106 protein-coding genes and 2 pseudogenes (2 of these 108 cut by a window edge) are annotated in these 113,276 nt (G+C 69.6%); 44 read left to right on the forward strand and 64 right to left on the reverse strand.

From position 1 onward, the window contains the following. Positions 1–629, forward strand: the 3' portion of a protein-coding gene (locus KIK09_RS13470; protein WP_214319441.1) for an ATP-binding cassette domain-containing protein. It extends 316 nt beyond the left edge of the window; the window shows 629 of its 945 coding nt (coding positions 317–945); its start codon lies beyond the left edge, outside the window; its stop codon occupies positions 627–629. 23 nt (positions 630–652) lie between these two features. Further along, positions 653–1,375, forward strand: a complete 723-nt coding sequence (locus KIK09_RS13475) for an ABC transporter permease (protein WP_214319442.1) — start codon at positions 653–655, stop codon at positions 1,373–1,375. Here the strand turns inward: KIK09_RS13475 and KIK09_RS13480 are convergent. The 6 genes from KIK09_RS13480 to KIK09_RS13505 form a co-directional block, all read right to left on the reverse strand. After that, positions 1,359–4,445, reverse strand: a complete 3,087-nt coding sequence (locus KIK09_RS13480; RefSeq protein ID WP_308164071.1) for an AfsR/SARP family transcriptional regulator — start codon at positions 4,443–4,445, stop codon at positions 1,359–1,361. The genes KIK09_RS13475 and KIK09_RS13480 overlap by 17 nt on opposite strands. Before the next feature lie 385 nt (positions 4,446–4,830). Then, positions 4,831–6,651 carry a caspase, EACC1-associated type gene (locus KIK09_RS13485; RefSeq protein WP_214319443.1) on the reverse strand — a complete coding sequence of 607 codons (1,821 nt, stop codon included), beginning with the start codon at positions 6,649–6,651 and terminating at the stop codon, positions 4,831–4,833. Then, positions 6,648–7,070, reverse strand: a complete 423-nt coding sequence (locus KIK09_RS13490) for an effector-associated constant component EACC1 (RefSeq protein WP_214319444.1) — start codon at positions 7,068–7,070, stop codon at positions 6,648–6,650. Before KIK09_RS13490 ends, KIK09_RS13485 begins: the two co-directional genes overlap by 4 nt. A gap of 311 nt (positions 7,071–7,381) precedes the next feature. Next, positions 7,382–8,848 carry an APC family permease gene (locus KIK09_RS13495; RefSeq protein WP_214319445.1) on the reverse strand — a complete coding sequence of 489 codons (1,467 nt, stop codon included), beginning with the start codon at positions 8,846–8,848 and terminating at the stop codon, positions 7,382–7,384. Positions 8,849–9,160: 312 nt separating this feature from the next. After that, positions 9,161–9,451, reverse strand: a complete 291-nt coding sequence (locus tag KIK09_RS13500) for a hypothetical protein (RefSeq protein WP_214319446.1) — start codon at positions 9,449–9,451, stop codon at positions 9,161–9,163. Positions 9,452–9,564: 113 nt separating this feature from the next. Further along, positions 9,565–10,212, reverse strand: coding sequence for a TetR/AcrR family transcriptional regulator (locus KIK09_RS13505; protein ID WP_214319447.1), 648 nt, complete (start codon positions 10,210–10,212; stop codon positions 9,565–9,567). Between the two features lie 153 nt (positions 10,213–10,365). Between KIK09_RS13505 and KIK09_RS13510 the strand changes: the two genes are divergently transcribed. After that, positions 10,366–10,740 carry a nitroreductase family deazaflavin-dependent oxidoreductase gene (locus tag KIK09_RS13510; protein WP_214319448.1) on the forward strand — a complete coding sequence of 125 codons (375 nt, stop codon included), beginning with the start codon at positions 10,366–10,368 and terminating at the stop codon, positions 10,738–10,740. 117 nt (positions 10,741–10,857) lie between these two features. Here KIK09_RS13510 and KIK09_RS13515 read toward each other — a convergent pair whose 3' ends face one another. Further along, positions 10,858–11,244, reverse strand: coding sequence for a VOC family protein (locus tag KIK09_RS13515; protein ID WP_214319449.1), 387 nt, complete (start codon positions 11,242–11,244; stop codon positions 10,858–10,860). A 190-nt stretch (positions 11,245–11,434) separates the two neighbouring features. Between KIK09_RS13515 and KIK09_RS13520 the strand changes: the two genes are divergently transcribed. Both KIK09_RS13520 and KIK09_RS13525 read left to right on the forward strand, forming a co-directional pair. Further along, a complete protein-coding gene (locus tag KIK09_RS13520) occupies positions 11,435–11,926 on the forward strand; it encodes a hypothetical protein (protein WP_214319450.1) in 492 nt (163 codons plus the stop codon). Continuing rightward, positions 11,907–12,233: a winged helix-turn-helix domain-containing protein gene (locus KIK09_RS13525; RefSeq protein ID WP_214319451.1), complete on the forward strand. Its 327-nt coding sequence runs from the start codon at positions 11,907–11,909 to the stop codon at positions 12,231–12,233. Before KIK09_RS13520 ends, KIK09_RS13525 begins: the two co-directional genes overlap by 20 nt. 30 nt (positions 12,234–12,263) lie before the next feature. On the opposite strand, the gene KIK09_RS13530 is transcribed toward KIK09_RS13525, so the two are convergent. Genes KIK09_RS13530 through KIK09_RS13545 form a run of 4 tightly spaced genes read right to left on the reverse strand, consistent with a single transcriptional unit; the run spans position 12,264 to position 14,904 of the window. Beyond that, positions 12,264–12,539 carry a hypothetical protein gene (locus KIK09_RS13530; RefSeq protein ID WP_214319452.1) on the reverse strand — a complete coding sequence of 92 codons (276 nt, stop codon included), beginning with the start codon at positions 12,537–12,539 and terminating at the stop codon, positions 12,264–12,266. Between the two features lie 51 nt (positions 12,540–12,590). After that, a complete protein-coding gene (locus KIK09_RS13535; RefSeq protein WP_214319453.1) occupies positions 12,591–13,424 on the reverse strand; it encodes an NAD-dependent protein deacetylase in 834 nt (277 codons plus the stop codon). A 12-nt stretch (positions 13,425–13,436) separates the two neighbouring features. After that, complete coding sequence (locus KIK09_RS13540; RefSeq protein WP_214319454.1) at positions 13,437–14,732, reverse strand: TIGR04013 family B12-binding domain/radical SAM domain-containing protein; 1,296 nt, start codon at positions 14,730–14,732, stop codon at positions 13,437–13,439. A 13-nt stretch (positions 14,733–14,745) separates the two neighbouring features. After that, positions 14,746–14,904, reverse strand: a complete 159-nt coding sequence (locus tag KIK09_RS13545) for a hypothetical protein (RefSeq protein ID WP_214319455.1) — start codon at positions 14,902–14,904, stop codon at positions 14,746–14,748. A 91-nt stretch (positions 14,905–14,995) separates the two neighbouring features. Between KIK09_RS13545 and KIK09_RS13550 the strand changes: the two genes are divergently transcribed. From KIK09_RS13550 to KIK09_RS13560, 3 genes are read left to right on the forward strand one after another with little or no spacing between them, the layout of a single operon-like run. Then, positions 14,996–15,694, forward strand: coding sequence for an NUDIX hydrolase (locus KIK09_RS13550; RefSeq protein WP_214319456.1), 699 nt, complete (start codon positions 14,996–14,998; stop codon positions 15,692–15,694). Positions 15,695–15,707: 13 nt separating this feature from the next. Further along, on the forward strand, positions 15,708–16,850 hold the full coding sequence (locus tag KIK09_RS13555) for a 5'-methylthioadenosine/S-adenosylhomocysteine nucleosidase (protein ID WP_214319457.1): 1,143 nt from the start codon (positions 15,708–15,710) through the stop codon (positions 16,848–16,850). Then, the gene (locus KIK09_RS13560; protein WP_214319458.1) at positions 16,847–18,820 is read left to right on the forward strand and encodes a hypothetical protein; all 1,974 of its coding nucleotides are present in this window, start codon (positions 16,847–16,849) and stop codon (positions 18,818–18,820) included. Before KIK09_RS13555 ends, KIK09_RS13560 begins: the two co-directional genes overlap by 4 nt. Here the strand turns inward: KIK09_RS13560 and KIK09_RS13565 are convergent. Further along, complete coding sequence (locus KIK09_RS13565; RefSeq protein WP_214319459.1) at positions 18,817–19,326, reverse strand: VOC family protein; 510 nt, start codon at positions 19,324–19,326, stop codon at positions 18,817–18,819. The genes KIK09_RS13560 and KIK09_RS13565 overlap by 4 nt on opposite strands. A 60-nt stretch (positions 19,327–19,386) precedes the next feature. Between KIK09_RS13565 and KIK09_RS13570 the strand changes: the two genes are divergently transcribed. The 5 genes from KIK09_RS13570 (at position 19,387) to KIK09_RS13590 (ending at position 23,718) form a co-directional block, all read left to right on the forward strand. Beyond that, complete coding sequence (locus tag KIK09_RS13570; protein WP_214319460.1) at positions 19,387–19,836, forward strand: MarR family winged helix-turn-helix transcriptional regulator; 450 nt, start codon at positions 19,387–19,389, stop codon at positions 19,834–19,836. Between the two features lie 60 nt (positions 19,837–19,896). Further along, on the forward strand, positions 19,897–20,085 hold the full coding sequence (locus KIK09_RS13575) for a hypothetical protein (RefSeq protein ID WP_214319461.1): 189 nt from the start codon (positions 19,897–19,899) through the stop codon (positions 20,083–20,085). Positions 20,086–20,567: 482 nt separating this feature from the next. Then, a complete protein-coding gene (locus KIK09_RS13580; protein WP_214319462.1) occupies positions 20,568–21,143 on the forward strand; it encodes a DUF998 domain-containing protein in 576 nt (191 codons plus the stop codon). A gap of 56 nt (positions 21,144–21,199) precedes the next feature. Further along, entirely contained in the window at positions 21,200–23,347 is a 2,148-nt protein-coding gene (locus tag KIK09_RS13585; RefSeq protein WP_214319463.1) for a sensor histidine kinase, read from the forward strand. Next, positions 23,344–23,718, forward strand: a complete 375-nt coding sequence (locus KIK09_RS13590) for a DUF742 domain-containing protein (RefSeq protein WP_214319464.1) — start codon at positions 23,344–23,346, stop codon at positions 23,716–23,718. The genes KIK09_RS13585 and KIK09_RS13590 overlap by 4 nt, the downstream gene beginning before the upstream one ends. Here the strand turns inward: KIK09_RS13590 and KIK09_RS13595 are convergent. Genes KIK09_RS13595 through KIK09_RS13610 form a run of 4 tightly spaced genes read right to left on the reverse strand, consistent with a single transcriptional unit; the run spans position 23,715 to position 27,112 of the window. Further along, complete coding sequence (locus tag KIK09_RS13595; RefSeq protein ID WP_214319465.1) at positions 23,715–24,287, reverse strand: GTP-binding protein; 573 nt, start codon at positions 24,285–24,287, stop codon at positions 23,715–23,717. The genes KIK09_RS13590 and KIK09_RS13595 overlap by 4 nt on opposite strands. After that, complete coding sequence (locus KIK09_RS13600) at positions 24,268–24,630, reverse strand: DUF742 domain-containing protein (protein ID WP_214319466.1); 363 nt, start codon at positions 24,628–24,630, stop codon at positions 24,268–24,270. The genes KIK09_RS13595 and KIK09_RS13600 overlap by 20 nt, the downstream gene beginning before the upstream one ends. Further along, on the reverse strand, positions 24,627–25,025 hold the full coding sequence (locus KIK09_RS13605) for a roadblock/LC7 domain-containing protein (protein WP_214319467.1): 399 nt from the start codon (positions 25,023–25,025) through the stop codon (positions 24,627–24,629). The genes KIK09_RS13600 and KIK09_RS13605 overlap by 4 nt, the downstream gene beginning before the upstream one ends. After that, positions 25,022–27,112, reverse strand: coding sequence for a sensor histidine kinase (locus KIK09_RS13610; RefSeq protein WP_214319468.1), 2,091 nt, complete (start codon positions 27,110–27,112; stop codon positions 25,022–25,024). Before KIK09_RS13610 ends, KIK09_RS13605 begins: the two co-directional genes overlap by 4 nt. A gap of 155 nt (positions 27,113–27,267) precedes the next feature. On the opposite strand from KIK09_RS13610, the gene KIK09_RS13615 reads away from it, so the two are divergent. Beyond that, positions 27,268–28,041, forward strand: a complete 774-nt coding sequence (locus tag KIK09_RS13615) for an SDR family NAD(P)-dependent oxidoreductase (protein WP_214319469.1) — start codon at positions 27,268–27,270, stop codon at positions 28,039–28,041. 9 nt (positions 28,042–28,050) lie between these two features. Here the strand turns inward: KIK09_RS13615 and KIK09_RS13620 are convergent, their stop codons facing one another. After that, the gene (locus tag KIK09_RS13620) at positions 28,051–30,003 is read right to left on the reverse strand and encodes an NAD(P)-binding protein (RefSeq protein WP_250572922.1); all 1,953 of its coding nucleotides are present in this window, start codon (positions 30,001–30,003) and stop codon (positions 28,051–28,053) included. Between the two features lie 130 nt (positions 30,004–30,133). Between KIK09_RS13620 and KIK09_RS13625 the strand changes: the two genes are divergently transcribed. The 4 genes from KIK09_RS13625 to KIK09_RS13640 all read left to right on the forward strand — a co-directional run bounded on the left by KIK09_RS13625 (position 30,134) and on the right by KIK09_RS13640 (position 33,971). After that, entirely contained in the window at positions 30,134–30,334 is a 201-nt protein-coding gene (locus tag KIK09_RS13625) for an NfeD C-terminal domain-containing protein (RefSeq protein ID WP_214319470.1), read from the forward strand. Between the two features lie 15 nt (positions 30,335–30,349). Then, on the forward strand, positions 30,350–31,819 hold the full coding sequence (locus KIK09_RS13630) for a flotillin family protein (protein WP_214319471.1): 1,470 nt from the start codon (positions 30,350–30,352) through the stop codon (positions 31,817–31,819). A 78-nt stretch (positions 31,820–31,897) separates the two neighbouring features. Beyond that, entirely contained in the window at positions 31,898–33,226 is a 1,329-nt protein-coding gene (locus KIK09_RS13635) for a flotillin family protein (protein ID WP_214319472.1), read from the forward strand. A gap of 76 nt (positions 33,227–33,302) precedes the next feature. Then, on the forward strand, positions 33,303–33,971 hold the full coding sequence (locus KIK09_RS13640; protein WP_214319473.1) for a hypothetical protein: 669 nt from the start codon (positions 33,303–33,305) through the stop codon (positions 33,969–33,971). A gap of 862 nt (positions 33,972–34,833) precedes the next feature. Here KIK09_RS13640 and KIK09_RS13645 read toward each other — a convergent pair. The 3 genes from KIK09_RS13645 to wecB all read right to left on the reverse strand — a co-directional run bounded on the left by KIK09_RS13645 (position 34,834) and on the right by wecB (position 39,408). Beyond that, on the reverse strand, positions 34,834–36,108 hold the full coding sequence (locus KIK09_RS13645) for an MFS transporter (protein WP_214319474.1): 1,275 nt from the start codon (positions 36,106–36,108) through the stop codon (positions 34,834–34,836). A gap of 64 nt (positions 36,109–36,172) precedes the next feature. Beyond that, on the reverse strand, positions 36,173–38,209 hold the full coding sequence (locus KIK09_RS13650) for a glycosyltransferase family protein (RefSeq protein WP_214319475.1): 2,037 nt from the start codon (positions 38,207–38,209) through the stop codon (positions 36,173–36,175). 68 nt (positions 38,210–38,277) lie between these two features. Next, positions 38,278–39,408, reverse strand: a complete 1,131-nt coding sequence (wecB, locus tag KIK09_RS13655) for a non-hydrolyzing UDP-N-acetylglucosamine 2-epimerase (RefSeq protein ID WP_214319476.1) — start codon at positions 39,406–39,408, stop codon at positions 38,278–38,280. A 56-nt stretch (positions 39,409–39,464) separates the two neighbouring features. On the opposite strand from wecB, the gene KIK09_RS13660 reads away from it, so the two are divergent. The 5 genes from KIK09_RS13660 to KIK09_RS13680 all read left to right on the forward strand — a co-directional run bounded on the left by KIK09_RS13660 (position 39,465) and on the right by KIK09_RS13680 (position 46,115). Further along, positions 39,465–41,123 (forward strand): glycosyltransferase family 4 protein, encoded by a 1,659-nt coding sequence (locus KIK09_RS13660; protein ID WP_308164072.1) that lies wholly within the window; start codon positions 39,465–39,467, stop codon positions 41,121–41,123. Positions 41,124–41,244: 121 nt separating this feature from the next. Then, positions 41,245–42,507: a nucleotide sugar dehydrogenase gene (locus KIK09_RS13665; protein WP_214319477.1), complete on the forward strand. Its 1,263-nt coding sequence runs from the start codon at positions 41,245–41,247 to the stop codon at positions 42,505–42,507. Between the two features lie 19 nt (positions 42,508–42,526). Beyond that, positions 42,527–43,612 (forward strand): glycosyltransferase, encoded by a 1,086-nt coding sequence (locus KIK09_RS13670; protein WP_214319478.1) that lies wholly within the window; start codon positions 42,527–42,529, stop codon positions 43,610–43,612. Positions 43,613–43,645: 33 nt separating this feature from the next. Beyond that, positions 43,646–45,427 carry a DUF4434 domain-containing protein gene (locus KIK09_RS13675; protein ID WP_214319479.1) on the forward strand — a complete coding sequence of 594 codons (1,782 nt, stop codon included), beginning with the start codon at positions 43,646–43,648 and terminating at the stop codon, positions 45,425–45,427. 25 nt (positions 45,428–45,452) lie between these two features. Further along, positions 45,453–46,115: an NUDIX hydrolase gene (locus KIK09_RS13680; protein WP_214319480.1), complete on the forward strand. Its 663-nt coding sequence runs from the start codon at positions 45,453–45,455 to the stop codon at positions 46,113–46,115. Between the two features lie 237 nt (positions 46,116–46,352). Here KIK09_RS13680 and KIK09_RS13685 read toward each other — a convergent pair whose 3' ends face one another. Beyond that, positions 46,353–47,777: an ATP-binding protein gene (locus tag KIK09_RS13685; protein WP_214319481.1), complete on the reverse strand. Its 1,425-nt coding sequence runs from the start codon at positions 47,775–47,777 to the stop codon at positions 46,353–46,355. A 9-nt stretch (positions 47,778–47,786) separates the two neighbouring features. Beyond that, positions 47,787–48,194, reverse strand: a complete 408-nt coding sequence (locus tag KIK09_RS13690) for a winged helix-turn-helix transcriptional regulator (RefSeq protein WP_214319482.1) — start codon at positions 48,192–48,194, stop codon at positions 47,787–47,789. A 74-nt stretch (positions 48,195–48,268) separates the two neighbouring features. On the opposite strand from KIK09_RS13690, the gene KIK09_RS13695 reads away from it, so the two are divergent. Next, positions 48,269–49,174, forward strand: coding sequence for an NAD(P)H-binding protein (locus KIK09_RS13695; protein ID WP_214319483.1), 906 nt, complete (start codon positions 48,269–48,271; stop codon positions 49,172–49,174). Here the strand turns inward: KIK09_RS13695 and KIK09_RS13700 are convergent. Continuing rightward, the gene (locus KIK09_RS13700; protein WP_214319484.1) at positions 49,152–49,829 is read right to left on the reverse strand and encodes a ferritin-like domain-containing protein; all 678 of its coding nucleotides are present in this window, start codon (positions 49,827–49,829) and stop codon (positions 49,152–49,154) included. The two genes, KIK09_RS13695 and KIK09_RS13700, sit on opposite strands and share 23 nt — an antisense overlap. Positions 49,830–49,908: 79 nt before the next feature. On the opposite strand from KIK09_RS13700, the gene hisC reads away from it, so the two are divergent. Continuing rightward, a complete protein-coding gene (gene hisC / locus KIK09_RS13705) occupies positions 49,909–50,970 on the forward strand; it encodes a histidinol-phosphate transaminase (protein ID WP_214319485.1) in 1,062 nt (353 codons plus the stop codon). A 37-nt stretch (positions 50,971–51,007) separates the two neighbouring features. Here hisC and KIK09_RS13710 read toward each other — a convergent pair whose 3' ends face one another. Next, positions 51,008–52,681, reverse strand: coding sequence for an ABC transporter family substrate-binding protein (locus KIK09_RS13710; RefSeq protein ID WP_214319486.1), 1,674 nt, complete (start codon positions 52,679–52,681; stop codon positions 51,008–51,010). 70 nt (positions 52,682–52,751) lie between these two features. Between KIK09_RS13710 and KIK09_RS13715 the strand changes: the two genes are divergently transcribed. The 3 genes and pseudogenes from KIK09_RS13715 (at position 52,752) to KIK09_RS13720 (ending at position 56,323) form a co-directional block, all read left to right on the forward strand. Then, positions 52,752–53,732 (forward strand): ABC transporter permease, encoded by a 981-nt coding sequence (locus KIK09_RS13715; RefSeq protein WP_214319487.1) that lies wholly within the window; start codon positions 52,752–52,754, stop codon positions 53,730–53,732. After that, positions 53,729–54,532: pseudogene (locus KIK09_RS57640) on the forward strand (ABC transporter permease); the annotation flags it as partial. The gene KIK09_RS13715 and the pseudogene KIK09_RS57640, both read left to right, overlap by 4 nt. Positions 54,533–54,586: 54 nt before the next feature. Beyond that, positions 54,587–56,323 (forward strand): dipeptide ABC transporter ATP-binding protein, encoded by a 1,737-nt coding sequence (locus KIK09_RS13720; RefSeq protein WP_372455662.1) that lies wholly within the window; start codon positions 54,587–54,589, stop codon positions 56,321–56,323. Here KIK09_RS13720 and KIK09_RS13725 read toward each other — a convergent pair. Continuing rightward, a complete protein-coding gene (locus KIK09_RS13725) occupies positions 56,288–57,226 on the reverse strand; it encodes an EamA family transporter (protein WP_214319489.1) in 939 nt (312 codons plus the stop codon). The two genes, KIK09_RS13720 and KIK09_RS13725, sit on opposite strands and share 36 nt — an antisense overlap. Before the next feature lie 157 nt (positions 57,227–57,383). Between KIK09_RS13725 and KIK09_RS13730 the strand changes: the two genes are divergently transcribed. After that, the gene (locus KIK09_RS13730; protein WP_214319490.1) at positions 57,384–57,842 is read left to right on the forward strand and encodes a rhodanese-like domain-containing protein; all 459 of its coding nucleotides are present in this window, start codon (positions 57,384–57,386) and stop codon (positions 57,840–57,842) included. A gap of 403 nt (positions 57,843–58,245) precedes the next feature. On the opposite strand, the gene KIK09_RS13735 is transcribed toward KIK09_RS13730, so the two are convergent. The 4 genes from KIK09_RS13735 to purD form a co-directional block, all read right to left on the reverse strand. Continuing rightward, entirely contained in the window at positions 58,246–59,535 is a 1,290-nt protein-coding gene (locus KIK09_RS13735) for a transcriptional regulator (protein WP_214319491.1), read from the reverse strand. A gap of 258 nt (positions 59,536–59,793) precedes the next feature. After that, positions 59,794–61,059, reverse strand: coding sequence for a UDP-N-acetylglucosamine 1-carboxyvinyltransferase (gene murA, locus KIK09_RS13740; protein ID WP_214319492.1), 1,266 nt, complete (start codon positions 61,057–61,059; stop codon positions 59,794–59,796). Between the two features lie 76 nt (positions 61,060–61,135). Beyond that, positions 61,136–61,969: a phosphoribosylaminoimidazolesuccinocarboxamide synthase gene (locus tag KIK09_RS13745; RefSeq protein ID WP_214319493.1), complete on the reverse strand. Its 834-nt coding sequence runs from the start codon at positions 61,967–61,969 to the stop codon at positions 61,136–61,138. After that, entirely contained in the window at positions 61,966–63,180 is a 1,215-nt protein-coding gene (gene purD / locus KIK09_RS13750) for a phosphoribosylamine--glycine ligase (protein ID WP_214319494.1), read from the reverse strand. The genes KIK09_RS13745 and purD overlap by 4 nt, the downstream gene beginning before the upstream one ends. Positions 63,181–63,498: 318 nt before the next feature. Here purD and corA point away from each other — a divergent pair, with 318 nt between their 5' ends. Next, on the forward strand, positions 63,499–64,608 hold the full coding sequence (gene corA / locus KIK09_RS13755; protein ID WP_214319495.1) for a magnesium/cobalt transporter CorA: 1,110 nt from the start codon (positions 63,499–63,501) through the stop codon (positions 64,606–64,608). A gap of 193 nt (positions 64,609–64,801) precedes the next feature. Here the strand turns inward: corA and KIK09_RS13760 are convergent, their stop codons facing one another. Continuing rightward, positions 64,802–65,707, reverse strand: coding sequence for a glycerophosphodiester phosphodiesterase family protein (locus KIK09_RS13760; RefSeq protein WP_214319496.1), 906 nt, complete (start codon positions 65,705–65,707; stop codon positions 64,802–64,804). Positions 65,708–65,811: 104 nt separating this feature from the next. Between KIK09_RS13760 and KIK09_RS13765 the strand changes: the two genes are divergently transcribed. Continuing rightward, positions 65,812–66,447 (forward strand): GNAT family N-acetyltransferase, encoded by a 636-nt coding sequence (locus KIK09_RS13765; RefSeq protein ID WP_250572925.1) that lies wholly within the window; start codon positions 65,812–65,814, stop codon positions 66,445–66,447. 584 nt (positions 66,448–67,031) lie between these two features. Here KIK09_RS13765 and KIK09_RS13770 read toward each other — a convergent pair. From KIK09_RS13770 to fbaA, 3 genes are all read right to left on the reverse strand, one after another. Then, complete coding sequence (locus tag KIK09_RS13770; protein WP_214319497.1) at positions 67,032–68,315, reverse strand: adenylosuccinate synthase; 1,284 nt, start codon at positions 68,313–68,315, stop codon at positions 67,032–67,034. 70 nt (positions 68,316–68,385) lie between these two features. Continuing rightward, a complete protein-coding gene (locus KIK09_RS13775) occupies positions 68,386–68,793 on the reverse strand; it encodes a DUF3151 domain-containing protein (protein ID WP_214319498.1) in 408 nt (135 codons plus the stop codon). Between the two features lie 34 nt (positions 68,794–68,827). Beyond that, on the reverse strand, positions 68,828–69,832 hold the full coding sequence (gene fbaA, locus KIK09_RS13780; RefSeq protein WP_214319499.1) for a class II fructose-bisphosphate aldolase: 1,005 nt from the start codon (positions 69,830–69,832) through the stop codon (positions 68,828–68,830). A gap of 96 nt (positions 69,833–69,928) precedes the next feature. Here fbaA and KIK09_RS13785 point away from each other — a divergent pair, with 96 nt between their 5' ends. Together KIK09_RS13785 and KIK09_RS13790 are read left to right on the forward strand one after the other, a co-directional pair. Further along, complete coding sequence (locus KIK09_RS13785; protein ID WP_214319500.1) at positions 69,929–70,633, forward strand: DedA family protein; 705 nt, start codon at positions 69,929–69,931, stop codon at positions 70,631–70,633. 50 nt (positions 70,634–70,683) lie between these two features. Beyond that, positions 70,684–71,076 (forward strand): hypothetical protein, encoded by a 393-nt coding sequence (locus KIK09_RS13790; protein ID WP_214319501.1) that lies wholly within the window; start codon positions 70,684–70,686, stop codon positions 71,074–71,076. On the opposite strand, the gene pyrE is transcribed toward KIK09_RS13790, so the two are convergent. After that, on the reverse strand, positions 71,057–71,590 hold the full coding sequence (gene pyrE / locus KIK09_RS13795; RefSeq protein WP_214319502.1) for an orotate phosphoribosyltransferase: 534 nt from the start codon (positions 71,588–71,590) through the stop codon (positions 71,057–71,059). The genes KIK09_RS13790 and pyrE overlap by 20 nt on opposite strands. Then, on the reverse strand, positions 71,587–72,297 hold the full coding sequence (locus tag KIK09_RS13800) for a hypothetical protein (RefSeq protein WP_214319503.1): 711 nt from the start codon (positions 72,295–72,297) through the stop codon (positions 71,587–71,589). The genes pyrE and KIK09_RS13800 overlap by 4 nt, the downstream gene beginning before the upstream one ends. A 107-nt stretch (positions 72,298–72,404) precedes the next feature. On the opposite strand from KIK09_RS13800, the gene KIK09_RS13805 reads away from it, so the two are divergent. Beyond that, a complete protein-coding gene (locus tag KIK09_RS13805; protein WP_214319504.1) occupies positions 72,405–74,735 on the forward strand; it encodes a sigma-70 family RNA polymerase sigma factor in 2,331 nt (776 codons plus the stop codon). Positions 74,736–74,918: 183 nt separating this feature from the next. Continuing rightward, entirely contained in the window at positions 74,919–76,103 is a 1,185-nt protein-coding gene (locus KIK09_RS13810; RefSeq protein WP_214319652.1) for an NYN domain-containing protein, read from the forward strand. A 194-nt stretch (positions 76,104–76,297) separates the two neighbouring features. Here KIK09_RS13810 and KIK09_RS13815 read toward each other — a convergent pair whose 3' ends face one another. The 3 genes from KIK09_RS13815 to KIK09_RS13825 form a co-directional block, all read right to left on the reverse strand. Next, positions 76,298–77,455 carry a VLRF1 family aeRF1-type release factor gene (locus KIK09_RS13815; protein ID WP_214319505.1) on the reverse strand — a complete coding sequence of 386 codons (1,158 nt, stop codon included), beginning with the start codon at positions 77,453–77,455 and terminating at the stop codon, positions 76,298–76,300. A 354-nt stretch (positions 77,456–77,809) separates the two neighbouring features. Beyond that, on the reverse strand, positions 77,810–78,439 hold the full coding sequence (locus KIK09_RS13820; RefSeq protein WP_214319506.1) for a response regulator: 630 nt from the start codon (positions 78,437–78,439) through the stop codon (positions 77,810–77,812). A gap of 3 nt (positions 78,440–78,442) precedes the next feature. Then, positions 78,443–82,612: a HAMP domain-containing protein gene (locus KIK09_RS13825; RefSeq protein ID WP_214319507.1), complete on the reverse strand. Its 4,170-nt coding sequence runs from the start codon at positions 82,610–82,612 to the stop codon at positions 78,443–78,445. Between the two features lie 120 nt (positions 82,613–82,732). Between KIK09_RS13825 and KIK09_RS13830 the strand changes: the two genes are divergently transcribed. Together KIK09_RS13830 and KIK09_RS13835 are read left to right on the forward strand one after the other, a co-directional pair. Beyond that, complete coding sequence (locus tag KIK09_RS13830; protein WP_250572926.1) at positions 82,733–84,277, forward strand: PP2C family protein-serine/threonine phosphatase; 1,545 nt, start codon at positions 82,733–82,735, stop codon at positions 84,275–84,277. A 117-nt stretch (positions 84,278–84,394) separates the two neighbouring features. Then, a pseudogene (locus KIK09_RS13835) lies at positions 84,395–85,123 on the forward strand (MFS transporter); the annotation flags it as partial. A gap of 335 nt (positions 85,124–85,458) precedes the next feature. Here KIK09_RS13835 and KIK09_RS13840 read toward each other — a convergent pair. The 4 genes from KIK09_RS13840 to rho form a co-directional block, all read right to left on the reverse strand. Then, entirely contained in the window at positions 85,459–86,967 is a 1,509-nt protein-coding gene (locus KIK09_RS13840) for an APC family permease (RefSeq protein ID WP_214319508.1), read from the reverse strand. A 142-nt stretch (positions 86,968–87,109) separates the two neighbouring features. Further along, the gene (locus tag KIK09_RS13845) at positions 87,110–88,876 is read right to left on the reverse strand and encodes a S9 family peptidase (RefSeq protein ID WP_214319509.1); all 1,767 of its coding nucleotides are present in this window, start codon (positions 88,874–88,876) and stop codon (positions 87,110–87,112) included. Positions 88,877–89,018: 142 nt separating this feature from the next. Further along, positions 89,019–89,876, reverse strand: coding sequence for a putative RNA methyltransferase (locus KIK09_RS13850; RefSeq protein ID WP_214319510.1), 858 nt, complete (start codon positions 89,874–89,876; stop codon positions 89,019–89,021). A gap of 124 nt (positions 89,877–90,000) precedes the next feature. Beyond that, the gene (rho, locus tag KIK09_RS13855) at positions 90,001–91,110 is read right to left on the reverse strand and encodes a transcription termination factor Rho (RefSeq protein ID WP_214319511.1); all 1,110 of its coding nucleotides are present in this window, start codon (positions 91,108–91,110) and stop codon (positions 90,001–90,003) included. Positions 91,111–91,423: 313 nt separating this feature from the next. Here rho and KIK09_RS13860 point away from each other — a divergent pair, with 313 nt between their 5' ends. From KIK09_RS13860 to KIK09_RS13870, 3 genes are read left to right on the forward strand one after another with little or no spacing between them, the layout of a single operon-like run. Further along, complete coding sequence (locus KIK09_RS13860; RefSeq protein WP_214319512.1) at positions 91,424–91,567, forward strand: hypothetical protein; 144 nt, start codon at positions 91,424–91,426, stop codon at positions 91,565–91,567. Positions 91,568–91,576: 9 nt separating this feature from the next. Beyond that, positions 91,577–92,317 carry an MBL fold metallo-hydrolase gene (locus KIK09_RS13865; protein ID WP_250572927.1) on the forward strand — a complete coding sequence of 247 codons (741 nt, stop codon included), beginning with the start codon at positions 91,577–91,579 and terminating at the stop codon, positions 92,315–92,317. Continuing rightward, the gene (locus KIK09_RS13870) at positions 92,314–92,793 is read left to right on the forward strand and encodes an NUDIX domain-containing protein (protein ID WP_214319513.1); all 480 of its coding nucleotides are present in this window, start codon (positions 92,314–92,316) and stop codon (positions 92,791–92,793) included. Before KIK09_RS13865 ends, KIK09_RS13870 begins: the two co-directional genes overlap by 4 nt. Here the strand turns inward: KIK09_RS13870 and KIK09_RS13875 are convergent. Continuing rightward, complete coding sequence (locus KIK09_RS13875; RefSeq protein WP_214319514.1) at positions 92,761–94,650, reverse strand: sensor histidine kinase; 1,890 nt, start codon at positions 94,648–94,650, stop codon at positions 92,761–92,763. The two genes, KIK09_RS13870 and KIK09_RS13875, sit on opposite strands and share 33 nt — an antisense overlap. A gap of 39 nt (positions 94,651–94,689) precedes the next feature. Next, complete coding sequence (locus KIK09_RS13880; protein WP_214319515.1) at positions 94,690–94,992, reverse strand: hypothetical protein; 303 nt, start codon at positions 94,990–94,992, stop codon at positions 94,690–94,692. A 68-nt stretch (positions 94,993–95,060) separates the two neighbouring features. Between KIK09_RS13880 and KIK09_RS13885 the strand changes: the two genes are divergently transcribed. Beyond that, a complete protein-coding gene (locus tag KIK09_RS13885; protein ID WP_250572928.1) occupies positions 95,061–95,588 on the forward strand; it encodes a DUF6886 family protein in 528 nt (175 codons plus the stop codon). Here KIK09_RS13885 and KIK09_RS13890 read toward each other — a convergent pair. The 14 genes from KIK09_RS13890 to KIK09_RS13950 are packed head-to-tail and all read right to left on the reverse strand — an operon-like array spanning position 95,554 to position 107,520. Continuing rightward, on the reverse strand, positions 95,554–96,525 hold the full coding sequence (locus KIK09_RS13890; RefSeq protein ID WP_214319516.1) for a ketopantoate reductase family protein: 972 nt from the start codon (positions 96,523–96,525) through the stop codon (positions 95,554–95,556). The two genes, KIK09_RS13885 and KIK09_RS13890, sit on opposite strands and share 35 nt — an antisense overlap. A 10-nt stretch (positions 96,526–96,535) precedes the next feature. Next, complete coding sequence (locus KIK09_RS13895) at positions 96,536–97,246, reverse strand: glycosyltransferase family 2 protein (RefSeq protein ID WP_214319517.1); 711 nt, start codon at positions 97,244–97,246, stop codon at positions 96,536–96,538. A gap of 59 nt (positions 97,247–97,305) precedes the next feature. Beyond that, complete coding sequence (locus tag KIK09_RS13900) at positions 97,306–97,650, reverse strand: AAA family ATPase (protein WP_308164073.1); 345 nt, start codon at positions 97,648–97,650, stop codon at positions 97,306–97,308. Next, on the reverse strand, positions 97,647–99,227 hold the full coding sequence (gene lysS / locus KIK09_RS13905; RefSeq protein ID WP_214319518.1) for a lysine--tRNA ligase: 1,581 nt from the start codon (positions 99,225–99,227) through the stop codon (positions 97,647–97,649). Before lysS ends, KIK09_RS13900 begins: the two co-directional genes overlap by 4 nt. Next, a complete protein-coding gene (locus KIK09_RS13910) occupies positions 99,224–99,559 on the reverse strand; it encodes a nucleotide pyrophosphohydrolase (protein ID WP_214319519.1) in 336 nt (111 codons plus the stop codon). The genes lysS and KIK09_RS13910 overlap by 4 nt, the downstream gene beginning before the upstream one ends. Before the next feature lies 1 nt (position 99,560). Next, positions 99,561–100,076 carry an OsmC family protein gene (locus tag KIK09_RS13915; protein WP_214319520.1) on the reverse strand — a complete coding sequence of 172 codons (516 nt, stop codon included), beginning with the start codon at positions 100,074–100,076 and terminating at the stop codon, positions 99,561–99,563. Beyond that, positions 100,073–100,684 (reverse strand): VOC family protein, encoded by a 612-nt coding sequence (locus KIK09_RS13920; protein WP_214319521.1) that lies wholly within the window; start codon positions 100,682–100,684, stop codon positions 100,073–100,075. The genes KIK09_RS13915 and KIK09_RS13920 overlap by 4 nt, the downstream gene beginning before the upstream one ends. Further along, positions 100,681–101,226, reverse strand: coding sequence for an alkylhydroperoxidase domain protein (locus KIK09_RS57645; RefSeq protein ID WP_250572929.1), 546 nt, complete (start codon positions 101,224–101,226; stop codon positions 100,681–100,683). Before KIK09_RS57645 ends, KIK09_RS13920 begins: the two co-directional genes overlap by 4 nt. Further along, the gene (locus KIK09_RS57650; protein WP_250572930.1) at positions 101,223–101,669 is read right to left on the reverse strand and encodes a CMD domain-containing protein; all 447 of its coding nucleotides are present in this window, start codon (positions 101,667–101,669) and stop codon (positions 101,223–101,225) included. Before KIK09_RS57650 ends, KIK09_RS57645 begins: the two co-directional genes overlap by 4 nt. Then, positions 101,666–102,664, reverse strand: a complete 999-nt coding sequence (locus KIK09_RS13930; protein ID WP_214319522.1) for a putative FMN-dependent luciferase-like monooxygenase — start codon at positions 102,662–102,664, stop codon at positions 101,666–101,668. The genes KIK09_RS57650 and KIK09_RS13930 overlap by 4 nt, the downstream gene beginning before the upstream one ends. Beyond that, positions 102,661–104,199, reverse strand: a complete 1,539-nt coding sequence (locus tag KIK09_RS13935; RefSeq protein ID WP_214319523.1) for a dipeptide ABC transporter ATP-binding protein — start codon at positions 104,197–104,199, stop codon at positions 102,661–102,663. Before KIK09_RS13935 ends, KIK09_RS13930 begins: the two co-directional genes overlap by 4 nt. Next, on the reverse strand, positions 104,196–104,987 hold the full coding sequence (locus KIK09_RS13940) for an ABC transporter permease (RefSeq protein WP_214319524.1): 792 nt from the start codon (positions 104,985–104,987) through the stop codon (positions 104,196–104,198). The genes KIK09_RS13935 and KIK09_RS13940 overlap by 4 nt, the downstream gene beginning before the upstream one ends. Then, positions 104,984–105,916, reverse strand: coding sequence for an ABC transporter permease (locus tag KIK09_RS13945; protein ID WP_308164074.1), 933 nt, complete (start codon positions 105,914–105,916; stop codon positions 104,984–104,986). The genes KIK09_RS13940 and KIK09_RS13945 overlap by 4 nt, the downstream gene beginning before the upstream one ends. Continuing rightward, positions 105,901–107,520, reverse strand: a complete 1,620-nt coding sequence (locus KIK09_RS13950; protein WP_214319525.1) for a TIGR04028 family ABC transporter substrate-binding protein — start codon at positions 107,518–107,520, stop codon at positions 105,901–105,903. The genes KIK09_RS13945 and KIK09_RS13950 overlap by 16 nt, the downstream gene beginning before the upstream one ends. 170 nt (positions 107,521–107,690) lie before the next feature. Between KIK09_RS13950 and KIK09_RS13955 the strand changes: the two genes are divergently transcribed. After that, on the forward strand, positions 107,691–107,894 hold the full coding sequence (locus KIK09_RS13955; protein ID WP_214319526.1) for a hypothetical protein: 204 nt from the start codon (positions 107,691–107,693) through the stop codon (positions 107,892–107,894). A gap of 45 nt (positions 107,895–107,939) precedes the next feature. Here the strand turns inward: KIK09_RS13955 and KIK09_RS13960 are convergent, their stop codons facing one another. The 4 genes from KIK09_RS13960 to KIK09_RS13975 are packed head-to-tail and all read right to left on the reverse strand — an operon-like array spanning position 107,940 to position 110,509. Further along, positions 107,940–108,506, reverse strand: a complete 567-nt coding sequence (locus KIK09_RS13960; RefSeq protein WP_214319527.1) for a 3'-5' exonuclease — start codon at positions 108,504–108,506, stop codon at positions 107,940–107,942. 59 nt (positions 108,507–108,565) lie between these two features. Then, the gene (locus tag KIK09_RS13965; RefSeq protein WP_214319528.1) at positions 108,566–108,898 is read right to left on the reverse strand and encodes a hypothetical protein; all 333 of its coding nucleotides are present in this window, start codon (positions 108,896–108,898) and stop codon (positions 108,566–108,568) included. A 26-nt stretch (positions 108,899–108,924) separates the two neighbouring features. Further along, the gene (locus tag KIK09_RS13970) at positions 108,925–110,022 is read right to left on the reverse strand and encodes a hypothetical protein (protein WP_214319529.1); all 1,098 of its coding nucleotides are present in this window, start codon (positions 110,020–110,022) and stop codon (positions 108,925–108,927) included. After that, positions 110,015–110,509: a SigE family RNA polymerase sigma factor gene (locus KIK09_RS13975; RefSeq protein ID WP_308164075.1), complete on the reverse strand. Its 495-nt coding sequence runs from the start codon at positions 110,507–110,509 to the stop codon at positions 110,015–110,017. The genes KIK09_RS13970 and KIK09_RS13975 overlap by 8 nt, the downstream gene beginning before the upstream one ends. Before the next feature lie 57 nt (positions 110,510–110,566). Between KIK09_RS13975 and KIK09_RS13980 the strand changes: the two genes are divergently transcribed. Beyond that, positions 110,567–112,123 carry a CocE/NonD family hydrolase gene (locus KIK09_RS13980; RefSeq protein WP_214319531.1) on the forward strand — a complete coding sequence of 519 codons (1,557 nt, stop codon included), beginning with the start codon at positions 110,567–110,569 and terminating at the stop codon, positions 112,121–112,123. A gap of 3 nt (positions 112,124–112,126) precedes the next feature. Here the strand turns inward: KIK09_RS13980 and KIK09_RS13985 are convergent, their stop codons facing one another. Together KIK09_RS13985 and KIK09_RS13990 are read right to left on the reverse strand one after the other, a co-directional pair. Beyond that, complete coding sequence (locus tag KIK09_RS13985; RefSeq protein ID WP_214319532.1) at positions 112,127–112,375, reverse strand: hypothetical protein; 249 nt, start codon at positions 112,373–112,375, stop codon at positions 112,127–112,129. 29 nt (positions 112,376–112,404) lie between these two features. After that, positions 112,405–112,944 (reverse strand): hypothetical protein, encoded by a 540-nt coding sequence (locus tag KIK09_RS13990; protein WP_214319533.1) that lies wholly within the window; start codon positions 112,942–112,944, stop codon positions 112,405–112,407. Positions 112,945–113,027: 83 nt separating this feature from the next. Between KIK09_RS13990 and KIK09_RS13995 the strand changes: the two genes are divergently transcribed. Next, positions 113,028–113,276: the 5' portion of a TetR/AcrR family transcriptional regulator gene (locus KIK09_RS13995; RefSeq protein ID WP_214319534.1), read on the forward strand. The gene runs 429 nt beyond the window's last position; only the first 249 of its 678 coding nucleotides appear in the window; it begins with the start codon at positions 113,028–113,030; the stop codon falls past the right edge of the window.

Here is a 113,276-nt window from a genome sequence, read left to right on the forward strand (position 1 = left end):
TGCACCTGCCCAAGGCGGAGGGCAGGCAGATCGCCCGCCGGTTGCTCGACCAGTTCGAGCTGGGCGAAGCGGCGAGCAAGCAGGCGGCGTCCTACTCCGGCGGCATGCGCCGCAAGCTGGACCTCGCCATGACGCTGGTCGGCAAGCCGCAGATCATCTTCCTGGACGAGCCCACGACGGGACTCGATCCGCGCAGCCGCCGGACCATGTGGGACATCATCCGGGAACTGGTCGCCGACGGTACGACCATCTTCCTCACCACCCAGTATCTGGAGGAGGCCGACCAGCTCGCCGACCGCATCGCCGTACTCGATCAGGGCCGGCTGGTCGCCCAGGGCACCGCCGATGAGCTCAAGCGCCGGATTCCCGGCAGCCATGTCCGGCTGCGGTTCGCCGATCAGTACGCGCTCGACGTCGCGGCACGGGTCCTGCCCGGGTCCACGAGGGACGACGAGGAGCTGACCTTGCGGGTTCCCGGCGACGGCGGGGTGAGGTCGCTCCGCGCGCTGCTCGATCAGCTCGACGCGCAATCCATAGAAGCCGAGGAACTGTCGGTGCATACACCGGATCTGGACGACGTCTTCCTCGCCCTCACCGGTCACGGAAACAAGGAGGTCAGTGCACGATGAACACCATCTCAGATTCCGCGACCATGCTGCGGCGCAACTTCCGGCACACGATGCGCAACCCGCTGGCGATGTTCAACGCCATCATCATGCCGCTCGTTCTGATGTTCCTGATGGTCTACATCCTCGGCGACGCGTTCAACGTCGGTGTCAACTATGCCGATTACGCGACGCCGGGGTTGATCGTGACGACCATTTGCTACGGGATCAGCCCCACCGCGATCGCGGTGAATTCGGATATGACGAAGGGATTCATCAACCGGCTTCGCGTCATGCATGTGTCCAGGGGCGCGGTGTTGAACGCGCACGTGATCGAGACCATGCTGCGGACGCTGGTGGCCATCGCGTTCATCATCGGGGTCTCGTTCCTGATGGGATTCCGGCCTTCAGCGAGTTTCACGCAGTGGCTCGGCGTGATCGGCATCGTCGTGCTGGCCGTACTGGCCATCGGCTGGCTGACCGTCGCGTTCGGCCTCGCGGCGAAGTCGCCGGAGAGCGCGGGCCTCATCGGTGTCCCGCTGATGATCCTCCCCTTCCTGAGCAGCGCATTCACGCCCGCCGACAAGATGGGGCCCGGTGCGCGGCAGTTCGCGGAGTACCAGCCGTTCACCTCGATCATCGAAACCGTGCGCGGGCTGCTGACCGGCGCGCCGTCGACCGGCTCGGCCATCGCGGCGGTCGCCTGGTGCGTGGGGATCGCGCTGATCGGCTACCTGTGGGCGCGCAGGACGTTCACGAAGCGAGGGTGATCTCGGCCAGCTCACGCCAATCCCGCTGCTGCCCGTCACGGGTCGCCTCGGCGAACACAGTTTCGCCGAGGCGATTCCGCGTTTCCGCGGCGATCCTGGGAGCGTCCGGCAGCGAACGATCCGGCGTACCGCGCACGCTGTCGCTGGCCGCGAGCAATCGCACGGCCTGCTCATCCTGTCCCTCGCGCAGCGCGAGATCCGCGATCCCGACCAGCACATCGGCGATCAGCGGCGGATACGCCGTCGCCACAGCCGCGGAGAACGCCTCGCTCCGACGCGCGCGGGCCTTCTCGAGATCCTCGGTGAGGTAGCCGTACAGATCCATGGTCCTCGCGCGGGCCAAGTCGCTCAGTTCCCTGTTGCCCAGCATCTCCCACACCGTGGCCAGGTGCTGGTGTGCCTTGTCCGGCTCGCCGCGCCAGCGCGCCAACCGCGCCTTCGCAAGCTCCAACTCGGCAAGCGTGTCCGGCCAGGCGATCCCGTCCGCGTATCGCTGCACTTCGGCCATGGCGGACGCGCTGGACCGCTCATCGCCGTGCAGCCAGTACAGCTGAGCCTGCCGCGCCCGTGAGATGGCCACGTCCTCGGTCGCGCCTACCTCGGTCAGCGCCACAGCCGCCTCTTCGTAGTGCTCACACGCGCGTGCGAACTCGCCGCGCATGGCGAGCCGATCGGCCAGGAAGGTCAGCGACAACGAGATCCCCATCCGGTCACCCAGCGTGCGGAACTCGGCGAGCGCGATCTCGGCGTCGATGTCCACGTCAGTCTCGTCGCCGCCGAGCATGAGCCGGAATCGGCCACGAGTGATCCTGGCCTGCGCGCGCACCCATGGATCGTCGTCGACGATGAGCGGCTCGAACACGGGCAGGAAATCCGTTGGCTCCTCCAGCATCCGCTCCCACAGCTCGACGAACGCGAGCATGGGGTGACGAGACCCGCTGCGCTGGGTGAACCGGTGCGCCTTGTGGATCCATTCCTGCGCCTGATACTGATCGCGGCCGGGCCCGGAGGTCATGAACACTGTCACGATGGCGTAGGCCAACGCCCGCACCTCATCGGACACCTCACCGGGCAGCGAGGCCGCCGCGATGCTCAACTCGGTGCCCTCGGTCCGGTGCCCACTGAGGTACCAGTACCAACCCACGGCCGCGACCATCCGCATCGCCTCCTGGGCCCATCCCTCGGCGATCGCTCCGCGCAGGGCTGTACCGATGTTGTCGTGCTCGGTACCGAGCGTGGACAGCCATTCCAGCTGCTCAGCCCGGCGGAGGTGCGGCTCGGCCGTCTCGGCCAGTTCGGTGAAGTAGGCGAGGTGCGCCCGGCGCACCGGCTCGGTTTCCCCGGCATCGGCGAGCCGGTCCTCGGCGTACTCCCTGATGGTGTTGAGCATCCGGTAGCGCGGCGTGCCCTCGGCATCGACGAGCAGCAGCGACTTCTCGATCAACGCGGTCAGCAGGTCGAGCACCTGCTCCCCGGCCGCGTCCCCGCACACCCGCTCGGCCGCTTCCAGGCTCGCCCCGCCGGAGAACACCGAGAGCCGCCGCAGCACGCCACGTTCGGCCTCGCTCAACAGGTCCCAGCTGTAGTCCACGACCGCGCGCAGCGTCTTGTGCCGGGGCAGTGCCGTACGGCTGCCGCCGGTCAACAGCCGGAATCGGTCGTCGAGCCCGCGCGCCAGCTGATCGATGGACATGGTGCGCAGCCGTGCCGCGGCCAGTTCGATCGCCAGCGGCATCCCGTCCAGCGCCCGGCAGATCCGCGCCATGACCGACAAGGTGTGCGCGTCGGCGCCGATGTCCTTGCGCACCAGTTCCGCGCGGTCCCGCAGCAGCCGTACCGCGGGTGAGGACCCGACTTCGGAGGGGTCCGCCTCCTCCGCGGGCAGCGCGAGTGGCTCGACCTGCCACAGCACCTCCCCGGTGATGCCGAGCGGCTCCCTGCTCGTGGCCAGGATCCGCAGCCTCCGGCATTCCCCCAGCAGCCGATCCGCGAAAGCCGCGGCCTCCTCGATCACGTGCTCGCAGTTGTCCAGGATCAGCAACATCGCGCGCTCGCGGAGCGCGGCGATGAGCCGATCCATCGGTTCCCCATCCCGCGCATCACCGAGCAGTGCCTGGTCACGCAGGCCGATCGCGGTAAGAGTGGCCTGCGCCAGATCACCGCCCGCCTGCACCGAGGCCAGTTCGACCAGCCATGCCCCGTCCGGCAGCTCGGTGAGCATGGTCCGCGCGGTCTCCGTGGCCAGCCTGGTCTTGCCGGAGCCACCCGCCCCCGTCAAGGTGACAAGCCGGTGCCCGATGGACAGAACGGCGACCGCGGAGATGTCGGTGTCCTTGCCGACGAAACTCGAGAGCTGGGCGCGCAGGTTCGTCCTGCGGTTCTCCGCCCGCTCGCCCAGCTCGCCACGGAGCAACGCGGTGTGCAGCGCCGAGAGCTCGGCCGACGGATCGGCGCCCAACTCCTCGGCGAGCCGCTCGCGCGTCCGCTGGAACAGCGTCAACGCCTCGTTCCCACGCCCTGCCTCGGCGAGCGCTCGCATCAGGGCCGCCACGAACCCCTCGCGCAGCGGATACGTGGCGACCAGCTCGGTCAGCTCGGAGAGCAACTCCGAGCCGCGGCCGAGGCGAATATCCGCATCCACCCGATCCCCGAGCGCGGCGACGTGGAGTTCGTCCAGCCGCGCGACCGCGGTGTCGAACGCCTCGCTGCCGCTCAGAGCGATGTCCGCCATGGCGTTACCGCGCCACAAGGCCAAGGCCGTACGCAGCAGATCCGCCCGCGCCGCGGGCTCGGCGGTGCGGGCCTGACCGACCAGCTGCTCGAACCGGCTCACGTCCACGGCATCAGGAGCTACGGCCAGCCGGTACCCGCCGGAATCCGCCTCGATCACACCGTCCGGCAACACCCTGCGCAGCCTGGACACCAACGCCTGCACGGCGTTCACCTCGTCCGCGGGCGGCTGTTCCCCCCAGATCCAGTCCACCAGCCTCGAACGGGTGACGATCCGGCCAGGTTCGAGGGCGAGCGCGGCCAGCAGTGCGCGCAGCCGAATCCCAGGAACCTCCACCACGGCCCCATCGTGGTTCCGCACCTCGAATGGTCCAAGCAATCCGACTCTCACGTCAGCAATTGTGCCGAACCGTGGCAACTCCCGACCAACCGTCACCGCGCGCACCCCCCGCCTTCATCGGATCGCCATCATCGCAGGCCGACCAACTACGCCAAATCTCCGGCGCCACACAGCTCGACGCCCAGCCCCTCACGAACGGCGCGCCTCCCCGGCGTGGCCAGCCCGACCCTGCCCCGAGCTGCTGCCGCGGGACCTCACAGCCAGGGATGGCTTCCAGACGGACGCACGCCCCACGGCCTTGCCGGTCGTGTTCGCGCTCTCCCGCTGCTCGGAGTTCGCCGATGCACCACCCACCACGGCAGGTCAGAGACTTGGCCGATCAACCCTAATCGCCGAGTCTCTTGGACTCCCGCCAGCCACCGCTCCACAAATTGCTGGCGCGGTTGTAGGACGCATAGATCCGCGCATCGAAGTAAGGGCTTGCCATGTGATCCGTGTGGCCGTCACGGTCGGAGTCCACGAAGAAGGAAACAACACCGACGACATAGGCAGTGTTGTTGTCAGACGCTGCGACCAAGGGAGCGCCGCCAACGCTTGGCCCCGCCGCACAGCCAAGGATCACTTCACCGTGCGCGCCGGCAGACTCTGTGCCAGAACACGGTGGATCGGGATCGCGGAACACTCGAACGGTGGCGTCATGGCCTTGATTCGATGCAAATCCCAGGCCGCCAACCTGATCTCCTAGCCGCACTCCGTTCCCTGAGCCGAAGACGCTGACAAATGCTACGTCAAACGCGTAGTCAGCCTGTTCGGCGAAACGGACATCCAGATGGCCGATCTTGCCGACATACACACCAACCGGAATCTGGCCCTCGCGATATCCCGGCACGAATACCCAGTCGGAATGCGGTTGCCGGGTTATCGGATCGTAGAGGCAGTGCGCCGCGGTGACGACGACGTCGCGGTACTTCGACTGAATGGACGCGCCAGAGCATCGATACCGGCGTCCCGCCGCCTTGAAAAACACCGAGCCCACGGCCGGAGGCGCGACCTTTAAGCCCTCGGTTGGAGTACCGATGGGCGCCACTGTCCTGGATTCTCCTTTCTCTTTGGCCGTGCTGATATGGGGAGTAGCTGGCACGGTGTACGGCATGGCGGCTCGGAAATCGTCCGAAGTCCACTCAGCCGCTATACGATGCGCGTCAGCGTCCTTGGCCATAGGGATCACGCCGTCGGCCGGTATTGATCCAGAAGTGTGTACCGAAACGCTCGAGGGGTTGGACGACGGCGACGTGGGCACTCCAGAGCCGAACGCTTTGAGCGAGATGGCTCCCGCGGTCGCCACGACCAATGCCACCGCGGCCGCCGCCCAGTGGAGACGCAAGGAACGCCGCCCGCCGGCAACCGGAGGTGACTCGATTGGAGTACCCGTATCCTTGGCGGCGAGCGCCACATAGATCGAGCCGTCGATGTCACACTGCATACGAGGAGTCTGACGACTTGAATTGGTCCTGACCCTGTCATGGACGTACTCGTAGAGCTCACGCACCTCAATTCGGCCATCCCCATCTGCGTCGGCATCGCCGCTGCGAAGCCCTTCGATGAGTGCCTCGGAGAAGAGGGAGGTCGTGTCCCCAGCCAGGCGTGAGACGTGCACCAGCTCACGGTTGTGCATTTCGAAGGCGTACTCGAGCTCGGATGTGGCAGTCAGCACGACCCGGCCGCGTCCTGACAGGCCCTCCAATACTTCAACCGACTCACCACCGCGATGATGGATGCCAAGCGGGAAGGCTCCCGCGTAGCAGCAGTCCAGCGCGATGACGATCCGACGGCTACGGGATCGCTGCATTTGTGCACGCACGAACTCCGCGGAAACAGACGTGGCTGCCATCAACTTTCGCCGCGAATCGGTTGTCACAAAAGAGAGTGAACCGTAGTCATCCTTCAGTCCATGCCCAGATATGTAGAGCATAAGAAGATCATCGAGCTTCTTGTCCGCAAAGAACTCCTCGATCGCCAAGCGAACGTCGCCCGCGGGGCGGTTGTGCAGGATGCGAACGTCATATCCACCGATGCGCGGATCGGCGAGGATTCTGGCTAGCGCAGCAGCATCCGTGGCCGGTGTTCGCAACCGAGTGAACGCCGCGTCTTCGTGAACATCTGTGGCAACCAGCAACGCATATCGGCTCACCGTGCCATCACTCACGGCTCCACTATTGGCTTGGCGGGAGTGTCAGCTTTTGCCAGGAGCGCATCGATGATCTCTTGCTGCTGTCCGGATGAGAGCCCTGTCAGCTCGAATGTCCGTTCTCCGTCAGTTATCTTCGCGCTCCGCCCGCCGCAACGCTGAATCCACGCGCGCACCGATTGCACGACAGCGACGAGAACGGCGGAGTTGGCCAGCGCTATCACAATGGTGCCCACGCTCATCGCGTCGCCCTTGGCCCCCTCGGGTGTCGGACTGCTGGCCAGCGCGACATCATCGAGATCCAGACCAAGAAGGGCGGATCGCAGGTTTATGGCCTCGCCTGCGAGTTCATGATCGTCAGAGTCCGCGATTGACAGCTTGATCTCTAACGAAAGCGGTGACGGCACCCGGCCAGCATATTTCCGCATCTCGCGCATCGTTGGCCTACACCCTGACCTTAATTCACTCGTGACGATGCACCTGCTGCCCGCGGCTAGTCGCTGAGCGGCAACGCAAGAAACGCCGCACAGCCACCGGCGAGGTGGAAACTCACTTCTCCTAGGTTGGTAGTCGCGGGTCGATAGAGACGGCCGCTCAGGTGAAGGAGCGAGCGCACCCCCTGATAGATCGTCGTTGAGTTGCTGCGATCGCGCCACCGTCCGTACGCCTGACCACGGTCTCGATCATCCAAGCAGGGTGATTGCTCCGCCTGAAGAACGGTCGGAGGCGGCGGGCATGGTTTGGGCGGTCAGTGCTTGAAGACGCTTAGGTCGCCGGGCTCGGTTTCCAGGGCCTCGCGGTTGAACAGCAGCAGGCCGAGGAAGAACAGCCCGCCTGCCAGGAGCAATCCGACCACGATGAGGACGGGGACCAGCGCCTCCGCCGGGACCGCCAGCACGAACAGAGCGACGAGCGACCAGACCAGTGCGCCGATCGCGATCGGCAGTTCGAAGCGCCCGAGGTCGAAGGCGCCCTTCTTGCGATCCAGTCGTCTGCGCACGACCAGATAGAGGACGATCGTCGAGCCGTAGATGATCGCTGGGAGGATCGTCGACGCCGTGATCAGCTCCAGCAGTGCGGCGCCCGGCAGCGCGAGCATCAGGATGACGCCAATGACGAAGATCAGGATCGTCGCCGGGATCGGCGTATGGGTGCGCGGGTCGACCCGCCGCATCAGCCGGTGGGCAGGGAAGCGTGAGTCGCGCGACATCGCGAAGACGATCCGCGAGCACGCGGCCATCACCACCAGCCCGGCGCCGAAGAACGCGAAGGTGATGCCGACCAGCAGCGTTCTCTCCATCACCGGGCCGAGCTGATCACGCATGATCGCCGCGACCGGGGAGCCGCTGGCGCTGATCCGGGGGATGTCGTCGATCGCGATGGTGAGCGCGATCAGGAAGAGCAGTCCCAGCAGCCCGGCTGCCACGACCGATGCCACGATCGCGCGCGGGACACTGCGATAGGGATCTTTGGCCTCTTCGGCCAGGTTCGCTGCGGAGTCGAAGCCGACGAGCGTGGCGAGGCCCATGATCATGGCGAGCATCAGCCCGCCCCCAACGGCGAAATAGCCGGGGGCGTTCAGGGTGACACCGCGTGAGGTGAGGTTGCTGACCGCGCCGTCGCCCGTGATCGCCACAGCGATGAGGAGCGCGATCGCCACCACCACGACCAGCGCCAGTTCGAGCCCTACCGCGCTCGCGTTGATCATGCTGACGATGCGCGTCGAGCCCACTGTGATCAGCACCTGGATGAGGAGCACCACGAGGGTGATCAGGCGTGCCGTATCCTCGTCCGGTTTGAGGCCGGCGAGCGGCATGAATGCTTGGCTGGCGAGCGCATTGTCGACCGCTACCACCGCGATCGCCAGATAGCAGAAGGTCAGCCAGCCGAACCCCCAGCCGATCTTCGGGTTGGCCAGCCGCGAGGCCCATTGGTAGGAGGAGCCGCTGAGCGGGATACGGGCCGCGAACTGCGCCACCACCAACGCCACCAGGGTCTGCCCTATCGCCGCGATGACCCAGAGCCAGATCCCGACCGGCCCCGCGTTCTGCAGCACGTCGTCGTACGTCGCGAAGATGCCGACCGCCACCGAGATGAAAGCGAACGAGATCGCGAATACCTGAAAGGAGCCGAGCGTCCGTTTCAGCTCCTGCTGGTAGCCCCCAAGCCGGACGGAATTCTCGCCACTCTGCCCACCCGCCGATGCTTCAGGCATCCCGGCCACCTCACCTTTCGTGAAGGGGGGCACCAGACAAACCTAGATCAGACAAGCCAAGCGCTCTTCCGAGGGCCCTCTTCCGAAGACCCTTTTTCCGGAAATTACTGACCTTCGAACCCGTGGTGTCGCAAAGGCGGACAAGTGCGGGGTCGATGCGGTCGGCGGGGACTCGCGCTTCGTACCTGCCGTTGGCTCGTCATGAAGGGGTCTCGGGCGTGGACAGCCTTGCTTGCGGCTGGTGGTGACGTTGGGGATACGTCCGTAGCGGTGGTCTTCCACCCCTGGTGGAGGCTGTCAGCGCCGTCTGGGTCAGAGGTCCTGGCGGCCAGTGGTTTCGTTCAGGCGGTCGCCAAGGCGTTGGAAGCGCTGTTGAGCGGCTTGCGGGCTTTCGAGGGCTAGGGCGTCCGCGAGCTGCCGCCACGTCAGGCCCGCTTTACGGGCAAATGAGATGGCGTGGTACTCCAGGCTGTCGATACTGCGCCGGATCGGGACGATCATCTGGAGCGCGTCGGTCAGGTCTTCTGGTTTGACCTCGGGAGCGCCGGTGCCGGGGTCGTGAGAGGCGTCAAGGACCAGGCGCAGCAGCTCCGTGGCCGGCACCGGAGGGCTGGCCGAGCGTCGCTGGTCGTCAGTGCCGAATCGGTCGAGCAGGCGGGCGCGGGCGGAGTGAGCGACCTCGGATTCGGCGGTTGATGCTCAGGGGCAAGTGGGTCTCAGCGGCGAGCTTCGAGGGCATCCAGAATCAGGTCCAGGCCGTAGCTGAACTCGCTCGTGTGGTCGTAGCCCGGCCGCAGGGCATGGTCGACGATCATCTCTGTGAGGTACGGCAACTCGTTCACCGGCAGGCGCTGGAGGATGGTGCCGGCCACTTCCTCGACGTCGTCCGGCGTCCCCATCGGCAGGTTCGCCTCCTGGAGGACGAACCCGCCGACGTAGCTGTCGATCAGCGAGACGGCGTGTGCGGCCATCGGCAGCGTGAACCCCGCCTCCCGGAGGATGCCGAGGACGGCGTCGTGGTGGCGTAGCGTCGCCGGACCCGGGCTGCGGCGGGAGTCCATGAGGCCGAGAGCCCAGCTGTGCTGCGACAGCACCGCGCGCGCGGAGCAGGCGCGTGCCCGGATCGCGTCGCGCCAGTCGTCGCACTCGGCGCTGGGTAGCTTGATCGCCGCGAACACCATGTCGACCACGCCGTCGAGGATCGCGTCCTTGTTCGGTACGTGGTGGTAGAGCGACATCGCCTCCACGCCCAGTTCCTGGGCGACCCGCCGCATCGTGATCGCTTCCACGCCGCCGCGATCCGCGACCCGGATCGCGGCTTCCAGCACGAGACCTCTGCTGAGCGGTTGTGGTGGTCGTGACACGACGGCTCCTGGGCGGTTGACAACCTTACGAGTGTAAGTCAGCCTTACGCACGTAAGTCACCTTACGGGCGTAAGCCAAAATCCTCCCGAGCGGGACTCAGCGAACGTCTGTCCTACGGCGCGCCCCCGTCAGGGCGAGAGAAGGAGATCCCGATGCCGATGCCGAGCTGGTGGGGGCACGTGAACAAGCGGGTGTTCAACCCTCGCGCGATCGCGGGCGGGAAGTGGCCGGTGCTGACTCACGTCGGTCGCATCTCTGGCGCGACATACCGCACGCCTCTCGACGCGCATCCGGTCGACGGCGGCTACCTGTTCGTTCTGGTGTACGGATCGCGCTCGGACTGGGTGCAGAACGTCCTGGCAGCCGACAGTGCGCGACTCCAGGTCGACGGGAAGGAGATCCAACTCGCCGCCCCACGCCTCGTCGGGGAAGACGAGGCGTTCCTGGCCCTCTCCGAAGACGTGGCACGCCCACCGAAGCTGCTCCGCATCACCGAGTTCCTCCGCATGGACCTGGCCGCCCGCTGACGACCGACGCCCAGCACCACCGTCGACGGATCGCCTCATCGAGGGTAATGATCGGGACAGGCGGGTGGGTGAGCTCATGCTTGCCGAGTGGATCAGTGCCACACCGGAAAGCGGGCGTCAGGCCCAGCCGGTCATGGTGGTGGTGCTTGTTACGCAGAACTCGTTTCCTTCCGGGTCGCGCATTACCGTCCATGTATCTGGGTTGTCGAGGTAGGCGGGGTCTTGCCGGACTTCGACTAGTTGGGCTCCGGCCTCGACCAGGCGTGCTACCTCTGTCTCCATTGAGCCTGAAGTGACCAGGTCGAGGTGTAGGCGGTTCTTGACCACCTTGGACTCGGGGACCTTCATGAAGTACAGCGATCCGCCGGTACCGTCTGGGTCGCTGACCTGGAACTCGTCGGGGTTGCGCTGGTTGACCTTGTATGCCAGCGCCTGGGCCCAGAATTCGGCCTGGCTGGCTGGGTCGCGGCAATCGATGACAACCGTCAGCAATGAAACCGACACTCTTACCACCCCATCAACAAGCGGGTTTCTCTGCCAAGGCTAACCAGCTCGGGCAGTGTGCGTCCACGTTTGACCTGGTCACAAGCCTCAGAGGGTGGCCCACCCGATCGCGCTGTGGGCTGACGACTTTCCTGTGAGGAAAATGGGTGCTACTTTCCTTAGGGGAAAGTGGTCAACGGCGGGGGGACGTATGAATCCTCAGGATGCACAGTCAGCGCTCGACAACGTTCGCCGTCTTGAGGGCAAGACCCGCGAGGAGATGGTCCGTAAGATTCTTCCGCTGCCGCATGTGGTCATCTCGGCGCTCGGGATCTTCGTCGGGCTCGCATCGACCGATCTCGAGCGTCCTTGGAGCACCATCGCCTTCGTGCTCGGGTTCTTCATGTTCGCGGGTGTGGGGATGGTGTACGCGCACTGGACCGCCGTCCACCGGAAGCCTACGAACCAGGAGATAGGCGTCCGAGTGGCATTGATCGTCGTTCTTTACGTGGTCTTTGTCGTCGCGCGGATCGCTGCCTTCGGCTTGATCCATGCACCGGCATCCGGACTGCTGTCGCAGGGTGGGATCGCTGCCGCCGTGACGGCCGTGGCATACCTTGGGCTCACGCCCCTGATCCGCCGGATCATGAAGACGATCATCTTGCGGGAGGCAGGTCAGGCTGATGGACCCAGCGTTCGATGAATTCCTGCACGTGCCCGCGCGGCTGTCGATCGTCGCGCTGCTGGCGCCGGCCGACTGGGTCGACTTCGGCTTCCTCAGGGACACGATAGGAACCAGCGACTCGGCGCTGTCCAAGCAGGTCTCCGCTCTGGCCTCCGCCGGGTACGTCGCGGTGCGCAAGGGCCAGGACAAGCGGGCGCGGCGCACCTACGTGCAGCTCACTCCCGTGGGGAGGCATGCCTTCCGGCAGCACGCGGCGGCACTGGAGCGGATCGTCGCCCTCGCCCGGATGCCGAACCAAGGCGACCAGGGCCAGAACGACCCGTAGAGCAAGGGTTCCGGGGCGTGTATCAAAGTCCTAGCGCTCGTCGTCCTCCTCCTCGTCCCCGCCGGTCAGCTCCAGCAGGCGGCCCACCGGTGAGCCCTCGATGGATCGCATCAGGGCCTCACCCATCGGGCGGAACGCCTGGGTGAGGGCGTTGGCCAGCGGGCCGAAGATGTCGGTCATCTCCCCCAGCAGGTCGTCGCGTCTCTTCTCCGGAGGCGCCCACCGCATGGCGTCGGCGCTCAGCGCCTCCCAGTCTTCGACGGCGCCGTCGATGGCGTCGAGCACGTGGTCAGGATCGCTCGGCATGGCCTGCCTCCACGAAGCGGCATTCCGGATAAGCCCAGGGTAACTCGTGTATTAGGCAAGATCACGGAAAGATACTGCTGTGGCGGTTGTTCTGGCCAGGGTTGTCAGGGTCTCTCCGAGCGGGGCGTCGACGGTCAGTACGGCCAGCGGGTCCCCACCCGTGGTCCCCTGGTTCACGATCGCGACCGGGATGCCGAGTTCGGCGGCGCGCTCCACGAAACGCAGCCCTGACCTGATCGACAGCGATGAGCCCAGCACAAGCAGGAGCCTGGCCCCGGCCACCATCGCGTAGCACTCGTCCACCCTGGCGCGCGGCACGTTCTCGCCGAAGAACACCACGTCGGGCTTGAGCAGCCCGCCGCACGCGGCGCAGTCGACCACGGTGAACCCGGCCACCTGCTCATCGGTCAGCACCGCGTCGCCGTCCGGGTTGATCAGGCCGCTCGCCTCCCAGCCCGGGTTGGCCAGCCGCAGCCGCGTCTCCAACTCGGCGCGGCGCGTCCTGCGGCGGCACGACAGGCACACCACCCGGTCAAGGCCGCCGTGCAGCTCGATCACCCGCCGGGCGCCCGCGGCCTGGTGCAGCCCGTCCACGTTCTGCGTCACGATGCCGCTGAGCAGGCCCGATCGCTCCAGGTCGGCCACAGCCCGGTGGCCGGCGTTCGGCCGTGCCCGGCCCATCTGCCGCCAGCCGACGTGGCTGCGCGCCCAGTACCTCCGTCGCTCCTCGGATGACCCGGTGAAGCGCTGATACGTCATCGGCGTGACCCGCCTGGCCTGTCCCGTAGGCCCTCGATAATCAGGGATGCCCGACTCGGTGGACAGCCCGGCGCCGCTCAGCACCACCACGCCACCCGCACCCACGAGTTCGACGAGCTCCCTCACACTCTCATTGTGCTAGACGGTGCGGCGGCGCTGGGTGCGGCGGGGGTAGGCCTTGGCGGTCTCGGCCAGGCGCTGGGAGTGTTCCGCTTGCTTGCGCCAGTGGCCGTACGCGTCGCCGCGCTGCGCCAGGCGGTCCAGCTCGCGCATCGTCGTGAGCGGGATGAACGCGGGCTCGGCATCGCGCCAGGGCGTGCCGGGCAGCGGCATGAACGTGTGGGTGTGGATGCGCGCGCCCAGGTCCGCCAGGTCGGCCGCGAGCCGGATCGAGTCGGCCTGGTCCTGCTCCGTCTCGCCTGGCATGCCGAAGATGAAGTCCACGTTCGGCCGGAAGCCCTGCTCGGCGGCGATCCGTACGGCGTCGCGGACCGGCTGGACGCCGTGGCCGCGCCCCGAGGCCGCCAGGATCGCGTCGGAGCCCGACTGGGCGCCGATGATCAGGTTGTCGTTGGCCACGTACCGCTTGAGCAGCTTCATCGCCTCGGGCGTGACGTGCTCGGGGCGCACCTCGGAGGGGAAGCTGCCGAAGAACACCCGGCCGTGCGGCGGCAGCTCCTCCTTCACCCCGACCAGCAGTTCCTCGACCGCGTCCAGATCGGGGTCCGGACCCGCCGAGCCGTACGAAAGCGACGTGGGAGTGATGAAGCGGACGTCGCGCAGGCCGTGCTCGGCCATCGCCCGGACGTGCTCGCGGACGCCGGCGACGGAGCGGTGGCGGAACTGACCGCCGAACATGAACGGCGTCTGGCAGAAGCGGCAGGTGTACCGGCAGCCGCGGGTGATCTCGATCGGGCCGAAGCGCCCCTTGTCGTAGGGGAAGGAGGGGAAGGCGTCGAGCGGCAGCTGTGGCGCGGGGCGGGTGCGCAGCGCCACGCCGTCATGGTCCTTGATCGCCAGGCCCGGCACGGTGCTGAGCTCGCGGTCCTCCCGCAGCGCCTCGACCAGGGCGATGATCGTGGACTCGCCCTCGCCGATGCCGGCCAGGTCCCATCCGGCGTCGATGACCTGCTGGGGTTCGGCCGTGGCGTGCACGCCGCCCGCGATGTGCAGGACGTGCCCGCCCTCGCCGCCCAGCCGCCTGATCGTGGCCAGTTCCGCGGCCATCGCCTCGGCATCGGGCGAGTAGAACGACCACAGCACCAGCACCCGGTCGGCGCCGGGCTCGGCGACGTGCGCGGCCGTCTCCTCCGGTGTGGCGCCCAGCCGTACCTCGCACTCGACCGCGGCGGTCCGGAGCGCGGCCAGCAGCGCGTGCACGCCGTACGTCACAGCCTTGCGGTAGCGGACCACCACCCGCACGTCCCTGGTCACGTCCGCAGCCTACTCACAGGCGTTCGTAGCTGATTTCCCCGCGCCTGAACATCGCGCGGATCGGCCATCCGCCATGTCGGAGGGCTTCGCCCAGATAGTGTTTCTCGCCGCTCGATGCCCAGCAGAACGGCATCTTCTCGATACCCGCAGATGACGGGTAGACATAGGCCACGCCGACCGTGTCGCCCTGCTGTTCGCAGATCGAGAAGCTCCCCTCATAATTGGGGCTTCCTGTCAGACTGACAAAAAGTTAACGTGGGTCCGTGAGTGATGATCAGTGGGAGCCGCCGAGCGTGCTGCTCGCCGTTGATCTCGTGATCCTTACCCTGCGTGATTCCGTGCTGAACGTGCTGCTCGTCGAGCGCGGTATCGAGCCCCACCGCGGCGCCCTGGCCCTGCCGGGCGGCTTCCTCCGCGACCGGGAGGAGGGGCTCGCGGCGGCGGCGCGGCGGGAGCTCGCGGAAGAGGCCGGGCTGGGCGAGGTGCACCTGGAACAGCTCGGGGTGTACGGCGAGCCGGGCCGCGACCCGCGCGACCGGGTGGTGTCGGTCGCCTACCTGGCGATCGCGCCCCGCCTGCCGGAGCCCGTCGCCGGCACGGACGCGGCGGGCGCCTGCTGGAAGCCGGTGGAGCAGGCCCTGTCCCCACGGACGGAGCTGGCCTTCGACCACCGGCGAATCCTGACCGACGGCGTCGAACGCGCGCGCCTCAAGCTCGAGCACTCGGCGCTGGCGACGGCGTTCTGCGGCGACACCTTCACCATCTCCGAGCTCCAGCAGGTCTACGAGGCGGTGTGGGGCGTCAGGCTGGATCCCAGGAACTTCTACCGCAAGGTACAGAGCGCCCGCGGATTCATCGTCGCGGCCGGTGGCACGCGGCAGACGGAGACCGGACGCCCCGCCCGGCTCTTCAGGGCGGGCCCGAGCCAGGTGCTGAATCCCCCCATGTCCCGTTCCTCATAGGAGGCGTGCTCCGGTGAACGAACGTCCCATCGTGATCCTCACCGCACTGGACCTGGAATACCGAGCCGTCCGGGAGTACCTGACCGGACTCCGGCTGCACCGCCATCGCGCGGGCACCCGGTTCGAGGTCGGCCGGCTCGCCGACGGCGCGTGCCGGGTGGTCCTGGGGCTGGTCGGGAAGGGGAACCAGCCGGCGGCCGTGCTCACCGAGCGGGCGATCACCGAGTTCGACCCGTTCGCCCTGCTGTTCGTGGGCGTCGCCGGTGCCCTGTGGCCGCACGTCGGCCTGGGCGACGTGGTGGTCGCCACCCACGTCTACGCCTACCACGGCGGGACCAGCGAGGACGACGGGTTCAAGGCGCGCCCGCGGGCCTGGGAGATCTCGCACGAGCCGGACCAGGTCGCGCGGCACCTCGTGCGCGGCGGCTCGTGGGCGCGGCGGTTGCCTGGTGGCTCCGCCGTACCCGAGGTGAAGTTCGGGCCGATCGCGGCCGGTGAGGTGGTGCAGGACTCGGCGATCTCCGCGCACGCCCGCTGGGTCCGCGACACCTACAACGACGCGCTGGCGATCGAGATGGAGGCCGCGGGCGTGGCGCAGGCCGCGCATCTGAACAGGTCGCTGCCGACGGTCGTGGTGCGCGGGATCAGCGACAGGGCCGACGGCACCAAGGTGACCACCGACGGCGCGGGCTGGCAGCCGAAGGCGGTGGCCAACGCCGCGGCCTTCGCCGTCGCACTCGCCGAGGAACTGGCCAAGGAAGCACGCCACCACCCGCCGACGGAAGGTCGTCCGATGACCGAGCACATCAAGAACGTCGCCACCGGCCACGCGCGCGTGGGTGTCCAGGCCGGGCACATCCACGGCAACGTCTCGATCGGGCTGCCGCCCGCGGCCGTCCTCGACTTCTCGGCGCAGCTGGTCGAGCTCCGCGACAGGCTCAGGCTGGCCCGCAAGGCAGGCGAGGTCGACGAGGACACCTACGCCGCGGCGGAGCAGGAGATCGCCGCCGCCACCGAGTCCCTGTCGGAGCGGTCGGAACAGGGCAGGAGCAAGGCGATGATCGCGCTCAAGCGGCTGCGCGGCCTGCTGGTGGATGTGGCCGACCTGGCGGCCAACGTGGCCTCCGTCATCACCGCGGTCAGGGGCCCGCAATGAGCACCAACATCGCCGACGGCGGGGCGAGCGTCGGCATCCAGGCCGAGGCCATCCACGGCGACGTCTACTTCCAGCTGCCGCCCGACGCCTCTCCCGAGCAGCGATTCGAGCTGGGCGTCCGCTGCCTGTCCAGCGGCATGCCGGGCAAGGCCAGGGAGTACATCGGCGAAGCCGTAATGAACGACCACGTGACCAGCCGCTCCTGCTTCTACCTGCTGCTGGCCACCCTCAGCGGGCGCACGCTCGAGCAGATCCCCGACGAGGACCTGGCCGTCCTGCGCTCGGTACGCGGAAAGACCGCCGGCAGCCCCGAGGACCCGTGGACGGCGGCCACCAGGCTGGTCAACCGCCTGCTCGAGGCCGCACAGAAGGACGGCACCGACGCACAGGTCATCGAGAAGGAACTCGAGGAACTCGGCTCCCCGCAGCGCGAGGAGATCCTGGGCAACCTCGAAAGGATCATGAGCGGCTCCGTCAAGGACGGCCTCTGGGCGCGCGTTTTCGAAGCGGCCAGGCGGGACCGCTGCGATCGCCGGCGGTTGGACCGCGTCTGGCTGTTCTTCCAGCCCGACCCGGCCGAGGCCAGGGTCCGCCGGCCCCGTCCGATCTCCACCACGACAGGAGACCGCGTCCAGGCGGCCCTCACCGGGACGATCGCGCTGTCGGCGATCTGCTACCTCTGCCTCCAGTCGTGGCAGCGCGCCTGGCCGCCGACGGCACTGGCCCTCCTGCTGCTGGCCTCGGGCTGCTACGTGGCAGCACGGTACGGCGTGCCATGGCGGTTCCGCGTCGAGCGCCGCCAAGCCATGGACCGGTTACACCTGGCCGTGCGGCGGCCCTCGGTCGTGCTCTCGCAGCGAGGCGGGTTCGTCAGCAAGATCGACCGGCAGTTCGAGTACTACTTCGCCAGATACGTCCCCCGGAACGCGGACAGGGCCGACTGGCTCGCCCACACGGCGGGAATCCGCCAGGCCCTGCGCGACGAGGTCGTCGAGCTGTACCGGGAGAGCAGGATCGACGCCAAGCGGGTCGCCTGGCTCACGAGGTACCTGGTCAGCGACGTGAAGGACCGGTGGCAGCAGGGCACCTTGTGGGACTACAGGGAACGGCTGCGGGTCCCGGCCGCCACGAAGGCGCTGTGCGTCCTGGGGGTCTGCGCGCTGAGCACGGGCATGGCCATCGTGACCTGGAACGGAGCACACGTCAGCCCGGCAGGCGGCCCGGCAGCCTTGATCATCGCCCTGGCGACGGGCTGGGCGGCCGCCGGTGGCCGGCTGCGCATCGTCATCGAGCGGGACAGGCACGCGGCCGAGCAGGAGGAGTCCGACAGGCTGCTGGCCGGCCGCCGGGCCGCCCTCGAGCGATGGCGGGCCAAGCTGGCGCACAAGCCCTCGGACCTGGAGATGGCCCACTGGCTGGACTGCGACCGCAAGGCCCTGATGGAGGAGGCCATGCGGCACTACAGGCTGGCCCCACGCGACGTCGTCGGCCACGCCTTCATCGAGGCGCCCGGCACCTCCTACAAGCGGGCGCGGCTCAGCAAGGGCCCGTGGCGCTACTCGAGGTACAAGCTCCTGATCTTCCTGCTCACCAAGGACGGCGTCCGGCAACTGGCCGTCGACCTCGACTTCGAGCAGGCCGCCTTTCACGATCGCAAGCGCGTCAACTACCGCTACGACGCCGTTGCGGCGGTCCACGTCAGCGAGGCCGACGGTGGCGAGCGAACCTTCGAGCTGACGCTCGTGAACGGTCACGCGATCGAGGTCGTCTTCCCCGCCGACACCGGCGAGGCGGCCGAGGACGCTCAGGACGCGAACCAGGCCACGCTCGACACCGCGGGACTGGACAGCACCCTCCACGTCCTGGAAGGCGTGGCCGCCGAGGGCAAGAACTGGATCACCAGCGAACCCAGGAGGGGACAGGAGCGCCTGGCCGAGCTCGCCGACGCCGCCGGCGGGCTCTTCGGCTAGGCAGGGACGGAGACTCCGAGGCCGCCCCTGGTCTGGCCGCCGAAGCGGGCCTTCTCCGCAGCGATGTCCAGGGGGCGGATGCCCTTGCGGGCCTGGATGATGTCGTCCGTGAGCAGCGAGGCCGGCACCAGCCAGGACACCTCGAACTCCAGGCCGTCAGGGTCCTGGGCGTAGAGCGCCTTGGTGGTCGAGTGGTCCGAGGCGCCGACGAGCGCGCCCAGCTCGGAGAGCTTGATGGCGATGCGCTCAAGCTCGTCGAGCGTGTCGACCTCCCATGCCAGGTGGTACAGGCCGACCGTGGACCTGCCCGCGCCCGAGGGGGCCGCCTGCTCGCCGATCTGGAAGAGGCCCAGGTCGTGATCGTTGGTGGAACCGGAAGCCTGCAGGAACGCCGCCCCCGGCATGCCCATGACGACCTCGAAGCCGAGGGCGTCGCGGTAGAAGGCGACGCTGCGCTCCACGTCGCGCACGTACAGGACCGCGTGGTTGAGCCGCTGGACCGGCATGGTGATCCCCTTTCAGCAGAATCACCCACAAGTATATGAGAGTTCAAGTAAAATGCGAGCATGACCCGATGGCTGGACGCGGACGAGCAACGCACGTGGCGCAACTTCCTGGCGGCCACGCAACTGGTGAACGAGGCCCTCGACCGCCAGCTCCAGCGCGAGTCCGGCATCCCGCACACCTACTACATGATCCTCGTGGCGCTGTCGGAGTCGCCCGAGCGCGCCATGCGGATGAGCGAGCTGGCCTGGAAGGCGCAGAGCTCCCAGTCGCGCCTCTCGCACGCCGTCGCGCGCCTGGAGGAGCGCGGCTGGGTCCGCCGCGAGCGCTGCCACTCCGACGGCCGCGGCAACATCGCCGTCCTCACTGACGAGGGCTTCGCCGCGCTGGCCGCCGCCGCGCCCGGCCACGTCGAGGAGGTACGGCGCAGCCTCTTCGACACGCTCAGTCCCGCTCAGATCCGCCAGCTCGACGAGATCTGTACGGCGGTGCGGAACACGCTGGAGTCGTAGCGCGAAAACTGTCGCCGTGGCGTCGTAGGTTTCTCCCCGGAGTCGAACAAGGAGACGGGGATGCACGACACGGATGAGGCGCTGTTCAGGACCGTCCACGGGATCGCGGGGCGTATGGCGGGCCAGCCCGTGCCGGTGGTGATGGACGCGTTGCTGCGTTACCTGCCCAAGGCTCCCGGGCTCGAGGTCGCCGAGATCCGCCGCATCGCCGAGGAGATCAGCGTCGGCCGCGACCCCTCCGGCCTGTAACCCCCTCCAGGACCTCGCCGCACACCTTCCCACCGACGCACCGCCTGAGAGCACGACCGTAGACGGCGCCTCGCCGTACTTGAGCGCCGGGCACCGCCGTACACCTTCTCGCCGACGCGGCGCTTGGGGGCTCGCGTGGGGTCTGGCGGGCCGTGGGGTGGGGGTGGGTGTCTCGCCGATCGAGGGCGCCGGGCTCCGCCGTGCATCTTCTCGCCGACGCGGCGCTTGGGGGCTCGTGGGGGTGGGGGTCAGGGTCTCCCCGGAGGGGGTGAGGGGGTGGCGTTGCGGTGAGCAGGTGTCGCCGCTGGAGGGGCGTCTCCCTGGACAGGGGCCGGCCGAAGTGCGGCGATTGGCGTGGGGGCGGCTTGCCGTACATGAAGCCATAGGGGAGATAGCCCCAAAAAGCAGGTAGGGGAGACCTCAGGGTCGGGTCGGGGGAGGGCCGGATGTCGCGCGGAGGGCTGCGGCGGCAGGGTGGAGATATGACCGCAAAGAGGCTCTATCCCCTCCTCGCCTGCGCCGCGATCGCGTACGCGGTGGCGGCGCTCGTCGTGGGCCAGCTGGACGCACAGGACCTGCTGAACACCGGCGTGGGGGATGGCGTCGCGATGGCGGTGCTCGGCATCGGCTCTGTGGCGTTGCTCGGGGGATTGCGGGTCGCGGGGGCGCCCGTAAGAGGCACGCCGGAGAGGCTGATGCTCGTGTGGGCCGCGGCGATCGGGCTGAGCGGGCTCGCGCCCGTGCCGCTGGAGATCGTGGCCTTCGGGAGCCTGGCCGGGGCGGCGGCGCTGCTGGTGCCCCGGCTGCGGGCCGACGAGGCGTGGCGGGGGATCGCCAGGACAGTCGAGTGGCTGGCGCTGGCCGGCGGGCTCGGGGTCCTGGCGTTCACCTACGTGGCGCTGCCCGGGCAGGGCGTGCTGATCGGGCTGGTGGAGCGGGCGCTGCTGGTGGCTGATGTGGCGCTGCTCGCCGTGCTGGCCGGGTGGCTGACCCGCATCGTCTGGGCCAAAGCAGTCAATTTCCCGACTTATCACAGATTTATCGCTAGTGGATCTTAACCACACCAGTTTCGGTGCTATTCTCTCCCGCGATCTTCTATCCGGGAGCAGGTACCATGGCAACGGGCAGATCCATCAGATTCAAGATCCTGACGCTGCTCGTCATCCCACTGATCTCCCTTGTCGCGCTGTGGGGCTTCGCGGCCAGCACCACCTTCGGTGAGGCCCTCAAACTGCTCAAGGTGCAGACGATCTGGACAGAGATCATCAACAACGCCGACGGCCTGGTGTCGGACCTCCAGGGCGAACGGCTGGCCTCCGCCGAGAGGCTGGCGGGCGCGGGAGGCGACCCGACCGCGCTGGCCAGCGCCCGCGTCAAGGCCGACAAGATGCGCAGGGCGCTCACCGAGCAGGCCACCTCCGAGGACACCCAGGCGGCGCTGACACCGGAGATGAAGGCGCAGGTGCAGCAGACCCTCGACGCGATCGACCGGCTGCCCGACATCAGGCGGCAGGTGGACGAGGGCAAGCTGGACGCCTCCGGCCTGGTGGGCGCCTACTCCGCGATCTCCGACGCGGTGCACAGCATGTACGGCTCGTTCGCCATGAGCACCGACGTCGACCTGTTCCGCCAGGCCCGCGGCCTGATCACCGCCGACGAGGTGCGCGAGCTGCTCAGCCGTGAGCACGCCCTGGTGGTCGCCTCGGGCGGCAAGCTGTCCATGGGCGACATGCACCTGCTCGCCCGCCTCGACGGCGCGAGGACCTACCTGTTCCCCAAGATCCTGATCGACCTGGACGACGACCTGCGCGCGCCGTTCGCCAAGCTGGCCACCTCGCAGCACTACACCTCGACGGAGCGGATGCTGCAGCAGTACATCGGCGGCGAGCGTGTCGACATGCAGCTGTGGCGGGGCACCGCCGACCCGGCGCTCAAGGAGTACACGCAGAGCGTCTGGGCCACCGGCGACCGGCTGCTGGCCAAGATGCAGCCGGCCGGCATGGCCATCATCGTGCGCGCCGGGGTCGCCGGGGCGCTGGGCCTGATCGCGGTCATCTTCTCGGTGTTCATCTCGATCCGCGTGGGCCGCCGCATCACCCGCGAGCTGGCCAGCCTGCGCAGGAGCGCCCTGGACCTGGCCGAGATCAGGCTGCCCGACGTGGTGACCAAGCTGCGCAGGGGCGACGAGGTCGACATCGAGGCCGAGGCCCCGCCGATCATGGTGCTGGCCGGGGCCACCAGCGAGGTCACGGACCTGGCCACCGCCTTCGACACCGTGCAGCGCACGGCCGTCGACGCGGCGGTCGAGCAGGCCAAGCTGCGCGAGGGCGTCTCGGAGGCGCTGCGGAACCTGGCCAGGCGCAGCCAGTCGCTGCTGCAGCGCCAGCTCAGGCTGCTCGACGACATGCAGCGCCAGACCGAGGAGCCGGAGGCGCTCGAACGGCTGTTCAAGCTCGACCACCTGACGACCCGCATGCGCCGCCACGCCGAGGGCCTGGTCCTGCTCTCGGGCGGCGCGGCGGGGCGCAGGTGGCGGGGCACGATCCCGATCGAGGACGTGCTCAACGGGGCGGCGGCACAGGTGGAGGAGTACACCAGGGTCCGCGTCTACCCGATGCCCGAATGCGGCATCTCGGGCGCGGCGGTGGCCGACCTCATGCACCTGTTCGCCGAGTTGATGGAGAACGGGGCCGCCTTCTCCTCGCCCGGCAACGAGGTCTCCGTCCGCGGGGAGCTCGTCGGCCGGGGCTTCGCGGTGGAGGTGGAGGACCGCGGCCTGGGCATGTCCCCGGCCGAGCGCGACGAGGTCAACCGGCGGCTGTCAGGGCCGCAGGAGTTCGACCCGTCGCAGACGGAGCGGCTCGGCTTCGCCGTCGTCGGCATGCTGGCCGCCAGGCACGGGATCAGGGTCACGCTCAAGCCCTCCCCGTACGGCGGGACCACGGCGATCGCGCTGATCCCCGCCACCCTGGTGCAGCAGGTGACGCAGCCGGAGGTGTCCGTCTCGGTCATCCGCACGACGGAATCGGAGTTGCCGCGCCGGGTCCGCTCGGCCAAGCGCAGTCCCGAGCAGCCCTCGGAACTGCCCCGCCGCGTACGGCAGGCCAATCTGCCGCAGCGGCTCAAGCAGACGCCGCCTCCTTCCGAGCCCGGAAGCGAGGACCGCTCGCCCGAGGAGACCAGGGCGCTGCTCTCCTCGCTCCAGTCGGGCTGGCAGCGCGGGCGGCAGGACAGCGATCAAGATGGGGGATCTCAGTCGTGAGTCGCGAGCCCGAGTGGGTGGACGAGGAGGCCGGGCCGGTCGTGCGGCCCTACGCGGTGGCCCGCGGACGTACCAGGTCCTCCTCGAGCGCTCTCGACCTGCTGGCGACCGTGGTGTCCACGGGATTGCCCGTGCCGGCGAAGGCGGAGCTGAGCGGCCGGCACCGGCACCTGCTGGCCTTCCTCGAGGGCAGGAACCGGCCGGTCGCGGAGGTGGCCTCGGAGCTGGACCAGCCGGTGGGGGTGGTCAGGGTACTGCTGGGGGACCTGCTCGACCACGGGCTGATCCGGGTGCGGCCGCCGATGGACAAGGCGAACTCGCCCACGGAGAGCCTGCTCCGCGAGGTGATCAACGGGCTGAGGGCGCTCTAGCCGGCCGCGGTCAGCGTCCGCAGCGAGTGCTCCACAAGGGTGATCATGACCTCCTTGGCGGAGGTACGGCGCCGCACGTCGCACAGCAGCACGGGCACGTCGTCGTCGAGGTCGAGCGCGATCCGCACGTCCTCGACGCTGTGCCGTGAGGCTCCGTCGAAGCAGTTGACGGCCACCACGAACGGGGTGCCGCGCTGCTCGAAGTAGTCGACGGACGGGAAGCAGTCGGTCAGCCGCCGGGTGTCGGCGATCACCACGGCGCCGAGCGCGCCATGGGACAGCTCGTCCCACATGAACCAGAACCGCTCCTGGCCGGGGGTGCCGAACAGGTAGACGACCAGCCCGTCGCGGATCGTGATGCGGCCGAAGTCCATCGCCACGGTCGTGGTGGTCTTGGCCTCGACGCCGTCCAGGTCGTCGATGCCGACGCCGCGGTCCGAGAGCACTTCCTCGGTCTTGAGCGGCTTGATCTCGCTGATCGATCCGACCAGCGTGGTCTTTCCGACGCCGAAGCCCCCCGCGATGAGGATCTTCAGTGCGACGGGGTCCTCAGAGAGCCCGGAGTCCATTGATCACTTCCTTGAGAATGCGCTCGCTCGGGCGCGGCCCGGCCGCGCTGGGGGATGTCACCGAGATGAGGCCCTGGTCGCGCAGGTCGCCCAGGAGTACGCGGACGACGCCGACGGGCAGGTCGAGCTCGACGGCCACGTCGGCTACCGAGATCGGGGTGCGCGCCGCCCACAGGATCCGTTGGTGCTCGGGGCCGAGGTGGGCACGGGGCTCCCCGACAGCGTTCACGGTCGCGATGAGGTCGAGGAGCTCGCCCGTCGACCTCGTGCGCCCGCGGGTGAGAGCGTAGGGCCGCACGAACGGCCCCGCGTCCTCATCCAGCCACTGCGGGGTGTCACTCATGACGCTCTCGGATTGGTCGTGATGTGCTGTCCGACCCGCTTGACCAGCATCGCCATCTCATAGGCGATGTGTCCGACGTCCACGTTGGCGTCGGCGATCACGGCCAGGCACGTGCCCTGCCCCGCCGCCGTGACGAACAGGAACGCCGACTCCATCTCCACGATGGTCTGCCGCACGTCCCCGCCGCCGAAGTGGCGTCCGGTGCCTCGGGCCAGGCTCTGGAACCCGGCCGCCACGGCCGACAGGTGCTCGGCGTCCTCGCGGGTCAGGCCCTGGGAGTAGCCGACCGCCAGGCCGTCGGTGGACAGGATGACGGCCTGCCGTACCGCGGCCACCCGGCTCGTCAGGTCGTCGAGGAGCCAGTTGAGCTCCCCGTTGGTCGTTTGCACGCTCATGCGTCGTCCCCCTTGTGGTCGGCTTCCTGTCGGGCACGTTCTGTTCCCCGTTGGAACGCGGAGAACAGGTCGCGTACCTCATCGGGAGATCGTTCTTGCGCTGGTTCCGGTTCCGGGGGCTCCTTGAGCTGGGGCGGCAGGTTGGCCTGCCGTACCCGCCTGGGGAGTCCCGCGTGGGTGCCGCCGCTCACCACGGCGAGCGGTTTCTTTCTGGTACGGCTCGGCAGCGCCGGAACGTCGTCGTCCGAGGCCGGCAGGGCGACCTGCTCGGCCAGGAGCGCCCTGGGCACCAGCACGATGGCCGAGGTGCCGCCGAACGGCGAGCGGCGCAGCATCACCTGGATGCCGTGGCGCTGCGCCAGCCTGGCGACCACGAACAGACCGAGCCGGTCGCTGTCGGCCAGGTCGAACTCGGGTGGGTCGGCCAGCATCGCGTTGAAGGCCGCGTACTCCGTCGGCGACAGCCCCAGCCCGCGGTCCTCCACCTCGATCACGTAGCCGTTGCTGACCAGGTCGCCGCGGACCTGGACGGTGGTGGTGGGCGGCGAGTAGATGGTGGCGTTCTCCACCAGCTCGGCCACCAGGTGGGTGACGTCGGCCGCGGCGCCGCCGTCCATCGAGCCGTTCGGCATCGACTCGACGGTGACCCTGGTGTAGTCCTCGACCTCGGCGACGGCCGCCCTGACCACGTCGACCACGGGCACCGCCCTGCGCCAGGCCCGGCCGGGCACCGCGCCCGACAGGATGATCAGGCTCTCGGCGTGCCTGCGCATGCGGGTGGTCAGGTGGTCGAGCTTGAACAGCTCCTCGAGCCGCTCGGGGTCGTGGGTGCGCCGCTGCATGCTGTCGAGCAGCGTCAGCTGGCGGTGCAGCAGCCCCTGCTTGCGCCTGGCCAGGTTGAGGAAGACCTGGCCGACGCCGCGCCGCAGCGCCGCCTGGCCCACCGCCGCGCTCACGGCCGTGTTCTGCACCGAGCCGAAGGCCCTGGCCACGTCCGTGATCTCGGCGGAGCCGCTGACCCTGAGCGGCTTGCCCTCGGCCTTGACGTCGACCTCCTCGCCGCGGCGCAGTTTGGCCACGATGGCCGGCAGCCGCCGCTCGGCCAGCTCCAGCGCGACCGTGCGCAGCCCGGCCAGCTCGCCGGCCAGCCGCCGGCCGAAGCGCACCGAGATGATGATCGAGGCGAGCACCGCGACCAGCCCGAGGATCCCGGCGATGCCGATCTTGATCAGCGTCCCCGTGGCCCCTTCGGTGGCGCGCGCGGCCAGCGCCTGCGAGGAGGCCACACCCAGCTTGTCCAGCTGCGAGGAGAGCCTGTCGACCGTGGAGTTCCACTCGGCGGCGTTCGCGGGCGGCGTCCCGGTCTTGACGATCCTGTCCTCCATCGCGCTGAAGTCGCGGAACGGCTGGTCGTCGAAGATCTTCTCGTACGGCGCGCGCAGCTCGTCGTCGAGCCCGGCCAGGCCCCTGGAGTCCAGGAACTTCCTGGTGGCCGCGTACTCGGTGAACGCGCCGACCTCGGGGTCGGTCATCCGGCCGTCGAGCAGCGCGCCGCCGACGAGCGCGTGCTCCCTGGCGAGGACCTCCCGGGCGTTGCCCATGGCCTGCAGCGAGGAGGCCTGCTGGAACAGCTCCAGATCGGGCACCGAGACCAGGTGGTCGTAGAGGCGGAACAGCGAGTCGAGGATCCGGTTGTACTCGTTGAGCGTGGCCAGGCGGGTGATCATGCCGCCGTCGATGGCGATCCGGATGGTGCTGAGGCGGTCGAGCTCGGCGTTGAGGCTGTCCAGCGGGCCGCGCAGGTCGGCGGTGATCGCGCCCTCCGCCTTGGTGGCGGACTTCTGGAAGGCGTTGACCGCGGAGTCGGTGCGGGCACGCTGCGTGCCCAGATCCTGGGTGAGTTTGCGGGTGGTGATGGCCATGGCGGTGCGGGCGCGCTCGGCCTGCAGCTGAAGTCCCAGGTCGGTGGAGGTAACGCCGATCGTCTGGTACAGCGTGTTGGCCCGCAGCAGGGACTGGCCGTCACCCACGGTGAGATTGAGGGCGAACCCCCAGAGCGCGCTCAGAGACAGGAGGGGTAGCAACAACAACAAGAAGATCTTGAACCGAATTGACCGGTTTCGAGCGCCCATGTCCCAACCTCGAAGTCGAGGCCGATTTCCACACTTTGTGTAAATAGCCTCCGGAAGATCGCACAGGAGACTAGCACCCATTAAGGTTCCGGCGCAGTGGGAGGAACGCGATGATTAGCGTGATTACTGGGGCCAGTGCCGGGATCGGAGCGGCCGCCGCGGCCGAGCTGTCCCGCCGGGGGCACCATCTGGTGCTGGTCGGACGCGACGCGCGGCGGCTCCAAGCCGTGGCCGAAGCGCTTCCTGGGCCGGGAGCCGACGTGCTGACCTGTGATTTCGGGCGGCTGGACGATGTGCGCCGGTTGGCGTCCCAGCTGCGCGAGCGGTACGAGCGCATCGCCGTACTGGCCAACAACGCCGGAGTGATGAGTCCTCGCAGACACATCACCGTGGACGGGCACGAGCTCATGGTTCAGGTCAACCACCTGGCGCCGTTCTTGCTGACCCATTCTCTGACAGATCGTGTCGAGAGAGTGGTCACGACGAGCTCCCGCGCGGGCCAGAGCGGGCGCATCGATCCCGACGACCTGTCCCGCGAGCGGCGGCGCTGGAACGGCTGGCTGCAGTACGGCGACACCAAGCAGGCCAACGCCCTGTTCACGGCCGCGCTGACGGCCCGCGGGACCACCGCGACCTGCTTCCACCCTGGCGTGATCCGCACCGGCTTCGCCGGGGAGACCTGGCTGATGCGGCTGTTCCTGATGATGCCCGGCTACGCCAAACCGCCGGAGTACGGCGCGCGGACCTTGGTCGAGCTGGCTGAGACCGACAAGCCGGAGCCGTACTACGCCGAGGGCAAGGCTGTGCCCGTCCCCCGGCGCATGGCGGACCCTGCGCTGGCCGAGCGGCTGTGGGAGGCCAGCCTGCGCGCCGTGGACGGCTGACCCGCAGCCTTACGCCCGCAGCTCTCTGACGGCCCGGTAGGCGGCGGTGATGGCCGCGTCGGCGTAGGCGGCGGGGACCGAGTCGGAGTTGGCGATCGCGATCCGGCCGAACCGCCTGCGCGCCACGTCGGCGGGGAAGGGGCCGTCGGGGTAGAAGGCGTTCCACGGCCTGCAGTACTCCGGCGCGTACCCGTGCCCCCACCGGTTGACCGTGATCGCCTCGATGTCCCTGGCCGGGTCGAACCCACCGGCCCCCAGCAGCCGGGCCAGCTGGTCCCTGATCGAATACTCCATAAACGAAAAATCTGTCTTGATCAGGACATGTCGCCCGGCGATCGCCCCGTCGCTCGGACCCAGCTCCGACTGGCACGGCGTGGCGATCATGTGCACGTTGATCGGCTCGCTCGGATCCTGCGGGCACGCGTACCCGGGCATGCTCACCGGATAGTCCAGCTCCGACACGCACCAGTAGGCCCCGGTCCACCGGACGTGGTTGACGCCCACCTTCCGCCAGGCCTCCCAGTTGCGAAGCTGCACCATCGCATACAGCAGCGGCAGCTTGACCGCCTGGCGCATCGCCTGCTTCTGCGCGGTGGGCAGCTCGGGCGTCAGATACGGGATGACCATGTTCCAGCAGGCCATCACCGCCGCCCCGGCCCGGACCGTGCGGATCTTGTGCCCGTCGAAGTACCCGACCGTGACCGTGGTCGCCGTGTCGGGCGAGCCGTCGTTGCTCACCGACACCACCGGGCTCGACAGCCGGAACCTGACCGCGTTGACGGGCAGATCCAGCCGGCCGTAGTCGAAGGAGGCGGTGGTGATGCCGTCCATGTCCACCGAGGAGGAGAACCCGGGGATCATCCGGCCCAGCATCATCCTGACCAGCGCCTGGTTGCCCTCGGGGAAGTGGTGGATGTACGCGTCGTCGGCGCTCCACTTCTTCTTCATGCTGGGCGAGTTGAAGCGCGACGGCTTGTCCCGGTCGAGCCCCAACCCCTGGAAACCCGGATAGTCCCAGCCGTCGGCGCTGCCCCAGGCGTCGATCGCGCCGAACGCCCTGGTGTCGTAGGCCCACTCGTCGCTGGACTGGGTCCGCAGGAAGCGCTCCACCTCGGGATGGACCTTGCAGACCTTCAGCAGGAAGTCGGAGTAGGTCAGCCCGGCCAGCCGCTCCTGCTTGGCCTCCTGGCCGAGCCCGGGGAACCAGTCGGGCGGGTTCTGGTAGAGCATGAGCAGGTCCTTCTTGGCCCGCTCCGCGATCGGCAGCTCGGCGACCCACCGCTCGGCCTTGATGCCCGGGGTGTAACGGATGAGCCTGTCGCCGGCGAAGGTCTCCTTGTCGCACATCACGCTGTCGGACATGCCGAGCCGGGTGTACAGCTCCTGGTCGAAGTACTTGCCGAACTTCTTGACGTCCACGCCGAGCCGGCGCAGCAGGTCCTTGCCCTCCGGAGTCCACACCGACGGCGCCTCGATCGACTGCGAGCCGCCATAGCCGATCAGCGGGCCCTTGCGGCCCTGGGGCTGGAACTCGTTGCGCCTGGCGTGGCCGCCGATCTCGTCGTGGTTGTCCAGGATCAGGATGCGGGCGTCGGGATCGCGCCGCAGCCACTCGAAGGCCGCGCTCACCCCGCTGATGCCGCCGCCCACGACCACCAGGTCGTAGTTCTCGCCGGTGGCCTCCGGAGTCCCCGCGTACTGCCAGAAGCGGTCGTCGCGCATCGCGTGCGGCACGCTGAGCGCCGCCGCGGTGTTGCCCTGAGACCCGGTGAGCGCGGGCGGGAACCTCATGCCCTCGGGCACCTCGAGCGCGGACGTGCCGATCACACCGGGCTCGCCCCGGCCCGCCCCGCAGCCCGCGACCGCGCCCAGAGCGGCGACCCCGGCGGTCAGGGCCACCCCGTCGAAGAAGTCGCGGCGCGTTATGGACCTGTCCATCCCGAGATCGCGTGCCCTGCTCATGGCGCGATCATCTGCAGTGTCCGGAAATGCCACACTGGGGCGCGCAGCGGATGGAGGAACATTTTGCGTCGCCTATTACCGCGAATGCCGTATTGGAGTAGCGTCCGGAATATCGCGACGGGGGGGTCCAGTGGTCGGTAAGCAGGGCAGGGTCACGGGGAAGGTGGGCCCTGGTCTGGTCGGCGAGGTCATGGTTCAGGTGAGAGGCGGCGTCGAGGCCTTCTACGCTCATCCGACCGTGCCCGACGAGGAGATCCCCGTCGGATCCATCGTGATCGTCGTGGAGTACTTTCCTCCGCGAACGGTCTATGTGGCCCGCGCACTCGTCTAGCACGTTGGAGGACCCGTGTCCCCTGAGCTCTACATTGTCGGCGGGGGCATCCTCGTCGCCGTCATCGTCATCATCCTGCTGTTCAAGGCCTTCTGGAGGGTCGCGGAACCCAACGAAGCACTGATCATCTCCGGCCTGGGCGCGCGCAGGCGCGACGCCGGGGTCGACAGCTTAGGATTCAAGATCATCACGGGTAAGGGCACCGCGGTGCTGCCCGGATTCCAGACCGCCCGGCGGCTCCGCCTGGACACCAGGGCCGCCAACCTCCAGGTCTCCTGCGTCACCCAGCAGGGCATCCCCGTGCACATCAGAGGCGTGGTGATCTACAAGGTCGGCGACGACCTGGCCTCGATCGCCAACGCCGCCCGGCGCTTCCTGGACCAGCAGGACTTCATGACCGGCGCCATCCACGAGCTGTTCACCGGCCACCTGCGCTCCATCGTCGGCAACCTCACCATCGAAGACCTCATCCTCAACCGCGAGCGGCTGACCAGCGAGACCAGGGCCTCGGCCGCCGACGAGATGAGCAAGCTCGGCCTGATCGTCGACTCCCTGCAGATCCAGGAGATCGACGACGAGACCGGCTACATCACCAACCTCGGCAAGCCGCACGCCGCCAAGATCGCCGCCTCCGCCCGCATCGCCGAGGCCCAGCGCGACCAGGAGGCCACCGAGGCCGAGCAGATCGCCGCCGCCAACAAGTCCGCCGCCTGGCGCGACTCCCAGATCAAGCAGGCCTCCTACCAGGCTGAGATCGACCGCGCCCAGGCCACCACCCGCCAGGCGGGCCCGCTGTCGGAGGCCACCGCCCGGCAGGAGGTCGTCGTCCAGGAGACCAAGGCCGCCGAACTGGAGGCCAAGCTGTCCGAACAGCGGCTCCAGTCGCAGGTGCGCAAGCCCGCCGACGCCAAGGCCTACGAAACCGTCACGCTCTCCCAGGCCGAACGCGACGCCCGCATCGCCCAGGCCGAAGCCGAGGCCAGGGAGACCGAACTGCGCGCCACCGCCCAGGCCTCGCAGGTCAAGCAGGCGGCCGCCGCCGACGCGGAATCCGTACGGCTGCGCGGAGAGGCCGCAGGCGCCGCCACCAAGGTCGCCGGTGAGGCCGAGGCCGAGGCCGCCAAGGCGCGCGGCCTGGCACAGGCGGAGGCCACCAAGGCGATCGGTCTGGCCGAGGCGGAGGCCGAGCAGGCCAAGGGCCTGGCCGAGGCCAAGGCCATCAGGGCGCGCGCCGAGGCGCTCAAGGACAACCAGGAAGCCGTCATCGCCCAGCAACTGGCCGAGAGGTGGCCCGAGGTCGTCGAGGCGGGCGCCAAGGCGTTCGGCAACGTCGACCACATGGTCGTGCTCAACGGCGCCCAGGGCGTGGAGGAACTGCTCGCCAAGGCGCTCACGCTCGGCGGCACGGGACTCGGGCTGGCCCGCGCGCTGCTCAACGGCGGCACCCCGAACGGAGCGGAACCGGAGGTGCGCAAGACGCCCTGAGCGGACGTACCTTCGTCACTAGGTGAGCCGGGAAGTCTGGTCGGCATTTCATGAAGGATCCCGACAAAGGGAGCAAGCATGGACCTGGTTCTCGCCGGTGTGATCGCCGCCATCGTGGTCGTCGTCATCGTCGCCTTCAAACTCATCTGGCGCGTCGCCGAGCCGAACGAAGCGATCATCATCTCCGGCTTAGGAGCCCGAGGCAGGGACACACTCGGATTCAAGATCGTCACCGGCAAGGGCGCCCTGGTCCTGCCGGGATTCCAGTCAGCACGCCGTATCTCGCTCGACAGCCGGGTCTCCGAACTCGAGGTCCGCTGCGTGACCCGGCAGGGCATCCCCGTCCACGTGCGCGGCGTGGTGATCTACAAGGTCGGCGACGACCTGGTCTCGATCGCCAACGCCGCGCGCCGCTTCCTGGGTCAGCAGAAGACCGTGGACGACAAGATCCACCAGCTCTTCTCCGGGCACCTGCGCTCGATCGTCGGCAACCTCACCGTCGAGGATCTCATCATCAACCGCGACGCCCTCACCAACGAGATCCGCACCACGTCCGCGGACGAGATGAGCAAGCTCGGCATGATCGTCGACTCGCTGCAGATCCAGGAGATCGAGGACACCACCGGATACATCGCCAACCTGGGCCGCCCCCACGCCGCCGCCGTCGCCTCGGCAGCCAGGACCGCCGAGGCCCAGCGCGACCAGGAGGCCACCGCCGCCGAGCAGGAGGCCCAGATCAAGAAGGCGGCAGCCGTACGGCAGGCCAGGATCCAGCAGGCCGGCTACCAGGCCGAGATGGACCGCGCCGCGGCCAAGGCCGGGCAGGCCGGTCCGCTGGCCGAGGCGGCGGCCCGCCAGGAGGTCGTGGTCCAGCAGACCTCGGCCGCCGAACTGGAGGCCCAACTGGCCGAGAAGCGGCTCGAGGGCGAGGTGCGCAAGCCCGCCGACGCCCGCGCCTACGAGAAGGTCACCCTGGCCGACGCCGACAGGCGCGCGTCCGTCGCCGAGGCCCAGGCCGGGGCCGAGCGAATCAGGCTGCACGGCGAGGCAGAAGCGGAGGCCACCCGGCTGCGCGGCATGGCCGAGGCCGAAGCCGCCAGGGCGCTGGGCCTGGCCGAGGCCGAGGCCATCAAGGCCCGCGCCGACGCGCTCGCCCAGAACCAGGAGGCGGTCGTCGCCCAGCAACTGGCCGAGAAGTGGCCGGAGATCGTCGAGGCGGGCGCCAAGGCCTTCAGCAACGTCGACCACATGATCGTGCTCAACGGCGCGCAGGGGATCGAGGAGACGCTGGCCAAGGTACTCACTCTGGGCGGCACCGGGCTCTCGGTGGCCCGCTCGCTTCTCAACGGCTCGGTAAATGGCGTAGATCCGGAGGCAATTCTCAAATCCACAGAATCCCGCGAATAGCGACGTTACTCGGATCCTTACTCTCCACTTCCTCTAGCGTTTCGTGGAAATGCCGCCAGAGCGAATTGGAGAATTCATGCTTAAGGCCGTTTCCGGGATATGTCTGAGCATGATGGTGATCGCGGGGTGCTCCTCCGGCCAAGCCGCCGAGAAGGCCGCCCCGCCATCACCTACCACCCCGACCCCCGAGCCCAACCTGCGCGCCGCCCTGCTCCAAGCCCCCAAGGGCATGAAGATCGCCTACGGGCCGGAAACCGGGGCCTTCGGGTCGCTCAAGTCCACCCAGCAGGGCCTGCAGGCCATCCGCCAGTCGAGCCTCGACCACCCGGAATGCGCCGGCGCGGCCCAGCTCGACGCCACCCAGCCCGCGATCGCCAAATCCCCCGCGGCCGTCGTCGCCTTCTCCTCGGCCAGGGGGACGATCACACAGGCGCTCGTCTCGCTGCCGACGACCACGTTCCCCGGCGCCCTGCCCAGCCAGTGCCACCGCTACCAGGCCACCGTCCAGGGCGCCAAGGTCACCTACACGACCAAGGAACTCGCGATGCCCCAGGTGGGCGACCAGTCACGCGCCTTCATCACCACGGCCACGGGCGGCAAGAACAACGCGCAGATCGGCTCGGTCATCATCCGCCGCGCGAACGTCGTCATGAGCCTGCTGGTGGTCGGCCGCCGCGTCAAACAATCCGGCCTGTTCCAACTCGGCCACCAGGCCGACGCCGCCCTCGCCCGCCACGTCCACTGATCGGGTGCTTCTGGAACGAGCTCTTGTACGGCGAGTGCTTCTTGTACGGCGGGTGCTCCTCGTACGGCGGGCGCTTCTTGTACGGCGGGTGCTGGTTGTACGGCGAGTGCTTCTTGTACGGCAAGCCACCGCCACCGGCCGCCCACCGTCGTGCGCTGAGGGCCCGCGACCGGCGCTTCCGGCGAGTCGATGCCACGTTCCCGCCGTCACGGCGCTTCGTGATCCACGTCCCCCGGCCCGACTTCCTCGCCGCACAGGGCGCCGCCTCCGCCGCACCCCGTCCCGCCGACCCGGCGCCTGAAACCCCCGGAATCGTGGGGCCTCGGAAACCCAGGACCGTGAGGCCTTAGAGCCTCAGGGATCGTGGGGCGCTGGAGACCCCGAGACCGTGAGGCCTTGGAGACCTCGAGATCGTGGACTCTCGGAGCCTCGGGATCGTAGTGCTCGAAGCCTCGGGACCACGAGCCCCTGGAAACCCCCGGGATCGTGGGCGCTGTAAGCCTCGGGATCGTGGGCCTTGGGGACCCAGGGATCGTGGACCCTGGAGTGCTCTCGGAACCACCGAGGTGGTGCCTACTACCCGAACGCCCTCGTTGTTCCCTGGGACCCGCCTGGGGTCTCTTGTGGCCACGGGGGTGCCCTTCAGGCGCCGGGTCGGTGGGACGGGGTACGGCGAAGGCGGCGCCCTGTGCGGCGGCGAGCCACGACCCCGGGAGCCACGATGACGAAGCGCCGTGGCGGCGAGCAACAATCCCCGACTCGCCAGAAGCGCCGGACGCGGGCCCTCAGCCCACGACGGCGGGCGGCCGCAGGGGGCTGCCCGCCGTACGGCCAAAGCCCGCCGTACAGCACAAAAGGAAGATCACGTGTGCTGGAGGAGGGGTGGGATGGTGCCGGGGCAGGGTGGGTGGTCGTGGTGAGGGCTGAGGGGGGTGGTTTCGCGGGAGCGGGTGGCGCGGTGGCGGTGGCGGAGGGAGGCGAAGGCCGCGCCCGCCGTGAGGGCGATGACGGCGATGCCGTAGCCGTAGGCGGTGGGGAAGAGGCCGACGCGGGTGACGGCGATGCCGGCGGCCACCGCCGGGAGGCTGAGTGCCAGGTAGGACACGACGTAGATGGCGGCGATGACCTGCGCGCGGGAGGCGGCGGGGGACAGGCCGGTCAGGGTGCGCAGGGCGCCGGAGAAGGACGGGCCGAAGCCCGCGCCGGCGACCATCGTGCCCGCGAAGAAGAGCGCGGTCGATCGGGTGGCCAGGGCCAGGAGCGCCGCGGTCACGCCGGTGATGAGCAGGGCCGAGCCCGCGTAGAGGCAGCGTTCGGGTGACCAGTCGCGGCCGAGCAGGGTCATGGTGACGCCGCTGCCGTTCAGCGCGAGGATCACCAGGCCGCCGATCAGCCGGCCCTGCGAGTGCGTGAGTGTGCCCACGATGGACGGCCCGAGCGACAGGTAGAGGCCTCCGAGCGCCCAGCAGGCCACGATCGACGGGATCAGCGCCAGGAACGCGCCGCGCACCTGCGCGGGCACGGTCGCCCGCGGCCGCAGCGCGGTGCGCCAGGCGCCGTCAGGCGAGACCGTCTCCGGCATCACCGCGGTCAGCACCACCAGCACGGCGAAGCCGGCGAGCAGCAACCAGAAGATCAGGTGCGTCGGCGCGGGACCGAACTGCACCAGCAGCCCCGACGCCAGCGCGCCGAGCGCGATGCCGCCCGAGGCGGACATGTTCGTGACGATCGACGGCACCTTGGAGGAGGCGCCCCTGAAGTCGATCATCATGGCGCTGATCGCGCCCGACGCGATGCCGGTGGCGATCCCCTGCAGGATCCTGCCCGCGGTCAGCCAGGCCACGTCGCGCGCGGACACGAACACGGCCATCGCGAGCAGTTCGATCACGGCCGCCGCCAGCAGTACGGGGCGGCGCCCCACGTGGTCCGACAGCGAGCCCACGAACAGCAGCGTCACCAGCAACGCCAGCGCGTTGGCCGCGTACACCGTCGTCAGGACGATCGGTGAGAAGTGCCAGGCCTGCTGGTAGAGCCCGTACAGCGGCGAGGGCGCCGACGCGGCGCTCTGGATCAGGCACAGCAGTACGGCAAGCGACCAGAAGGCCCCCGTGTTCGAAAGTCGGAACGATGCGGCCATCGCGGATCCCCCTTCGACCAAGAGGAGATCTCAGCATGATGTGCCGCGAAATACAACGTTCGACCTAGATAAGTACGTGATCGGCCGGATGTCCCACGAAGGAGAACTGCGCGTTCCTGGTCAGCTTGATGTGGTCGGCCTGCCAGGTGTGCATGGAGGCGTCGGCGCTGCGCCAGTAGACGAAGTTGAAGCGGTCGGCCGAGTAGATCTTGACCCCGTCCTCCTTCAGCCTGCGGACCAGATGGGTGTCCTCTCCGCGGGTGATGTCGGCGAAGCCGTAGGAGCGGAACATGTCGGCCTTGCCGAGGAACGTGCCGCCCTGGACGAGGAACGAGTACCGGTGCTCCAGTCCGGGCAGGCGGAGCATCGTGGTGTTGGCGCCTTCGAAGTAGCTGTAGTGGGCGCCCTTGCCGACCAGTTCGGCCTCGGTGTAGTCGAAGGCGCGGACCAGGTCGGACAGGTAGTGCTCGCCGTACAGGTTGTCGTCGTCCATCTTGGCGATCAGCTCGCCCTCGGCGGCGGCGATGCCGAGGTTCATGCAGGCGCCCAGCGACAGCTCCGGCGAGGCGGGCAGGACGGTCACGTCGGAGATTCCGGCCATGCGTGCCTTGTCCGCCACCACGACGGGGTCGATGTCGAGGCCGTGCAGCACCATGACGAGCTGGAGCGGGCGGTGGATCTGCTTGGCCACCGAGGAGATCGCGTGCTCGATCTGGGAGGCCCGGTTGGTGGGCAGCACGACCGAGATCGACCGTTCCCCGGTGACGACCGGCTTGCCCAGGACCCGCAGGATCTGGTCGACCCGGTGCGAGAACAGGTGCTTGTCGAACACCTCGCGCATGGCCAGGTGGCCCATCCTGGCCCGCAACTCCGGGCTGTTGATCAGGTGGAGTACCTGGTTGTAGGACTCGACCGGCTCGCGGGCGATCGGGAGCAGTTCGCCGAACGTCTCCTCGATCGCGCGCGACCACCCCGACACGACCGGCGTCGAGCAGGCCGACAGCTCGAAGACCCGGCGCGCGCACATCGTCGGCGAGTCCAGCACGGAGTTGACGTTGAGGAAGACCTTGTACATGCGGTACGCGGCCAGCATCTGGTCGTAGGGCAGCTCGCCCACGATGTGCGGCCGGTACTTCTCCGGCCACGCGTACTTCTCGTCCACCTCGCCGTTGCGGGCGAAGATGTGCAGCCCGAGCTCCCTGATCGGGTCGATCACGGTCTCCATCTGCTCGCGGCGCTCGGGGTGCTTGTCGCGGAAGTACATCCCGGCGAAGACCACGTCGTGCAGGCGGCCCTGCTTCTGCTGGATCGGGTTGTGCACGCGGGGCTGGGCGGCGAACTGCAGCACATCGACCCGATCATGTCCCAGAACTTCGCGATATTTCGGGATCATGTCGCCGTCGCACGTGAACACGTAGTCGAACAGCCTGGCCGTGTCGATGAAGAAGTCGAAGTTGGGCGGGTCCTCCTTGTTCCAGAAGACCGTGGGGATGCCCTCGGACCTGCACCAGGCCACCAGCTCGCGCAGCGGTTCCTTGGGCGCGTTCGTGCCGGTCATCTGGTAGCGCCAGCGGCCCTGGTTCCCGTGCCAGGCCGACTCGCAGAACAGCAGGTCGGGACGCCGCTCGGCGAAGATCTCCGGCCAGTCCTTGAGCCCGAACTCGATCTGGTCCCACTCGTAGCGGAAGGCCATCCTGGAGAAGTCGTCCAGGATCACCGCGACCTTCAGATCGGGCCGGTTGACGGGACCCAGCGGCCACTTCACCGCCGGAACCTCCACCAGCGGCGGCCGGTGGTTGGCGATCTCCGTCGCCTCGCTCACCGGGATGGGCGCCTTGGGCGCCTTGTCCTTGGACCTGACCGCCTGGACGATCTTCCCCGGAGACTTGGTGCCCAGCGCCTCGCCTAGCTTGAAGGCCCGCTTGGCCTGCGTGGCCTCCAGCTTCCAGGTCGCGTAGGCGGCCTTGGCCTCGGCGATCTCCAGCCGCCGCCGCAGCTCCCTGACCTCGGCCTCGTAACGCTCGACGAGCTTGCGCTCCTCCGGCAGCCAGTTGACGGGTCCGAGCCGCTGGTACTTGGGCTCTTCGGGGGTTTCGGCCATGCTGCTCGCCTATCGCTCAGGTCTGTGCATCGTACGGCTCCGCCGTACCGACATGTCGGGAAATGTGGCTACTCGGCCCGTGTGCCCTGGGAGGCAGGCGCCAAGTTGTCGCCCTTGAGCCAGGCGGCGATGACGCGGGCGATGCGCGGCCCGGCGGCGCCGTCCCACAGCGGAGGCAGCTCGCCCGAGGGCGTCGAGGCGCCGTCGGCCAGCGCCTTCTCCGCGGCGGCCGGCAGCAGCGCCGGGGTGACCAGGCGGTTCGTGCCGTGGGTGATCGTGACGGGACGCTCGGTGTTGGGCCGGACCGTCAGGCAGGGGACGCCCAGCATCGTCGTCTCCTCCTGCACGCCGCCGGAGTCCGTCACGACCAGCGAGGCGCCGCGCACCAGCGACAGGAAGTCCACGTAACCGAGCGGGTCGACGACCTTGACCGCGGGCCCGTCGACCAGGCCCGCCTCCGCCAGGCGGGTACGGCCGCGCGGGTGGATCGGCACCACGACGGGGATCTGCCGCGAGACGTCGAGCACCGCGTCGACCAGCTCCCTGGCGGCCTCCGGGGTGTCGACGTTGGCCGGGCGGTGCAGCGTGGCCACGGCATACCGGGTCGGTATGGCCAGGCGCTCCACGATCGGCGCCGGGTCGAGGCCGGGCAACGCGGAGAAGAGGCTGTCGATCATCGGGTTGCCGACGAAGTGGACCTTGTCCGGGCTCACGCCCTCGCGGGCCAGGAACGACAGCGCCTCGGGGGAGGTCGTGAACAGCAGGTCCGACAGGGAGTCGGTGACGATCCTGTTGACCTCTTCGGGCATGCCCCGGTCGAAGGACCGCAGCCCCGCCTCGACGTGCGCGGACCTGATCCCGAGCTTGGCGCACACCAGGATCGCGGCCAACGTGGAGTTGACGTCCCCGTAGACCACGACCAGGTCAGGCTCGTGCTCCTGGAACACCTCCTCCAGCCCCACGAGCAGCGCCGCGGTCTGCTTGGCATGCGTCCCGGACCCCACCCCCAGATTCGCCATCGGCTCGGGCAACCCGAGATCGGCGAAGAACACGTCCGACATCAACGCGTCATAGTGCTGACCGGTGTGGATGATGCCCTGCCGCACGCCGAGTTCGCCGAGTGCGCGCACCACCGGGGCCGCCTTCACAAAGTTGGGCCGCGCCCCCAACACGTGCAGAACCAGGGGGTTCTCCCTCATTGACCTCGCCTTTCATAGCGGAAGGGGAAAAACGTTGCCTATGGTACGGTCACCGCGTGGTAAGCGAAGACTCCAGGAAAGTCTCGGCCAAGTCCGCACGAGCAGGCGTCGGCGGGCTCCTGAAGGGCTTCGTCCAGCACCCGATCATCGTCACGCGCGTCGTGGTGACCAAGGTCAAGTCCGACCCCGTCAGGGTGGCACAGGCCGCGGCCGACGCCTTGCCGCCGCGGTTGCGGCCCCTCGTCGGTAGCGTCGCCTGGCCCGCCGCGCGGCAGGTGCGCCGGGTCGTGCGCAAGATCGGCATGCGGGCCGTCCAGGGGCCGTGGAACGAAGCCAAGGGGCACTGGGACGCCGGCCGTATCGACGAGGCGGCCGCCGTGCTGGACGCGCACGCCAAGTACCCCTTCATCAAGCGCCGCGCCGCCTACTACCGCGGCGAGAAGGCCGCCATCAGCCCGAACCCGATCCCGCCCGGTCCCAAGGTGGCCGTCGGCGACCGGGTCCAGGGCCGGGTGCTGCACTGCGTCACCAACGCCCTGCCGTACACGCAGGCCGGCTACACGGTCAGGACGCACCGCATCGTCACCTCGCAGCAGGCGGCGGGGCTCGACCCGCACGTGGTGACCAGTTGGGGCTGGCCGATGCTGCAGGGGCACGCGCAGGCCACGCCGTTCGAGGAGATCGACGGGATCCCGTACTACCGGCTGCTGCCCGACGGGCGCGGCGAGGTGCCGTTCGAGATGCGCGGCCGCATGGTCAAGGGCGCCGAGGGGGTCACCAAGCTCGTCAGCGAGCTGAAGCCCCAGGTGCTGCACGCGGCCACCGACCACCGCAACGGGTCCGTCGCGCATGCCGTACGGGACAGGACGGGCACGCCGTTCGTGTACGAGGTGCGCGGGTTCCTGGAGGAGACCTGGGTCTCGCGCGACCCGGAGGTGCGCACGGGCAGCCAGCGGGCGGTGCTGCAGCGCGAGCGCGAGGCGTTCCTGATGCGCGAGGCGGACGCCGTCGTCACGCTGGCCGAGACGATGGCCTCGGAGATCGTGGATCGTGGCGTGCCGCGGGAGAAGATCTTCCTGGCGCCCAACGCGGTGGATGACTCGCTGCTGACCGCGCAGTACGACGGGGAGACTTTCAGGCGAAATTTCGGGATCGAGCCTGGCGAGGTCGTCGTGGGTTCGGTGTCGAGCATCGTGGGCTACGAGGGGTTCGCCACGCTGCTGAACGCGGCGGCGATCATGCGTGACCAGGGCGCCCCGGTCAGGGTGCTGATCGTGGGTGACGGCGCCGAGCGCGACAACCTGCTTGAGCTGGTCAAGGAGCTCAAGCTCAGCACCGCGATCCTGCCCGGCAGGGTAGGCCCGGAGGAGGCCCTGCAGGCGCAGTCGGCCATCGACATCTTCGCCTGCCCGCGCGAGGACCTGCGCGTGTGCCGACTCGTTACGCCATTGAAACCCGTCGAGGCGATGGCCCTCGGCAAGCCCGTGGTGCTCAGCGATCTGCCCGCGCTGTCGGAGCTGGTGGGTTCGGACGGCGCCGGGATGCTGGTGCCTCCTGGTGATCCGGCCGAGTTCGCCAAGGCGCTGGCCGGGCTGCGTGAGGACCCGGAGACCCGCCGTGTGATGGGTGAGGCGGGACGGGCGGAAGTGGCGGCGAAGCGGACTTGGAGCCGTGTTGCCGAGACATATCGGTCTCTCTACCTGTCTCTGACCTAATGATGACCTTCAAGTTGGCTGTCTGTTGTGACGGGTTCGGTCGCATTAGGCGTGAGCTAGGTGGACTTGAGATAACCTTTGCGACCATGAAGTGTTGTTTCCGGCCCGCCAAGGTACGGCTGTGACAGAAATCGACTTGGCTGTCATCGGCCTCGGGTACGTCGGCATGCCACTGGCCAAGGAGGCCGTGGCGGCAGGCCTGCGGGTCGTCGGCGTGGACGTCGACCCCCGCAAGGTCGACGCGCTCAACGCCGGACAGTCCTACATCGATGACCTGACGGACGCCGATCTCGAGCACATGCTGGAGAACGGTTTCACCGCCACGCTCGACGAGTCGGTGCTGGCCAGAAGCAACACGATCGTCATATGCGTGCCCACCCCGCTGGATGAGGACCACCGCCCGGACCTGTCGGCGGTGGAGGGCGCGACCACGACCGTCGCGCGCAACCTGAGCAAGGGCACGCTCGTCGTCCTGGAGTCCACGACATGGCCGGGAACCACTGACGAGGTGGCGCGCCCGCTGCTCGAATCCTCGGGCCTGGTCGCGGGGGAGGACTTCTATCTGGCTTTCTCGCCGGAGCGGATCGACCCGGGCAACCCCAAGTTCGGGCTGCGGAACACCCCGAAGGTCGTCGGCGGTTACACGCTGACCTGCCGCGACCGCGCCACCGCCTTCTACGGGCAGTTCATCGAGCAGGTCGTGCCGGTCTCCGGCACGCGCGAGGCCGAGATGGCCAAGCTGCTGGAGAACACCTACCGGCACGTCAACATCGCGCTCGTCAACGAGATGGCGATCTTCTGTGACGAGCTGGGGATCGACCTGTGGGAGGCCATCGAGGCCGCGGCGACCAAGCCGTTCGGGTTCCAGAAGTTCCTGCCCGGCCCCGGAGTCGGCGGGCACTGCATCCCCGTCGACCCGTCGTACCTGTCGTACACGGTCCGCAAGCTCGGCTACCCGTTCAGGTTCGTCGAGCTGGCGCAGGAGATCAACGAGCGGATGCCGTCGTACGTGGTCAACCGCGTGCAGCGGCTGCTCAACAGGCACAAGAAGGCCGTGAACGGCTCGCGGGTGGTGCTGCTCGGCGTCACCTACAAGCCGGACATCGCCGACGAGCGGGAGACGCCGGCGCTGCCGGTGGCGCGCGCGCTGCTCGAGCTGGGCGCCGAGCTGTCGTTCGTGGACCCGCACGTCAAGGAGTGGAAGGTCGACGGCACCCCGGTGCCGCGTGAGGAGGAACTGGCCGAGGCCGTGATGAACGCCGACGTGACGCTGCTGCTGCAGCAGCACGCCGCGTTCGATCTCGACATGGTCGAGGACAAGGCCAGGCTCGTGCTCGACACCCGCGGTGTTCTCACCGAGGGTGAACGCGTCGAGCGGCTGTAGCGACGGAGGGCTGCGCGCAGTGCACGTGCTCGTCATGACGGTGGTGCATCACCCCGAGGATGCGAGGATCCTGCATCGGCAGATCCGCGCGCTCGTGGATGCCGGTCATGAGGTCACGTATGCCGCCCCGTACACGGCCAGGGGGGTCGTTCCGCGATCCTGGGTGACCGGGGTCGACCTGCCGCGGGCCGCCGAGCGCCGGCGGATCTCGGCTGTCCTGGCCGCGCGCCGGCTGTTCAAGAAGATGCGCGACAAGGTCGACCTGGTGCTGATCCACGATCCCGAGCTGCTGTTCGCGATCTGGGGGGTGCGCAGGCGGCCGCCGGTGGTGTGGGACGTGCACGAGGACACGCCGGCCACGCTGTCGCTCAAGCCGTGGATGCCGTCGTTCCTGCGACCGCCCGTCCGCTTCCTCGCGCGCATGCTGGAGGGTACGGCGGAGCGGCACCTGCACCTGCTGCTGGCCGAGACGGCGTACGCGGGGCGGTTCAAGCACGCGCACCTGATCGTGCCGAACGAGACATGGGTGCCCGACTCGGTGTCGCCGCCGGGCGAGGACCGGGTGGTGTACCTGGGCTGGCTGTCGTGGGCGCGCGGCGTGCGCGAGGCCGTCGAGGTGGCCAGGATCCTGCAGCCGTACAAGGTCGCGGTGGAGCTGATCGGCTACGCCGACCCGCAGAGCCGCCCGATGCTGAACGAGGCGGTGGCGGAGGGCGTGCTGGAGTGGCGCGACTTCATGCCGAACGACGAGGCGCTCAAGCGTCTGGACGGCGCGCTGGCGGGGCTGTCGCTGCTGCACGACGAGCCGAACTACCGTCACTCGATGCCCACGAAGATCGTCGAGTACATGGCGCACGGCATCCCGGTGATCACCACTCCGTCGCCCCGGGCGGTCGAGCTGGTCGAACGTTACGACAGCGGCGTCGTGGTGCCGTGGGAGGACCCCAAGGCCGTGGCGCAAGCCGTACTGACCTTAAGGGACAACGTTCAGGAACGGCGGGAACAGGGAGCGCGAGGGTACGCCGCCGCGCGAGCCAACCACCACTGGCCGAACTCGGCGAAGCGGTTCGTGGCGCAGCTCGAATCCTGGGCCAGCGTCAAGTAATTTCCGGCTTATCACGAGGGCGGGTTCCTGAACGTGCGGTGGCTTCTTGTGCTCCTGGGCGCAGCAATCATCGCCGCCGTCGCGGCCGTGGTCCTCGTCCTGCCCCATGGCAGCCCGTCGAAGACGGCCGGGCAGACGAAGGCGACCCCCAAGCAGACCAACCCCACGCCCAAGGTGAGCGAGTTCACCGACCCCTGCGGCACCTTCGAGACCAAGGAGAAGGCGCCCTACGCCGTCACCGGCTACTGGATCATGCCGAAGTCCAACCCGTGCACCTGGCGCCGCCAGCTGAAGGAGATCCACGACCTGGGCGGCGACACCGTCATCAGGGTCGGGTACGGCCTGCAGTTCCGCACCACCGACGACGAGGGCCGCGTCAAGGACCGCGACGGCCGGCTCGACCCGCTGTACAAGGACTGCGAGGAGAACGGTCAGAGCTGCGTGGCCGCGGCGCGGGCCGATCTGAATGCGGCCAACCACGGCAACCGGATCTCGCGCATCTACGCCTACCGCACCGACGAGTCGTACGGGCCGAAGATCTTCCGCTGCCCTGAGCTGGAGAAGAAGATCGAGGTCGGCAAGCGGGTCTACTTCCGGCTGCTGTCGCGCACCGACGGCTCCGACGACGCCACCTGCGACTTCAGCAAGCCGCAGAAGTACGACCTGATCCTGGTCGCCGCCGCGGCCAAGGACAGCCTCAGCGAGCTGCTCGACCTGGGCGAACAGTTCGGCGTACAGGTGTACCCCGCGCTGCCGCTCGCGCCGCGCGACCCCAAGACGCCGACCAGGGCCAACCCGCAGCACATCAACCCGCTGACCACGCTGACCAGGCGCATCGTGCAGGACTACGGCGATCGCTTCGCCGACAGGGAGTCGCTCGGCGGCGTCTACCAGCCGTTCGAGGTGCAGATGTCCGCCACGCTGGTCGGCAACCCGACACTGTCGGTGTACGCGGGCCAGCACGACATCGTCCAGCAGGAGCTGCCCGGCAAGTCCATCCTGATCAGCCCGTACATGGACGCCCGCAAGCGCGTCGGGTTCGGCCAGACGCCCGCCCAGGTGGCCGACGCGTTCAAGCTGCTGGCCCGGACGGGGGTCGGCATCATCGCGCCGCAGGACAGCCGTGGCACGGGCAAGGTCGGCCTGTTCTGGCCCGACCAGCGCGACTCCGAGGTCGACGACCGGCTCAAGCCGGTGGTCGGGGAGACGACGTACGGCGACGCCTACCACGGCTCGACGCGCGACTACTACCGCGAGATGGCCACCGCCCGCGAGCAGATGATCCAGCAGGGCTACCAGGTGCAGCTGTGGGCCAACGTGGAGGCCTTCGAGCCGTCGGGCGAGCAGCCGTGCGCGCCGCAGGGCACACGCGGCAAGACGGACAAGAAGCGCCTGGACCAGGCCGTCACGATGGCCGGGCGGTACGTCCAGAAGGTCGTCTCCTACATGTGGAGCGACTTCTACAGCTGCGGCTCGCCGTCGCTGCAGGACGAGATCGCCAAGGACTGGCAGCGCCCGATCGCCGTCGACGCCGTCCGCCAGGGCCGCGACATCCAGGACGGGGTCGAGGTGCGCGGCTACAACTTCACCGGCTCCTACATCACCTTCGAGTGGTCGGGCGGCACCAAGGAGATCAGCGTGGCGGGCGCGGGCTGGCTGGACGAGCACCCGGCCGACCTGCCGGAGGGCATGATGACGGCCTGGGTTCCCTTCGACTGGACCCAGGTGCCGGCGGGCGAGTGGGTGAAGATCGGCGTGAAGGGGCCTTCCGGGAAAGAGACCACGGAACCCCTGCATGTACGGATAATGACCTGAGCTCGCAGCGTGTAACGTGCCTGCCATGGTCCCGAGCATCCCGGTCAGCGTTGACCTGGTCGTGCTCACCGTGCGCTGCAATGCACTGAGCGCGCTCGTGTGGCGCCGCGACAACCCGCCCTTCCTGCGCCGCTGGTCGCTGCCCGGCGGCTTCATCCAGCTGGACGAGGACCTGCCCGACGCGGCCCGCCGTATCCTCTCCGAGCGCGCGGGCATGCCCACCCCGATCCATCTCGAGCAGCTGCAGACGTACGGTTACCCGGACCGTGACCCGCGCCAGCGAGTGCTCAGCGTCGCCTACCTGGGTCTGGCGCCCGACCTGCCGGCCTCGGAGAAGGCGCACATGGCCTGGGTACCGGTGGCGGAGCTCACGGCCATGGCCTTCGACCACCGCCGCATCATGCTCGACGGGATCGAGCGGGCGCGGGCGAAGCTGGAGTACACCTCGCTGGGGGCGGCCTTCTGCCCTCCGGAGTTCACGGTCGCGGACCTGCGCAGGGTCTACGAGATCGTCTGGGGCCGGCCTCTGGATCCCCGCAACTTCCACCGCAAGGTCACCAAGGCCGAGGGCTTCCTGCTCGAAACGGGCGCCACCACGACCAGAGACGGCGGCCGCCCCGCCAAGCTCTACCGCCGCGGCCCCGCCGAACTCCTCCACCCCCCGATGCTCCGCTCCCTCAAGGAATGAACACAAAGGCCTTCGCTCCGCTCAGCCGTTCTTCCAAGACCCACCCGTTGCCCATCTGGGTGGTAGGCCATCTACCTCCCACCCCGCTCCAAGGCCTTCGCTCCGCTCAGCCGTCGCCCTCAGTCGGGCCTGCGCCCGACCCCTGAAGGTCTTCGCTACGCTCAGGCGCCCCAGAAGGGGCTGACGCCCATGCTCAGCCAGCGTGGAAGGCTCAGAGCTCGAGGCGGGATCGCAGGCTCAGGGAAGGGCGAACACATCCGCCGCCGTGACGCAAAGCAGGTCGGGCGACGAATGAGTGACCTCATCTCTCGCACACACCGCGTAACGGAGGCCTTCGGGTTCGCGAGTGAGCTGTGCGGCCTTGGCTGCGAGACCTGGCACGATCCGTGCGGCGTTCACCTTCCTGGCCCATTTGGCCTCTCCGGCCAGGATGGGGCGCCGGGACCGGCCGCTGAGCGCGACCGCGTCGATCTGGTTCTGTCCGTCGGCCTGCCACCACGAGCCGATGGCCACGACCTCCGGCCCTATGTCAGCCGCTCTCAGCCGCAGATGATCCCTGAACGCCTCTTCCCATGCCATGCCGAGATGATCGTTCAAGGACTCCATCAGCACAGGCATGATCGTGTCCCCGAGCCCCCGATCGATCTCGGGAAGGACGCGCGACAACGTTCCCAGGTAGAAGGCGAGGAAGTTGTCCGCGATGCGATAGATCTTGCGGCGGGTCCGCTGGGTCTCCGTGACTGGTTGGATTCGCTCGACGAGGCGCAGGGCCAGCAGGTCGTTGAGCGTTCTGGAGGGGTCGGCGCGGATGACGTCGGCGATCTCGTTGTGTTTGGTGTAACCCTCGGCGATGGCCTGAAGGGTGGCGGCCAAGTGCACGCCCTGGCCCGCCTCGGTCGCCAGGACCAGATCTCCTTCGCGGATCATCTTGGCGTCCGGATGTCCGGCCAGCCGGGCGAGGTTGCGCTCAACGGAGAGCTCCGGCCGCCACCACGACAGGTAGAGGGGCATGCCGCCGACGAGCCCGTACACCAGCGCCCGGTCGGCCGGATCGAGTTCGGGCAGCATCTCGGCGGCCTCGTGAGGACGGAAGGGATGTAGTTGCATGGTCAGGTCGAAGCGCCCGTAGAGCGGGGAGCGATACTCCTGAATGGAACGCATGATCCGGACCGCGGAGCCACACACGATGATCCGCAACTGCGTCCGGCCGTGTGAGTGATCAAGAAAGGCGCGTAGCACTCCCTCCAGCTCGGGGGCGTTGGTGATCAGCTCGGGAAACTCGTCGAGTATGAGAAGCAGCGGCTCGGCCTCTGCCTCCCTGGCAAGATGATCAAGCGCTTCGTCCCAGGTCTGATACGGGCGTGACAGGAGATCGCGCGTAGGAGAAGCAAGGGCGGCCGCCGCTCTGAACGAGAGCTCGGCGAGTTCGCGACGCGGGGTGCGCCCGCCTCCTGTGTGAAAGATCGTTCGCTTGTTCTCGGTGAAGTGCTGGAGCAGGGCGGTCTTGCCGACGCGCCGGCGCCCCCAGACAAGGGCTGGGCGAGGGTGCGCCTCCTCCCACCAGTCATTGAGGGTGAGCAGTTGCGGCTTTCGCCCCACGAACTTCATGACATCAACGTAACCGACATGGATGTCAGTGACATCTATGTCGGTGACATCCATGTCGGCTACTCAGGAAACGGACTCGCTGGGATGGGCCTTGTCCCAGTGGTCGCGGGACGTCGCGATGGTGTCCTTGTGTGTGCGGGACCAGTCGGCCAGGGCGGCGATCGTGGTGGCGAGGCTGTGGCCCATGGGGGTAAGGCGGTATTCCACCTGCGGCGGGATCGTCGGGTACGCGATGCGTTCGACGAGGCCGTCCCGCCACAGGCGCTTCGTGGTCAGGGTGAGCATGCGCTGGGAGATGCCGGGGATCGCGCGCTGGAGCTCGCGGAAGCGGCGCACGCCCTTGGCCAGTTCCACGACGACCAGCACGCTCCACCTGTCGCCGAGCCGGTCGAGGACGTCGCGGATCCCGCAGTCGTCGTCGCCGCAGGGGCCGTCGACCTGGGGGGTTACGGCCGTGTTCGTGACTGACACGAAAGTGCCTCCTTACGGTGGCGCCGGAGGGCGCGAATCCTGTTCCCACAAGCTGCAACAAAGGGAGCGTTCTGATGATTCTCGTTACCGGCATTTCCGGCGCGCTGGGCGGCCTGATCTTCGAGGGGCTGCGGGCGGTCGACGGGCTCGACGTGGTGGGAGGCACCCGGGCGGGCGGCACGGCACGCCGTATCGACTTCGAGGACCCGGCGAGCCTGACCGAGGGGCTCGCCGGGGTGGACGTGCTGGTGTTCGTCTCGGCCGGGTACGCCGAGGACGACGTGGTCCTGGCGCGGCACGGCGCCGCGGTGGACGCGGCGGCGCGGGCCGGGGTCAAGCACGTGATCTACACCAGCCTGGCCGGTTCGGGCGACCTGATGACGATCGCGCTGCCGCACCGCTGGACGGAGTCCCGGCTGGCCGCGGCCCCCTTCGACGTCACGGTCCTGCGCAACGGCCTGTACGCCGAGGTTCCGGTGGGGCTGGCGGCGGCGGGCGCCGCGAACGCGGCCGAGACGGGCGTGTTCGCCGCGGCGCTGGGCGAGGGGCGCGTGTCGGTGGTGGCCAGGCAGGACCTGGCGGACGTCGCCGTCAGGGTGGCGGCCGAGGTCGAGCGGGACCTGGCCGCCGACGGCCGCAGCCGCCACGCGGGGCAGGTCTACGAGCTGGAGGGCGTCACAGCGATCGGCGGCAGGGAGATCGCCGAGGTCCTCACCGAGGCGCTCGGCAGGCAGGTCGCCTACCACGACGTGCCGCTGTTCGACATGCGGGCCGCGCTGGCGGGCAGCGGGCTGGAGCCCTACCAGGTGACCCACACGATCTCGCTGTTCTCCAACGCCAAGGCCGGACTCCTGGAGGCCGGCTCCAGCGACCTGGAGGCCCTGCTGGCGACCGAGCCCCGGCCGGTCATGGAGGCCGTCGTCGAGGCCGCGAAGGCCGGCTACCGGTCGCAGTCGGTCACGGCCGTACGCGGCGGATGACCGCCGCGAACTGACCGGCCACCCCCAGGCAGAACCCGGTCCTGGACACCTCGAGCACCCGTAGCGCCACCCCGTGGTCCGCCGCGACCACCAGGGTCACCCCCGCGAGGAGCATCCACCAGCCGCAGTACGCCGCCGCCCGCGCAGGGACGGGCAGCTCCGCGAAGGAGTCGCGCAGGCGGGCGCAGTGGAAGGGGACGTGACGGTGCTCGTCGGCCAGGATGCGGGCCGCCACGGCCGAGGTGAGCGGATCCCGGCTGCCGTCCCGCAGCGCACGGTAGTACCGCAGCGCGACCACCTCGGCGATCAGCAGCACCATCAGCTCGAGCCGCAGCCCCAGTGCCCGCCGTAGCCGGACGAATACCGTGTCGGTCCAGTGCCCGGCGATGGGCCCCGAGCCCCCGGCCAGCAGCAGGCGCGCGAGCAGTCTGGCGTGGTCCTGCTCCTCGGCCACGAACAGCCGCACGGCCTTGGCGTAGTGGTCGGGACCCGCGACGGACGCCTTGGCGATGAGGTTGGCGCCGTCGCCGCTCTCGCCCACCTGGAAGCGCTGCAGGCTGCGCAGTACGGCGGGGCCGAGCAGGGCGCCGAGCCCCCAGTCGGGCTCGGTCCGCCCGGCCGCGGCCGCCTCGAAGTCGGGGGTGAAGTCGCGCATGCCCCGCACGGTACGGACCGGATGTGCAGAAACGACCGGGCCGGTGTAGAGGTCCTGGGCAACGTTCTACAGTTGGGCCATGCCTCGTTTCCGCGCGATCCTGGACACAATGCCCGCCTACAAGCCGGGCAAGGCCGTTGTCAGCCCCGATGGGCGCTCCTACAAGCTTTCCTCGAACGAGTCGCCCTACGAGCCGCTGCCGTCCGTGGTGGAGGCGATCGCGGACGCGGCGCGGCAGATCAACCGGTACCCGGACGCGGGCGCGATCAAGCTGACCGAGACGCTCGCCGAGCGGCTCGGGGTGCCGGAGAGCCACATCGCGCTGGGCGCGGGGTCGGTGACGGTGGCGCAGCAGCTGTTCGAGACCATCGGTGAGCCGGGCGCCGAGGTGGTGTACGCCTGGCGGTCGTTCGAGGCCTACCCGCTGCTGGCCGACCTGGCGGGGGTCACCTCCGTCAAGGTCCCGCTCAAGGGCGAGGAGCACGACCTCGACGCGATGGCCGAGGCCATCACCGACAGGACCCGCATGGTCTTCGTCTGCAACCCCAACAACCCGACCGGCACCAGCATCCGCCGTGACGACCTGGTGCGCTTCCTCGACCGGGTGCCGGACAACGTGCTCGTGGTCCTGGACGAGGCCTACCGCGAGTACGTGCGCGACGCCGACGTGCCCGACGGGCTCGAGCTGTACCGCGACCGGCCCAACGTGTGCGTGCTGCGCACGTTCTCCAAGGCCTACGGGCTGGCCGGGCTGCGGGTCGGGTTCGTGGTCGGCCACGAGCCCGTGGCGGCGACCGTACGCAAGACGATCATCCCGTTCGCGGTGAACTCCATTGCCCAGGTGGCGGCGATCGCCTCGCTGAAGGCCGAGGACGAGCTGCTGGAGCGGGTCGACGCGGTGGTCAAGGAGCGCACCCGCGTGCGCGAGGGGCTGATCGCCCAGGGTTGGACCGTCCCGCCTACGGAGGCGAACTTCGTCTGGCTCCGCCTGGGCGACGACACGCTCGACTTCGCCGCGGCCTGCGCGGTCGAGGGCGTCGCGGTCCGCCCGTTCGCCGGCGAGGGCGCCCGCGTCTCGATCGGCGACCCCGAGGCCAACGACGCCTTCCTGACGGCCGCCGCGGCCTTCAGGAAGGGCTGAGCGGTACGGCGGGCCGCGCCTGCCCGCCGTACCACGTCTACTTCAGCCAGCCGGCCTTGTTCCAGTCGTCGGAGGCCAGGCCGCCGGCGCCGAAGTTCGCCACGCCCTTGCGGACGGCGAGGATCTGGGGCCGCTGGTACAGGGCGATCGTGTGCCCGAGCGACCAGACCAGCGTGTCGGCCTGGTTGTAGAGCTTGACGGCCTCGGCCGGGTCCGTGGTCACCTGGGCCTTCTTCAGCAGGTCCACCAGCTCGGGCGAGCTGACGCGGCCGTAGTTCTGGAAGACGTTGTCGCCCTCGGGCGCCTGGTACTGCGCGTAGGCCTGCGACAGGAAGAGCTGGTCGACGTTGCGGAAGGAGACCAGGTCGAAGTTGCTCCGGTTGACGTACTTCTCGAAGTAGTCGTTGCCGGGCACCTTGTCGATGCTCACCTGGATGCCGACCTGCCCGAGCATCTGCTGCAGCAGCGCGGCCACGTCGAGCTGCGACTGGGCGGAGTCGGCGGAGACCACGAAGGACAGCTTGAGCGGCTGGCCGTCCTTGGTGCGCGGGTTGCCGTCGGCCCAGCCGGCCTCCGTCAGGAGCTGCTTGGCGCCGGCCACATCGAGCTTGCCGTACTCGCCGGAGTTGTCCTGATAGCCCTGCTGGTTGGGCATGAAGAAGTGGTTGCCGACCGGCTTGGGGGTGACGGGCAGGTCCTTGAGCGCGACCGTGGCCAGGGCCTGGCGGTCGATCGCCTTCTCGATGGCGTTGCGCACCTTGACGTCGCCCAGCGGGCCGCGGCCGCCGTTGAGCACGACGATGACCTCGTCCCAGCGGGCGCCGACGCGGATGTCGGTGTCCGGGTCGCTCTTGACGCGCTCGTAGGCCTCGCTGCGGACGGCGCTGGTGTAGTCGATCTCCTTGTTCAGGTAGGCGTCGAGCGCGGCGGCCGGGTCGAGCGCGCGGTAGACGATCGAGTCGAGCTTGGGCGGCGTGCCCCACCAGTTCGGGTCGCGGACGGCGGTGATGGTCTGCGCCGTCTTGTCGTATGAGCTGATCTTCCAGGCCGATCCGGTGATCGGCACCTTCTCCACCCAGCCCTTGTTGAACTTCTCCGGCGTGTCGTAGGCGGCCGCCGGGAACAGCGTCTTGAACAGCAGCTTCCAGTCGGCGAACGGCTGGCTGAAGGTCACCTTCACCTCCGAGGCGCCGGCGCCCTGCTCGACCTTGGAGATCAGCTCGTACCCGGCGGAGCTGGCGATCAGGTAGCGCTTGTCCTTGCCGTTCAGCGCCTTCCACTGCGCCTCGAAGTCCTTGTACGACAGCGGCTTGCCGTCCGACCACTTCGCCTTCGGATTCAGCCGGTACGTGATCACCTGCGGTGAGGTGGCGGTCACCTCGGCCGAGAGCAGGTAGTCCGGGTTCGGGTTGGCCACCCCCTTGGCGTCGCTGACGAACAACGTGGGCTCCACCAGATCGGTGATCGCCTGGGCGTCGCCCTGCGTGCCGTCCACCTGGCCGCTGTTGTACTGCGTGATCCACTGCTGGATCGCCAGCCGGAACGTGCCGCCGTCCTTCAGCTTGTCCAGCGGCTGCGGGTTGACGTCCGAGGCGTCCGCGGCGACGGGGGTGACCGTCCTGGCGGGGGCCGCCGGGGCAGCCGTCCCGCCACCGCAGGCGGACACGGCGATCGCGAGCGCGGCCACGACGACGGGGAGCATGGGTCTCATCGGTTCTCCATATTTCCTACTTTACAGATAGGATAATTGCACTTTACTCGCCCGAGCCCGGAGGGTCCACATGCTCGCGTACCTGGGCAGGCGCGTCGGCTACTACGTCGTGCTGCTCCTGGTCGCGGTCTTCATCTCGTACGGCCTGGCGTCGGCGACCATGAATCCCCGCGCCTACTTCGAGGGGCGCCGCCCGCAGCCCACCGCCGAGACGGTCGACCGCCGGCTCACCGAACTCGGCGTCAACGACCGGGTGCCGTTCGTCGAGCGCTTCGGCTCCTGGCTGGGCCGTGCGGTGACCGGCGACCTGGGCAGGACCATCGATGACACCCCGGTCAACGACGAGTTCGGCCGCAGGATCGGCGTGAGCCTGCGGCTGCTGCTGGTGGGCACGCTGGTCGGGACCGTGGTGGGCGTGCTGGCCGGAGCCTGGGGCGCCGTCCGCCAGTACCGCTTCTCCGACAGGGCCGTCACGGTGATCTCCTTCGTGCTGCTGTCGACGCCGGTGTTCCTGCTGGCCACGCTGCTCAAGATCGGCACGACGTGGCTGAACGACAACGTCGTCCACCTGGTCGACTTCACCGGCGAGACCACCCCGGGCCTGCGCGGCGGATGGCTCGCCCACCTCGGCGACAGGGCCGCGCACCTGCTGCTGCCCACGCTGTCGATCGCGCTCGGCACCATCGCCGCCTACAGCCGCTACCAGCGGGCGACCATGCTGGACGTGCTGGCCTCCGACTACCTGCGCACCGCCCTGGCCAAGGGCATCCATCCCAGGGCCGCGCTGCTGCGGCACGGCCTGCGTACCGCGCTGGTCCCGATGACCACGTTCTTCGCCTTCGGCTTCCTCGGCATCTTCACCGGGGCGGCCTTCACCGAGCGGATCTTCGGCTGGCACGGCATGGGCGACTGGTTCATGAACGCGGTTGGGCGCGGCGACCTGAACTCGGTGGTGGCGGTCAACGTGTTCGCCGCCGTCGTCATCCTGCTGTCCGGCTTCCTGTCGGACGTGCTGCTCGCCGTCCTCGACCCCAGGGTGCGCACCGCATGATCACGCTTCGCCGCTTCGTCAGGTCCAGGGGCGTCCTGGTCGGCGTCCTGGTCATCGCCCTGCTGTTCCTGCTCGGCTTCCTCGGCCCGGTGGTCAGCCCGTGGACGCCGACCCAGGTGGACTACCTGTCGATCCGCTCGGCGCCCTCGGCCGCCCACTGGTGGGGGACGAACCGGATCGGCCAGGACGTCTTCGCCCAGACCACGTACGGCCTGCGCAAGTCACTGATCATCGGGCTCGTGGTCGCGCTCTGCTCCACCGTGCTCGCCTCGCTGGCCGGCGCCGCCTCCGGATACCTGGGCGGGTGGGCCGACCGGGTGATCCGCTTCGGCGTGGACCTGCTGCTGATCTTTCCTGGATTCCTGGTCATGTCGCTGGTCTCGCCGCGGCTCAAGGGCGCCGGGTGGCTGGTCTTCGCGCTGCTGCTGGGATTCCTCGGCTGGATGATCAGCGCCAGGATCGTCAGGTCGATGACGCTCTCGCTCAAGGAGCGCGACTTCGTGCGGGCCGCCGAGCTCATGGGGGTGCCGCGGTTCCGGCTGATCGCCCGGCACATCCTGCCCAACGTCGCCTCGTTCCTGATCATCGACACCACGATCGCCGTCGGCGGCGCGGTGATGAGCGAGACCGCGCTGTCCTACTTCGGCTTCGGCGTGCAGCCGCCCGACGTCTCGCTGGGCACGCTGATCGCCGAGGGCACGGAGGCCGCCATCGGCTACCCGTGGATGTTCTTCTTCGCCGCCGGGCTGCTCATCGCGTTCGTGCTGGCCGTCGGCCTGGTCGGCGACGGCCTGCGCGACGCGCTGGACCCCGCCGGCCGTGCCGCCCGCCCCGCGCGCGGCACCGTCACGCCGCTGGCCAGGGCCGACGAGCCCGCCGACGACGTGGTGCTGAGCGTGCGGGACCTGTCCGTCAGCTTCGGTACAGCTGCCGCCGTGCGAGGCGTGAGCTGGGACCTGCGCCGCGGCGAGGTACTCGGCATCGTGGGCGAGTCAGGATCGGGCAAGTCGGTGTCCGTCCTGGCGGCGATGGGCCTGCTTCCCGGCACGGCCTCCGTGACGGGTTCGGTACGGCTGGGCCGTACCGAGCTCATCGGGGCCGGCACGCGCACGATGATGAGCGTGCGCGGGGCACGCGTGGCGATGGTGTTCCAGGACCCGCTGGCGGCCTTCACGCCCGTGTACCGCATCGGGCACCAGATCGCCGAGGCGCTGCGCGCGCACACCGGCCTGACCCGCGAGCAGGCGCTGGCCCGCGCCGTGGAGCTGCTGCGTTCGGTCGGGATCCCGGAGCCGGAACGGCGGGCGCAGGCCTACCCGCACGAGTTCTCCGGCGGGATGCGGCAGCGGGCGATGATCGCCATGGCCATCGCCAACGACCCCGACGTCATCCTGGCCGACGAGCCGACCACCGCACTCGACGTGACCGTGCAGGCGCAGGTGCTCGACCTGCTGCGCGAAGCCCAGCGGGAGACGGGGGCGGCGCTGGTGCTGGTCAGCCACGATCTCGGGGTGATCGCCGGGACCGCGGACCGGGTCGCCGTCATGAACAGGGGCGTCGTGGTCGAGGAGGGGCCGGTGGAGGAGGTGTTCGCCAGGCCGCGCGAGCCGTACACCAAGGGCCTGCTGGCGGCGGTGCCGCGACTGGACTCCGTCCGGGAGCCCAGAGCCATTGCTCCGGCTCCGCCGCTGGTGGAGGTGGCAGGGCTGCGCAAGACGTTCCCGCTGCTGCGCGGGCAGGTGTTCCGGCGCAGGTACGGGACGGTCTACGCGGTCGACGGGGTGGATCTGACGATCAGGCCGGGGGAGACGCTGGGGCTGGTGGGCGAGTCGGGCTCTGGCAAGACGACCACGCTGTTCGAGCTGCTGGCCAGGCCGGAGATCCGCAGGGACGCCCAGCTCGTCTTCCAGGACCCGATGTCCAGCCTCGATCCGCGGATGACCGTCGGCGCGATCGTCGCCGAGCCGCTGCGCACCAGGGGGCTGCCGGTGGACGGGGTGGGGGAGCTGCTGGAGCAGGTGGGGCTGCGGGCCTCCGACGCGGACCGGTTCCCGCACGAGTTCTCCGGCGGGCAGCGGCAGCGCATCGGCATCGCCCGCGCCCTGTCGGTGCGTCCCAGGCTGGTCGTGCTCGACGAGCCCGTCTCGGCGCTGGACGTGACCGTGCAGGCAGGGATCCTGGACCTGCTGGCCAGGCTCCGCGACGAACTGGGGCTGGCCTACCTGTTCGTCTCGCACGACCTGGCCGTGGTCAGGCAGGTCTCCGACCGGGTCAGCGTGATGTACCTCGGCAGGACCGTCGAGACCGGCGACACCGCGTCGGTTCTCGGCGAACCCCTGCACCCCTACACCAGGGCCCTCATCTCGGCCGTGCCGATCCCCGATCCGGCCGTCGAGCGTGCGCGCGAGCGGGTGCTGCTGGCAGGAGACCCGCCCAGCCCCTTCGAACGCCACCAGGGATGCCCGTTCCGCGGCCGCTGCCCCGTCTACGCCGGGTTGCCCGAACCCGGCAGGCAGCGGTGCGAGAGCCAGGCGCCCGTGCAGGAGGAGCGGCGCTCAGGCCATCTCGTGGCTTGCCACTTCGCTGAGTGAGGCCTTCCTCCTGCGTTCGGTCGAGACCACGAGGATGACGCCCGCCACGATCACCAGGCCGCCGATGATCATGCGGGTGGTGACCTCCTCGTCCAGGATCAGCACACCCAGGAGCACCGCGACGACCGGGTTGACGTAGGCGTAGGTGGACACCAGGGAGATCGGCGCGTTGCCGAGCAGCCACGAGTACGCGGTGAAGGCCACCAGCGAGCCGAAGACGACCAGGTAGGCCAGCGCCACCCACGACCTGGTCGAGACCGCCGCCAGGTCGAGCCGCTCGTGGGTGGCCAGCCCGATCACCACGAGCCCGGCGCCGCCGGCCAGCATCTCGATCGTGCTGGCCGCGAAGGAGTTCGACGGCATCGGGATCCGCGCCGACAGGAACGACCCCAGCGACCACGACACAGCCGCGATCAGCACCACCGCGATGTCGCCAGGGCTGGCCTGCCCGCCGGAACCCAGCGACAGCGCGGCCACGCCGCAGAACCCGACGAGCACCCCGGCCAGCGTCAGCACCTGCGGGCGGTCCCTGACCACGAGCCGCATCACCACCAGGCACAGCGGCACCGAGGCGATCAGCAGCGCCGCCAGCCCGCTCGGCATGTGCTTCTCGGCCACCGACAGCAGCCCGTTGCCGGTGGTCAGCAGCAGCAACCCGACCAGCGCGGCGCCCAGGAACTGCCGCCCCGTCATGCGGAACGGCGCCCACCCCTTGCGGATCAGCTGGATCACCGCGAGCACCGCCGCCGCGATCAGGAACCGCAGCGCTCCGCCCATCAGCGCGGGCAGCGTCTCGACCGCGATCCGGATGCCCAGGTAGGTGGAGCCCCACACCACGTAGACGATGACCAGCGCTCCCCAGATGAGGAGCGTGGTGCGGCGGTCAGTGGTGTTCGGTGTCATGGCTCCTTACGATAGCGGTCCGCATAGTGAGACCACCTGCGGGTATCGGACAGCGAAGTGGCGGGATCTTAGCGATGTACGGCTTTCGCGCCACTGTCGGCTCTAGCTGGGGAAATGTCAGGATTCTGGCATCGCAACCGGCACGAATGGAGCCCCGATGTCCGCCGTCACCGCGGTACCCGCCGCAGCCAACGCCGACGCCGTCGCGCACTTCTCCGCCCGCCTGGCCTTCGAGACCGACGTGTCGGACGTGGCGGCCGACCTGGCGGCGGGCGCGCCCGGCGTCGTGGTGGTCGACTCGCGCAGCAAGGAGTCCTGGGACCAGGGCCACATCGACGGCGCCGTCCACCTGCCCACCGCCGAGATCGCCGCCCGGGCGCGCGACCTGATCCCGCAGGACGTGACCGTGGTGACCTACTGCTGGGGCCCCGGCTGCAACGGCGCCACCCGCGCCGCCCTGGAGTTCGCCCGCCTGGGCTACCGCGTGAAGGAGATGCTGGGCGGCTTCGAATACTGGGCACGCGAGGGATTCGCCGTCGAGACCGCCGCGGGCCTGACCAGAAGGCCCGTCGACGAGCTCACCGCCCCCGTCTCGGGAATCGCCTGCGCCTGTTAGCCCTCAGCCGGTCAGCTCGGCGTCGTGGGCGAGCAGGGCGATCTGGGTCCGGTTGTTGAAGTGTGGAAGCTGGCGCCCCCGTCCGAAACACGTCGATCGGGGGCGATGGAAAACATACCCCAACCATCCCCATCAACCAATAACTTCACTTGCCCTAACTTCAACTTGTCACCATCAGGGCGCCACAAAAACCCCACGATCACCAAGAACACCCCATCTAGCCGCTCAAGAACGGAGTCGTAACGGCGAGTAACCGTCGCCGACTCGCCGGAAGCGCCGCCCGCGGGTCCTCAGCCGAAGTACGGCGGGCGGCCGTAAGGGGCTGCTCGCCGTAAGAGCTCATGAAGACAGGGCGGTCCGCCGCTCTGGAAGGGGAAGGGAGCGACGGACCGGATCGGGGTGGTCAGCGGGGGCCGAGTTTCTCCACGATGAGACGGTAGAGCTGGCGTGGCCGTCCGGGCTGGGGAGTCCGGTTGGGCGGGAGCGGCCACGCGAGTCCCTCGTCAACCAACGTGCGCAGCAACCGCCTGGCCGTCCGGGGCGTGACCCCGAGCATCTTCCCCGCGCCCTCGGCGTCGACCACCGTGTCGCCGCCCTCGAGCTTGGCCGCGAGCCTGGCCAGCACTTCCACGCCCTTGGGTTTGAGCGTGGTCGCGCCCGCGGGCGGCATCCTGGGCGCCGGGATGAGGGCTCTGCCCTCCCTGTCCACGGCGAAGCCCTGCGCCTGCTTGCCTGCCTGGCTGCGGGCCAGCGCGGCCCTGGCGTGCGACTCGGCGTCGTGCGTCGTGCGGCCCATGCCCACGCCCACCTCGACCGCCAGCCCCAGCTCGTCGCGGATCCTGGCCGCGAACGGCAGCACACGGAAGCCGTCCGTCGCCGCCGCGATCGAGCCCCTGGTCGCGGTGACCAGGTAGCTGTGGTCGTCGATCGGCCAGACGGTCGCGTTGATCCGGTTGGCCTCCTGGACCAGCAGCCGGTGCAGCGACAGGCGCAGTTCGTCGCGCCAGTAGCGGGGCGCGGCGCGGCGCACGGGTTCGCGCAGCGTCGGCACCTCCACCAGCACCACGGTGAGCTGCGACTCCTCCAGCCGGTGGTGTGCGCCGAGCAGCGCCGCGGTGTGCAGCGCGCTGCGGACCGCCGCCGAGGTCGGCCTGATGCGGATCACGGGCACCCCCGCCGCCTGCAGGCGTTCCGCCACCTGGGGCAGGCACGTCAGCGCGCCGGTGGTGGCGCCCTGGCGGGCCAGCCGTTCGTGGAATGCGGCGATCGTCCCGGTGGCGCCGGGTTCGTCGCGGCTGTGCACGTCGGTGGCCGCGATGCCCAGATCGGTGTACGCCTCCTCGACATCGGCACGCGAGACCACGTCGATGCTGACCCGCTGCGGATCGATGCGCGCGTCCAGTGCCGCCTTGGCCAGCGCCGCCACCAGTGCCGCCCCGCCGAGTTGCACGTAGGTCGCGGGCATGGTGAGCACGCCCGATCGCCTGGCCAGGTCGTAGGGGACCGGGCTGGCGAACAGGCACGCGTCCACGCCCGGACCGAGCCGTGTCACTTTGTCCGGCGCTTCCTGCTCATCGCGATAAGCGGCCGCCACCAGGCGGCAGGGCAGGGGCGCGGCGGCGTGGCCCATCAGCATGACGCGCTCGACCAAATCGTGCGGCCCGACCACACCAATAGTGAGGTCCGGTGTCATGGCGCCCGGGCGTGACACTCGGGGAGTTTCTTCGGCCCTCTCGACCAATGTTCGTCCCATCCTGCCGTCCGTTTACGGTGCGAATGATGGAGTCCGCCTCACCCTCCCGGTAGTCGGGTTCGGCTTCCTCACCATGCTCTCTTTTGGAACGATCGCTCGCGGGGGCCGTAATGTCACGCCCGACTTTTCCGGAAAGCCGTTCTGGTTGGCCGCCCGGGAAGGTGTTTTAGCAGCTCAGCGGGGTTTTCCCGGTGTTTTTCAGTGCCCGGAAATCTCTCGTGTAATGTCCGCTCCGAGTGCCCGCATTCGATCGGCGAGGGAGGCGTGGCCGCGGTCGATGAGATAACCCGACTCGATGACCGTCTCACCTTTGGCCGCCAGTCCCGCCAGCACCAGAGCTATCCCCGAACGCAGGTCGTGCGCGGTCACCTGGGTGCCGGTCAGCGGGGTGGCGCCGCGCACGATCGCCCGGCTGCCCTCGACCTCCACGTCGGCGCCCATCTTGTTGAGCTCTCCCGCCAGGGCGAAGCGGCCGTCGAAGATGCGCTCGTGGATGTAGCTGGTGCCGTCGGCCAGCGCCGCCACGGTCATCATCGGCGACTGCAGGTCGGTGGCGAAGCCCGGGTAGGTGTCGGTGATGATGTTGATCGGGCGTAGCGGCCGCTCGCAGCGCACGTGCAGCACCGCGCCCTGGCGGGCGAAGTCGACGCCCATCTGCTCCAGCTTGTAGCGGACGACGCCCAGGTCCAGGCCGGTGCCGACGAGGCTGACGTCGCCGCCGGTGATCGCCGCGGCCATGGCGAACACGCCGGCGTCCAGCCGGTCGGGCATCACGGTGTGCTCGACGGCGTGCAGCTCGTCCACGCCCTCGACGGTGATGAAGCCGGTGCCGCCGCCGCTGATCCTGGCGCCCATCTTGGTGAGCATGTCGATGACGTCGAGCACCTCGGGCTCCAGGGCCGCGTTCTCGATCACGGTGGTGCCCTTGGCCAGGGCGGCGGCCATGATGAGGTTCTCGGTGCCGGTGTGCGAGGGGGTGTCGAGGTAGAGCGTGGCGCCGGTCAGGCCTGAGGCCTTGACGTGGATGACGGTTTCGCCCTCGTCCACGATCGCGCCGAGCCGCTTGTAGCCCAGGTAGTGGAAGTCCAGGTTGCGGCTGCCGAGGTTGCAGCCGCCGACCCCCTCCACGATCGCCTCGCCCAGGCGGTGCAGCAGGGCCGGGGTGAACAGCACGGAACCGCGGAAGCGCCTGGCGATCTCGGCCGGCAGCACCGGGCTGCTGAGCCGGGAGGCGTCGATCACCAGCGTCCGCTCCGACTCGTGCAGCTCGACGTGGGCGCCGACGGCCTGGGCCAGTTCGACGGCCCGGCGGACGTCCTCGATGATCGGTACGTTGCGCAGGACGGTGCGGCCACGGGAGGCGAGCAGAGCCGCGCCGATCATGGGCAACACGGCGTTCTTCGCGCCCTGGATGAAGGCGGTTCCACGCAAAGCGTTGCCACCGCGCACGCGGTAACGGACCATTCGTGCGGCTCCTAGGAAGGTATTTCAGGCTTGAACGGCCCAACAGTAGCCGCTAACCACACGTGACCCAGCCGATTCATCGGCTAAAGGGGACCCCCGTGAGCCGCTCGTACGCTTCCAGGTAACGGTCCCTCGTACGCCTGACCACCTCGTCGGGAAGCGACGGAGGCGGAGTTTCTCCGGATTTATCCCATCCCGATTCGGGCGAAGTTAGCCAATCACGGACGAATTGCTTGTCAAAAGACGGTTGCGGACGCCCCGGTTGCCACTGGTCGGCAGGCCAGAATCGCGAGGAGTCGGGAGTGAGCACCTCGTCGGCCAGCGTCAGCACGCCGTCGTGGTCCCACCCCAGCTCGATCTTGGTGTCGGCCAGGATGATGCCCCGCCCGAGGGCGATCTCGGCGCCGCGCTTGTAGACCTCCAGCGTGATCCGGCGCAGCTCCTCGGCGGCCTCGCCCTGGGAGGCCACGACCTGCTCGAAGGAGATGGGCTCGTCGTGCTCGCCGACGGGCGCCTTGGTGCTGGGCGTGAAGATCGGCTCGGGCAGCCGCGAGCCGTCCTCCAGGCCCGGGGGCAGCTCGACGCCCGACACGCGGCCCGTCGCGCGGTATTCCGCCAGCCCGCCGCCGGTCAGGTAGCCGCGGGCCACGCACTCGACGGGCACCATCCGCAGCGACTTGCAGACCACGCTGCGGGCGTCGGGCCCCTTGCGGATGATGTGGTTGGGCACGATGTCCTTGAGCTGCTCGAACCACCACAGGGACAGCTGCGTGAGGATGGCGCCCTTGTCCGGGATGCCGGGCTCCAGGACGTAGTCGAAGGCCGAGATCCGGTCCGAGGCGACCATCAGCAGGTCGCCCTCGTCGGTCGAGTAGAGGTCGCGTACCTTGCCGGAGTGCAGGTGTTTCATCGGGCGATGTCCGTCCTGTAGTGCGAGCCGCGCAGGCTGATCCTCGACACCAGGTCGTAGGCGTTGCGCCGGGCGGTCTCCTGGTCCGGGCCGGTGCCGACGACACTCAGCACCCGCCCGCCATTGGCCACGATGTCACCATTCTCCCGCTTTGTCCCAGCGTGGATGACATAGGCGGACTCAGTGGGCTCCAGGCCGGTGATGACGTCGCCCTTGACCGGGTCGCCCGGGTAGTTCTCGGCCGCGATCACCACCGTCACCGCCGACCCGTCGCGGAACTCCGGCTCGCCGGCGAGCGTGCCCGTCGCGCAGGCGTGCAGCAGCCCGCCCAGCGGCGTCTCCAGCCGGTCGAGCACCACCTGCGTCTCGGGGTCGCCGAAGCGCGCGTTGAACTCGATCACCTTCGGCCCCTTGGCCGTAATGGCCAGCCCCACGTACAGGACACCCTGGTACGGCAGGCCCCGCCTGCCCAGCTCGTCGACCGTGGGACGCACGACCTCGCGCATGACCTGCTCGGTCACGCCCTCCGCCAGCCACGGCAACGGCGTGTAGGCCCCCATTCCGCCGGTGTTGGGCCCCTGGTCGCCGTCGTAGGCCCGCTTGAAGTCCTGCGCGGGCTGCAGCGGCACCGCCGTACCGCCGTCGCACAGCGCGAACAGCGAGACCTCCGGCCCGTCCAGGTACTCCTCGATCACGACCCGCTCGCACGCGCGCGCGTGCTCGAGCGCGGCCTGGCGGTCATCGGTGACGACGACCCCCTTGCCCGCGGCCAGCCCGTCGTCCTTGACCACGTACGGCGGGCCGAAGGCGTCCAGCGCCTGAGCCGCCTCCTCGGCGGTCGTGCACACCCGGGAATCCGCCGTCGGCACCCCCGCGGCCGTCATGATTTCCTTGGCGAACGCCTTGGAGCCCTCGATCATCGCCGCCTCCCGCGACGGGCCGAAGCAGGCGATGCCCGCCGCCCGCACCGCGTCGGCAACCCCGGCCACCAGTGGCGCCTCGGGCCCCACCACGACCAGGTCCACGCCCAGCCGCCCGGCCAGCGCCGCGACCGCGGCGGGGTCGGTGGCCGCCACGGGGTGCAGGGTCGCGATCTCGGCGATGCCCGCGTTGCCCGGGGCACAGTGGAGTTCGCTGACCTGGGGATCGAGGCTGAGGGAGCGGCACAGGGCGTGCTCGCGCCCGCCGGAGCCGATGACTAGTACGCGCACGAGTCCCATTGTTGCAGGCCACGAACTGCCGGAATGCAGCGCAATCTTTGTGGAGTTCCACCTGATCGCAGGACCAGGCGGCGAGTATCGTCATGTTGTTCATGCGCCATGTGGTAAGTTAGGGCGGCTTTAGGGCGTCTCTCGTGATTGGAGGTGGTCCGGGATGAAACCTGGTGATCCCAGCAGTACGTGCTCGTTCACGTACGCCGAACACACCCCGACCACTCCAATCGGCAGCCTGATCGTGCCTCCACGCATTCTGTGAGGTGACTATTCGTCGCGCGTGGAGAGCGCCAGGTCGGGCGGAAAGGGACTGCCATGCGCTCGTCCACGCTTTTCCGTCGCATCAACCGTCACCCGGTTCAGCCGCACACCGCGCGCCAGCTCACGTCGCCCGTGCGTGAGGTCTGCGTACCGCCGGTCGACTCCGTCGTCGAGTACGGCGCCTACATCGAGGGCCAGAAGGTCTACGCCCCCGGCATCGTCGATGCCCTCGACCTCGTCCGCGCGCACAACGCCGTCTCCGACGGCACGCCCGCCTTCGTCTGGGTGGGGCTGCACGAGCCGGCGGCGCCGGAGGTCGAGTGGCTGGCCGAGGTCTTCGGCCTGCACCCCTTGTCGGTGGAGGACGCCGTCAAGGCCCACCAGCGGCCCAAGGTCGAGCGTTACGGCGACTCACTGTTCATGGTTCTCAAGACAGTCGCCTTCCTCGACCACGACGAGCTGACCGCCACCAGCGAGATCATCGCCACGGGCGAGATCATGGTCTTCCTCGGCGTCGACTTCGTCGTCACCGTGCGCCACGGCGAGCACTGCCCGCTGACCGAGGTCCGCGAGCGGCTCGAGGATCGGCTCGAGCTGATGAACCGCGGTCCCACCGGCGTGCTGCACGCCATCGCCGACCACGTCGTCGACCAGTACCTGCAGGTGGCCGACCTGATGCAGTTGGAGCTCGAGGAGGTCGAGGCCACCGTCTTCGCCGACGTCAGCTCCCGTGACATCAACCGGATCTACCAGCTCAAGCGGGAGATGCTCGACATGAAGCGGGCGGTGACCCCGTTGCAGGCGCCGCTCTCCGCGTTGCCGCAGCGCCGGGTGATCCCCTCGGAGATGCGCGAGTACTTCCGTGACGTCGGCGACCACCTGTCCAGGGTGTGCGAGCAGGTGGAGTCCTCCAACGAGCTGTGCAGCTCGATCCTGCAGGCCGCGCTGGCCCGCTCGAACGCGCTGGCCAACGAGGACATGCGGAAGATCTCCTCCTGGGTGGCCATCCTGGCCGTGCCCACGATGATCGCGGGCATCTACGGGATGAACTTCGACTTCATGCCGGAGCTGCACAGCATCTGGGGCTACCCCGCGGTGATCGGCGTGATGGTCACCGCGTGTCTGCTGCTGCACCGGGGATTCCGCCGCAACGGATGGTTGTGATGGTCCCCGCCGCAGCCGTTCACGGTGCTCGGGTGGAGCGTCGACGACGTCCACGCCTCTCTTTCTGATCTTGGCTTGCATACCATCCGTTATGACGGGATGAATCAGGATCCGTCCGGCGTGTGGACCACGCCGGACGGCTGTCAGGTCGCCTGGTTCCGGGATCCCGACGGCAACACGCTCTCGCTGACCTCTACACGCCCACGGGCCTGAGCGGGCCCACCGGGTCGGGCAGCGCCAGGCCGCGCTCGCGCCACAGCTCGCGCATCCTGTCCGGATAGTCGGTGACGATCCCCGCCACGCCGAGGTCGAGCATCCTGCCCGCCATCGTGACGTCGTTGACGGTCCACACCGCCACGTCCAGCTCCGCCGCCTTCGCCTGGGCCATCAGGCGCTCGTCCACCATGACGTGCTCGGGCGAGAGCGTGGTGCCCCCGGCCTCGCGCGCGGCGGCCGGGATGTCGTCACCCAGGCAGCCGTGCCAGTGCAGCGTGTCGCGCTCGATGAGGGCGAAGCGCCGGGTGCCGGGCGCCAGCCGGGCCGCGTGGCCCAGGATGCGCCAGTCGAAGCTCAGCAGCGCCGCGTTGTCCAGCCGGCCGTGCCGGTCGAGCTCGTCGACCACCATCTCGGTGAACAGGTCGGGATCGGCGGTCAGCTCCGGCCTGGTCGGGTCGGACTTCAGCTCGACGTGCAGCCGCACGCCCTCGGCGTCGTAGGCGTTGACCAGCCCGAGCACCGCGCCCAGCGTGGGCATCCTGGTCTCCGGCATCGGCACCTGGGTCAGCGCGAACGGATCGTCAGGGTGTCGCGGCAGCCGTACGCCCACATCGAGCGTGCGGAGCTGGGCGAGGGTCAGCGAGTTGATCGGTTTGCCGACGTAGGGGTAGTGGGGGTCGCCGGGTGACAGCGGGCGCGTGTCCGCGCTCGTCACGGCCGAGACCGTGAGGTCGTGTGTCAGCACCAGGCGCCTGTCGGCGGTGAGCGCCACGTCGAGCTCAAGGGCGTGCACCCCGAGCTCCATCGTGCGGCTCAGCCCCGGCAGGGTGTTCTCGGGCCACAGGCCCCTCGCTCCCCGGTGACCGTGAATCTCGACGCGCACACTCGGGACACTACCGAACAGGTACCCGTCATCCCCAGGTGCCACGCCGTGTCCTTTTTGCACCGTTAACCGGTCTGTCGGAGCGTTGCCGTAGCCTGTCCGTTATGAGGCAGGCTGTCAGGACCGTCCGACCCGAAATGGTGCGGGCTTGGGTGGCCGGCTGGGTCGTCTCGCGGCAGGCGCCCGCGCCCGTCGAGGAGCCCTGGGGCCTGCGCGTCGACGTCGGCCTGCCCGGCCACGTGGCCAGGCACATCGTGCCCGACCCCGACCCGTCGACGCTGCGCCACCTCACCGAGACCATCACCACGCCCGGCACCTGGCTCAAGCTCTGCGCGCCCGCCGACGCGGTCGCGCCCTACCTGCCCAAGGGCTGGTCCATCCAGCCGCCGGAGTACATGATGACCGCGCCGCTGAAGCGCGGCCCCATCCGGGTGCCGCCGGAGTACACGATCGCCGTCACTCCCCGGGCCAACGTCACCGTGGCCCGGCTGCTCACCCACGAGGGCGAGATCGCCTCGCGCGGCCAGATCGCCATCGCCGGGCGGCACGCGGTCGTCGACCAGGTCGAGACGGCCCCCGCGCACCGCAGGCGCGGCCTGGGGCGCGTGGTGATGACGGCCCTGTCCTCGGCCGCCGCCACCCGCACCGGCGTCCTGGTGGCCACCCCGGAGGGCGCTGCGCTGTACTCCACCCTCGGCTGGACCCACGTCACCGACGTCACCGCGGCGGTATTCAGGTGATCCTGTACAGCAAGATTCTTCTGTACGGCAGGCCGCCCCACCGGCCGCCCGCCGTCGCGCGCTGACGAACCGCGCCCGGCGCTTCCGGCGAGTCGATGACGCTTGCCCACCGTCACGGCGTGTCGTCGTCGTGGGCCCACGGCCTCCGGCTCACCGCCGCACAGGGCGCCGCCCTCCGCCGACCCACGTCCCGCCGCCCCGGCGCCTGGGTGCGCGTGCCGGGGGACGCCAGAGCGCCCGCCGGGTTCACGCCAGGCCCCTGCGCTCGGGTTCACGCGAGATCCCGGGCTAGGTTCACATGAGGCCCTGGGCCCGCTTCACGTGAAGCTGCGGGGCGGGTTCACGCGAGGGTCCAGGTGGGTTACCGGCGGTTTCAGGCGCCGCGTCGGCGAGTTGTGGGTCGGCGAAGTCGGCGCCTCTTGCGGTGGGAAACCCAAGACCGTGGGACGCGCATCACGGGCGCCGTGACGGCGGGCAAGTGTCGCCGACTCGCCGGAAGCGCCGGTCACAGGCCCTGAGCCGGAGTACGGCGGGCGGCCGGAGGGGCGGCCCGCCGTACAGGAGAACTCACCCGACGATAGATGTCAGACGAGCGGACGAACGACGAGGGTTTGGTCGCGGCCGGGGCCGACGCCGATGGCGGAGATGGGGGCGCCGCTCATCTCCTCCAGCGTGCGGACGTAGGCGCGGGCGTTGGGCGGCAGGTCGTCCAGCGACTTGGCGCCGCTGATGTCCTCCTGCCAGCCGGGGAACTCCTCGTAGATCGGCTTGGCGTGGTGGAAGTCGGTCTGCGTCATCGGGATCTCGTCGTGGCGCACCCCGTCGACGTCGTAGGCCACGCAGACCGGGATCTTCTCCAGCCCCGACAGCACGTCCAGCTTGGTGAGGAAGAAGTCCGTGATGCCGTTGATGCGCGTGGCGTAGCGGGCGATGACCGCGTCGAACCAGCCGCATCGCCGGTTGCGGCCGGTCGTGACCCCGTACTCGCCGCCGGTCGTGCGCAGCCAGTCGCCCATCTCGTCGGTGAGCTCCGTCGGGAACGGGCCCGAGCCCACGCGGGTCGTGTAGGCCTTGAGGATGCCGATGATCTTGGTCAGCCGGTTCGGCGGGATGCCCGAGCCGGCGCAGGCGCCGCCGCTGGTCGGCGAGGACGAGGTGACGAACGGGTAGGTGCCGTGGTCGAGGTCGAGCAGCGTGCCCTGACCACCCTCCAGCAGCACGAACTTGCCCTCGTCCAGCGCCTGGCTGAGCACCAGCGACGTGTCGGCGATGTACGGCTTGAGGCGTTCGGCGTAGGCCAGGTACTCCTCGAGCACCTTCTCCGACTCGATGCCGCGGCGGTTGTAGATCTTGGTGAGCACCTGGTTCTTCTCGACCAGCGCCGCCTCGATCTTCTTGGCCAGGATGCCCGGGTCGAGCAGGTCCTGCACGCGCACGCCGATGCGGTAGACCTTGTCGCCGTAGGCGGGCCCGATGCCGCGGCCCGTCGTGCCGATCTTGTTCTGGCCCAGGAAGCGCTCGGTGACCTTGTCGATCGCCTTGTGGTGGGGCATGATCAGGTGCGCGTCGGCCGAGATCAGCAGGCGCTCGGCCGAGATTCCGCGGGCGGCCAGGGTGTCGATCTCCTCCAGCAGCACGCCGGGGTCGATGACGACACCGTTGCCGATGACCGGGATCACGTGCGGCGAAAGGATTCCGGTGGGGAGCAGGTGCAGTGCGTATTTCTGGTCACCGATGACCACGGTGTGACCCGCGTTGTTGCCACCCTGATAGCGGACGACGTAGTCGACGTCGCCACCGAGCAGGTCGGTGGCCTTGCCCTTGCCCTCATCGCCCCACTGGGCACCCACGAGTACGGCAGCCGGCATGGTTCTTGTCTCCCGTGCACAAAACGAAAACCCCTGGCGCAAGCGCGACAGGGGCTCTTGCGTAGAGATGCTACCCCACGAGGGCGTTATAGCCGGTTTCGCTGCTGTCCTTGAGGAACTGCAGGCACCGCTCGGCCTCGTCCTTCTCGCCGATGGACTGGGCGGCCCTGTGCAGCGCGTACAGGCAGCGCAGGAAGCCCCGGTTGGGCTCGTGCTCCCAGGGGATCGGGCCGTGTCCCTTCCAGCCGCTGCGCCGCAGTTGGTCCAGCCCTCGGTGGTAGCCGGTGCGGGCGAAGGCGTAGGAGGTCACCGCGTGTCCGTTGGCGAAGTACTCCTCCGCGAGCGTGGCCCACGCCGCCGGGTAGCCGGGGAAGCGGGCGGCCACGTCGGAGGCCTTGGCGCCGGATTCGAGCGCCTCTCGGGCCTCGGGCAGGTCCGGCAGATGGGTCGGGGGCGGCCCGGCGAGAAGGTTATCCATAGAAATAGTCATACCCGCCGGGCCGCGCCTGTGACTAGGTGATCTTCGTCCCGGCGGACTTGAGGTCCTGGCACGCCTGCGCGACGCGGGCGGCCATGCCCGCCTCGGCCGACTTGCCGTAGGAGCGCGGGTCGTAGACCTTCTTGTTGCCGACGTCGCCGTCGACCTTGAGGACGCCGTCGTAGTTCTTGAACATGTGGTCGGCGATCGGCCTGGTGAAGGCGTACTGCGTGTCGGTGTCGATGTTCATCTTCACCACGCCGTAGGAGATCGCCTCGTGGATCTCGCTCAGCAGCGAGCCCGAGCCGCCGTGGAAGACGAGGTTGAACGGCTTGTCCACGCCGTACTTGGCGCCGACCGCGTCCTGGATCTCCTTGAGTACGGCCGGCCGCAGCTTGACGTGGCCGGGCTTGTAGACGCCGTGCACGTTGCCGAAGGTCGCGGCGAGCATGTAGCCCTCGAGGCCGACGGCCTCCGCGGTGGCCAGCGCGTCCTCGGGCGTGGTGTAGAGCTTCTCGTTGATCTCCCCGACGACGCCGTCCTCCTCGCCGCCGACGACGCCGATCTCCATCTCCATGACGATGTTGGCGCGCCGGCACTTCTCGAGGAGCTCCTTGGCGATCTCCAGGTTCTCCTCCAGCGGAACGGCGGAGCCGTCCCACATGTGCGACTGGAAGATCGGGTCGCCGCCCTTCTCCAGCGAGAGCTCGACCAGCGGCCGCATGAAGCCGTCGAGCTTGTCCTTCGGGCAGTGGTCGGTGTGCAGGGCCACCGTGACCGGGTAGTTCCTGGCCACGACCCGGGCGTATTCGGCCAGCGCCACGGCACCGGTCACCATGTCCTTGACGGTGGCGCCGGACAGGAACTCGGCCCCGCCGGTGGACACCTGGATGATCCCGTCGCTCTCCGCCTCGGCGAAACCGCGCAGAGCGGCGTTCAACGTCTGAGAAGAGGTCACGTTGATCGCCGGATAGGCGAACCCGCCTGCTTTGGCCCGGTCGAGCATCTCGGCGTAGACCTCTGGAGTTGCTATAGGCATGGTCCATCTCTCCCTGAGAAAGTACGGCTTCGCGCAGCCCCAGTATCCCGGCTCTCTACCCGCCGTGGTAGGCACAACGCCCGGTAGAGTCACTGCGTGGACTGGCTTTCGAACCTGCTCGACCCGACCTGGTGGCTCACGCTGCTCGGCGCCTTCGCGACCGTGGGCACGCTTGCCATCATCTTCGCCGAGACGGGCCTGCTCATCGGGTTCTTCCTACCCGGTGACTCGCTTCTTGTAGCCGCGGGCATCTTCAGCTCCGCGGCCGCGGCGAAGGGGATCGGCATCGAGCCGCTGTCCTTCCCCCTGCTGCTCATCGGCACGCCGCTGTGCGCGGTCGCCGGTGCCCAGCTCGGTCACCTGATCGGGGTGAAGGTGGGGCGCAGGCTGTTCGACAAGCCCGACTCGCGGCTGTTCAAGCGCGAGTACGTGGAGAAGGCCGAGCACTTCTTCATCAAGTTCGGCCCCGCCAGGGCGGTGATCATCGCTCGCTTCGTGCCGATCGTGCGCACGTTCATGAACCCGGTCGCCGGCGTGCTGGAGATGCCCGCCCGCAGGTTCTTCCTCTGGAACGCGATAGGCGGCGTGCTGTGGGTCGAGAGCATGCTGCTCATCGGCCACTTCCTGGGCAACCAGGTCGACCCCACGAAGATCGACAAGTACATCCTGCCCGGCGTCTTCATCATCGTGGCGATCTCGCTCATCCCGATCATCGTCGAGGTCGTCAAGACCAAGAGGGCGGGCAAGAAGCCGCCCGCGCCGACGGGCAAGCATCACAGGATCACCGACACTCACCGTTAAGGGTTACTGGCGGGTACGCTCCCCCTGTGGGACGCCACAGGTCAGATCCGATGGGCCTCGCCCGCCTCGCGCTCGTCGTCCTGGCGGGTGCCGGCCTGGTGACGCTCCTGGTCATCGGCGGGCGGGCGCTGCTCAGCGCGCTCGACACGCGGCAGACGCCCGCGGCCGCGCCTTCCTCCGCCGCGCCCTCGACCAGCGCCCAGGTGCCGACCGTCCGCATCGAGTGCGTGGCCGACACCTGCCCGCTGGTCACCGTGCGCGTGCCCGGCGGCGACGTGCTGCAGTATCGCGACATGAGCAGGGGCGAGGAGGTCAGCTACTTCGACCCCGAGCTCGACGTGGTGCTCAGCGACGCGGGCACCGTCCGCGTCTCCGTGAACGGCAAGCAGCGGGCGGAGGGCAAGCCTGGCGCCCGCGAGGCGTTCACAGTTCGAGGTCGCTGAGGGTGTAGGCGTAGCGGTACTCCAGGCCCTCCTCGGCCAGCTTGGGGGCGGCGCCGCGCTCCACGATCGTCACCACCGCCACCACCTCGGCGCCCGCCTCGCGCAGCGCCTCGACGGCGGTCAGCACCGAGCCGCCCGTGGTCGAGGTGTCCTCCAGGGCCAGCACGCGCCGCCCCTGGACGTCGGGACCCTCGATCCTGCGCTGCAGGCCGTGCACCTTCTGCGCCTTGCGCACCACGAAGGCGTCCAGGGTCCGTCCGCGCGCGGCCGCCGCGTGCAGCATGGCCGCCGCCACCGGGTCGGCGCCCAGCGTCAGACCGCCGACCGCGTCGTAGTCCAGGTCCTCGGTCAGGTCGAGCAGCACCTTGCCCACCAGCGGCGCGGCCACGCCGTCCAGGGTGATCCTGCGCAGGTCGACGTAGTAGTCGGCCTCCTTGCCCGACGACAGCACCACCTTGCCGTGCACCACGGCCTTCTTCTTGATCTCTGCCAGCAGGTTGTCGCGATCCGTCATGCGCTCAAGCTTAGGGTCCGCACCAGCGTGAGAGCCTGCCCGTACGCCTCGGGCAGTGCCCTGACGGTCACCCGCGGCCGCATGCCGTACCCGATCCTGGCGGTGCGCAGGCGGGCCACCCGCGCGGGCAGCTCGCCGCAGGTGCGGGCCAGCGCGCCCACCCTGACGGGCGCGAGCACCGCGAGCGTCTCGTCGCCGGTGAACACCTCGCGCAACGTCGCGGCCAGGCCCAGCATCGCCGCCAGCCGCTCCGCCAGCTCGCCCGGCTGCCGGTACGGCTCGGCCACCACGAGCCGGTGCGAGCCGCCGGCCGAACCCCGGTACAGCTCGCCCAGCCGGGTGCGCAGGTAGGTGGCGGTGGCCAGCCCGGTCAGCGGGTCCTCGCAGGCGAGCTCGGCCATCGGCGCGAAGCTCGCCTCGGTCCAGCCGGTGGCGAACGAGCGCACCGCCGCGAACGGCGGCTCACCCCTGTCCAGCGCCGTGAACAGCGCGGCCAGGTCCGTCATGCCCTCGGCGATGCCCACGCCGGCGCGGGCGCGGGCGCCGCCCAGCGCCAAGCACGCGTGGGAAAGGTCGTGGCCCCTGTTCACGGCCTTGATCGCGTGCTCGACGGCGGGCGTCCACCAGTCCTCGGGCATGGACCAACCGGCCGCCAGGCTCCTCGCGCGCCACCGCGTCAGCAAAGATCCAGGAATGTCCTTGTCCATCTGTCCTCCGAAGGGGATTCCGAAGGTAAAGACGGCGCTTCGGTTTAGTCATGACGCGGAATGCGGAATGATTCCGCGGGGCAACCCCGCGTAATCGTGAGGTCACTATGAGTGTCGAATCGCCACAAAGCGACGCAGATCTGCTCGAAGCCGTACGAGGTGGAAACGCTGCCGCCTACGGCGAGCTCTACGAGCGGCACGTGGCGGCCGCGCGATCGATGGCCAGGCAGCTCGTCAGGAGCCAGTCCGAGGTCGAGGACGTGGTGGCGGAGGCGTTCACCAAGATCCTGGATCTGGTCGGCCGGGGCGGCGGGCCGGAATCGGGCTTCCGCACCTACCTGCTGACCGTGGTGCGCAGGACCGTCTACGACCGGACCCGGGTGGAGCGCCGGCAGGTGACCACCGGCGAGATCGAGGAGTACGACCCCGGGGTCCCCTTCGTCGACCCGGCCCTGGCCGGGCTGGAGAAGTCGCTCATCGCCAGGGCGTTCCTGTCACTGCCCGAGCGGTGGCGGGCCGTGCTCTGGCACACCGAGGTGGAGAACGCCAAGCCCGCCGACGTCGCGCCGCTGCTCGGCCTGTCGGCCAACGGCGTGGCCGCGCTGGCCTACCGCGCCAGGGAGGGGCTGCGCCAGGCCTACCTGCAGATGCACCTGGCCGCCTCGCCGCAGGAGGACTGCTGGCCCACGCTCGGCCTGATGGGCGCCTACGTGCGCGGCGGGCTGGCCAGGCGCGACACCAAAGCCGTCGACAATCACGTGAACGGCTGCGACGAGTGCCACTCCGTGCTGCTCGAACTGACCGACGTCAACAGCGGCCTGCGCGTCATCGTCGGACCCCTCATCGCGGGCCCGGCCTTCACCGGCTACATCGCGGCCGCGCTCAAGACCGGCGGGGCGTCCGGGCTGCTGCACGCGCTCGGCTGGATCAGGCGGGCGCCCAAGCAGCAGCAGGCCGCCGTGGTGGGCGGCACCGCGGTCGCCGTCGCCGCCGCGGCGGTGCTGATGCTCGTCTCCAGCAAGGAGCCGATGCGCAAACCGGCCCCCACGCCGCCCGTCGCGCTGCCACCCGTCACGCAGGAGCCGCCGCCCGTCAAACCCTCCGCCAAGCCGACCAAGCCTGCCAAGGTGCTGGTGCCGCCCACCGCGAAACCCGCCAGGGCGCGCCTGCGCGCCACGATCGACCCGCTGGGCTCGCTGGTGCGGGCCCAGCCGGGCATCGTCGGGATGCGGCTGCGCAACTCGGGCAAGGGACCGAGCCGCGACCTGGAGGCGGAGGTCGCGCTGCCGCCCGGCGTCACCCTGCTGGCCCCGGGCAGCCGCGGCAACGGCGTGGCACTGGTCGACCCGGTCGGCACCGTCGACGGCTGGTCCTGCCGAACCACCCAGGTGGGCGCGCTCTGCGCCAGGGGGCCGCTGGGCGCGGGCCAGGGCACGGCGGTGTTCCTGCGGGTCCAGGTGTCGTCCCGCGCCCCCGAGGGCGCCGGCCCCGCGGTGCGGATCACCTCGGGAGGCCTGCGGGTGCAGGCGCAGGCGGCCCAGGGCGTTCAGTCGGCGGGCGCGCCCGCCAGGTTCGCCACCGACGGCAACGTGGTCGTCAGCTCGATCGGCAACTCGCTGCTGACCTGCCCGTCCGACCGCGCCGGGTGCGCGGAGACGCTCCAGCGCAAGGGCGACCGCCGCGACAACGACCTGTGGCCGCTGGTCCCCCGCGACCAGGACCACGACCCCCGTACCGCCGCCTCGAGCGCCGCCCGGCTCGAGCTGCCCAAGGGCGGCCAGGTCGTGTGGGCCGGGCTCTACTGGTCGGCCAGCGTCGAGACGGGCGGCCCGATCAAGATCAAGGCACCGGGACGCAGGCGGTACCTGGCCATCAGGCCCACCGAGGTGCTGGCGCGCGACATGCCGGTGGGCCCCGGCTACCAGGCCTTCGCCGACGTCACCGCCCTGGTCGGTACGGCCCGCCGCAAGGGAACGTGGTGGGCGGCCGACGCTCCCATGCGGCCAGGGGTGTCGCAGCACGCCGGGTGGAGCCTCGTGGTGATCGCGACCGATCCGGCGCAGCCGTACAGCCAGGCGGTCGTGCTCGACATGGCCACGGTCGTCGGCGGGCCGCACCCCACGGTGGAGCTGCCGCTCGGCGGGCTGATCCCGGCGGCCTCGCCGGCGCGGGTGGAGCTGGTGACGTGGGAGGGCGACGCGGATCTCAAGGGCGACAAGGTCTCGCTCGGCGCCGGGCCGCTCACGCCGGCCGGGGGAGACGCGGATCCGGACGACGTCTTCGACGGCTCCTCCAACGGCGCCCAGGAGATGACGTTCGGTACCGACGTGGACACGTTCAGTGCCATGCTCGGTCCGGCGCCGAAGCTTTCGATAGCGACCAGGAAGGACGTGGTGCTGTTCGGAGTGGCCGCCGTGAGCGTACGCGCACGCTCGTGACCATAACGGGACAAACTGGTACGGTCTGCCTACCTGATCTGGCGTATCGTCGCGCCAGGGGGGAATCGTCGGGATTAACCCTCGCGCGATCACCTGCTTCATTACCCTGAGAGAGGGCCGCCGAGTCCGGCTCTGACGGTGCAGGGCCGGCAAGGTCGGGCCACCAAGAAAGGGGCGGTGTCAGTGGATCGCTGCGCGCTGTTCGTGGACGCTGGCTATCTGCTGGCCGACGGCGCGATGGCCGTGCATGGGACCCGCCATCGTGAAGCCGTCTCGTGGGACTACCCCGGGCTGCTGCAGCTGCTGACCAACCTTTCCCGCGAGCGCACCGGCCTGCCGCTGCTGCGCTGCTACTGGTACGAGGCGACCGTCGAGGGCCGCCGCACCCCCGAGCACGACGCGCTGGCCGACATCCCCGGGCTCAAGCTGCGCCTGTCGCGCATCAGGCCGGGCCGCCGCGAGGGCGTGGACGCCCAGGTCCACCGCGACCTGATGACGCTGGCCCGCAACAGCGCGATCTGCGACGCGGTCGTCGTCAGCGGCGACGAGGACCTGGCCCAGGTCGTCTGCGACGCCCAGGACCTCGGCATCAGGGTGACCGTCGTGCACATCACCGCCGACGGCAGCTGGGCCGTCTCGCGCACGCTCAGACAGGAGAGCGACGACCTCATCGAGATCGGCGGCGGCCACCTGCGGCCCTACGTCAACCTGGTGACCGGCGCCGCCGAGTCGGCCAACGGGCACCAGCCGGTCAGCAACGGGCAGGCCGCGCACTCGCTGCCGCCCGCGCCACCGCCGCCGACTCCCCAACCGCCCAGCGGGGGCCACTCCATCGCCAACGCGCCCACGCAGAGCCAGCCCACCTCCAACGGGCCCGCTCCGGTCTCCCGTCCCCCGTCCACGCCGCCCGCGCTCCCGTCCTACTCCAGCTACCAGGAGCCTCCCGCGGCGCCCCAGCAGCCCGCACCGCCCCCTGCGGCCCCTCCCACGGGACCGGTCCAAACGCCGTCGGCCTCGCCCTCGACCGGGCAGTTCGCCTCCCCGTCCAGCGCCTCCTACGGGCCGTACACAGGGCCACAGCCCGCCCCCGTCTCACCGCCGCCCGCGGCCACGGCCGGCGCCACCACGCTCGCGGACGCGGTCAAGGCGGCACACAGGGAAGGCCACGACTTCGGCGAGTCGGTCGCCCGCGACGCGCCCGCGCTCTGGCTCGAGGCGGTCCTGGCGCGCAAACCGCGCATGCCCTCCGACCTGGAGGCCCGCCTCCTCCAGGGATCGTCACTGCCGATCGACTTCCTGCTGCACGACGAGGTCCGTCACGCCCTGCGCCGCGGCTTCTGGGACGCCCTCGAACGCGCCCGCCGCTGACCCTCGCGCCCCTCACCCGCCCTCGCAGCCACCCTTGTCCCGCGCGCCCCTCACGCGCCTCGCAGCCACGCTCCCATCGCTTTCCGTACGGCCAGCCGTATCACTTCGGCACGGCCCGGCCCTATCGCTTCGGCATGGGCCGGCCACGGTGAATGCCGAGGAGAAGGGGTACGGCGAGCAGCGGAAACGCCGGGTCACCAGCGCAGCAGCGCCGCGACCCCGTTGTAGTCGGCCAGGTCGGCGGCCGCCTCCCCGGTGAGGATCGTGACCTCCGCGCTGCTCTCCAGCGCCCGCTCGATCATCCGCTCCCCGAGATCGGGCTCGTCGATCACCTCGACCCCGTCCGGCGTCTCCCCGGCGCCGTACAGGTACCCGTCGGGCCCGCTGCCCCCGCGCCACTGTCCCGACTCGTCGAGCAGGAGCCGCTCCACGCGCCCCTCGTTGAGCAGGGCGAGCGTCTGGTTCAAGCCCAGCACCCCCCGGCCGCCCGACAAGGCCGCGTCCTTGACCCGGCTCACCAGCGCCTGATCCCGCCGAGCCCTGGCCTCGGCCAGCTGGTCGGACACGTGCCTGACCACCTCGCCCGCCGGCAGGTTGTCGATGATCGTGTCCACCTGGACGACGTGCATGGGATGCAGCGCCGCGGCCAGCGTCTCGGTCAGCCGCGCGTCGCCCACCAGCAGCACGTCGGTCCAGCCCAGCTTGCCGGCCCGCTCGGCGACCTGCGGCGCCTGCGTGTGCAGGAAGCGGTTCAGGTTGTCGTCGATCCTGCGGTGGAACTTGTCGACCTGGTTCGCGACCTGCTGCGACACGGCGGGGCTGCCGGGCCCGCGCATGGTCCGCCAGTCATCGGTGTCGAGCTCGAAGGTCACGCGGGAGATGTCCTCCGCCACGCCCTGCCGGTAGTCGACCAGCCGCAGCCCGTCCCTGGAGACCACGACGACGCCGGCCGGGGTGCTCGTGGCCACGGCGGAGACCAGGGGCCGCAGGTACGCGGTCGACTCCAGCATGGCCTTGTCGCCCATCGGGAGCTGCAGGGAGACCTTGCGCACCTCGCCCCCGCTCAGCGGCGCGAACATGGCGCGCCCGATCCCCGGCACCCGCGGGTCGATGAGCTCGCGGATATCCAGTTCCAGCGACTCCATCGCATCCAGCACGAGCTGGCGCCGCTCCCTGTCGGGCCAGGTCGCGACGTGCTCGCGGATGGCGGTCAGCTCGTTGCGCAGCCGGATGTCCCAGGCGGGCCTGGCCGCGGCCTCCTCGCGGGGGTCGGCGGTGGCGAAGAGGGACAGCACGCCCAGCTCGTCCTTCATGGCGACGAGCTCGCGGAGAATTGCCTGATCGAATACCACGTCGGTTCTCCCTTGCGGTCGGCTCACTGCCGAGCCTAGGGATCGAAATACCCCCAAACATCACTCCAAGCGGACATTTCCCCCGAATTTACGGACCCCGGTCACGCCCGTTGCCCACCGCCCGCGATCACCCACACCACCTGCCGACCACGCCCCCGCCGACCACGCTCGGACACCTCCCACCGACCACGCCCCCGACCACGCTCAGGCACGCCGCCCGCCGACCCGCCCGACGAGCTCGCTCACCGACCAGGCTCAGGCACGCCGCCCGCCGTACTGCCCTGCTCGCCGTTCAGGAGGAGCGGCTGGACGCCTTGCCTGCCGTACTCGCAGACGTACGGCAGGCCGCGGCGTTCAGGAAAGCGCGTCGAAGCCCGAACGCAGGTGGGCGACGCGTTCGGCGAGATCCGCCAGCGGACCCGCCAGCGCAGGATCCTGGGACTTGCGGGCGAGCTCCCGCGCCCGCCCCAGCTCGTCCTCCACGGCCGTCAGGCGGCGCGACAGCTCGGGCAGGATCGTGCCCTGGTCACCGGCACCGGGAGGCAGCTCGGCGCTGACCCTGTCGCGCAGCATCGCGGACTGCTCGGTCAGGCGCTTGTTCATGTTGTACAGCTCGGTGAACACCGACACTTTGGCCCGCAGCACCCACGGGTCGAACGGCTTGGTGAGGTAGTCGACGGCCCCGGCGGCGTAGCCGCGGAAGGCGTAGTCGGGGGCGCTGTCGACCACGGTCAGGAAGATGATCGGGATGTTCCTGGTGCGCTCGCGCCGCTTGATGTGGGCGGCGGTCTCGAAGCCGTCCATACCGGGCATCCGCACGTCGAGCAGGATCAACGCGAACTCGGTGTTGAGCAGGGCCTTGAGGGCCTCTTCGCCCGACCGGGCGCGCACCGGCACCAGGTCGAGCGAGCTGAGGATGGCCTCAAGCGCGATGAGGTTCTCCTCGCGGTCGTCGACGAGGAGGATCTTGGCTCGGTCTGGCATCGATCACGACCCTTCCGCAGATTCGGGCGTGGCCGCCCGACCACGGCTGAGCCAACCGCGCAGTCGTTCGAGCAGACGGTCCACGTCGACCGGCTTGGGCACGTAGTCGGACGCGCCCGAGGCGATGCTCTTCTCACGATCGCCCCGCATGACCTTAGCGGTCAACGCGATGATCGGCAGATCCGCGAACTGCGGCATGCGCCGGATGGCCGAGGTCGTGGCCCAGCCGTCCATCTCCGGCATCATGATGTCCATGAGCACCAGCGCGACGTCCTCGTTGCGTTCGAGCTGCTCGATGCCCTCCCGCCCGTTCTCGGCGTAGACGACGGTCGCGCCGTGCCGCTCGAGCACGCTGGTCAGCGCGAACACGTTGCGGATGTCGTCGTCGACGATGAGGATCTTCCTGCTGTTGAGCGGGTCGTCGCCCTGCCACTGGACGGCCTCGGCCGGCGGCTCGAGCAGCTCGGGCAGCGGCAGCTCGAGCGGGGGCTCGGGCGGCACGGTGGCGACGGGCTCGTCCTCGACGGCCGGGGTGAGCAGCTTCCTGCGCACCGCGCCGCCGTCGGTGGCGGCCAGCGGGCCGAGATAGGTCGCGGGCAGGAACAGCGTGAACGTGCTGCCCTTGCCCACCTCGCTCTCCACGTGGATCTCGCCGCCGAGCAGCCGGGCGATGTCGCGGCAGATCGCCAGGCCGAGCCCGGTGCCGCCGTACTTGCGGCTGGTGGTGCCGTCGGCCTGGCGGAAGGCCTCGAAGATGACCTCCCGCTTGTCCGGCGCGATGCCGATGCCCGTGTCGATCACCTGGAAGGCCAGCACGTCGTCGGCCTCGTAGAGCGTCTCGTCGTCGTAGTCGGTGCCGGGCGCGGCGCCCGCCACGCGCAGCTTGACCTCGCCCTTGGGGGTGAACTTGACCGCGTTGGCGAGCAGGTTGCGCAGCACCTGCTGCAGGCGTTGCTCGTCGGCGCGCAGCTCCTGCGGCACGTCGCCGTCCATCTCGACGGTGAAGGCCAGCCCCTTGTCCTGGGCCAGCGGCGCGAACGAGGCCTCCAGGTAGTCGACCAGCTTGTTCAGCGAAAGCTGGATCGGGTGGATGTCCATCCGGCCCGCCTCGACCTTGGACAGGTCGAGCATGTCGTTGATCAGCTGGAGCAGCGCCGACCCCGAGCCGTGGATGGTCTTGGCGAACTCCACCTGCTGCGAGGTCAGGTTGCCCTCGGCGTTCTCGGTCAGCAGCTTGGCCAGCACGAGCAGGCTGTTGAGCGGCGTGCGCAGCTCGTGCGACATGTTGGCGAGGAACTCGTTCTTGTAGCGCGAGGAGACCGCCAGTTGCTCGGCGCGCTCCTCCAGGGTGCGGCGGGCCTGCTCGATCTGGAAGTTCTGGATCTCGATGGCCCGGTTCTGCTTGGCCAGCAGCGCCGCCTTGTCCTCCAGCTCGGCGTTGGACCTGCGCAGCTCCTCCTGCTGGCGCTGCAGCTCGTCGGAGCGCTCCTGCAGCTCGCGGGTCAGGCGCTGCGACTCGGTCAGCAGGTCCTCGGTGCGGGAGTTGGCGATGATGGTGTTCATCGTGACGCCGATGTTCTCCACCAGCTGCGTCAGGAAGTCCAGGTGCACCTCGCCGAACGGGGTGAACGAGGCCAGCTCGAGCACGCCGAGCACGCGGCTCTCGAACAGGATGGGCAGCACCACGATCTGGGCGGGTGTCGACTGGCTGAGCCCGCTGTCGATGGTGATGTAGCGGGGCGGGACGTCGTCCAGGATGATGTGGCGGCCCTCTGCGGCGGCCTGGCCCACGATGCCCTCGCCGATGGCGAAGCGCTGGCGCGGCCCGCGGTCGGGACGCACGCCGTACCCGCCGATGAGCAGCAGCTCGTGCTCGCCCTCGGGGTCCACGCCGTAGAAGGCGCCGTAGCGCGCCGAGACGAGCGGCGTCAGCTCGCTCATCGTCAGCTTGGCCACCTCGAACAGGTCGCGGTGACCCTGCATGAGGCGGGAGATGCGGGCCAGGTTGGACTTGAGCCAGTCCTGCTCCTGGTTGGCCTGGGTGGTCTCGCGGAGGTTGGCCACCATCGAGTTGATGTTGTCCTTCAGCTCCGCCAGCTCGCCCTGGGCCTCGACGGCGATCGAGCGGGTCAGGTCGCCGCGGGCCACGGCGCTGGTGACCGTGGCGATTGCGCGGACCTGGGTGGTCAGGTTGCCCGCGAGCTCGTTCACGCTCTCGGTCAGGCGCTTCCAGGTGCCCTCGACGCCCTCGACGCGCGCCTGGCCGCCCAGCTGGCCTTCCGAACCCACCTCGCGGGCCACGCGGGTGACCTCGGAGGCGAACGACGACAGCTGGTCCACCATGCGGTTGATGGTGGTCTTCAGCGCCAGGATCTCGCCCTGGGCGTCGACGTCGATCTTGCGGGTGAGGTCGCCGTTGGCCACCGCGGTGGTGACCTCGGCGATGTTGCGCACCTGGCTGGTGAGGTTGTTGGCCATGAAGTTGACGTTGTCGGTGAGGTCCTTCCACACACCGGACACGCCCTGCACCCGGGCCTGGCCGCCCAGCTCGCCCTGCGTGCCCACCTCGCGGGCCACGCGGGTCACCTCGTCGGCGAAGGACGACAGCTGGTCGACCATCGTGTTGAGGGTGTCCTTGAGCTGGAGGATCTCGCCCTGTGCGTCGACGGTGATCTTCTTGGACAGGTTGCCCTGGGCCACCGCCGAGGAGACCGCAGCGATCTGCCGCACCTGGTTGGTCAGGTTGTTGGCCATGAAGTTGACGTTGTCGGTGAGGTCCTTCCAGACGCCCGACACGCCGCGCACCTGGGCCTGGCCGCCCAGCTGGCCCTCGGTGCCGACCTCTCGGGCCACTCGGGTGACCTCGGAGGCGAACGACGACAGCTGGTCCACCATCGTGTTCATGGTCGACTTGAGCTCCAGGATCTCGCCCGAGGCGTCGACGTCGATCTTGCGGGTGAGGTCGCCGTTGGCCACGGCCGTGGTCACCTGGGCGATGTTGCGCACCTGGTAGGTGAGGTTGTTCGCCATGGAGTTGACGTTGTCGGTCAGCTCCTTCCAGACGCCGGAGACGCCCTTCACCTCGGCGCGGCCGCCCAGCTTGCCCTCGGTGCCGACCTCGCGGGCGACCCTGCTGACCTCGTCGGCGAAGGACGACAGCTGGTCCACCATCGTGTTCATGGTGTCCTTCAGCTGGAGGATCTCGCCTTCGGCGTCGACGGTGATCTTCTTGGACAGGTCGCCCTTGGCCACCGCGGTCGCCACGGTGGCGATGCTGCGCACCTGGCTGGTGAGGTTGTTGGCCATGAAGTTGACGTTGTCGGTCAGGTCCTTCCAGACCCCGGACACGCCGCTCACCTGCGCCTGGCCGCCCAGCTGACCCTCGGTGCCCACCTCGCGGGCCACGCGGGTGACCTCCTCGGCGAACCCCGACAGCTGGTCGACCATCGTGTTGACGGTGTTCTTCAGCTCGAACATCTCGCCCACGGCGTCGACCGTGACCTTGCGCGACAGGTCGCCCTTGGCCACGGCGGTGGTCACGACCGCGATGTCGCGCACCTGCGCGGCCACGCGCGAGGACATCGTGTTCACGGCCTCGGTCAGGTCGCGCCAGCTGCCCGACATGCCGCGCAGGTTGGCGCTGCCGCCCAGCCGGCCCTCCGTGCCCGCCTCGCGGGCCACCCTGGTCACCTCGGAGTTGAACAGGGACAGCTGGTCGACCATGCCGTTGATGGCCTTGCCCAGGCGGCGCACCTCGCCCCTGGCCGAGCGGTCGAGGTCGATCCGCCGCGACAGGTCGCCCTTGGCCACCGCGTCGATCACGTCGGCGGCGCCGCTGACCGGGCTCACCAGCGCGTCGATCAGCGCGTTGACCGACTCGACGCTCTCGGCCCAGGCGCCCACACCCGGCCCCGGCGTCAGCCGCTCGCCGAACCGTCCTTCCTTGACAACGTCCTTGCGCACCCTGACGAGCTCGTTGGCCAGGTGCTCGCGCCGGTCGGCGACCTCGTTCAGCAGCAGCCGCACCTCGCTGAGTATCCCGGGAGGGGCATGCGGCACGCGCCGCCTGAAGTCGCCGTCACGCCACGCGAAGAGGGTCTCGAGGATCGGAACCAGATCCGACTCGGTGTACGTCCTCTCTTCAGAAGCGGGCGCGGTCTTGGCCGTTGCCATGGGGCCTCCTTCACTCCCGGGGTGCCGCCGCGAGTGATTCAAGTCTGTCACGATGAGTAGCTCGTAGTCCCGTCCTTGGATTTACCCCAAGTCAGCGGGAAGTGTGGTAGGCACGGTGGGATGAGTGCTTCTTCCCATGCGGTGCTCGCTGCCACCTTCGCGCCCGGTGAGACAGCGGTGCCGGCTGCGATCCGGTTCACCCGCGAGGTGATGACCGCATGGGCGGCTGCCGGAGCTCTCTCGGATGCGGAGCAGATCGCGGCGGAGCTGGCAGGACAGAGCGCTGACGAGCCTTTCGAGATCATCTGGAAGCACTTCGGCGACACGGTGCAGGTCGAGCTGAAGCAGCGCGGCCTGCCGCCGGGCGACCCGAAGGCTCCCTCGGTCGAGGTCGAGGAGTGGGGGATCACCTTTGCGGGTGAATCCCGTGTCCGTTGGGCAAGGCTCACGCTACCTGGCTCGAGCGACAGAGTGGCATCGGAATGGCTGGAGGAGTCCGCCAGGGGCCCCCACTGGCTCGGCTTCCTGGCCGACGCGAGCGACCTGCTGGCCGGGACTCTCGACCCCGACATGGTGCCCGCGATCATCGCCCAGATCGTGGTGCCGAGGCTGGCGAGTTGGTGCGCGGTCTACACCTCCGACTCGGCGATGGGCCCGCTGCGCCTGGTCTATCTCTGGCACGCCGACGAAGCCAGGATCGACGGGCTGCGCGAGGAACTGAGCGCGCTCGACGTCACCGCCCCCTACACGACCGTGACCGGCACCGTCCACATGGGCGACTCCCAGGTCCTGGCCGTGCCGCTGACGGCACGCGGCCGCGGGCTCGGCATGATGTGCCTGGGCCGCGCCGACCGCTTCACCGACGAGGTCATCCAGTTCGCCGAGGACATCGGCAGGCGCGCCGCGCTGGCCATGGACAACGCCCGCCTGTACGCCCAGCAGGCCGCCGCGAACCGGGCGCTGCAGCGCAGCCTGCTGCCGCCCAACGAGCCCGAGGTGCCGGGACTGGACTACGGCGTCGTCTACGAGCCCGCCGGCGAGGCCAACGAGGTCGGCGGCGACTTCTACGACCTGTTCAAGTCGAGCGACGAGTCCTGGCGCTTCGCCATCGGCGACGTCTGTGGCACGGGTCCCGAGGCCGCCGCGGTCACCGGTCTGGCGCGGCACACGCTGCGGCTGCTCGCCCGCGAGGGGTACGGCGTGGCCGCGGTGCTCGGCCGCCTGAACCAGGCCATCCTGGAGGAGGGCGAGCGCGCCAGGTTCCTGACCCTGCTGCACGGCGACATCACGCCGGTGCCCGACGGGCTGGAGGTCAGGCTGGTGTCGGCCGGACATCCGGAGGCCCTGCTGCTCAGGTCGAGCGGTGTGGTGGAGGCCGTGACGACCCCGCAGTCGCTGCTCGGCGTCTTCCACGAGGTGGTGTTCGAGGCCGACACCGTCCACCTCGACCACGGCGACGTGCTGCTCGCCGTGACCGACGGGGTGACGGAGCGGCGCTCGGGCGGGCGGCTGCTCGACGACGACGGCGGGCTGTCCAAGCTGCTCGCCGAGTGCGCGGGCCTGTCGGCCAGGGCCGTCGCCGAGCGGATTCGCCGGGGCGCGGCCGATTTCGCCGCCGAGCCGAGCGCCGACGACCTGGCGATCCTGGTGCTGCGGGCCCGCTGAGCGTGGCCTGATTTTTTCGCATGTTGGCTTTCTGGCCACTCGTGAGGGCATGACGACCCAAGAAATGATTGCAGGCGCTGCCTAAAGGCGGACGCACTGTAATGAAGGGGTTTGCACATGCCTATCGGGCTTCTCGCCCTGGCTCTGGGGGGCTTCGGCATCGGGCTGACCGAGTTCGGGATCATCGGCCTGCTGCCTGAGATAGCGGCGGATCTCGGTGTCACCGAGCCGGTGGCCGGCTATCTGGTCTCCGGGTACGCGCTGAGCGTGGCCGTCGGCGCCATCGCGCTGACCGCGGCGATCGCCCGGTTCGACCGCAAGAAGGTGCTGCTCGGGTTGATGGTGTTGTTCATCGCGGGCAACCTGATCTCCGCGGTCGCGCCGGGGTACTCGGTGCTGATGGCGGGCCGGGTCGTCGCGGCGCTGTGCCACGGCGCGTTCTTCGGCGTGGGCTCGGTGGTCGCCGCCGACATGGTCGCGCAGAACCGGCGGGCCGGGGCCATCTCGCTGATGTTCGCCGGGCTGACCGTGGCCAACGCGCTCGGCGTCCCGCTGGGCACGCTGCTCGGCCAGCAGTTCGGCTGGCGCTTGACGTTCTGGGCGATCACGGTCATCGGTGTGGTGGCGCTGGCCGGGATCCGGTTGCTGGTGCCCGCCACGCCGGCGCCCGCCAGGACGAGCCTGCGCGGTGAGCTCGGCGTGTTCCGCCGTCCACAGGTGTGGATCTCCGCCGCGGTCACCGTGCTGGCCTTCGGCGGCATGTTCGGCGGGTTCACCTACATCGCGTTCACGCTCACCGAGGTCAGCGGGTTCGCCGCCACGACGGTGCCCTGGCTGCTGGTGCTGTTCGGCGTCGGTACCTTTGTGGGCAACTTCGCCGGTGGCAAGGCCGCGGACCGGGCGCTGAACACACGATGGCCTCCGGCGCCAACATCGCGGCCTTCAACGTCGGCAACGCGCTCGGCGCCTGGCTGGGCGGGCTGGCCCTGGGCGCCGGGCTCGGGTACGTCTCGCCCCTGTGGGTGGGCGCCGGGGCCACCCTCGCCGGGCTCGCCGTCCTGGTGGCCGGCTCGCTCCGCCCGCGCCACCATGCCCCGGACACCGCCGGCGTCCCCGGCTGACCGGCGACAGCGGTACGGCACGCCGCATCGGATGCGGCGTGCCGTACGGGAAGGGCCGGGTCAGTCGCGCTCGACCGTGTCCTCGAGGACGATGCGGCCGATGATGGCGTACTTCTCCGGCTTGCGGGATTTCAGATACAGGGCCGTGCCGCCGCCCAGGACCGCCAGGACGAGCACGATCCACGGGATGGAGTGGAAGAAGACCGTGTTCGACGCGGCGTCACCCGCGGCCGCCTTCTGGTTCTGCAGCAGCAGGAACACCACGTAGGCCATCGCCAGGCCGCCCACCAGCGGGGCGACCAGCGTGCGCCAGACGCTGGCCGTCTCGGGGTGGCGCTTCTTGACGTGGAAGTAGCCGATCACCGAGAAGGAGCAGAGCGTCTGCACGATCAGGATGGCCAGCGTGCCCAGCACCGCGAGCAGCGTGTAGATGTGCTCGTAGGGCTTCATCCCGGCGAAGAAGAACGCCAGCACGATGACCACCGACACCGCGGTCTGCACGAACCCGGCGATGTGCGGGGAGCCGTGCTCGGGGTGGGTGCGGCCCAGCGTGCGCGCCGTACCGGGGATGAGGTTCTCCCGGCCCATGGCGTACAGGTAGCGCGCGGCGCAGTTGTGGAAGGCCATCGAGCAGGCGAACGAGCCGGTCAGGATGAGGATCTTGAACAGCACCAGCGCCCAGTGGCCCACCAGGCTCTCGGTCGGGATGAAGAAGAGCCCTGCCGGGTCCTTGGCGGCGATCTCGGGGGCGGTGTGGCCGTTGGCGGCGACGGTCATCCACGACACGAACGTGTAGAACAGGCCGATGCCGACGACCGAGACCAGCGTCGCGATCGGGATGACACGCTTGGGCTCGCGCGACTCCTCGCCGTACATGGCGGTGGACTCGAAGCCCACCCACGACCAGAAGCACATGAACAGGCCCAGACCCACCGAGCCGACGTCCATTCCGGTCACCCGGAAAGCGTTGGCAGGGTTGAGTGAGCCGGCCATGAGGCCGTCGGGGCCGCCGCCGTGCAGGAGCGTCACGATCGCGGTCAGGCCGAGCATGAAGATCTCGGTGACCAGGAAGACGCCCAGGACCTTGGCGGTGAGGTTGATGTCGAAGTAGGTGAGGATCATGTTCAGCGCCAGGCCGAACAGGGCGAACCAGAGCCAGTGGATGTCCAGCCCGAACAGGGACTTGAACGTGTCGTTGGCCTGGTAGGCGAAGAAGCCGATGATCGAGGCCTCGAAGACCACGTAGGCCATCGTCGCCAGCAGGCCTGCGACCATGCCGACGACCTGGCCCAGGCCGTGGGAGATGTATCCGTAGAAGGCGCCTGCCGCCGTGATGTGCTTGGCCATCGCGGTGTAGCCGACCGAGAAGATCGTGAGCACGATCGTCGCGAAGAGGTAGGCGGCCGGGACGCCGATTCCGTTGCCGGCCCCGACCACGATCGGCACGTTGCCGGTCATGGCGGTGATGGGGGCGGCCGTGGCGACGGCCATGAAGATGACGCCGATCAGGCCGACGGCGTCCTTCTTCAACCGGCTGACGGGGGCGGTCTCGGTTGATGTGGTGCTCAATGTGCGCCCTCCTGCTGACAGCGCTGGGGAGTTTGGGTCGCGATGCTGTCACAGTGTTCAGGGCGACATACAAGCAGGCAGTAACGCCTAACGTCTTACGACATGTCGGTAGTAAATCTGATAAGGGCGCGAATGTAATTGCCTATTGGGACTTTAGGTGCTTTCGCGCGAAATCGAGCTGGAGCGCGATCTGCGCGATCCGCTCGGACACCACGAGCGATCCGCGGACCGCGTCGTAGGTGTAGACCTCGTGCTCCAGGCCGTGCTCGGCCAGCCTGGCCACGTACTTCTCGATCTGGCGCAGCGGGCAGCGGGTGTCGTTCTCCCCGGCCAGGATCAGCACCGGCGCCTCGACCCGGTCCACGTAGGTGATCGGGGAGCTGGCCGCGTAGCGTTCCGGCTGCTCGTCGGGGGAGCCGCCGAGCAGGGCCCGGTGGTAGGCGCGCAGGCTCTCCGCCTCGTCCTCGTAGGAGGTCTCGTGGCAGGCGATGGGCACCGCGGCGATGCCGGCCGCCCACAGCTCCGGCTGGGTGCCCAGGCCGAGCAGCGTCAGGTAGCCGCCCCAGGCGGTGCCCGCGAGCACGGTCCTGGCCGGGTCGGCGATGCCGCGGGCGACCACCCACTCGCGCACCGCCGCCACGTCGGCCAGTTCGATGTGGCCGACCTCGCCGTGCAGCGCGTCGCGCCAGGCCGAGCCGTATCCCGTCGAGCCGCGGTAGTTCACCCTGACCACCGCGAACCCGGCGTCCACCCAGGCCGCGACCTCGGCGGAGAAGGAGTCGCGGTCGTGCGAGGTGGGCCCGCCGTGCAGCAGGAAGACCGCGGGGAACGGCGCCGTGCCGGCCTCGGGCCGTGAGATCAGCGCGTGGATGCGGCCGCCGGGCCCCTCGACGTCGATGTCCTCCACGGGGACGCTCGGCGGGGCGGCGGGGCCGCCGGAGTTGACCGCGACCTGCCCGTTGGTGGAGCGGATCACGGGCGGGCGGGAGGCGCTCGACCAGGAGTACTCGACGTTGCCGCCCGGCCTGGGCATCGCCTCGTCGATCACGCCGTGCGGCGTCTCGATCAGGGTCAGCCCGCCGCCTGCCAGGTCGTAGCGGTGCAGGTGGCTGCGGGCCCGGTCGTCGCGCAGGATCAGCAGGCCGCGGCCGTCGTCGTACCACTCTGCGGCCAGGTCGCCGGCGTCCTTGAGCCAGATCTCGCGCTGCTCGCCGGTCATCGGATCCCAGACCAGCGGCTCGTGGCGGTTGCGCCGCTCGTGCAGCGCGAGCAGCCGCCGGTCGCCCATGACAGGGGCGAAGCGGAGCCCGATCACGCCCTTGCCCGGCCCGTCGTGCAGCTCGCCGACAACCTCACCGCACTGCTTGACCACCCTGAGCGCCGGATGCCGGAAGTCGCCGTACTCGCCGTGGTTGATCGCGATCAGGGAGCCGTCCAGGGACATGTCGGTGACCCAGGCGGCCTCCACGTGCTCGTACAGCAGCCGGGAAGGCTCGCCCTGCTGGACCATGTGGATGCGGAAGGCGCCCTCGCTGGCCAGGCTGATCGCGGCGATGCCCGTCGTGGAAAGCGCGATGCCGCCCGGCTGGCCGGGCGGCAGGTCGGGGGCCACCAGCTCGTCGGGGCCGCCGCCGAACGGCTGGCGCCGCCAGCAGCCGAACTCGTCGCCGTCGGTGTCGGCGAACCAGTAGATCCACTGGCCGGTGGGGTCGATCGCGGCGTTCGCGGTGCCCTTGGGCTGCTCCGTGACCTGCCGGGTGGCGCCGCTGGCACGGTCCCAGGCGTAGACCTCCCAGGTCCCGGTGGCGTTGGAGCGGTAGACCGAGCGATTGGGGGCCTTGCGCGCCCACATGGGCAGCGTCATGCGGGACGCGCGGAACCTGGCCTGCCAACGTTCCTCGGCCTTCATCCGTGCGCCCCCTCCCTCTCGCACCCCGCCTCCCAGGCGTGGGTTGCCGTCCAGTATTGCGCCTGTCTAGCGGAAATTCTCAGCGAATGTGGGGGAATTTCGGACTAAATGCCCCATCAGTAACACGAGCCTCAGATGTCCGTCAAGGAACAGCGCTTGCCCGCGGTGCCGTTTCGAAGATAGACAGGTGGAACTCGGCTGTCACCAGCACTTTCGCCTGATTTTCCGTAGCGTTCTGAGAGATATATCCGGAGATTCGCCTCTCGAGTTCGGCCGCATCAGTGTGCCATGCGCTGGGACCCATCCCGACCACCTCGCTCACCTCCCCGGCGGTCAACTCCAGATCGAAGGCGACCTCCCGGCGGGAGACCTCGGTGAAGCCGGGCAGGCTGCGGGCCAGCCGCCGCTCCTTGTCCTCATCCACCGACAGCAGCCCGAGCTCGCCGACCAGTGGCCGCAGATGCCCGGGTCCCGGCGTGACGACGACCAGCGCGCCTCCAGGCCGCAGGACGCGCGCGAACTCGGGCCCGTTCCTCGGGGCGAACACGTTCAGCACGACGTCGGCCACCCGGTCGGCGATCGGCAGCGGCTTCCACACGTCGGCCACGAAGGCTCCCACGCGCCCGGGCAGGCGGGCGGCCCGCCGTACGGCGTGCTTGGAGACGTCGAAGGCGATCCCCGTTGCCTCGCCGAGGACGGCGCCCAGGTAGTAGCCGGTGCCCGTGCCGGCGTCGACGATCACACCGGCCTCGCCCACCGTCTCGGCGAGCGCGCGAGCCAGCGGCGCGTAGTGCCCGGCCTCGAGGAAGGCGGCCCTGGCGGCGACCATCTCGGCGCTGTCGGCGGTGCCCGGCGGGCGCGATCCCACCAGCAGGCTCACATAGCCCTGCTTGGCGATGTCGAAACAGTGCCCGTTCGAACACCGCACCACGCCGTCGTCCAGCGCCATGTGCGAGCGGCAGACGGGACAGACCAGGTACTCCACGATGTCGGCAAGCATGTACCCAGGATCCCGTGCGCCGTGGCGGCGGGCGACCGCCCCCGACTCGCCGCGAGCGCCGGTCGCGGGTCGTCAGCCGGCGTACGGCGGGCGGCCGGTGGTGCGGCCTGCCGTACGAGATCTCTTAAGCAGTCAGAGAAGCGGCGCGGAGAAAAGCCGAATTGGTGGGGGTTTCGCGGAGCTTGTCCATCAGGAGCTCGAGGCCCTGCTGCTTGTCCAGCGCGCCGAGCATGCGGCGCAGCTTCCACACGACCTGCTGCTCGGCGTGCGGCAGGAGGATCTCCTCGCGGCGGGTGCCCGAGGCCTCCAGGTCGACGGCGGGGAAGATGCGGCGCTCGGCCAGGTCGCGGGTGAGGTGGATCTCCATGTTGCCGGTGCCCTTGAACTCCTCGTAGAGGCTGTTGTCCAGCCGGGAACCGGTGTCGACCAGCGCGGTGGCCAGGATGGTGAGGGAGCCGCCGTCCTGGACGTTGCGGGCGGCGCCGAAGAAGCGCTTGGGCGGGTAGAGCGCGGTGGCGTCCAGGCCGCCGGTCAGGACGCGCCCGCCGCCGGGGGCGAGGTTGTTGTAGGCCCGGCCCAGCCTGGTCAGCGAGTCGAGCAGGATCACGACGTCCTTTCCCGACTCGACCAGGCGCTTGGCGCGCTCGACGGCGAGTTCGGCGATGGCGGCGTGGTCGCGGTCGGGGTGGTCGAAGGTCGAGTGGAACACCTCGCCCTGGATGGAGGCGCGCATCTCGGTGACCTCCTCGGGGCGTTCCCCGACGAGCAGCACCATGAGGTGGACCTCGGGATGGTTGCGGGCGATCGCGGCGGCCAGCGCCTGCAGGACCATCGTCTTGCCGGCCTTGGGCGGGGCCACGATCAGGCCGCGCTGCCCCTTGCCGATGGGGGCGAACATATCGATGACCCGGGTGCTGAGCGATTCGGTCTCGATGCGTAGGCGTTGGGTGGGATGGATGGGGATCAGGTCGTTGAAGCGCGGCCGGTCGCGCCATTCGGCGGCGCCGTTGACCGATTCGATCTGGACCAGCTTGTTGCCGGCGACCAGCGCTTCGACCTGGTCTCCCGGGCGTAGGCCCAGCTGCTTGACCCGGTCGGGGGGCAGCCGGACATCGTCGGGCCCGGGCAGGTGCCCGGTTCTCAGGAACGCGGACTTCTCGCGCACGTCCAACAGGCCGCTGACCTGCCGGGTGGGCGCGTTCTCACGTGGTTTGGGAATGGTGGAAACAGACATGGTGGACCCCTTGAGGGTGCGCCGAAACCAGTCGGCGTAGTGTTGAAAATGGCGAACCGGCCCTCAACACGGGCGGGTTTGCCGGATGAATCAGCGGAGCTGAGGCTCAACGCTGGAGGAAACGTATCACACGTTTCGTGCCATGCAACGCCTAGCCCGCCTGGGCTATTCCCGGGGGGTTCTCGCTGGTTCGACCGCGGGGTCGGTGTTCGGTTGCAGAAAATGTTTCCCTCATCGGTGTGTCAAGCAGGCTGCAGGGCCTCTGCAAACCGTTAAGGGTTACATGGGGACAACGAAGTCCGAGGGGGATGCCATGAACACCAACACCCGCTGCCCGCGGTGTCACTGCGAGCTCGACGAGGGCCCGATCATGTACCGGTGCAACCACTGCCGGCGCGCGGTGTACGCCGCCGATCTCGAGAACGAGTACGTTCCGCGCGAGCCCGTCGCAGCCTAATCTGGGCGGATGCCGCACAAGCCAAGAACCGTGGCCGGCGTCGAGGTGACCCCACTGTGCGACGCCGTGGGCCCGATGGGCGACTCGATCCGCCGACCGCTCGCCGAGCTGTTTCCCGGCTCGAACGCGCCGGACGAGGCCTGGATCCTGCACTTCCACTGCTACCTGCTGCGCGACGCGCGCGGGCGCACCACGCTGGTCGACACCGGCATCGGTGCCGCCGACTCGCCCGCCGCCAGTTGGGCGCCGGTGCCCGGCACGCTCGCCGGTGAGCTGGCCGCCGCGGGCGTCACGCCCGCCGAGGTCGACACCGTCGTCCTGACGCACCTGCACAGCGACCACGCCAGCGGAGCCGTCGCCGACGGCCGCCCGGCCTTCGCCAACGCCAGGTACGTCCTGCAGCGCGACGAGCTCGACGCCGCCGGCGGCCCGATGCTCGACCGCGTCATCACGCCGCTCAAGGACCACCTGCACGTGGTCGAGGGCCAGTCGGAGGTCGCGCCGGGAGTGCGCGTGCACCTGGCCCCCGGGCACACGCCCGGCCACCAGATCGTCCGGGTGGGCGAGCTGGCCGTGACCGGCGACCTGGTGCTCCACCCCGTCCAGCTGGCCGATCCCGCCGTCCGCTACCTCTACGACGACGACCAGGTCCACGCCGCCAGGACCAGGGGAGAGCTGCTCGACGCGCTGCGCGCCGAGCACGCCGTGCTGGCCACCGCCCATTTCGCCGACCCTTTCGTGGAGCTGTGAGCGTGGACGACTTCTGGTCCTCTGTGCACCGGGTGGTGACGGGCGCCGGCGCCTACATCACCGACGAGCGGGGCAGGGCCCTGCTGGTCAAGCCCAACTACCGCGACCACTGGGGCTTCACCGGCGGGATCATCGACGAGGGCGAGCACCCCGCCCAGGCCTGTGCCAGGGAGATCGGCGAGGAGATCGGCCTCGACCTGCCGGTGGGCAGCCTGCTGACCGTCCAGTGGTCGCACAACCTGGCCCACATCCCGTACGCGCTGGTCAACTTCCTGTTCGACTGCGGCACCATCCCCGCCGACACACCCATCCGCCTGCAGGCCGAGGAACTGGACGACTACGGCTTCTTCACCCACGACGAGGCCAAGGCCCTGATGGTGGACTTCGCCCACGACCGCCTGCTGGCCGCCGCCAAGGCGCGCGAGACCGGCGAGCTGTTCTACCTACCGCCCGCTCAGGGCGGGCTGGTCGGCTAGCAGCGCGTACGGCAGGGCCACGGCGGCCGTCAGCCCCCCGTACGGCGAGGCCGTCAGGCTGACCTTGATACCGTGCCTGGCAGCCAGCCGCCCCACCACGAACAGCCCCAGCCGGTCACTCTGCGCCAGGTCGAACTCCGGCACCTCGGCCAGCCGGGCGTTGAGCTGGTCGAGCTCCTCACTGACCAGCCCGAGCCCGCGATCCTCGATCTCGACGATCACGCCGTGCGGAGCCGTCGTGGTCCGCAGGTCGACCCTGGTCTGCGGCGGGGAGAACAGCGTGGCGTTCTCCACCAGCTCGGCCACCAGGTGGGCCACGTCGGTGACGCAGGCGCCCATCAGCGCCACCGGGGGCGGCGGGAGCACCTCGACCCGCGGGTACTCCTCGACCTCGGCGACCGCGGCGCGCAGCACGTCGAGCAGCGGCACCGGGTTGCGCCAGCCGCGGCCCGGCGCCTGGTCCGACAGGATGATGAGGCTCTCGGCGTGCCTGCGCATGCGGGTGGTGAGATGGTCGAGCTTGAACAGCTCCTCCAGCGTCTCCGGCTCCTCGGTGCCGCGCTCCATGCCGTCCAGCTGCAGCAGCTGGCGGTGCAGCAGCGACTGGTTGCGCCTGGCCAGGTTGACGAAGACCTGGCTGATGCCGTGCCGCAGGCGGGCCTGGCTCACCGCGGCCTCCACCGCGGTGGTCTGGACGCTGTTGAAGGCGTGCACGATGTCGCGCACCTCGGACGTCTCGGCCTTGACCTCCAGCGGCGGCACCTCGGCGGCCACGGGTGCGCCCGGGTTGGCGCGCAGCCGCTCGACGAGGCCGGTCAGCCGTACCTCGGCCAGCTCGATCGCGGCGTCGCGCAGCCCGGCCAGCTCGCGCACCAGGCTGCGGCGGAAGCGCAGCGACAGCAGGATGGAGGCCACCACGGCCAGCAGGCCGAGGCCGCCGGCGACGCCGATCTTGACGAGGATGCCGGTGGCGGCGGGCCGTGTCCTGGCCTGGATCGCCCGGTCGGCCGCGGACTGCTCGCGCTCGACCACCGCCCACACGTTGCTGCCGTCGACCGGCCAGGTGGCGGCCGCGGCGGGCAGGCCGTTGGCGGCCGCCTGGCCCTTGATGGCGTCCTCGGTCGACAGGAACTCCCGGTAGGCCGGCGATTCGACCAGCCGGTCGTAGGCGCCGCGCAGCCGCCCGTCGAGGTGGGACATCGCCTGGGCGTACAGCAGGCGCCGGGTGGCGGCATAGCCGGCGAACGCGTCACGTTCGAGCTTGTCCACCTTGCCCTCGGCGAGCACCTCGACGATGACGGCGCGCTCCCTGGACAGCAGCTCCTTGGCCTCGCGCAGCATCGCGACGGCCCGCGCCTGCCGGTACAGCGACACGTCGGGCACCAGGATCATCGCGTCGCTGAGCCGGAACGCGGCGTCGAGGATGTCGTTGAATCCCTCGATCACGAGGATCATGTCGGGCTTGCCGCTGTCGGTCGTGGTGCGGACCTTCGGCAGCGTGGCGAGCCTGCCGTTCAGCTGGGTGAGCTGGCCGGCCAGCTCGGGGGAGCTGCCGGCGAGCCTGCGGAAGGTGGTGATCGCGGCGTCGGTCTGGGCGCGCTGCTTGGTCAGCTCGGGCCTGCCGCGCTTGCCCGCCAGGAACTCCACCGAGGTCAGGCGCTCGTTCTGCAGCTGTTCCGTGACCTGATCCGCGGGCGTGGCCAGGTTCTGCTGCAGGTCGTCGATCTCCAGCAGCCGCAGCCCGTCGCCGCCCGTGAGACCCGCCGCGAACGCCCACAGGCCGACCAGCGACATGAGCGGCACGAACAGCAGGACCAGGAGCTTGACGGCGATGGGGCGACCACGCTTGGGGGGCATGCGACCTCCTGAGATCGCATCGCAGCGTACACCCCACTATCAATGGGTGTCGTCAGCTCCGCCCGCCACGAGCCGATCGCCCGCGGGCTGCGGCTTGTGCTTCTCGTACGCCCGCGCGCTGCGGATCGCCCTGCGCCGCCTGACCGAGCGGACCGACCCGGAACTCATCATCCACAACCCCACCGCGAGCAGGAACGTCGCCAGCGCGCCCGCCAGGAACATCTCCTGGCCGGTGGGCGCGACGGTGTAGCCGAACGCGGTGTAGGCGGGACCCGCCTGCGTGATCACCAGGAAGACGCTGCCGCACGCGACCAGGACTGCCAGCAGACCAAGCACGATCATCGAATTCACCCCTCATGGTCAAGAGCCAATCCCCTCTGCCCACGCGGAAACGGTGTATGCACGTCTTTATGAGACCGGACACAGGCCAGGTGCTGCACTTCTCGGAAGACCCGACGATCGAGCGCTTCGTCCCGCACGTGGCGCCCACGTCCATCCAGTCCGCGCCGTACGTCTGGGCCGTCGCCGCCGACCGCTGCCCCGACTACTGGTTCCCCCGGCAGTGCCCGCGCGCGATGGCGTGGAAGGGGACGCGCACCACCCCGGAGGACGCCGACCGGATCATCGGCGCGGGCTGCGGCGACCGGGTGCACGCCATCGAGTACGGCTGGCTGAAGGCGATCATGGACGTCCGGCTGTACGCCTACCGGCTGCCCGCCGAGCACTTCACGCCCATCGGCGACCCGCCGCACGCGGTCGTGTCCCGGATACCGGTGGAGCCGCTCGGCCCGCCCGAGCCGGTGAGCGACCTGTTCGACCTGCACGCGCAGGCCGGGATCCAGTTGCGCGTGCTGGACAGGCTGTGGCCGTTCTGGAACGAGGTGACGGCCAGCACGCTGGAGTTCAGCGGGATCCGGCTGCGGAACGCTCGTCGATGAGCGCCTCCAGCGTCTCGACGGTCATCGAGCCGGGCGCCCGCTTGTCCTGCGCCGCCCGGTTGGCCTCCCGCTGCAGCACCTCGTTGACCGGAGTGGGCAGGCCGAGCTCGCGGCCGATCAGCACGATCTCGCCGTTGAGGTAGTCGGCCTCGATCGTGCCGCTTCCCCTGGCCAGGCTCTGCCAGGACGAGCCGCCGCCACGGGGCGTCCCGTCGATCTGGCGCACGTCGACCTCGTGGCCGCGCAGCTCGACCTCTTCCTGCTGGGAGGAGAAGGGGATCCGCGCCTCCTCCAGGATGGCCTGCCCCTCCGCCTTGACCCGGTCGAAGAGGCGGTCAAGGCCGGGGACCCGGCCGCAGAGCGCTTCGGCGGCGTTGCCCAGGTTGTTCATGAGCTTGCCGTACTTCCAGTACATCGCGTCGGCGGTGGCGCGGGCCAGGAAGCCGCTCTTGGCCAGGTCGGTCGCCATCTGCTCGGCCAGTTCGTCCACACCCTGTGGATAACGGCCGACGTGCAGCATGCCCGAACGCGGGTAGCCGTGCGCCGCCACCACGCCGGGCTCCAGGTGCTGGGCGGGCAGCCACACGCACATGCCGTAGACCCGCTCGAAGCGCCGCAGCACCGTGCGCTCGTTGGCCACGCCGTTCTGCGCGCACACCACCGGCAGGTCGGTCGGCCACGGAGCCAGCGCGGCGATCGTGTCCTGCGACTTGGTGGCCAGGACCAGCACGTCGCCGTCCCTGGTGGGCACCGGGCCGTCTGCGGCCGGGATGTCGAACACCTGGTCGGAGTCGGGTGTGATCAGCCGCAGGCCGCGGCGCCGCAGCGCCTCGTAGTGCGCGCCGCGCGCCACCAGCACGACCTCGTGCCCGCCCTGGAACAGCCGGGCTCCGATGGTTCCGCCGACCGCACCCGCCCCAACGATGATGTAGCGCATAAAACGGACTCTAGTCGGCCAATGCCATCTCGGTTCGGGGGACGGCCGTCGTACGCACGCGCTCGCGCAGGATGGTCTGCAGCACCCGCCAGCCGTCGCGTACGGCGCGCAGGTTGCTCTCCCCGTGGATGCGCAGCCGCTCGTGGCTGGGCACCTCGTCGATCATCAGCCCGGCCCTGGCGGCCCGGATGTTCATCAGGGTCTCGATCTCGAAGCCGTCGCAGTCGAGCGCCAGCGTGTCCAGGTGCTTGGTCCAGAAGGCGTTGTAGCCGTAGCACAGGTCGGTGTACCGCGTGCCGTACAGCAGGTTCGTCAGGGCGGTGAGGGCGCGGTTGCCGAGCGAGCGCACCGGCGAGATGTCGTCGGACCCGCCGCCCGGCAGGTACCGCGAGCCCTTGGCGAAGTCGGCGCCGCACTCCAGCGCCTCGACGAAGGCGGCGATCTCGTGGCCGTCCGTCGAACCGTCGGCGTCGATCATGACGATGATGTCGCCGGTGGCCGCGGCGAATCCCTCGATCAGGGCGTTGCCCTTGCCGCGCCGTGACTGCGTGACGACACGCAGGCCGGGACGCAGACGGCGGGCGACGGCCACGGTCTCGTCGGTGGAGTTGCCGTCGACCAGGATGACCTCGTCGATCCAGGTGGGCAGGGTGGCGAAGACGTGGGGGAGGTTGTCCGCCTCGTTCATCGCGGGAACGATCACGGTGACGCTCGGCTTCATGAAGTCAAGGTCCCCCGACACACTAGACAGGCACTTGATAGCGCCTTGACCTGCGAAGATCACACAAGGGCTTCTGGGAGCCTTTGGAGGATTTCGTCCGCAGTCTGGCCGGGTATCTGCTCCGATGAATCGAGCCACAGACCGATGCGCGGGGTCTGCTCGCGCAGGATCGCGTCCAGGTCGGCGACCGTGAAGTCGCCGTAGCCGGTCTTGGCCCGCTCGCGCTCGCGCCGCTCCACCGCCGCCACGGAAGGAGCCAGCACGACGACGTGCAAGGGGCGATGCCCGATCATGCGGCGGTACGTGTCGCCCCGCACGTGCGCCGACCTCGGTAGGCGCTCGGCCAGTGCCTGCGCCACCGTGGACTTGCCGGACGCGGAGATGCCGGTCATCAGGATGATCACGCCTGTATCAGCTTTCTGACGCGGTCGGCGCCGACCGCGAGCAGCAGCGTGGGCAGTCTCGGGCCGGTGGCGCGGCCCACCAGCAGCCGGTAGATCAGCGCGAAGAAGGCGCGCTGCGCCGCCTTCAGCTCGGGCGTCGGCTTGGCCTCGGGGTCCAGCCCCGCCTGGAGCTTCGGCACGCCGTACACCAGCGTGGTCAGCCCGTCCAGCGACCAGTGCGTGTCGAGGCCCTCGCCGAGCAGCCGCAGCGCCTCCCGCTCGCCCTCGCCCAGCGAGGCGAGCAGCTCGGCGTCGGGCTCCCGCAGCACGTGCGTGCGCTGGTCGGCCGCGACCTGCGTCTCGACCCAGCGCTGCGCCCTGTCCAGCCGCGGCCGCGCCTCCTCCAGCGCGGCGACGTCCATGTCGCGCAGGATGCGCAGCTGCTGCTCCTGGTCGCCGGTCGTGACGTCCACGATCGAGGCCAGAGTCCGGTACGGCACGGGCCGCGGCGTGACCGGCAGCGCCCCATCCGCGGTGCCCACCGCCCGCTCGTAGGCGGCCTGCTCGGCCGGCAGCCGTTCGGTCTTGCGGCCCAGGGCGTCCCACTCGTCGTAGAGCCGGTGGATCTCCTGGTCGAAGGCGATCTTGAAGGACTGGGCGGGCTTGCGCCTGGCATACAGCCAGCGCAGCACCGGCGCCTCCATGATCTCCAGCGCGTCCGACGGGGTCGGCACGCCGCCCCTGGAGCTGGACATCTTGGCCATGCCGGTGATGCCGACGAAGGCGTACATCGGCCCGATCGGCTGCTCGCCGCCGAAGACGGGGCCGACCAGCCGCCCGCCGACCACCCACGCCGAGCCGGGCGAGTGGTGGTCGACGCCCGACGGCTCGAACACCACGCCCTCGTAGGCCCAGCGCATCGGCCAGTCGACCTTCCACACCAGCTTGCCGTTGTCGTGCTCGGCCAGCTTCACGGTCTCGCCGAACCCGCAGGCGCAGGTGTAGGCCAGCTCGGTGCTCTCGTCGTCGTAGGCGGTCACCCTGGTCAGGTCGCGCCCGCAGTCGGAGCAGTAGGGCCGGTAGGGGAAGTACTCGCCCTCCGGCTCCTTGGTGCGGTACTCGGCCAGCACCTCGTCGATCGCGCGGCGCTCCCGCATCGCCAGCAGGATCTGCTCCCGGTAGGCGCCGCCGGTGTACTGCTCGGTCTGGCTGATGCCGCGGTACTCCACGCCCAGCTCGGCCAGCGCCTCGACCAGCGGCGCCTTGAAGTGCTCGGCCCAGTTGGCGTGCGGGCTGCCGGGCGGCGCCGGCACCGAGGTGTACGGCTTGCCGATGTGCTCCTCCCACGCCGGGTCGATTCCGGCGGGCACCTTGCGCAGCCGGTCGTAGTCGTCCCAGGACAGCAGGTGCAAGCATTCCCGCCCGCGCCGCCTGATCTCGTCGGCCACCAGGTGCGGGGTCATCACCTCGCGCAGGTTGCCCAGGTGGATCGGGCCTGACGGGCTCAGCCCCGAGGCGCAGACGACGGGATTGCCGGGCGCGCGCCGCTCGGACTCGGCGATCACTCTGTCGGCGAGCTCGGAAACCCAGTCGTTCATGGCAGCGGAGGAGCCTTTCTCGCTGAACCCCGATAAAGGTCGGCATCGTAGCGGATCTCGCTCTCATCCAGCTTGCCGTGTGCCGCCTCTATCAGGTTCACCTCCAGCACGTCCGCCAGCCGTACCAGGTAGAGCAGCACGTCGGCGAGCTCGCCGCGCACCCGGTCGGGGTCGGCGGACTCGCCAGGCGTCAGCCACTGGTACTCGGCCACCAGCTCGCCGACCTCCCCCGACAGCGCCATCACCAGATTCTTGGGCGTATGAAACTGCTCCCAGTCCCTGGCCCGGGTGAAGTCGCGGTAGCGGGCGGCGAGCTGCTCGAGTTCGGTCACATCAAGCGACCCTACTCACCGTGCCCTTGATGTTCTGGGGATGGCGGATCAGGTTGAGGATCGGGCAGACGCGTTCCACTTCGGCGTGCAGTCTGGCGAGGTCCTCGTCCGAGGCGGGTGAGGAGATCTGGACCTCGTAGCGGAAGTTCTGCGGGTAGACCGGGATGTCGGTGTTGTCCGGTGCTTGCGCTCGCGGGTCGTATTCGGCCTGCACGTCCACCGCCAGCGAGTCCAGCGGCACGTCGAGCTCGGCCGCCTTGATCAGGAAGATGTGCGTCACGCATGACCCCAGCACGCCCGCCTGCAGCTCGGGCGAGCCGGGCCCCAGGTCGTATCCGGCGAAGTCGGGCCCGCTGTCGCTGAGGATCTGGAAGTCGCGGATCCTGATCCGGCGCACCCCGCTGCGGCCCTCGGCCGTCACCCGCGCCTGCAGCGGTACGGGACCGCCGGGCTCCGCCTCGCGGCGGGTCAGCAGCGCCGCGCGCTTGTGCGCCAGGTATTCGCGCAACGTGCTCATGCCAGCTCCACCTGTCCCTGGGGGGTGTCCAGTACGGCCCGCAGCCCGACCTCCTGGCCGGGCTCCACCTCGAGTTCGGCGCCCACCGCGGCCAGGTCCTCGCGCAGCGCCTCCGGGTCAGGGTGCGTGGCGGTGAACGAGGCCAGCGCCAGCTGCGGCAGGCCCGAGGCGGCCGGGTGCTGGGTCTTTCCCCAGTCGATGAGGAACGGCACGGGCTGTATGGCCACCGGGTCGTCCCTGCGGGTCAGGCGCCACTCCAGCAGGGTGCCGTCGGGCTTGCGGCGCGACAGCGGTGCCACGTCGCCCGGGTCGTAGCCGGCCTGCCTGGCCTGCCGTACGGTCTCGTCGAGGTCGTCGGGGTGGATGGCCCAGGCGGTCAGGCGCGGCTCGGTCAGGCCCGCGAGGCCGAAGGCGCTGGGGCTCTCGTCCGAGTCCGGGTCGGGGCCGATGATCTCCAGGTAGGCCGTGGGGCCGAGGCCGATCAGGTAGTTCGCCGTGCCTCCTGGATGGCTGCCGCCCTTGACGGGGGTCACGCCGGTCCGTTCGGCGAAGTCGGTGACCGCGGCCTCCAGGTCGGGCACGGCGTAGACGAGATGGTCCAGAGTCATGAGGGTTCTCCCAGTGAGAGCATGAGCCGGTTGGCCCAGTTGAAGAAGGCGGCCGCCTGGATCGCGTCCAGGATGGCCAGGTCGTCGAGTCCTGCCTCGCGCAGCGCCTGCACGTCGGGCTCGCTCGGGATGGCGGTCAGCGCGACGGAGAAGTCGATGATCGCCCGCCAGCGCGCGTCCTGCGGCGCGTCCACCCCCTCGTCGAGCAGCCGCTGCACGTCCTCGGTCCGCTTGGAGTAGTGCGAGGCGAAGCGGGCGTGCACCGAGGCGCAGAAGACGCAGCCGTTGACGCGCGAGGTCGCGGTGGCCGCCAGCTCGCGCTCGGCGCGCGGCAGGCCGCCGTCGGTGTTGTAGAAGATGTCGTTGTCGGTCTTGGTCCGCGCGTGCAGGATCGCCGGGTCGCGCGCCAGCAGCCTGAAGTACGGCGAGCTCGCCCTGGCCTGGTCGACCAGCGCCTGCAGGTGCGCGTCGGTGAGCTCGTCCTCGGCGAGCGGCTCGAGCCACGGCTTCCAGCCGAGCTTGTCCTGGGTCCAGGTGGTCATGCGGTCGCCTCCTTGAGCGCGCGGAGCCCGGCCACGACCCGTACCTGGAAGGTCAGGAAGGCGACGAGCTGGGAGATCGTCACGATGCCGTCGGCGCTCCAGCCCGCCTCGCCGAGCTTGGCCAACGCTTCGGGACTGGCCCGGTTCGGCCGGAACACCAGCAGGTGGGCGTGCTGGAGCGCGGCCCTGAGCCGCCCGCCCGCCGGCTCCTGGCTGGGTCGTCTGGCGGCGTAGAACGCGGCGACCGCGCGGTCCCCGTGCAGCTCGGTGACGTAGGCCGCGATCGCGTGCCGCTCGTCGAGGCTGACGTCAGGGCTTTCCGTGAACAGGGCCTCGAAGCTGCGCTGGGCGTGCTCGCGGGAGTCCGGGCGCCGGGCCCGCAGCAGGTCCAGCGGGGATCCGGGTGCGATCCCCACCAGCTCGTCGATCACGTCTGTGCTCATCGGTTGTTCAACTCCCTGGAGGGCGCCCAGCCGAGCGCGGGCGCGACCTCGGTCGCGAGCAGCTCGATCGAGCGCAGGATCAGCGGATGCGGGGGGTCGACGGAGTGGACCTGGAAGACCAGGTCGGTGATCCGTTGGAGGGTCGGGTCGGCGCCGAGGCCGGCCACCACGTCCTCGGGCGTGCCGACGTGCGCGTCCCAGGCCGCGATCAGCTGGTCGACGCCGCCGCCGTCGGGCTGCGGCTGCTCCGCCCCGGCCGGTCTGCTCAGGCCGATCTCGGCCTGGCGCAGCGCCTCGGCCCTGGTGTCGGCCACGAACGCGGTCCTGCTCGCCACGATCCTCGGCTCGACGCCGGCGGGGAGGTTGTCGAGGTAGGCGTCCACGATCGGCCTCTGGATCTCGGCCAGCGTGGCGTGCGGATTGTCATCGGGCCGCGGCTGGGTACGCGAGAGCATCAGCCCGTGGCCCGCACTCCCCGCGCGGGCCCCGCCGCTGACCGAGAACGTCGCCTCCCAGACCCTGTCCGCCAGCCGCGGGGCCGCCGGGTAGAGCCGGTTGCCGCCGCCCAGGTCCTCCCCGGCCCAGGCGTCCAGCAGGATCTTCAGGTGCTCGGCGTAGATCTCGTTGCGCCGCGCCGGATCGTGGCCGAAGGCCGTGAACGCCGAGGGCGTGCCGCCGCCCGCCACCCCGACCTCGAGCCGCCCGCCCGACAGCAGGTCCAGCACCGCGGTGTCCTCGGCCACCCTGACCGGGTCCTCGAGCGGCAGCGTGATGATGCCGGTGCAGAGCCTGATCCGCTCGGTCACCGCCGCCACGTGCGACAGGAACACCAGCGGCGCGGGCAGCCCGCCCTCCTCGCCGTCGAAGTGGTGCTGCGCCACCCAGGCCGTGTCGAACCCGGCCCGCTCGGCGTGCCTGATCTGCTCCACGGCCAGCCGGTAGCGCTCGCCGGGCGGCGCCTGGTCAAGCAGCCTGGTGAAGAAACCCAGCCTCATCGCACCGCCTCCGGTATGGCCGCGAGCAGCTCGCGGGTGTAGTCGTGCCGCGGGTCGGTGAAGACCCGCCGTGTGGTTCCGAATTCCACGATGCGTCCCTTGTTCATGACGGAAACGGTGTGCGAGATCTGCCGGACGACCGCCAGGTCGTGGGAGATGAACAGGTAGCTGAGCCCCAGGTCGCGCTGCAGCTCGGCCAGCAGGTCCAGGATCTGCGCCTGCACGGTCACGTCGAGCGCGGAGACCGCCTCGTCGAGCACCACGACCGCGGGATCGACGGCCAGCGCCCTGGCGATGGCCACGCGCTGCCGCTGCCCGCCCGACAGCTCGCGGGGCCTGCGGGTGAGCACGTCCGCGGGCAGCGCGACCCGGTCGATCAGCTCCTTCACCCGGGTACGGCGGGCCGCCCCGTCGCCCAGCTTGAAGTTGCGCAGCGGCTCCTCCACGATCTGCGCGATCGTCTGCCGGGGATCCAGCGACCCGAACGGGTTCTGGTAGACCAGCTGCACGTGCCGGCGGAAGCCGGTCTCCGCCCCCGCGACGGTGACCGTGCCCGAGGTGGGCTCGGCGAAGCGGGCCACCATGCGGGCCGTGGTGGTCTTCCCCGAGCCCGACTCCCCGACCAGGGCGTGCGTGGTGCCCCGCCGTACCTCGAAGGACACCCCGTCCACCGCGCGGAACGGCTTGCGTCCGACGCGGAACTCCTTGACCAGGTCGCGCGCCTCGATCGCGAGCTCCGCGGTCTCCGGCGGGACGAGGAAGTCGCGCACCGACAGGGCGGGGGCGTCGCGGAGCAGGCGGCCCGTGTACTCCGCCCGCGGGGCGGCCAGCACCGAGGGGGTCTGGCCCTGCTCCTCGATCACGCCGTCCTTCATCACGACCAGGCGGTCCGACCTGCTCGCCGCGACGCCGAGGTCGTGGGTCACCAGCAGGACGGCCGTGCCGAACTCCTGCCTGAGGTCGTCGATGAGGTCGAGGATGCGGCGCTGCACGGTGACGTCCAGCGCGCTGGTCGGCTCGTCGGGGATGATCAGTTGCGGCCGCAGCGCGATCGCCGAGGCGATGAGCACGCGCTGGCGCATGCCGCCCGACAGCTCGTGCGGGTACTGCCCGGCGCGTAGCTCGGGGTCCGGGATGCCGACCCTGTGGAGCAGCTCGATCACCCGCTCCTTGACGGCCGTCCGCTGCTTGTGGATGCGCAGGACCTCGCCGATCTGGCTGCCGATCGTCTTGACCGGGTCCAGGGAGTTGGACGGGTCCTGGGGGACCAGGCCGATCTGGGCGCCGCGGACCGACCGCATGCGCCTGGCGGACCAGCGGGTGATGTCGGCGGAGCCCAGCAGGATCTGCCCGGCGTCGACGTGGCCGTTCTGCGGCAGCAACCCGATGATCGAATGGGCGGTGGTCGTCTTGCCCGAGCCTGACTCGCCGACCACCGCGACCACCTCGCCGGGCTCGACCGTGATGGAGACGCCGCGGACCGCGGGACGCCCGCCGTACGACACCCGTAGATCTCTGACCTCGAGCAGGCTCATGACCCCTCCTTCGCGATCGACCGGCTGATCCTGCTCGCGGCGAGCACCACCGTCACCACGACGATTCCCGGAAGTGACGTCAGCCACCACGAGGTGGCCAGGTAGTTGCGGCCCTCGGAGATCAGCAGCCCCCACTCGGGGGTGGGCGGCTCGGCGCCGTAGCCGAGGAAGCCCAGCGTCGAGATCGCCAGGATGGCCACCCCGAACTGCAGCGCGGCCAGCGCCACCACGGGGCCGAGCGAGTTGGGCAGGATGTGCCGCCAGAGCACGCTCAGGAAGCGCCCGCCACTGCCGAAGGCGGCCTCCACGTAGTCGGTGTTCCTGACGCGCACCACCTCCGAGCGCGACACCCGGGCGAAGGCGGCCACCGAGCCGATGCCCACCGCGATCGCCACGTGCACCGTGCCGGGGCCGAGCAGGATGATCACCGTCAGCGCCAGGAGCAGCCCCGGCACCGACAGCAGCACGTCCACGACGCGCATCACGATCGCGTCGAAGATGTTCCGCGTCGATCCTGCGACCAGCCCGAGCAGCGTGCCGAGCACCAGGCCGACGGCCACCGCGACGACCGCGCCCGACAGCGAGTGGACCGAGCCGTGCACCACGCGGGCGAACAGGTCGCGGCCCACGGCGTCGGTGCCGAACAGGTGCGCCGCGCCGGGCGGCTCCAGCTTCTGCGCGGGGACGCCCACGAGGGGGTCGTAGGAGGTGAACACGCCAGGGAGCAGCGCCCACGCGATCACGAGCGCGACCGCCAGCCAGGAGACGATCAGGCCGATCCGCTTCACGTCGCCACCTTCAGCCGGGGGTCAAGCACCGGGAAGAGCAGGTCCACGACCAGATTGATGATCACGAAGGAGGCGGTGGCGAGCACCACCACGGCCAGCATCACCGGCGTGTCCTGAGCGTTGACCGCCTGCTCCGTGAGCCGGCCGATCCCGGTACGCCCGAAGACGGTCTCCGTCACCACCGAGCCCGCGATCAGCTCCCCGAACATCAGGCCCGCCACCGTCAGCGTCGGCAGCACCGCGTTGCGCGCCACGTGCCGCCACAGGATCCAGCCGCGTGAGGCGCCCTTGGCCGCCACCACCGCCACGAACGGCTGCGTGGCGACCTGGTCCAGGCTGCGCGCCAGCACCTGCGCGATGGGCGCGGAGATCGGTACGGCCAGCGTCAGCACCGGCAGCACGAGCTGCTGCAGCTCGCTCCCGCCGATGACCGGCACCAGCCGCAGCCGGAAGGAGAACACCTGGATCAGCAGGATGCCCAGCCAGAACGCCGGAACCGAGATGAACAGCGACGGCACCGACAGCAGCGCCCCGCGGATCCAGGACAGCCCGCTGTAGCTCGCCGCGAACGCGATCAGCACCGCGATCACGACGGCCAGCGCGAAGCCGGCCGAGGCCAGCCTGGCCGTCTGCGGCAGCGCCTCGCCCAGCCGTTCGATCACCGGCGCGCCGGTGTCGATGGAGTAGCCGAAGTCGCCGTGCAGGAAGCCGAGCAGCGTGTGCAGGTAGCCGGCGCCGTCCCTGCCGTAGTAGGCGCGGATCTCCGCGATCTGCTGCGGCGACAGGCCCAGCTCCGGGTTCTGGAACTTGATCAGGATCGCGTCGCCGGGCAGCAGCTGCAGGAGCACGTAGCCCACGGTGAAGGCGACCCAGAGCACCAGCAGCGCCTGGCCGACCCTGCCGAGCAGGTACCTCACTTCGACAGCCACACCGAGTAGAAGCTGGGCCTGCCCACCGCCTCGAAGGCCACCCCCTGGACGTACGGCGCGCCGCCGTACACCTGGGGCTCCTCGAACAGCGGGATCGCGTAGCCCTGGTCGAGGACGTAGCGCTGGATCTCGGCCACCTTGGCGTTGCGCTTGGCGACGTCCGGCTGCGACGACTCCTCGCCGAGGAGCTGCTCGAGCTTCTTGTCGTCGGACAGGATCACGTCACGGTTCTCCTTGGAGAAGTGGCTCTTGATCACGTCCTGGTCGGCGCGGCCCACCATGCCGTGCTGGATGGCGGTCTTCTCGGCGGTCTTGATGTCGACGGCCTGGGTGCCGGAGTCGGCGGGGCGGATCTCCAGCTTCACACCGAGCTTGGTCCACTGCTGGGCGACCAGCTCCAGGGTCTGCTTGGACAGCGGCTGCGGGCCCGAGACGAAGACGCCGAGCTGGAGCGGCTTGCCGTCCTTCGTCCTGATGCCGTCCGAGCCCTTGGTGGTCCAGCCCGCCTCGTCGAGCAGCTTGTTGGCGCCCGCAGGGTCGTACACCAATTTGTCGGACAAATCGGTATATCCGGCGGCGAGGTGGCTCAAGACGGATGTGGCGATCGGATAGCTGGGCGTGAACAGGGTGTCCACGACCTCCTTGATGTTCGTGCCCTTCTGCAGCGCCTGGCGCACGCGGAGGTCCCTCAGGATGCTGTTCGTCGGGCGCAGGTAGAGGCCGTTGTTGACGCCCCTGGTGGGCTCGGCGTAGATCGTGAAGCCGGCCGCCTTCACCGTCTTCTCGTCATAGGCCTGGACGTAGCGGACGAAGTCCGCCTGGCCGGAGGTCAGGGCGCCCACCCGGACGTTGTCCTCGGGGGTCACGATGACCTTGATCTGGTCCAGGTAGGCGCGGCCCTGGTGCTTGGACGCGGGCGGCGCCCAGTTGTAGTCCTTGCGGGCCGCCAGGTCGACCTCCTTGTCGATCACCTGCTTGGCGACCGTGAAGGGGCCGGAGCCGATGACGTTCTTGAGCTGGCACTGCTGCTCGTAGGGCAGCGTGATCGTCTTCTTGGAGACCAGGCCGGCGCCGATGACCGAGGTGCCCTGCAGGAAGCCGGGCGAGGGCTTGCTGAAGAAGAACTTGACCGTGTGCGGGTCGATCACCTGGCTGTGGTCGTAGTTGTTGACGAACTCGGCCGGGGGCAGCTTCAGCTCCGTGTTCCCCTTGCCGTACACGTCGAAGTTGGTGGCCACGGCCTCGGCGTCCAGCGGGGTGCCGTCGCTGAAGGTGACGCCGTCGCGCAGGTGGAAGGTGTACTCGCTGGCGTCGTCGTTGATCTCCCACTTGGTGGCGATCCACGGCTCGATCTTCAGCGTCTTCGGGTCCTGCCAGGTGAGCTTGTCGGTGAGCTGGTTGAGCAGCCCGCCGTTCGGATAGAACCCGGCGGCCGGCAGGTAGAGGCAGGTCGGCGGCTGGTGCTCGAGGTAGGTCAGCGTGCCCCCGTACACGGGTTGCCCACCGGCCTTGGCGCCACCGGACGCTTCGGTCGTGCCACAGGCGCACAGGAGCCCGGTGGCGGCGAGCAGGGCAACTGAGACGCGCAGTCTGCGTGAAGGCATGATCTGACAACCCTTTCGGGGCATACGGGGACGAATCACTAAAAACCATAATACCCTACCAATTTAGTAGGCAAATGAGGCGTGGATCAGGAGTACGGCGGGCCGTGGCCACCTGGACGATATTCATGACGTGGGTCCTCCTGCCTCGGGCACGTAAGCGGGATCGGCCCATGCATTCCACTCGTACGCCGGTGCCGAGCGAGCGCCAGTTGCTGCGCTACCGGTGGTCTCGCCTGCTGGAAGAACTCGACCGGAGCGAAGAAGAGTTCGCCGCCGTGCGCGAAGTCGTCCGAACATTGCTGGCGAGCACCGCAGGGTGGGAGGTCGCGGAGTTGCCCCGCTACCCGGCCTTCACCTCAGCGGCCCCGGACTGAGGTGTGGCGCCTCTCAAGCCTCGGCACTCCGCGCAGAGGCCGGCGCTAGTCGTGGGGCCAGCGGTCCTGCTTCATGAGGTCCAGGACGAGGGCGGCGATGTTCCAGGCGTCGTCGGAGCCGCTGTGGTGGCGGCCCTCCAAGGGGAGGCCCGCGATGCTCAGGGCTCGGGCCATGCCGGGGCGCTTCTTGAGGCCGTGGGCGGCGGCGAAGACGGCCTTGGCATTGGTGTGACGTGCCGAGAACGGGTACTGCGCCGGTCCGCGCCGGCACTGGGTGGTGAACTGGTTGCGGTCGTAGTCGCCCCAGCTGGCCCAGGCGCGGGAGCCCGCCAGGTGTTCGCGGGCGAGGATCGTGCAGGCCTCGGTGAAGGGCACGCCTGTGTCCACCTCGGACTGGGTCAGCCCGGTGAGGTCCGTGCAGAAGTCGCTGACCGTCGAGCGCGCGGGGCGTACCAGGATCCTGTGCTTGGCCAGGCGCTCACCGGCGGCCAGGTCGATGACGCACAGGCCGATCTCGATGATCTCGCTCACCTGCCCCGGTGGCGCCTGCCCGGCCCAGCAGGTGGCCTCCACATCGATGACGTTAAGCAACCGTCCATCATCCGCGTCCATGACCGACGACTGTAAAGGCGCCGCGGGAACAGCTCATCAGGTTTTTCGCGCGCCGCGAGTCACGGCCGCCGGTAGTAGGCGAGGGCGGCCGCGGTCGCGTAGGCCAGGCCGTACCAGAGGGCGTGGGTGGGGGCGCCGCTGAGGAGGGTGGCGAGGCTGAGGGCGGCGACGAGCGCCAGCATGGCGGTGGCCAGGAGGCGGGCGCCGCGGGCGAGCGCGACGACGGCGAGGGCGCCCACCACGCCGGAGGCCGCGAGGAGGTCGAACAGCAGCCAGAGGTCCAGCAGACCGGCCCGCGCCAGCGGGTGGAGGACGGCGCGCGGCAGCGCCTGGGTCCACAGCGGGCGCAGGCCGGTCAGGTGGTTGACCAGGGGAGGTATCGCTACCAGCACCGTGGCCAGGAGCGTACGGAGGCGGCTCAACGTACCCGCGACAGCTGGTAGGTGGAACCGTCACTCCACACCAGCCAGTCACCGGCGGCGTAGGCGGAGCCGGTCAGGCGGTAGGGGGTGCCGGTGGTGGAGTCGAGGACGACCGACTCGTTGCCGGTGGTGTAGGTGATCAGGCGGTTGCCCGCGGTCATGCGCGCCCCCTTGGCGGATTGCGGGACCTTGGTGCTGACGACCACCTGGTCCAGAGCGTTTCTGGCGGCCAGACGCAGCACGCCGTCCGCCACCCAGGCGAAGTGGTCCTTGGTGGCCGCGGCGTACCAGATCTGGTCCGGCTGGTCCATGGTTTGCACCCGGACCCCCCAGGGCAGCTCGTGCGTGGCCGTGACCTTGGCGGCGTCGATGTCGTACTCCAGTAGTTTCTTGTCGTTGAACGCGTCGACCAGGAACAGCGTCGGATACGAGAACGCCACCGCGTCGTGGGTCGACGCGACCTTGCTGGGGCCTGAGCATCCCTTGGCGAACCAAGGCTGGCGCATCACGTCGCTGCCGACGATCACCCCGTGGTCCACCCAGATCGGGCGCGCGGGGTCGGTGCCCTGCGGGCTGATGACGTGCTCGACGCCGTCCGCGTCCCTGCACAGCTGGTCGGCGGCCTTGCCGGTCATCCTGGTCCAGGTGCGCAGCCCGTCGCCCGTGCCGAGCCCGCTGAGCGACTGGATCCCCAGGTCGTGGAGCGTGCCATCCGATCCCAGCTCCAGCACCTGGCGGTCGGGGCCGAACCCGAGCACGGTCCCGTCGGCGCCCACGGTCTGCGGCGAGAGTTCCGGGGGGATCGGGGTGGAATCGCCGAGCACCTGAGCGATGTCTGGACTGCCGGGTAGGGGGGTGACGGTCTGCGTGGGGCCGACGTGGACCATGGTCGCGGCGTCCCCGCCTCTCAGTTGGACAGGCACCGCCACCGCGAGCGCGAGCACGCCGCACGCCGCCGCGACCAGCGCGGCCCGCCGCCGCACCCGCCGTACCCTGACCGCCCGGTGGATGCGGCCGGCCAGCTCGATCGGAGGCTCGTCGTCGTGCGTCGGCTCGCGTAGGATCGTCGCCAGCCGCTGCTCCAGGTCATCCATGGTCCACCTCCTGTGTCTCGAGCGCGTCGCGAAGTCTGGCCAGCGCCCTGGAGGCCTGGCTCTTGACGGTCCCCCTGCTGCAGCCCAGCAGATGGGCGATCTCCTGCTCGCTGCGTTCCTCGACGTAGCGCAGCACCAGCACCGCCCGCATCCGGGGCGGCAGCGCGGCGACCCGCGTGCGCAGGCTCGCGTCGGACAGCAGCCGGTCCACCGCCGCGTCCTCCAGGGAGGGCTCCGGTGGGGCGGCCATGCTCACCTCCCGGACCTTGCGCCGGCGTCCGTTGGTCAGCAGGCGCAGCATCGCCGTGCGGACGTACCCTTCCGGGTCGTCCTTGCGCCGTACCGACCACCACCGCGCCCCCGTCCGCGTCAACGCCTCCTGCACCAGGTCCTCCGCGTCGTGCCGGTCCCGGGTGAGGACAAGCGCGTACCGGTACAGGGCCGGCAGGCGCTGCGTCACGAAACTCTCGAACGTCGGATCGTTCACCACCCCAAGGACACATCACCTACGCGAGGGGTTGACTCAAAAGTGCAGACTCTGGACATGAGCCTGATCACCCGCCTTCTGGCCTGGCGCTACCGCCTGCCGCGTGCCCGTACCTACCAGGTCTTCGCCGATCGGGGGGTGAAGGTTCCGATGCCCGACGGCGCCGTGTTACTCGCCGACCGTTACGGGGAGCCGGGCGCACCGGTGATCCTTGTCCGGACACCGTACGGCAGGGCAGGCGCGTTCTCCGTCATCCCCACGCTGTTCGCAGAGCGGGGATTCCAGGTGTTCGTGCAGAGCACGCGCGGGACCTTCGGATCAGACGGACAGTTCACGCCATTCGTGCACGAGCGGAGCGACGGGCTGGCCACGATCGACTGGCTCGTCAAGCAGCCCTGGTACGGCGGCAAGCTGGCCACGTGGGGCCCCAGCTATCTGGGCTTTACCCAGTGGGCGGTCGCGGATGCGCCCGAGATCAAGGCCATGTCGCTGCAGGTCACCGCGGCCTCCTTCGAGGACCACTTCTACCTGGGCGGCGCCTTCGCGCTCGGCGACGCGCTCAGCTGGGCGGTCAGCACCACGCTGCAGGAGCGCCCGCTGAACGCGCTGCGCTCCGCGATCACCAGGCGCAGGCTGGAGAAGATGTACGGCGAACTGCCCCTGGGCGACCTCGACGGGATGACGGTCGGCCACCCGATCCCGCACTACCAGAACTGGCTCGACCGCGATCCCGCCTACTGGGCCGCCATCGACCACCGCACGATCCCCGCCGCGCCCGTCCAGACCATAACCGGCTGGTACGACCTGTTCCTGCCCGAGCAGCTGCGCGACTACGCCGACATGAAGGCCGCGGGGCGGCAGCCGTACCTGACCATCGGCCCGTGGAGTCACGGCGCTCCCCTCATGGAAGCCATGATGATCATGCTCGGCGAGTCGCTGCGCTGGTTCCGCGCGCACCTGCTTGACGAGCCGAGAGCGCTGCGCGAGCAGCCGGTACGGATCAACGTCACCGGCGGTGGCGGCTGGCGCGACCTGCCGGAATGGCCGCCGCCCTCGACCGCCCGGCGCTGGCATCCCGCACCCGGCGGCAGGCTGTCGGAGCAGCCCGGCGACACCTCCGACCGCTACCGGTACGACCCCGCCGACCCGACGCCCTCGCTCGGCGGCCCGACGCTCTACGACAAGGGCCTGCCGGTCGACAACCGGCCGCTGGAGGCCCGCCCTGACGTGCTGGTCTACACGGGCGAGCCGCTCGCGCGCGACCTGGAGGTGATCGGCGAGGTCCGCGCCGAGCTGCGGGTCCGCTCCTCGCTCGCGCACACGGACTTCTTCGTACGGCTCTGCGACGTGGACCCGTCAGGAGTCTCGACGAACGTGACCGAGGGCATCGTCCGGCTCGACGACCACCAGGAGGAGGTCACGATCCGGCTGAGGGCGGCCGCGCACCGCTTCCGCAGGGGGCACCGGCTGCGCTTCCAGATCTCCAGCGGCGCGCACCCTCACGTGGCGCGCAACACCGGGACGGGCGAGCCGCTGGCGACCGCAGGCCGTCTGGCGGTCGCGGAGCAGGAGGTGCTGCACGGCTCCTGCTTCGTCATCCCGGAGGCCTCGTGAGGTTCACGCTCCGAGGTCACGCACGACGTTGTCCAGGCGATCCGCGACCTTGTCGAGGTCGTCGTCGGTGAATTCCTCACCGGGGAGCAGATCTGCCACTTCCTGGCGATTGGCGACGACCAGGGTCCGGTGCGCCTCGTCCACCCGCTCCGCGGGCACCACCAGGCACTCGCCCTCGACGAACATCAGGACGGCATCGGGATCCGTGGCTTCGAGCAGCCGCCGGACGCATTCACGATCGATGAGCAGCATGGCCGGTCAACCCCCTCCTACCAGTCCCGTTACCCGCTCACCGGGCGTGAAACGCGGAAACACGCCCGCGACGACGGCAGCGCGAGCAGGACGATCACCGCGACGGATCCCGCCGTGGTCAGCACGAGCTTGGCCACGTTGACGTAGGGCAGCCAGCCGGGCATGGCACCGGAGGCCGCCTCGACCAGCGCGTGCACGTCCAGGCGGGCGAGGGCGGGCACCTGCGCCAGGAGCTTCTCCGTGAACAGCTGGCCGGGGATGATGACGACGCCCATCACGAGCAGGACGGGCTGGAAGATCCACGACAGGATCGGGCCGATCCGCCTGCCGGCCAGGTTCAGCAGCGCCAGGGCCACCAGGATCACGACGAGCACGATGGCCAGCCCCTCGCTCCCGGCGAAGCTGATGCCGTTCTCGGCCAGGATCCCGGCGGGGAACCCCTGCCTGACGACCTCCGCCTCGGCGGCGCGCTCCGCGTCGGCCCCGTAGGTCAGCACGACGAAGACGCCGATCAGGAACGGCACCACGGTCAGCAGTTGGAGGACGGCAGCCGCGATGACCTTCTTCATGACGACTCCTCGGCATTTGAACTTAGTGCAACTGTAGAAGTCGATTTGAACTAAGTGCAAGTGCTGCTCGATATCCTGGGGCCATGCCGCGTGACACCCTCACCAGGGACCAGATCGTCCGTGCCGCCATCGAGGTCCTCGACGCCGAGGGCGTGAACGGGCTGAACATGCGGCGCCTGGGCATCCAGCTGGGCTCGGCGGCGACCGCGATGTACCACCACGTCAAGGGCAAGGACTCGCTCGTCGTGCTGGCCGCCGACCACGTCTTCGCCGAGATCGAGCTGCCCGACCTCGACGCGCTCGGCTGGCGGGAGGCCGCCGCCGCGCTGGCC

Origin of the sequence: Nonomuraea sediminis (assembly GCF_018531495.1) — a bacterium.
Lineage (GTDB): Bacteria > Actinomycetota > Actinomycetes > Streptosporangiales > Streptosporangiaceae > Nonomuraea > Nonomuraea sediminis.

Bases quoted from the DNA above. Each gene is read 5' to 3' on its own strand.
- KIK09_RS13915 (WP_214319520.1), bottom strand. From the start codon at position 100,076: ATGAGCACGTTGCGCGAATACCTGGCGCACAAGCGCGCGGCGCTGCTG.
- lysS (WP_214319518.1), bottom strand. From the start codon at position 99,227: ATGAACGACTGGGTTTCCGAGCTCGCCGACAGAGTGATCGCCGAGTCC.
- KIK09_RS13730 (WP_214319490.1), top strand. From the start codon at position 57,384: ATGTCCGCCGTCACCGCGGTACCCGCCGCAGCCAACGCCGACGCCGTC.
- KIK09_RS13935 (WP_214319523.1), bottom strand. From the start codon at position 104,199: ATGAGCCTGCTCGAGGTCAGAGATCTACGGGTGTCGTACGGCGGGCGT.
- KIK09_RS13700 (WP_214319484.1), bottom strand. From the start codon at position 49,829: ATGCGCGACTTCACCCCCGACTTCGAGGCGGCCGCGGCCGGGCGGACC.
- KIK09_RS13800 (WP_214319503.1), bottom strand. From the start codon at position 72,297: ATGGACAAGGACATTCCTGGATCTTTGCTGACGCGGTGGCGCGCGAGG.
- KIK09_RS13930 (WP_214319522.1), bottom strand. From the start codon at position 102,664: ATGAGGCTGGGTTTCTTCACCAGGCTGCTTGACCAGGCGCCGCCCGGC.
- KIK09_RS13775 (WP_214319498.1), bottom strand. From the start codon at position 68,793: ATGGATAACCTTCTCGCCGGGCCGCCCCCGACCCATCTGCCGGACCTG.
- KIK09_RS13825 (WP_214319507.1), bottom strand. From the start codon at position 82,612: ATGGCAACGGCCAAGACCGCGCCCGCTTCTGAAGAGAGGACGTACACC.
- KIK09_RS13920 (WP_214319521.1), bottom strand. From the start codon at position 100,684: ATGACTCTGGACCATCTCGTCTACGCCGTGCCCGACCTGGAGGCCGCG.
- KIK09_RS13890 (WP_214319516.1), bottom strand. From the start codon at position 96,525: ATGCGCTACATCATCGTTGGGGCGGGTGCGGTCGGCGGAACCATCGGA.
- KIK09_RS13715 (WP_214319487.1), top strand. From the start codon at position 52,752: ATGCTCGCGTACCTGGGCAGGCGCGTCGGCTACTACGTCGTGCTGCTC.
- KIK09_RS13990 (WP_214319533.1), bottom strand. From the start codon at position 112,944: ATGAAGAAGGTCATCGCGGCTGCCGTCCTCCAACTGCTGACCGTGGTG.
- KIK09_RS13685 (WP_214319481.1), bottom strand. From the start codon at position 47,777: ATGGATGTCACCGACATAGATGTCACTGACATCCATGTCGGTTACGTT.
- KIK09_RS13615 (WP_214319469.1), top strand. From the start codon at position 27,268: ATGATTAGCGTGATTACTGGGGCCAGTGCCGGGATCGGAGCGGCCGCC.
- KIK09_RS13805 (WP_214319504.1), top strand. From the start codon at position 72,405: ATGAGTGTCGAATCGCCACAAAGCGACGCAGATCTGCTCGAAGCCGTA.
- KIK09_RS13875 (WP_214319514.1), bottom strand. From the start codon at position 94,650: ATGCCCCCCAAGCGTGGTCGCCCCATCGCCGTCAAGCTCCTGGTCCTG.
- KIK09_RS13710 (WP_214319486.1), bottom strand. From the start codon at position 52,681: ATGAGACCCATGCTCCCCGTCGTCGTGGCCGCGCTCGCGATCGCCGTG.
- KIK09_RS13950 (WP_214319525.1), bottom strand. From the start codon at position 107,520: ATGCCTTCACGCAGACTGCGCGTCTCAGTTGCCCTGCTCGCCGCCACC.
- KIK09_RS13770 (WP_214319497.1), bottom strand. From the start codon at position 68,315: ATGCCGGCTGCCGTACTCGTGGGTGCCCAGTGGGGCGATGAGGGCAAG.
- hisC (WP_214319485.1), top strand. From the start codon at position 49,909: ATGCCTCGTTTCCGCGCGATCCTGGACACAATGCCCGCCTACAAGCCG.
- KIK09_RS13970 (WP_214319529.1), bottom strand. From the start codon at position 110,022: ATGGATGACCTGGAGCAGCGGCTGGCGACGATCCTACGCGAGCCGACG.
- rho (WP_214319511.1), bottom strand. From the start codon at position 91,110: ATGTCTGTTTCCACCATTCCCAAACCACGTGAGAACGCGCCCACCCGG.
- KIK09_RS13575 (WP_214319461.1), top strand. From the start codon at position 19,897: ATGCACGACACGGATGAGGCGCTGTTCAGGACCGTCCACGGGATCGCG.
- KIK09_RS13955 (WP_214319526.1), top strand. From the start codon at position 107,691: ATGCATTCCACTCGTACGCCGGTGCCGAGCGAGCGCCAGTTGCTGCGC.
- KIK09_RS13765 (WP_250572925.1), top strand. From the start codon at position 65,812: ATGAGGCAGGCTGTCAGGACCGTCCGACCCGAAATGGTGCGGGCTTGG.
- KIK09_RS13495 (WP_214319445.1), bottom strand. From the start codon at position 8,848: ATGCCTGAAGCATCGGCGGGTGGGCAGAGTGGCGAGAATTCCGTCCGG.
- KIK09_RS13525 (WP_214319451.1), top strand. From the start codon at position 11,907: ATGGACCCAGCGTTCGATGAATTCCTGCACGTGCCCGCGCGGCTGTCG.
- KIK09_RS13640 (WP_214319473.1), top strand. From the start codon at position 33,303: ATGCTTAAGGCCGTTTCCGGGATATGTCTGAGCATGATGGTGATCGCG.
- KIK09_RS13980 (WP_214319531.1), top strand. From the start codon at position 110,567: ATGAGCCTGATCACCCGCCTTCTGGCCTGGCGCTACCGCCTGCCGCGT.
- KIK09_RS13650 (WP_214319475.1), bottom strand. From the start codon at position 38,209: ATGGCCGAAACCCCCGAAGAGCCCAAGTACCAGCGGCTCGGACCCGTC.
- KIK09_RS13570 (WP_214319460.1), top strand. From the start codon at position 19,387: ATGACCCGATGGCTGGACGCGGACGAGCAACGCACGTGGCGCAACTTC.
- KIK09_RS13845 (WP_214319509.1), bottom strand. From the start codon at position 88,876: ATGAAGGCCGAGGAACGTTGGCAGGCCAGGTTCCGCGCGTCCCGCATG.
- KIK09_RS13830 (WP_250572926.1), top strand. From the start codon at position 82,733: ATGAGTGCTTCTTCCCATGCGGTGCTCGCTGCCACCTTCGCGCCCGGT.
- KIK09_RS13725 (WP_214319489.1), bottom strand. From the start codon at position 57,226: ATGACACCGAACACCACTGACCGCCGCACCACGCTCCTCATCTGGGGA.
- KIK09_RS13580 (WP_214319462.1), top strand. From the start codon at position 20,568: ATGACCGCAAAGAGGCTCTATCCCCTCCTCGCCTGCGCCGCGATCGCG.
- KIK09_RS13605 (WP_214319467.1), bottom strand. From the start codon at position 25,025: ATGAGCGTGCAAACGACCAACGGGGAGCTCAACTGGCTCCTCGACGAC.
- KIK09_RS13735 (WP_214319491.1), bottom strand. From the start codon at position 59,535: ATGACACCGGACCTCACTATTGGTGTGGTCGGGCCGCACGATTTGGTC.
- KIK09_RS13745 (WP_214319493.1), bottom strand. From the start codon at position 61,969: ATGAAACACCTGCACTCCGGCAAGGTACGCGACCTCTACTCGACCGAC.
- KIK09_RS13865 (WP_250572927.1), top strand. From the start codon at position 91,577: ATGCCGCACAAGCCAAGAACCGTGGCCGGCGTCGAGGTGACCCCACTG.
- KIK09_RS13510 (WP_214319448.1), top strand. From the start codon at position 10,366: ATGCCGATGCCGAGCTGGTGGGGGCACGTGAACAAGCGGGTGTTCAAC.
- KIK09_RS13680 (WP_214319480.1), top strand. From the start codon at position 45,453: ATGGTCCCGAGCATCCCGGTCAGCGTTGACCTGGTCGTGCTCACCGTG.
- KIK09_RS13860 (WP_214319512.1), top strand. From the start codon at position 91,424: ATGAACACCAACACCCGCTGCCCGCGGTGTCACTGCGAGCTCGACGAG.
- KIK09_RS13645 (WP_214319474.1), bottom strand. From the start codon at position 36,108: ATGGCCGCATCGTTCCGACTTTCGAACACGGGGGCCTTCTGGTCGCTT.
- pyrE (WP_214319502.1), bottom strand. From the start codon at position 71,590: ATGACGGATCGCGACAACCTGCTGGCAGAGATCAAGAAGAAGGCCGTG.
- KIK09_RS13585 (WP_214319463.1), top strand. From the start codon at position 21,200: ATGGCAACGGGCAGATCCATCAGATTCAAGATCCTGACGCTGCTCGTC.
- murA (WP_214319492.1), bottom strand. From the start codon at position 61,059: ATGGTCCGTTACCGCGTGCGCGGTGGCAACGCTTTGCGTGGAACCGCC.
- KIK09_RS13620 (WP_250572922.1), bottom strand. From the start codon at position 30,003: ATGAGCAGGGCACGCGATCTCGGGATGGACAGGTCCATAACGCGCCGC.
- KIK09_RS13635 (WP_214319472.1), top strand. From the start codon at position 31,898: ATGGACCTGGTTCTCGCCGGTGTGATCGCCGCCATCGTGGTCGTCGTC.
- KIK09_RS13850 (WP_214319510.1), bottom strand. From the start codon at position 89,876: ATGCTTGCCGACATCGTGGAGTACCTGGTCTGTCCCGTCTGCCGCTCG.
- KIK09_RS13520 (WP_214319450.1), top strand. From the start codon at position 11,435: ATGAATCCTCAGGATGCACAGTCAGCGCTCGACAACGTTCGCCGTCTT.
- KIK09_RS13560 (WP_214319458.1), top strand. From the start codon at position 16,847: ATGAGCACCAACATCGCCGACGGCGGGGCGAGCGTCGGCATCCAGGCC.
- KIK09_RS13695 (WP_214319483.1), top strand. From the start codon at position 48,269: ATGATTCTCGTTACCGGCATTTCCGGCGCGCTGGGCGGCCTGATCTTC.
- wecB (WP_214319476.1), bottom strand. From the start codon at position 39,408: ATGAGGGAGAACCCCCTGGTTCTGCACGTGTTGGGGGCGCGGCCCAAC.
- KIK09_RS13985 (WP_214319532.1), bottom strand. From the start codon at position 112,375: ATGCTGCTCATCGATCGTGAATGCGTCCGGCGGCTGCTCGAAGCCACG.
- KIK09_RS13530 (WP_214319452.1), bottom strand. From the start codon at position 12,539: ATGCCGAGCGATCCTGACCACGTGCTCGACGCCATCGACGGCGCCGTC.
- KIK09_RS57645 (WP_250572929.1), bottom strand. From the start codon at position 101,226: ATGACCACCTGGACCCAGGACAAGCTCGGCTGGAAGCCGTGGCTCGAG.
- KIK09_RS13490 (WP_214319444.1), bottom strand. From the start codon at position 7,070: ATGCGCGAGATGCGGAAATATGCTGGCCGGGTGCCGTCACCGCTTTCG.
- KIK09_RS13790 (WP_214319501.1), top strand. From the start codon at position 70,684: ATGGGCCTCGCCCGCCTCGCGCTCGTCGTCCTGGCGGGTGCCGGCCTG.
- KIK09_RS13820 (WP_214319506.1), bottom strand. From the start codon at position 78,439: ATGCCAGACCGAGCCAAGATCCTCCTCGTCGACGACCGCGAGGAGAAC.
- KIK09_RS13595 (WP_214319465.1), bottom strand. From the start codon at position 24,287: ATGGACTCCGGGCTCTCTGAGGACCCCGTCGCACTGAAGATCCTCATC.
- KIK09_RS13565 (WP_214319459.1), bottom strand. From the start codon at position 19,326: ATGCCGGTCCAGCGGCTCAACCACGCGGTCCTGTACGTGCGCGACGTG.
- corA (WP_214319495.1), top strand. From the start codon at position 63,499: ATGCGCTCGTCCACGCTTTTCCGTCGCATCAACCGTCACCCGGTTCAG.
- KIK09_RS13475 (WP_214319442.1), top strand. From the start codon at position 653: ATGCTGCGGCGCAACTTCCGGCACACGATGCGCAACCCGCTGGCGATG.
- KIK09_RS13885 (WP_250572928.1), top strand. From the start codon at position 95,061: ATGAGACCGGACACAGGCCAGGTGCTGCACTTCTCGGAAGACCCGACG.
- fbaA (WP_214319499.1), bottom strand. From the start codon at position 69,832: ATGCCTATAGCAACTCCAGAGGTCTACGCCGAGATGCTCGACCGGGCC.
- KIK09_RS13600 (WP_214319466.1), bottom strand. From the start codon at position 24,630: ATGAGTGACACCCCGCAGTGGCTGGATGAGGACGCGGGGCCGTTCGTG.
- KIK09_RS13960 (WP_214319527.1), bottom strand. From the start codon at position 108,506: ATGGACGCGGATGATGGACGGTTGCTTAACGTCATCGATGTGGAGGCC.
- KIK09_RS57650 (WP_250572930.1), bottom strand. From the start codon at position 101,669: ATGAGCACAGACGTGATCGACGAGCTGGTGGGGATCGCACCCGGATCC.
- KIK09_RS13880 (WP_214319515.1), bottom strand. From the start codon at position 94,992: ATGATCGTGCTTGGTCTGCTGGCAGTCCTGGTCGCGTGCGGCAGCGTC.
- KIK09_RS13895 (WP_214319517.1), bottom strand. From the start codon at position 97,246: ATGAAGCCGAGCGTCACCGTGATCGTTCCCGCGATGAACGAGGCGGAC.